This window comes from Haloechinothrix halophila YIM 93223 (assembly GCF_000504245.1).
Classification (GTDB): Bacteria; Actinomycetota; Actinomycetes; order Mycobacteriales; family Pseudonocardiaceae; genus Haloechinothrix_A; species Haloechinothrix_A halophila.
In genome coordinates, this window is record NZ_KI632509.1 from 3,423,628 (window position 1) to 3,538,970 (window position 115,343).

At 67.8% G+C, this 115,343-nt stretch carries 105 protein-coding genes, 1 tRNA gene and 3 rRNA genes (2 of these 109 only partly in view); 37 read left to right on the forward strand and 72 right to left on the reverse strand.

The genetic code is table 11. The features are described from left to right. The 3 genes in view from AMYHA_RS15725 to AMYHA_RS15735 are tightly spaced (at most 9 nt apart) and all read right to left on the reverse strand, a layout consistent with a single transcriptional unit that may run on beyond the window. Nucleotides 1-404, reverse strand: partial view of a hypothetical protein gene (locus AMYHA_RS15725; RefSeq protein ID WP_034272077.1) — the 5' portion only. The gene continues 346 nt to the left of window position 1, outside the view; the window shows 404 of its 750 coding nt (coding positions 1-404); its start codon is at nt 402-404; its stop codon lies beyond the left edge, outside the window. Between the two features lie 6 nt (nt 405-410). Beyond that, the gene (locus AMYHA_RS15730) at nt 411-2,309 is read right to left on the reverse strand and encodes a nickel-dependent hydrogenase large subunit (RefSeq protein ID WP_034272079.1); all 1,899 of its coding nucleotides are present in this window, start codon (nt 2,307-2,309) and stop codon (nt 411-413) included. A 9-nt stretch (nt 2,310-2,318) separates the two neighbouring features. Continuing rightward, nucleotides 2,319-3,704: an NADH-quinone oxidoreductase subunit B family protein gene (locus AMYHA_RS15735; protein WP_231104776.1), complete on the reverse strand. Its 1,386-nt coding sequence runs from the start codon at nt 3,702-3,704 to the stop codon at nt 2,319-2,321. Between the two features lie 171 nt (nt 3,705-3,875). On the opposite strand from AMYHA_RS15735, the gene AMYHA_RS15740 reads away from it, so the two are divergent. The 3 genes from AMYHA_RS15740 to AMYHA_RS15750 are packed head-to-tail and all read left to right on the forward strand — an operon-like array spanning nt 3,876 to nt 4,752. After that, nucleotides 3,876-4,142, forward strand: coding sequence for a hypothetical protein (locus tag AMYHA_RS15740; protein ID WP_034272081.1), 267 nt, complete (start codon nt 3,876-3,878; stop codon nt 4,140-4,142). Continuing rightward, nucleotides 4,139-4,489, forward strand: a complete 351-nt coding sequence (locus AMYHA_RS15745; protein WP_051399979.1) for a hypothetical protein — start codon at nt 4,139-4,141, stop codon at nt 4,487-4,489. The genes AMYHA_RS15740 and AMYHA_RS15745 overlap by 4 nt, the downstream gene beginning before the upstream one ends. Further along, on the forward strand, nt 4,486-4,752 hold the full coding sequence (locus AMYHA_RS15750) for a hypothetical protein (protein WP_034272083.1): 267 nt from the start codon (nt 4,486-4,488) through the stop codon (nt 4,750-4,752). Before AMYHA_RS15745 ends, AMYHA_RS15750 begins: the two co-directional genes overlap by 4 nt. Nucleotides 4,753-4,801: 49 nt before the next feature. On the opposite strand, the gene AMYHA_RS15755 is transcribed toward AMYHA_RS15750, so the two are convergent. Then, a complete protein-coding gene (locus AMYHA_RS15755; RefSeq protein WP_034272087.1) occupies nt 4,802-5,599 on the reverse strand; it encodes an ATP-binding protein in 798 nt (265 codons plus the stop codon). Between the two features lie 116 nt (nt 5,600-5,715). On the opposite strand from AMYHA_RS15755, the gene AMYHA_RS15760 reads away from it, so the two are divergent. After that, the gene (locus AMYHA_RS15760) at nt 5,716-6,477 is read left to right on the forward strand and encodes a nucleotide-binding protein (protein ID WP_034272091.1); all 762 of its coding nucleotides are present in this window, start codon (nt 5,716-5,718) and stop codon (nt 6,475-6,477) included. Nucleotides 6,478-6,528: 51 nt separating this feature from the next. On the opposite strand, the gene AMYHA_RS15765 is transcribed toward AMYHA_RS15760, so the two are convergent. Beyond that, nucleotides 6,529-7,263 (reverse strand): nucleotide-binding protein, encoded by a 735-nt coding sequence (locus tag AMYHA_RS15765; protein WP_034272094.1) that lies wholly within the window; start codon nt 7,261-7,263, stop codon nt 6,529-6,531. After that, nucleotides 7,260-8,057, reverse strand: coding sequence for a nucleotide-binding protein (locus AMYHA_RS15770; protein WP_084037282.1), 798 nt, complete (start codon nt 8,055-8,057; stop codon nt 7,260-7,262). The genes AMYHA_RS15765 and AMYHA_RS15770 overlap by 4 nt, the downstream gene beginning before the upstream one ends. A gap of 199 nt (nt 8,058-8,256) precedes the next feature. Between AMYHA_RS15770 and AMYHA_RS15775 the strand changes: the two genes are divergently transcribed. The 5 genes from AMYHA_RS15775 to hypE all read left to right on the forward strand — a co-directional run bounded on the left by AMYHA_RS15775 (nt 8,257) and on the right by hypE (nt 11,859). Then, on the forward strand, nt 8,257-8,613 hold the full coding sequence (locus AMYHA_RS15775) for a hypothetical protein (protein WP_034272099.1): 357 nt from the start codon (nt 8,257-8,259) through the stop codon (nt 8,611-8,613). Further along, a complete protein-coding gene (locus tag AMYHA_RS15780) occupies nt 8,597-9,154 on the forward strand; it encodes a hypothetical protein (RefSeq protein ID WP_034272101.1) in 558 nt (185 codons plus the stop codon). Before AMYHA_RS15775 ends, AMYHA_RS15780 begins: the two co-directional genes overlap by 17 nt. Nucleotides 9,155-9,338: 184 nt before the next feature. After that, entirely contained in the window at nt 9,339-9,611 is a 273-nt protein-coding gene (locus AMYHA_RS15785) for a HypC/HybG/HupF family hydrogenase formation chaperone (RefSeq protein WP_034272102.1), read from the forward strand. A gap of 12 nt (nt 9,612-9,623) precedes the next feature. Next, the gene (gene hypD / locus AMYHA_RS15790) at nt 9,624-10,760 is read left to right on the forward strand and encodes a hydrogenase formation protein HypD (protein ID WP_034272105.1); all 1,137 of its coding nucleotides are present in this window, start codon (nt 9,624-9,626) and stop codon (nt 10,758-10,760) included. Then, nucleotides 10,747-11,859 carry a hydrogenase expression/formation protein HypE gene (gene hypE, locus AMYHA_RS15795; RefSeq protein WP_084037284.1) on the forward strand — a complete coding sequence of 371 codons (1,113 nt, stop codon included), beginning with the start codon at nt 10,747-10,749 and terminating at the stop codon, nt 11,857-11,859. The genes hypD and hypE overlap by 14 nt, the downstream gene beginning before the upstream one ends. A gap of 47 nt (nt 11,860-11,906) precedes the next feature. On the opposite strand, the gene hypF is transcribed toward hypE, so the two are convergent. After that, nucleotides 11,907-14,237, reverse strand: coding sequence for a carbamoyltransferase HypF (gene hypF / locus AMYHA_RS15800; protein WP_231104777.1), 2,331 nt, complete (start codon nt 14,235-14,237; stop codon nt 11,907-11,909). Between the two features lie 134 nt (nt 14,238-14,371). On the opposite strand from hypF, the gene AMYHA_RS15805 reads away from it, so the two are divergent. The 4 genes from AMYHA_RS15805 (at nt 14,372) to AMYHA_RS15820 (ending at nt 19,667) form a co-directional block, all read left to right on the forward strand. Continuing rightward, complete coding sequence (locus AMYHA_RS15805; protein ID WP_034272107.1) at nt 14,372-15,646, forward strand: ATP-grasp domain-containing protein; 1,275 nt, start codon at nt 14,372-14,374, stop codon at nt 15,644-15,646. A 110-nt stretch (nt 15,647-15,756) separates the two neighbouring features. Further along, nucleotides 15,757-17,031 (forward strand): ATP-grasp domain-containing protein, encoded by a 1,275-nt coding sequence (locus AMYHA_RS15810; protein WP_034272111.1) that lies wholly within the window; start codon nt 15,757-15,759, stop codon nt 17,029-17,031. A 76-nt stretch (nt 17,032-17,107) separates the two neighbouring features. Continuing rightward, a complete protein-coding gene (locus AMYHA_RS15815; protein ID WP_034272114.1) occupies nt 17,108-19,132 on the forward strand; it encodes a CocE/NonD family hydrolase in 2,025 nt (674 codons plus the stop codon). A 265-nt stretch (nt 19,133-19,397) separates the two neighbouring features. Then, on the forward strand, nt 19,398-19,667 hold the full coding sequence (locus AMYHA_RS15820) for a hypothetical protein (RefSeq protein ID WP_034277492.1): 270 nt from the start codon (nt 19,398-19,400) through the stop codon (nt 19,665-19,667). A gap of 48 nt (nt 19,668-19,715) precedes the next feature. Here AMYHA_RS15820 and der read toward each other — a convergent pair whose 3' ends face one another. From der to cmk, 3 genes are read right to left on the reverse strand one after another with little or no spacing between them, the layout of a single operon-like run. Next, entirely contained in the window at nt 19,716-21,125 is a 1,410-nt protein-coding gene (der, locus tag AMYHA_RS15825; protein ID WP_034272117.1) for a ribosome biogenesis GTPase Der, read from the reverse strand. Beyond that, nucleotides 21,122-21,805 carry a lysophospholipid acyltransferase family protein gene (locus AMYHA_RS15830; protein WP_034272119.1) on the reverse strand — a complete coding sequence of 228 codons (684 nt, stop codon included), beginning with the start codon at nt 21,803-21,805 and terminating at the stop codon, nt 21,122-21,124. Before AMYHA_RS15830 ends, der begins: the two co-directional genes overlap by 4 nt. Further along, nucleotides 21,802-22,521, reverse strand: a complete 720-nt coding sequence (cmk, locus tag AMYHA_RS15835) for a (d)CMP kinase (RefSeq protein WP_231104778.1) — start codon at nt 22,519-22,521, stop codon at nt 21,802-21,804. Before cmk ends, AMYHA_RS15830 begins: the two co-directional genes overlap by 4 nt. 121 nt (nt 22,522-22,642) lie before the next feature. Between cmk and AMYHA_RS15840 the strand changes: the two genes are divergently transcribed. Both AMYHA_RS15840 and AMYHA_RS15845 read left to right on the forward strand, forming a co-directional pair. Then, nucleotides 22,643-23,125 carry a cation:proton antiporter regulatory subunit gene (locus AMYHA_RS15840; protein WP_034277496.1) on the forward strand — a complete coding sequence of 161 codons (483 nt, stop codon included), beginning with the start codon at nt 22,643-22,645 and terminating at the stop codon, nt 23,123-23,125. 3 nt (nt 23,126-23,128) lie between these two features. Further along, nucleotides 23,129-24,316: a cation:proton antiporter gene (locus AMYHA_RS15845; RefSeq protein ID WP_034272121.1), complete on the forward strand. Its 1,188-nt coding sequence runs from the start codon at nt 23,129-23,131 to the stop codon at nt 24,314-24,316. A gap of 81 nt (nt 24,317-24,397) precedes the next feature. On the opposite strand, the gene AMYHA_RS15850 is transcribed toward AMYHA_RS15845, so the two are convergent. From AMYHA_RS15850 to AMYHA_RS15885, 8 genes are all read right to left on the reverse strand, one after another. After that, nucleotides 24,398-25,153, reverse strand: coding sequence for a pseudouridine synthase (locus tag AMYHA_RS15850; RefSeq protein WP_034272123.1), 756 nt, complete (start codon nt 25,151-25,153; stop codon nt 24,398-24,400). Continuing rightward, on the reverse strand, nt 25,143-25,907 hold the full coding sequence (scpB, locus tag AMYHA_RS15855; RefSeq protein ID WP_034272126.1) for an SMC-Scp complex subunit ScpB: 765 nt from the start codon (nt 25,905-25,907) through the stop codon (nt 25,143-25,145). Before scpB ends, AMYHA_RS15850 begins: the two co-directional genes overlap by 11 nt. Continuing rightward, the gene (locus AMYHA_RS15860) at nt 25,904-26,773 is read right to left on the reverse strand and encodes a segregation and condensation protein A (protein WP_034272128.1); all 870 of its coding nucleotides are present in this window, start codon (nt 26,771-26,773) and stop codon (nt 25,904-25,906) included. The genes scpB and AMYHA_RS15860 overlap by 4 nt, the downstream gene beginning before the upstream one ends. A 24-nt stretch (nt 26,774-26,797) precedes the next feature. Next, the gene (locus AMYHA_RS15865; RefSeq protein ID WP_034272131.1) at nt 26,798-27,202 is read right to left on the reverse strand and encodes a hypothetical protein; all 405 of its coding nucleotides are present in this window, start codon (nt 27,200-27,202) and stop codon (nt 26,798-26,800) included. Beyond that, entirely contained in the window at nt 27,199-28,194 is a 996-nt protein-coding gene (locus tag AMYHA_RS15870) for a ParA family protein (protein ID WP_034272134.1), read from the reverse strand. Before AMYHA_RS15870 ends, AMYHA_RS15865 begins: the two co-directional genes overlap by 4 nt. 116 nt (nt 28,195-28,310) lie before the next feature. After that, nucleotides 28,311-29,210 carry a site-specific tyrosine recombinase XerD gene (gene xerD, locus AMYHA_RS15875; protein WP_034277498.1) on the reverse strand — a complete coding sequence of 300 codons (900 nt, stop codon included), beginning with the start codon at nt 29,208-29,210 and terminating at the stop codon, nt 28,311-28,313. A gap of 85 nt (nt 29,211-29,295) precedes the next feature. Then, entirely contained in the window at nt 29,296-29,946 is a 651-nt protein-coding gene (locus AMYHA_RS15880) for an NUDIX domain-containing protein (RefSeq protein ID WP_034272135.1), read from the reverse strand. A 10-nt stretch (nt 29,947-29,956) separates the two neighbouring features. After that, a complete protein-coding gene (locus AMYHA_RS15885; protein ID WP_034272137.1) occupies nt 29,957-31,639 on the reverse strand; it encodes a CTP synthase in 1,683 nt (560 codons plus the stop codon). Between the two features lie 51 nt (nt 31,640-31,690). On the opposite strand from AMYHA_RS15885, the gene aroA reads away from it, so the two are divergent. Next, nucleotides 31,691-32,989: a 3-phosphoshikimate 1-carboxyvinyltransferase gene (aroA, locus tag AMYHA_RS15890; RefSeq protein ID WP_034272139.1), complete on the forward strand. Its 1,299-nt coding sequence runs from the start codon at nt 31,691-31,693 to the stop codon at nt 32,987-32,989. 1 nt (nt 32,990) lies between these two features. Here the strand turns inward: aroA and AMYHA_RS15895 are convergent, their stop codons facing one another. From AMYHA_RS15895 to argC, 22 genes are all read right to left on the reverse strand, one after another. Beyond that, nucleotides 32,991-33,938 carry a copper transporter gene (locus AMYHA_RS15895; RefSeq protein WP_034272142.1) on the reverse strand — a complete coding sequence of 316 codons (948 nt, stop codon included), beginning with the start codon at nt 33,936-33,938 and terminating at the stop codon, nt 32,991-32,993. Further along, the gene (gene steA, locus AMYHA_RS15900; protein WP_034277501.1) at nt 33,935-35,119 is read right to left on the reverse strand and encodes a putative cytokinetic ring protein SteA; all 1,185 of its coding nucleotides are present in this window, start codon (nt 35,117-35,119) and stop codon (nt 33,935-33,937) included. The genes AMYHA_RS15895 and steA overlap by 4 nt, the downstream gene beginning before the upstream one ends. A 75-nt stretch (nt 35,120-35,194) precedes the next feature. After that, on the reverse strand, nt 35,195-36,928 hold the full coding sequence (recN, locus tag AMYHA_RS15905; protein ID WP_231104957.1) for a DNA repair protein RecN: 1,734 nt from the start codon (nt 36,926-36,928) through the stop codon (nt 35,195-35,197). 153 nt (nt 36,929-37,081) lie between these two features. Then, the gene (locus tag AMYHA_RS15910) at nt 37,082-37,999 is read right to left on the reverse strand and encodes an NAD kinase (protein ID WP_034272145.1); all 918 of its coding nucleotides are present in this window, start codon (nt 37,997-37,999) and stop codon (nt 37,082-37,084) included. Next, nucleotides 37,996-38,811, reverse strand: coding sequence for a TlyA family RNA methyltransferase (locus AMYHA_RS15915; protein WP_034272148.1), 816 nt, complete (start codon nt 38,809-38,811; stop codon nt 37,996-37,998). Before AMYHA_RS15915 ends, AMYHA_RS15910 begins: the two co-directional genes overlap by 4 nt. An 8-nt stretch (nt 38,812-38,819) precedes the next feature. Continuing rightward, on the reverse strand, nt 38,820-39,005 hold the full coding sequence (locus AMYHA_RS15920; protein WP_051399981.1) for a hypothetical protein: 186 nt from the start codon (nt 39,003-39,005) through the stop codon (nt 38,820-38,822). A gap of 16 nt (nt 39,006-39,021) precedes the next feature. Continuing rightward, entirely contained in the window at nt 39,022-40,029 is a 1,008-nt protein-coding gene (locus AMYHA_RS15925) for an HAD-IIA family hydrolase (protein WP_034272155.1), read from the reverse strand. Beyond that, a complete protein-coding gene (locus AMYHA_RS15930) occupies nt 40,026-40,886 on the reverse strand; it encodes a hypothetical protein (RefSeq protein ID WP_231104779.1) in 861 nt (286 codons plus the stop codon). Before AMYHA_RS15930 ends, AMYHA_RS15925 begins: the two co-directional genes overlap by 4 nt. Before the next feature lie 152 nt (nt 40,887-41,038). Beyond that, nucleotides 41,039-41,155: ribosomal RNA gene (gene rrf / locus AMYHA_RS15940) — 5S ribosomal RNA — on the reverse strand. Between the two features lie 150 nt (nt 41,156-41,305). After that, a 23S ribosomal RNA gene (locus AMYHA_RS15945) occupies nt 41,306-44,422 on the reverse strand. Nucleotides 44,423-44,725: 303 nt separating this feature from the next. Continuing rightward, a 16S ribosomal RNA gene (locus AMYHA_RS15950) occupies nt 44,726-46,257 on the reverse strand. Together the 16S, 23S and 5S rRNA genes form the textbook arrangement of a ribosomal RNA operon. A 410-nt stretch (nt 46,258-46,667) precedes the next feature. Next, nucleotides 46,668-48,605: an acyl-CoA dehydrogenase family protein gene (locus tag AMYHA_RS15955; RefSeq protein ID WP_034272162.1), complete on the reverse strand. Its 1,938-nt coding sequence runs from the start codon at nt 48,603-48,605 to the stop codon at nt 46,668-46,670. A 165-nt stretch (nt 48,606-48,770) separates the two neighbouring features. After that, nucleotides 48,771-50,051: a tyrosine--tRNA ligase gene (tyrS, locus tag AMYHA_RS15960; RefSeq protein ID WP_034277502.1), complete on the reverse strand. Its 1,281-nt coding sequence runs from the start codon at nt 50,049-50,051 to the stop codon at nt 48,771-48,773. A 184-nt stretch (nt 50,052-50,235) separates the two neighbouring features. Next, nucleotides 50,236-50,841: a DNA-3-methyladenine glycosylase gene (locus tag AMYHA_RS15965; RefSeq protein WP_034277504.1), complete on the reverse strand. Its 606-nt coding sequence runs from the start codon at nt 50,839-50,841 to the stop codon at nt 50,236-50,238. 256 nt (nt 50,842-51,097) lie between these two features. Further along, nucleotides 51,098-52,507: an argininosuccinate lyase gene (gene argH, locus AMYHA_RS15970; RefSeq protein WP_034272164.1), complete on the reverse strand. Its 1,410-nt coding sequence runs from the start codon at nt 52,505-52,507 to the stop codon at nt 51,098-51,100. After that, on the reverse strand, nt 52,507-53,937 hold the full coding sequence (argG, locus tag AMYHA_RS15975) for an argininosuccinate synthase (protein ID WP_034272166.1): 1,431 nt from the start codon (nt 53,935-53,937) through the stop codon (nt 52,507-52,509). The genes argH and argG overlap by 1 nt, the downstream gene beginning before the upstream one ends. Before the next feature lie 23 nt (nt 53,938-53,960). Next, nucleotides 53,961-54,473, reverse strand: coding sequence for an arginine repressor (locus AMYHA_RS15980; RefSeq protein WP_034272168.1), 513 nt, complete (start codon nt 54,471-54,473; stop codon nt 53,961-53,963). Beyond that, a complete protein-coding gene (gene argF, locus AMYHA_RS15985; RefSeq protein ID WP_034272171.1) occupies nt 54,470-55,393 on the reverse strand; it encodes an ornithine carbamoyltransferase in 924 nt (307 codons plus the stop codon). The genes AMYHA_RS15980 and argF overlap by 4 nt, the downstream gene beginning before the upstream one ends. 1 nt (nt 55,394) lies before the next feature. Next, entirely contained in the window at nt 55,395-56,576 is a 1,182-nt protein-coding gene (locus tag AMYHA_RS15990) for an acetylornithine transaminase (protein ID WP_034272173.1), read from the reverse strand. Next, complete coding sequence (gene argB, locus AMYHA_RS15995; protein ID WP_034272175.1) at nt 56,573-57,493, reverse strand: acetylglutamate kinase; 921 nt, start codon at nt 57,491-57,493, stop codon at nt 56,573-56,575. Before argB ends, AMYHA_RS15990 begins: the two co-directional genes overlap by 4 nt. Next, nucleotides 57,490-58,713: a bifunctional glutamate N-acetyltransferase/amino-acid acetyltransferase ArgJ gene (gene argJ / locus AMYHA_RS16000; protein ID WP_231104958.1), complete on the reverse strand. Its 1,224-nt coding sequence runs from the start codon at nt 58,711-58,713 to the stop codon at nt 57,490-57,492. Before argJ ends, argB begins: the two co-directional genes overlap by 4 nt. A 5-nt stretch (nt 58,714-58,718) precedes the next feature. Beyond that, complete coding sequence (gene argC / locus AMYHA_RS16005) at nt 58,719-59,762, reverse strand: N-acetyl-gamma-glutamyl-phosphate reductase (protein ID WP_034272177.1); 1,044 nt, start codon at nt 59,760-59,762, stop codon at nt 58,719-58,721. Between the two features lie 203 nt (nt 59,763-59,965). Between argC and AMYHA_RS16010 the strand changes: the two genes are divergently transcribed. Together AMYHA_RS16010 and AMYHA_RS16015 are read left to right on the forward strand one after the other, a co-directional pair. Then, nucleotides 59,966-61,240 carry a DDE-type integrase/transposase/recombinase gene (locus AMYHA_RS16010; RefSeq protein ID WP_157361786.1) on the forward strand — a complete coding sequence of 425 codons (1,275 nt, stop codon included), beginning with the start codon at nt 59,966-59,968 and terminating at the stop codon, nt 61,238-61,240. A gap of 162 nt (nt 61,241-61,402) precedes the next feature. After that, the gene (locus AMYHA_RS16015) at nt 61,403-61,903 is read left to right on the forward strand and encodes a GNAT family N-acetyltransferase (protein WP_231104780.1); all 501 of its coding nucleotides are present in this window, start codon (nt 61,403-61,405) and stop codon (nt 61,901-61,903) included. A 126-nt stretch (nt 61,904-62,029) separates the two neighbouring features. Here AMYHA_RS16015 and pheT read toward each other — a convergent pair whose 3' ends face one another. The 6 genes from pheT to infC form a co-directional block, all read right to left on the reverse strand. Beyond that, entirely contained in the window at nt 62,030-64,534 is a 2,505-nt protein-coding gene (gene pheT, locus AMYHA_RS16020; RefSeq protein ID WP_034272179.1) for a phenylalanine--tRNA ligase subunit beta, read from the reverse strand. Between the two features lie 67 nt (nt 64,535-64,601). After that, a complete protein-coding gene (gene pheS, locus AMYHA_RS16025; RefSeq protein WP_034272181.1) occupies nt 64,602-65,654 on the reverse strand; it encodes a phenylalanine--tRNA ligase subunit alpha in 1,053 nt (350 codons plus the stop codon). Nucleotides 65,655-65,741: 87 nt separating this feature from the next. Further along, nucleotides 65,742-66,551 (reverse strand): TrmH family RNA methyltransferase, encoded by an 810-nt coding sequence (locus AMYHA_RS16030; protein ID WP_231104781.1) that lies wholly within the window; start codon nt 66,549-66,551, stop codon nt 65,742-65,744. Between the two features lie 11 nt (nt 66,552-66,562). After that, nucleotides 66,563-66,943 (reverse strand): 50S ribosomal protein L20, encoded by a 381-nt coding sequence (gene rplT, locus AMYHA_RS16035; protein WP_034272186.1) that lies wholly within the window; start codon nt 66,941-66,943, stop codon nt 66,563-66,565. A 76-nt stretch (nt 66,944-67,019) separates the two neighbouring features. Beyond that, nucleotides 67,020-67,217, reverse strand: a complete 198-nt coding sequence (gene rpmI, locus AMYHA_RS16040; protein WP_034272188.1) for a 50S ribosomal protein L35 — start codon at nt 67,215-67,217, stop codon at nt 67,020-67,022. Between the two features lie 122 nt (nt 67,218-67,339). Next, nucleotides 67,340-67,897 carry a translation initiation factor IF-3 gene (gene infC, locus AMYHA_RS16045; protein ID WP_034277511.1) on the reverse strand — a complete coding sequence of 186 codons (558 nt, stop codon included), beginning with the start codon at nt 67,895-67,897 and terminating at the stop codon, nt 67,340-67,342. A gap of 309 nt (nt 67,898-68,206) precedes the next feature. Here infC and AMYHA_RS16050 point away from each other — a divergent pair, with 309 nt between their 5' ends. After that, complete coding sequence (locus tag AMYHA_RS16050; protein ID WP_051400424.1) at nt 68,207-68,515, forward strand: DUF1844 domain-containing protein; 309 nt, start codon at nt 68,207-68,209, stop codon at nt 68,513-68,515. A gap of 148 nt (nt 68,516-68,663) precedes the next feature. Here the strand turns inward: AMYHA_RS16050 and AMYHA_RS16055 are convergent, their stop codons facing one another. From AMYHA_RS16055 to AMYHA_RS16065, 3 genes are all read right to left on the reverse strand, one after another. Next, entirely contained in the window at nt 68,664-69,104 is a 441-nt protein-coding gene (locus AMYHA_RS16055) for an SRPBCC family protein (protein ID WP_034272192.1), read from the reverse strand. 27 nt (nt 69,105-69,131) lie between these two features. Further along, nucleotides 69,132-71,987 carry an excinuclease ABC subunit UvrA gene (uvrA, locus tag AMYHA_RS16060; protein ID WP_034272194.1) on the reverse strand — a complete coding sequence of 952 codons (2,856 nt, stop codon included), beginning with the start codon at nt 71,985-71,987 and terminating at the stop codon, nt 69,132-69,134. Nucleotides 71,988-72,053: 66 nt separating this feature from the next. Then, entirely contained in the window at nt 72,054-73,334 is a 1,281-nt protein-coding gene (locus AMYHA_RS16065; RefSeq protein ID WP_051399983.1) for an acyltransferase family protein, read from the reverse strand. Between the two features lie 156 nt (nt 73,335-73,490). Here AMYHA_RS16065 and AMYHA_RS16070 point away from each other — a divergent pair, with 156 nt between their 5' ends. Next, nucleotides 73,491-74,168: an MBL fold metallo-hydrolase gene (locus tag AMYHA_RS16070; RefSeq protein ID WP_034277516.1), complete on the forward strand. Its 678-nt coding sequence runs from the start codon at nt 73,491-73,493 to the stop codon at nt 74,166-74,168. A gap of 10 nt (nt 74,169-74,178) precedes the next feature. Beyond that, entirely contained in the window at nt 74,179-74,796 is a 618-nt protein-coding gene (locus tag AMYHA_RS16075; protein WP_034272196.1) for a hypothetical protein, read from the forward strand. A 30-nt stretch (nt 74,797-74,826) separates the two neighbouring features. On the opposite strand, the gene AMYHA_RS16080 is transcribed toward AMYHA_RS16075, so the two are convergent. Together AMYHA_RS16080 and AMYHA_RS16085 are read right to left on the reverse strand one after the other, a co-directional pair. Next, nucleotides 74,827-75,843 (reverse strand): tryptophan--tRNA ligase, encoded by a 1,017-nt coding sequence (locus AMYHA_RS16080; protein ID WP_034277518.1) that lies wholly within the window; start codon nt 75,841-75,843, stop codon nt 74,827-74,829. 96 nt (nt 75,844-75,939) lie between these two features. After that, a complete protein-coding gene (locus AMYHA_RS16085) occupies nt 75,940-77,157 on the reverse strand; it encodes a PucR family transcriptional regulator (protein ID WP_034272199.1) in 1,218 nt (405 codons plus the stop codon). Between the two features lie 124 nt (nt 77,158-77,281). Between AMYHA_RS16085 and AMYHA_RS16090 the strand changes: the two genes are divergently transcribed. Then, complete coding sequence (locus AMYHA_RS16090; RefSeq protein WP_051400425.1) at nt 77,282-77,995, forward strand: esterase/lipase family protein; 714 nt, start codon at nt 77,282-77,284, stop codon at nt 77,993-77,995. 171 nt (nt 77,996-78,166) lie between these two features. Next, complete coding sequence (locus tag AMYHA_RS16095) at nt 78,167-79,027, forward strand: SCO6745 family protein (protein WP_034272201.1); 861 nt, start codon at nt 78,167-78,169, stop codon at nt 79,025-79,027. Between the two features lie 51 nt (nt 79,028-79,078). Here the strand turns inward: AMYHA_RS16095 and AMYHA_RS16100 are convergent, their stop codons facing one another. Then, entirely contained in the window at nt 79,079-80,026 is a 948-nt protein-coding gene (locus AMYHA_RS16100; protein WP_034272203.1) for a threonine/serine dehydratase, read from the reverse strand. A gap of 34 nt (nt 80,027-80,060) precedes the next feature. Next, nucleotides 80,061-81,077, reverse strand: coding sequence for a S1 family peptidase (locus tag AMYHA_RS16105; protein ID WP_196776909.1), 1,017 nt, complete (start codon nt 81,075-81,077; stop codon nt 80,061-80,063). A gap of 183 nt (nt 81,078-81,260) precedes the next feature. Between AMYHA_RS16105 and AMYHA_RS16110 the strand changes: the two genes are divergently transcribed. From AMYHA_RS16110 to AMYHA_RS16120, 3 genes are read left to right on the forward strand one after another with little or no spacing between them, the layout of a single operon-like run. After that, nucleotides 81,261-82,253, forward strand: a complete 993-nt coding sequence (locus AMYHA_RS16110) for a LacI family DNA-binding transcriptional regulator (protein ID WP_034272205.1) — start codon at nt 81,261-81,263, stop codon at nt 82,251-82,253. A 44-nt stretch (nt 82,254-82,297) separates the two neighbouring features. Then, nucleotides 82,298-82,879 carry a hypothetical protein gene (locus AMYHA_RS16115; RefSeq protein WP_034277528.1) on the forward strand — a complete coding sequence of 194 codons (582 nt, stop codon included), beginning with the start codon at nt 82,298-82,300 and terminating at the stop codon, nt 82,877-82,879. A 16-nt stretch (nt 82,880-82,895) separates the two neighbouring features. Then, nucleotides 82,896-83,552, forward strand: a complete 657-nt coding sequence (locus AMYHA_RS16120) for an RES family NAD+ phosphorylase (RefSeq protein ID WP_034272208.1) — start codon at nt 82,896-82,898, stop codon at nt 83,550-83,552. A 43-nt stretch (nt 83,553-83,595) separates the two neighbouring features. On the opposite strand, the gene AMYHA_RS16125 is transcribed toward AMYHA_RS16120, so the two are convergent. Continuing rightward, the gene (locus AMYHA_RS16125) at nt 83,596-84,582 is read right to left on the reverse strand and encodes a TerC family protein (RefSeq protein ID WP_034272210.1); all 987 of its coding nucleotides are present in this window, start codon (nt 84,580-84,582) and stop codon (nt 83,596-83,598) included. A 285-nt stretch (nt 84,583-84,867) separates the two neighbouring features. On the opposite strand from AMYHA_RS16125, the gene AMYHA_RS16130 reads away from it, so the two are divergent. Both AMYHA_RS16130 and AMYHA_RS16135 read left to right on the forward strand, forming a co-directional pair. Further along, nucleotides 84,868-87,804 carry an alpha/beta fold hydrolase gene (locus tag AMYHA_RS16130; RefSeq protein ID WP_034272212.1) on the forward strand — a complete coding sequence of 979 codons (2,937 nt, stop codon included), beginning with the start codon at nt 84,868-84,870 and terminating at the stop codon, nt 87,802-87,804. Then, on the forward strand, nt 87,801-88,853 hold the full coding sequence (locus tag AMYHA_RS16135) for an ABC transporter permease (protein ID WP_084037288.1): 1,053 nt from the start codon (nt 87,801-87,803) through the stop codon (nt 88,851-88,853). Before AMYHA_RS16130 ends, AMYHA_RS16135 begins: the two co-directional genes overlap by 4 nt. Before the next feature lie 193 nt (nt 88,854-89,046). Here the strand turns inward: AMYHA_RS16135 and uvrB are convergent, their stop codons facing one another. After that, on the reverse strand, nt 89,047-91,206 hold the full coding sequence (gene uvrB, locus AMYHA_RS16140; RefSeq protein WP_034272214.1) for an excinuclease ABC subunit UvrB: 2,160 nt from the start codon (nt 91,204-91,206) through the stop codon (nt 89,047-89,049). Between the two features lie 67 nt (nt 91,207-91,273). On the opposite strand from uvrB, the gene AMYHA_RS16145 reads away from it, so the two are divergent. Both AMYHA_RS16145 and AMYHA_RS16150 read left to right on the forward strand, forming a co-directional pair. Further along, nucleotides 91,274-91,786, forward strand: coding sequence for a DUF402 domain-containing protein (locus AMYHA_RS16145; protein WP_034272216.1), 513 nt, complete (start codon nt 91,274-91,276; stop codon nt 91,784-91,786). 56 nt (nt 91,787-91,842) lie between these two features. Next, on the forward strand, nt 91,843-92,640 hold the full coding sequence (locus AMYHA_RS16150) for a class I SAM-dependent methyltransferase (RefSeq protein WP_034272218.1): 798 nt from the start codon (nt 91,843-91,845) through the stop codon (nt 92,638-92,640). Nucleotides 92,641-92,697: 57 nt separating this feature from the next. Here the strand turns inward: AMYHA_RS16150 and AMYHA_RS16155 are convergent, their stop codons facing one another. The 6 genes from AMYHA_RS16155 to AMYHA_RS16180 all read right to left on the reverse strand — a co-directional run bounded on the left by AMYHA_RS16155 (nt 92,698) and on the right by AMYHA_RS16180 (nt 96,505). Then, nucleotides 92,698-93,393, reverse strand: a complete 696-nt coding sequence (locus tag AMYHA_RS16155) for a DUF6230 family protein (protein ID WP_034272221.1) — start codon at nt 93,391-93,393, stop codon at nt 92,698-92,700. Continuing rightward, on the reverse strand, nt 93,393-94,034 hold the full coding sequence (locus AMYHA_RS16160) for a hypothetical protein (RefSeq protein ID WP_157362160.1): 642 nt from the start codon (nt 94,032-94,034) through the stop codon (nt 93,393-93,395). The genes AMYHA_RS16155 and AMYHA_RS16160 overlap by 1 nt, the downstream gene beginning before the upstream one ends. Next, entirely contained in the window at nt 94,031-94,495 is a 465-nt protein-coding gene (locus AMYHA_RS16165; RefSeq protein WP_196776910.1) for a DUF6114 domain-containing protein, read from the reverse strand. Before AMYHA_RS16165 ends, AMYHA_RS16160 begins: the two co-directional genes overlap by 4 nt. 14 nt (nt 94,496-94,509) lie before the next feature. Continuing rightward, complete coding sequence (locus AMYHA_RS16170) at nt 94,510-95,247, reverse strand: DUF6230 family protein (protein ID WP_034272226.1); 738 nt, start codon at nt 95,245-95,247, stop codon at nt 94,510-94,512. Nucleotides 95,248-95,260: 13 nt separating this feature from the next. Beyond that, nucleotides 95,261-95,749: a DUF6114 domain-containing protein gene (locus AMYHA_RS16175; RefSeq protein ID WP_196776911.1), complete on the reverse strand. Its 489-nt coding sequence runs from the start codon at nt 95,747-95,749 to the stop codon at nt 95,261-95,263. Between the two features lie 111 nt (nt 95,750-95,860). Then, nucleotides 95,861-96,505 (reverse strand): DUF6230 family protein, encoded by a 645-nt coding sequence (locus AMYHA_RS16180; protein WP_157362162.1) that lies wholly within the window; start codon nt 96,503-96,505, stop codon nt 95,861-95,863. A gap of 477 nt (nt 96,506-96,982) precedes the next feature. On the opposite strand from AMYHA_RS16180, the gene lepB reads away from it, so the two are divergent. Further along, nucleotides 96,983-97,597 (forward strand): signal peptidase I, encoded by a 615-nt coding sequence (gene lepB / locus AMYHA_RS16185; RefSeq protein WP_051399986.1) that lies wholly within the window; start codon nt 96,983-96,985, stop codon nt 97,595-97,597. 56 nt (nt 97,598-97,653) lie between these two features. On the opposite strand, the gene coaE is transcribed toward lepB, so the two are convergent. From coaE to rpsA, 3 genes are all read right to left on the reverse strand, one after another. Continuing rightward, nucleotides 97,654-98,847 carry a dephospho-CoA kinase gene (gene coaE, locus AMYHA_RS16190; RefSeq protein ID WP_034272228.1) on the reverse strand — a complete coding sequence of 398 codons (1,194 nt, stop codon included), beginning with the start codon at nt 98,845-98,847 and terminating at the stop codon, nt 97,654-97,656. Between the two features lie 180 nt (nt 98,848-99,027). Continuing rightward, the gene (locus tag AMYHA_RS16195) at nt 99,028-99,243 is read right to left on the reverse strand and encodes a hypothetical protein (RefSeq protein WP_034272231.1); all 216 of its coding nucleotides are present in this window, start codon (nt 99,241-99,243) and stop codon (nt 99,028-99,030) included. Between the two features lie 201 nt (nt 99,244-99,444). Continuing rightward, a complete protein-coding gene (gene rpsA / locus AMYHA_RS16200) occupies nt 99,445-100,959 on the reverse strand; it encodes a 30S ribosomal protein S1 (RefSeq protein ID WP_034272234.1) in 1,515 nt (504 codons plus the stop codon). Between the two features lie 255 nt (nt 100,960-101,214). Between rpsA and AMYHA_RS16205 the strand changes: the two genes are divergently transcribed. Both AMYHA_RS16205 and AMYHA_RS16210 read left to right on the forward strand, forming a co-directional pair. Further along, on the forward strand, nt 101,215-102,042 hold the full coding sequence (locus tag AMYHA_RS16205) for a class I SAM-dependent methyltransferase (protein WP_051399987.1): 828 nt from the start codon (nt 101,215-101,217) through the stop codon (nt 102,040-102,042). After that, nucleotides 102,043-103,032: a GNAT family N-acetyltransferase gene (locus tag AMYHA_RS16210; protein ID WP_034272238.1), complete on the forward strand. Its 990-nt coding sequence runs from the start codon at nt 102,043-102,045 to the stop codon at nt 103,030-103,032. 31 nt (nt 103,033-103,063) lie between these two features. Here the strand turns inward: AMYHA_RS16210 and AMYHA_RS16215 are convergent, their stop codons facing one another. Then, nucleotides 103,064-103,624, reverse strand: coding sequence for a Rossmann-fold NAD(P)-binding domain-containing protein (locus AMYHA_RS16215; protein WP_051399988.1), 561 nt, complete (start codon nt 103,622-103,624; stop codon nt 103,064-103,066). A gap of 154 nt (nt 103,625-103,778) precedes the next feature. Between AMYHA_RS16215 and AMYHA_RS16220 the strand changes: the two genes are divergently transcribed. Next, nucleotides 103,779-104,969, forward strand: coding sequence for a beta propeller repeat protein (locus AMYHA_RS16220; RefSeq protein ID WP_034272241.1), 1,191 nt, complete (start codon nt 103,779-103,781; stop codon nt 104,967-104,969). An 11-nt stretch (nt 104,970-104,980) separates the two neighbouring features. Here AMYHA_RS16220 and polA read toward each other — a convergent pair whose 3' ends face one another. Then, nucleotides 104,981-107,677, reverse strand: coding sequence for a DNA polymerase I (gene polA, locus AMYHA_RS16225; RefSeq protein WP_034272243.1), 2,697 nt, complete (start codon nt 107,675-107,677; stop codon nt 104,981-104,983). An 81-nt stretch (nt 107,678-107,758) separates the two neighbouring features. On the opposite strand from polA, the gene AMYHA_RS16230 reads away from it, so the two are divergent. Together AMYHA_RS16230 and AMYHA_RS16235 are read left to right on the forward strand one after the other, a co-directional pair. Beyond that, complete coding sequence (locus AMYHA_RS16230) at nt 107,759-108,181, forward strand: hotdog fold thioesterase (protein ID WP_034277544.1); 423 nt, start codon at nt 107,759-107,761, stop codon at nt 108,179-108,181. A gap of 243 nt (nt 108,182-108,424) precedes the next feature. Continuing rightward, nucleotides 108,425-109,684 (forward strand): ABC transporter substrate-binding protein, encoded by a 1,260-nt coding sequence (locus AMYHA_RS16235; protein WP_034272246.1) that lies wholly within the window; start codon nt 108,425-108,427, stop codon nt 109,682-109,684. Nucleotides 109,685-109,878: 194 nt separating this feature from the next. Here AMYHA_RS16235 and AMYHA_RS16240 read toward each other — a convergent pair whose 3' ends face one another. From AMYHA_RS16240 to AMYHA_RS16260, 5 genes are all read right to left on the reverse strand, one after another. After that, nucleotides 109,879-110,688 carry an ABC transporter ATP-binding protein gene (locus AMYHA_RS16240; protein WP_084037290.1) on the reverse strand — a complete coding sequence of 270 codons (810 nt, stop codon included), beginning with the start codon at nt 110,686-110,688 and terminating at the stop codon, nt 109,879-109,881. Then, nucleotides 110,685-111,539 carry an ABC transporter ATP-binding protein gene (locus tag AMYHA_RS16245; protein ID WP_051399989.1) on the reverse strand — a complete coding sequence of 285 codons (855 nt, stop codon included), beginning with the start codon at nt 111,537-111,539 and terminating at the stop codon, nt 110,685-110,687. The genes AMYHA_RS16240 and AMYHA_RS16245 overlap by 4 nt, the downstream gene beginning before the upstream one ends. Then, a complete protein-coding gene (locus AMYHA_RS16250; RefSeq protein WP_034272249.1) occupies nt 111,529-112,515 on the reverse strand; it encodes a branched-chain amino acid ABC transporter permease in 987 nt (328 codons plus the stop codon). Before AMYHA_RS16250 ends, AMYHA_RS16245 begins: the two co-directional genes overlap by 11 nt. Nucleotides 112,516-112,523: 8 nt before the next feature. Further along, entirely contained in the window at nt 112,524-113,909 is a 1,386-nt protein-coding gene (locus tag AMYHA_RS16255; RefSeq protein WP_196776912.1) for a branched-chain amino acid ABC transporter permease, read from the reverse strand. Between the two features lie 254 nt (nt 113,910-114,163). Beyond that, the gene (locus AMYHA_RS16260; RefSeq protein ID WP_034272251.1) at nt 114,164-114,778 is read right to left on the reverse strand and encodes an ANTAR domain-containing response regulator; all 615 of its coding nucleotides are present in this window, start codon (nt 114,776-114,778) and stop codon (nt 114,164-114,166) included. A 170-nt stretch (nt 114,779-114,948) separates the two neighbouring features. Here AMYHA_RS16260 and AMYHA_RS16265 point away from each other — a divergent pair. Next, nucleotides 114,949-115,022 (forward strand) — tRNA-Leu (locus AMYHA_RS16265). Between the two features lie 99 nt (nt 115,023-115,121). On the opposite strand, the gene AMYHA_RS16270 is transcribed toward AMYHA_RS16265, so the two are convergent. After that, a protein-coding gene (locus tag AMYHA_RS16270) for a DUF1330 domain-containing protein (protein ID WP_051399991.1) crosses the window boundary here: on the reverse strand, nt 115,122-115,343 show its 3' portion. It continues 138 nt past the right edge of the window; 222 of the gene's 360 nt are visible here — the last part of the coding sequence; its start codon lies beyond the right edge, outside the window — the gene reads right to left on this strand; it ends in the stop codon at nt 115,122-115,124.

The following is a 115,343-nucleotide window of genomic DNA, read 5'->3' on the forward strand; positions in this document are numbered from 1 at the left end:
TCGCTGCTCGCCTCCGTCCACAGCGGTTCCACCTCGATGGCCACGGTCCGGCCAGAAAGGGCACCGAGGCCGGAAGCCACCTCGACGAGTAGGTCGATCGTCACGTACCCGGTGACCGCATCGCGCACCGATTCGGCCACCCGATCGGTTGGAAGTTGGAGCTGGTGCACCCGCCGCCGCCACACCGACCCAGGATTTTCGCCGCGTTGTGCCGCGCCCACGATGATCAGCTCATCCGGGTCAAGATCTTCGAGGCGCTGCACGACGGCGATCGCACCGTAGTGCAGCTCCTCGATGACGACGTCCGGCCCCAACGACATCTCGGCGAGAGCGTCCACCGCGCGCCTGCCGATATCGAGATCCCCCTGGTAGAGCTGACCGACCCCGCCCACGAGCACGGTCATGACGGTTCAGTCGGCTCCGCAGGAGCAGGTGTTCACCTCGCGCATCACCGTGCCCGCGCCGGTATGCACGTGCGTGGTGCATGGCATGCACGGGTCGAAGCTACGGATGGTGCGCAACATGTCGATCGAGGTGAACTTCTCTGGATCGGCGTCTTCGATGATCGGGGTGTTCATCACCGATTCCTCGTACGGACCCGGCTGATCCCACGGATCACGCGGCGAGGCGTTGATCGTCGACGGCGTGCAGATCTGGTAGTTCGCGATCTTGCCGTCGTCCATCACGAGGTGGTGGGTGAGCCAGCCACGGCCCGCTCCCCACCAGCCCATGCCGACCCGCTCGCCGCTGGGGATGTGGTCGTCGAGCTCGGCGGGCGGCACGGCGGCCACCTTGCGTTCGCCCTGCTTGAAGAGGTTGTACGCCTCCAAGAGGCTGAGCATGCCCACCAGCTGCGAGAACAGGTAGTGATACGCCCTTCCCCTGTTGCGCTCCAGCGCGTTCCATACCTCGGGCACGTGCCATTCCACTTCAGACTGCGGTGATGTCCCCTTCGGAATCCGCATCCGCAGGCTGTGTCCTGTCGCCTCGATGAAGTCGTTGTGCGGCTGCAACCCGGCCATGGCTGTGGTGAACAGCCGGGCGTAGGCACCCGCTTCGACCACGTTGCGGTCCCAGCGCGGCGTGCAGGCCCAGGTGTATTTGTCCTTCCAGCTCTTGCCGGTCGGGCTGGGCAGGGTGCGCTTGTTCCACGGGTGGTACGGCCCGATCGGGTTGCCGAGTGGGTCGGTGCTGTAGCGGTCACCGGCCCACTGCTCGTAATAGGAGTGCTCGACGAACTCCTCCCACCCGATGTTGATGTCGGTGAGCCGGGTGGTCACCAGTTCGCCGTCGATGAGCACACCAGGGGTGGACCAGCGCCGCGCGCCCCAGTCGTTGCAGTTCTCGTAGGTGGCGTCGTAGGCGTACGGGTCGTCCCAGAACCCGGGGTCGATCAGGGTCATCGGCCGCGCGCCGACCTGCTTGTACCGCTCATCGCATTCGTAGAAGAACTCCGGGATGTCGTTCCACACGCCGAGCATCCGCTGCGCGTAGTCGAACAGCCTGCCCAGCTTCGAGTGGTACTCGTTGAGCGTCTGCATCGTCACCGTCGACGACACCCCGCCAGGCACGACCGTCTGCGGGTGCGGGTACTTTCCGGCCAGCACCGCGAACATCTCCCGCGACAGCCGGGTGAACTCCAGCCCCTCCTGGTAGAGCTTGCCGGTCAGCGGGTTCAGCTCGGTCATCAGCTCGGCCATGGTCTTGAAGCCGTGCACCTTCTCGTTCGGGCAGTGCCACCGCTCCGCCTTCGGCCACAGCTCTGGGTTGACCGCCTTGACCACCGACTCGGAGTAGTCCGGCCCGGCGAGCAGGTACAGGTGCAGCGGATTGTCGTAGCCCATCTCGGCCGCTTCCTGCATGTTGCGCACCACGGTGCCCAGCGGCGGCGGCCGCAGCCCCATCGCCATCTCGATCGCGTACGCCGAGCAGTGCGAGTGCACCCCGCCGCAGACGCCGCAGGCGCGCGAGGACACGAAGATCGCGTCGCGCGGATCACGGCCCATCAGGATGACCTCGTAGCCTCGGAACAGCGTGGCCTGTGAGCGGGCGTCGAGGTAGACGCGGTTGTCCAGGTCCGCGGTGACGTTGACGGCGAGCGCACCCGCGACCCGGGTGACCGGGTCCATGTTGATGTCCTTGACATGGCCGTTGGCCGCGAGCAGCCGCTGGATCTTGGCCTCCCGCTCGGCATCGGTGACCCGCACGTCCGGACTGCTCGTCGTGATCGCGTACGGGTCGGGGATACCCTGCTTGAGCTGGGCATTGCCGTTCGCGTCGAACTCGATCGGCAGGTTCTTGAAGCACATGAGACGCTCCTACTCGCGACCCTGGTCGCGTTGTTCACCGCCGGGCAGCCGGGTCTCGGTTGCCGGTTCCCGCTGCTGGGTCCATTCGTCGCGCTTGCCCCACGCCGGGGTCGTTGACTTCCTGCCGGTGTCGGTCGAGCGCCGGAACCGGTCGTAGAACTTGTGGCCGATGTCGGCCAGCGCGCTCGGTTCGGAGCGCTCTCGCGCCCACCCGCTCGGTGTCTGCTTGTGCACGTCCCACCGCACCTCGCGGTTGAGGTGGTTGTTGGTGTACTTGCGCATCGGCTTGATGAGTCCGCCGAGCAGCCGCGACGCCGTCGTCGACACCTTCGAGCCAGGCGGTGTCTTGTAGAACGGCGTGAACTTGTCGGGGAAGCCGGGCATAGTGCAGCCGATGCACGCGCCACCGGCGTTCATGCAGCCCCCGGCGTGGTTGATCGCGCCGCGCGAAGTGATGTTGCAGTTGACGACAGGGCCCCAGCAGCCGATCTCGACGAGGCACTCCTTGTCGCCGAACTCCTCGGCGTAGGTGCCCTCCTCGTAGTACGCGCCGCGAACGCAGTGCCGGTGCACTGTCTCGCCGAACAGCCACGCTGGCCTGCCCAGCTCATCGAACTCCGGCAGCGGGCCGAAGCCTTGCAGGAAGTACAGGATCGCGGTGACCGTCTCGGTGAAGTTGTCACCGATCGGGGCGCAGCCTGGCACGTTGACCACCGGCAGCCCGAAGGCGCTGCGGTAGTCCTTGCCGAGGAAGTCCATCAGACTCATCGCCCCGGTCGGGTTGCCCGCGGCCGAGGGGACGCCACCCCAGGTGGCGCAGGTGCCGATGGCGATGGACGCGGCGGCGCCAGGGGCGAGCCGAGCGATCCACTCGTCGGTGGTGACCGTGCGCATCGCGCCATCCGGCCCCCACGGTTCCTCACCCTGGCCGACCCAGTAGCCGCCGGTCGCCATCGCCATGGTCTCGTCGGTGATCGAGCCCTCCAGCACGATCGCGTAGGGCGCGTCGAGCTTGCCCTGCACCGCGAGCTCGTGGGGATGCATGTACTTCGGGCCCGACTCGACGTTGACCACCGGATGGTGCAGCACCACCTGCGGCAACCCGGGGTGCGCGCCGAGCACCAGGCTCTCCACCGACGGCGCCTGAGCGCCGGTAACCGAGACCGTGCAACCGTCGCAGCTCATCCCGGCGAACCAGAAGACGTGGATCTTGTCCATCGGACCGATGCGCGTGCTGGGATCGGTGTGGGCGATCGGGTCGAGCATCGCCTCCATCGACGACCTGCTTGGCATACCGAAGTCGCCGAGCTCGGCCTGGTCGTGGAAGCGGTCGACCGGCCCGAGGGCGTCGAGCAACCGCTGCGCCGGGGTTCGTTCGGATGACTGCGCGACCATGTCTGTCGCCTCCGTCGGGTCACCGGACACGCCGTATATGACGATCACATCTACCGTATCGCGTACCCGTAGCCGCCGAAAGTGGACAGCGGAGGCTGCCACCCCGGTGTATGCTCAACACACCTAGCGGACAGCGGCGTGTGAAGACAATGCGCGAAGACGAGGTGCGATATGACCCTCGCGGCTGAACATCTGACTGGCTGGTGGGTGGGATACGTGATCGGGGCCGTCGTGGTGCTGCTGGTCGCGGCCCTGCTGATCCTGATCATCCTGACCGTACGGCGGATCGCCGCCGTCGCCGAGGACGCCACCGACGCGCTCCGGCTGGCCCAGCAGCGCACCGAAGCGCTCTGGCAACTCGAGGCGACTAGAACGGCGGCCACGGACATCCTCGCGGGCGCCACCGAGGCGAGGCACGCGCTGGGAGGCGGGCGATGACACGCGCACTCGCGGACGACATCCAGGCGATCTGGTGGATCACGCTCGGCATCGGGCTCGTGGTCGCCGTCGTGGTAGTGGTCCTGCTGCAGTTGCTGCTCAACGCGGTCGACAAGGTCGAGCGCAACGTCATCACGTTGTGGGACACCGCGACCACCCTCGCCCGCAACACGGCGACGTCCTGGCAGCTCGGCTCGACCGGCGATCAACTCGACCGGATCAAAGCCGAGGCGCTGCGGCATGACGCGCTGCTCAGCGGCGGCGGGGATGGCCGCAGCGCCCAGCCATCGGCGGGTGGTCCGGTGGGCGGCGGCACAGCGAGCGACCCGGAAGGGGGTGTGCCATGACCGCGCTGCTGGTGACCCTCACCGTCATCGAGATCGCGCTGGTCGTCGGCGTGCTCGCGGTGTATCTGATCCTGATCGGCCGCAAGTTGCGAGTGGTGTCGACCTACCTGGGCAAAGTCGCGTTCGGCGTGCGCGCGGTGGAATCGCAGACCGCCGCGATCGAGCCGTCGGTGATCCGCATCAACGAGCGGCTGCGCGAGATCGACGCCGTCCTCGGCCCGCTCGCCGAGAAGGCCGAAGCCGCGGCCCGGCAACGCGGCTGAGATCGGCGGCGCGCGGCGAGGCCGGACCCCAGTGCCCGCCGCGTGCGGCTCAGCCCTGCGGCGCGTCCACCGTGCGCAGCTGTGCGACCAGCTCACCAACGGCGGCCACCACCGGGCTGTCCGGCGCGACGTCCAGCAGCGGGCTGCCTGCCAAGTCCGCCCGCGCCACCGCGTCGTCGTAGGGCACGCTGGCCAGCCGCGTCAGCCGGTGTCGCTCGCAGAACTCGGCCACCGCATCGCCATCCGACTCGGACCGCAGCTTGTTCGCGATCACGCCGATGCGAGCGATGGACAGTTCCATGGCGAGCGGCGCCAGCCTGCGCACCGTCTCCAGCGAGCGGAAGTACGGCTCCGCGACCAGCAGCAGGACGTCGACATTGCGCACCGTGCCCCTGCTGAGCTGCTCCGGCGATGCCTCCATGTCGACCACCGTCAGTACCTCAGGGCTGGCTGCATTGTCCGCGGCCAGACCGCCGAGGCCGCTGCCGAGGTCAGCGAGCAGCGCGCCCACGGTGGCGTGCGCCGAGCACAGGCAGCCTTCCCCCGCGTGGGCAGGCCCGCCCATCGTGAGCATCACGACCCCGTCGGGCCCGGTGATTCCGTGCGCGGTGAGCACGCTGTCCACGGTGTCTGTCAGCGCAAGCCCATCGAGCCGCTTCGACACCAGCGAAGCGGGCAGCGGCCGCTGCTCCTTCATCCGATCGTGCCCCAACGCGACCGCGAGATTGGGATTCGAGTCCGCGTCGATGGCGATCACTCGCGCGCCAGCACGCGCGGCCAGCCGGGCCACGGTGGCCGCGATGGTGGTCTTGCCGACCCCACCCTTGCCTGCGATGCCGATGCGCATGGTGCACCCTTCGTGGCCGGCCGGGGCTCGCCCGCTGGCTTACCCGCGGCCGCCGTCCTATCGTTGGCCTCATTCTGCGACTGGCGCAGCGTGGGGACAACACGAAGGAGCTGGTCATGAAACTGGGCGTGGTCGGCAAAGGCGGCGTCGGCAAGACAACGGTGAGCGCCCTGCTCGCGCGGGCGTTCGCGGCGCGCGGGCGACGGGTTCTCGCCATCGACACCGACTCGAACCCGAATCTCGGCGTCTCGCTCGGCCTCGACCAGCAACGGACCGACACTGTGCCGGTGCTGCCCCGGTCGTTGATCGTGGGCTCGGGGGGCTCTGGGAACTCTGGGGGCACAGCCACCGCGGCGGACGTGGTGCGCGACTACGGTGTCGCGACGCCGTCCGGTGTGACGCTCATGTCGGCGATCAAGGTGACCGACGCGGGCGCGGGCTGCACCTGTGCCGGGCACGCCAGCGTGCGCAGCCTGCTCGGCGAGGTGATGGCGGAACAGGCTGCGGTGACGCTGGTCGACATGGAGGCGGGACTGGAGCACCTGAGCCGCTCCGGCGGCACGCTGGCCTACGCCGATGTGCTGCTCGTCGTCATGGAGCCGAGCCGCAAGTCGGTGATCACCGCGGCCCGTACCCAGGCACTCGCCGCCGAGCTGGGCATCCCGCTGGTGTTCGGCGTCGGCAACAAAGCCCGGCAGGACGACGAGGAGTTCTTCAGCGCGTTGTGCGGCGAGTTCGACGTCCCGCTGCTTGGCGTACTGCCTTACGACGACACGGTGTCGGCCGCCGACCGTGCCGGTGTCGCGCTCGGTGGCGTGCCGCGGGCGGTGGACGCGCTGGTCGACGCGCTCGAGGCGCGCAGCGCCGTCGCGTCGTGAGTGGCTATCAGCGTTCTAACCCTGATCAGCACTCACGACCCAGGTAGCCCGTTACGCCGGGGCGGTCAGGGTGCCAGCCAGCGCGGCGATGGCCCGCACCCCATCGGCGTCTGGGGCCACGTCGAACGCGGCGAGCCCGTGCCGGTCGGCCTCGGCGATGCGCTCGTCATACGGCACGCACACGACGTCGGCGTCACCGAACGCGGCGGTGATCAGCGCGCGGTCGGCCTCGTCGCGGACCTGGTTGCCGAGCACCACCAGCCTGCCGAGCCGCTTCTCGGCCACCAACTCGGCCGCCCGCCGAGCGACCTCGACCGACTTCGCGGTCGGCAGGACCACCAGCAGGACGACGTCCACCGCGCCCTCCTCCAGCCGGGTGAGCGTGCCGGTGCCTGCCTCGAAGTCAGCGATGACGGTCTGCTCGTCGAATCCCACCGTGCGCAGCAGCTGCTCCGGCGACAGCCCGCAGCACGGGCAGCCGGGCTCCGGCTTGTCGATGGCACTGACCACGGCAAGCCGCACGCCGTCCGGCGCGTCGCTGCCGAAGACGTCGACCAGCGAGTTCCAGCTCGGCGCGTGCTCCTGCGTGCCGTCGTCGAGGGACTGCCGCAGCCCGATGAGCCGCTCGGTCTCGTCATCACCGATGCCGAGTGAAATGCCGAGGTTGGGGTTGGTGTCGCAGTCAAGCGCGACGACCGGGGCGCCGCCGCGTGCGAGCGTGCGCGCGAGCACGGCGGCTGTCGTCGTCTTGCCGACCCCGCCCTTGCCGACCACTGCCAGCTTCATGGTCCACCTCGAGAATCCGCGAGTGCTGCCTGTGCTGTGTGCGTGTGCGCCGCGAGCCGGTCCCCGAGCTCGGTCACGGCCGCTACGACCGGGGAGTCAGGTGCGACGTCGAGTACCGAGTGGCCATCGCGCTCGGCGGTGAGCACCTGGTCGTCCCACGGCACGCTGCCGAGTACGTCGAGGCCGGTGCGCTGTCGCACCCGTTCGGCGTCACCGTCGTCGCGTGCCTGACTGACCACGGCGACGAGTCGGCGTGGCGCGGCATCCGTCGTGGCGAGCTTCGCCAGTCTGCGGGCCGAGAGCAACCCCGCCGATGTCGGCGGCACCACCACGATCACGGTGTCGGCGTATCCAGCCCAGCCGAAGAAGGGTTGTCGGGTGCCGCCGGGCAGGTCACCGATGATCGTCGGTGACTCCGATGGCAGGCCGTCCAGGATCTGCCGGAATGCCCACTGCGAGCGCATCAGCGGCGCACCGGACGCACGGGCCTTGCCGAACTGCAAGAACCGGACGCCGTCCGGCGCTGGCAGCGCGTAGCGATCCAGCGCCGCCGTCGCGGTCAGCCCCTGCCGCAGCCGGAAGCGGGGTCCCGGCTCGCCATCGGCCTGCTCCGTCACGGCGTCCGCTGGGATGGCCGCGTCGACGACGCCGAGGCCGAGCGAGACCGACAGACCTGGCATCGGGTCGGAGTCCACGGCGAGCACGTCCTCGCCGCCGCGCGCGAGCAGCCGCGCGAGCACCCCGGCGATCGCGGACTTGCCCGCACCACCCTTACCGACGAATGCCACTCGCATGGATCAGCCCTTTGCGCCGATCGGATGTCAGACGTTGGCCGCAGCATAGCCCCGTCGTAGCCAACTCGCCGTGCGATCGTCCCTCCGGCTATATGATCAGCACATCTAGTGACTTCTCAGTCACCCAAAAGTAGCGTTATCACACGTGAGGTGACCTATGGCACACACGTGGCAGGGACAACGTTCACCGAACCCGAGAATGACGCACCGTTCGGATGCCCACCGCACGGGCGAAAACCACCTCGCGAGCGGACGCGTTCGCTGCACCTTCTGCACGATCGCCAATACCGCCGTCGGCCTGCTGATCGGTGTCGCACCCGTACTGGTTCCCCTACTCACCGGGCGCGCGGAACTGGCCATCTGGGGCCTGCCGCTGACGCTGATCATCCTCGGCTACACCGCGCACCGAGTCATTCGCACGGGCCACCTCCCCGGCGCTGACCGCGTCGCCCACGCGACCGGGTTGAGCCGCGTCGTCGGACCGGATGAACCGGCACCGGCGTCGGACACCGCACCACAACACCGGAAAGGAGGCAGCGATGACGAACAGTGCTGAATCACGGGGTATCTCCGCCGACAAGCACGAGCAGGTCGGGGCCGGGTGGCGAGTGTTCCAAGTGCTCGCCTTGATCGCGGGCGTTTCCTACATCATCGGCTGGGTCGCCGCGGGCCCGGCAAGCTACTTCAACGGAATCGTCGACTCGCCGACCGCATTCTCCAGCTACACCAGCTTGATCAGCTTCTTGTCGCCGATCGTCGCGCTCGCCGCGATCCTGCTGGCGGTCGATCCGCACCGGCTCAACCTGCTGACCAGGAAGTCAGCCGCGGCACGTATAGCGGCTGTCCTGCTGCTGATCCTGACCATCGGCTGGCTACTCAACGGCATGTTCACCCCGATGTACGAGAAGCTGATGACCGTGCCGATGAACCCGTCGCAGGTGCTGCCGATCCCCGGTGGCGTCTTCCTGCACATGGTGCTGCAGCACTGGTTCATGTCGATCGCCGTGCTGACGCTGGCGCTGATGCCAAGCCGGTTCTCCGCACTGATCGCCAACACTCAGCCGACGGCATTGCAGTGCGCCGTGGTGCGCTGCTGACCGTCTCCGACGTGGCTGCGCGCCGCCCGGGACGGGCGCAGCCACTCGGCGCGGTTCTCGTCGCCACATTGTGTGACTCGGCCAACAGTCGTACGGTCGCAGGAGGTATAGGACTTCAACACATAGTGGCTCGGCGGGCAGCGGCTCGGCATCGCCGGCCCCTCGGCCATGGAGGTGACACGCGATGTGCCTCGGCATTCCCGGTGAGGTCATCGAGGTGGACGAGGAACGTCCTGACCTGGCGAAGGTCGCGGTCAGCGGGGTAAAGCGCAAGATCAACATCGGCCTGCTCACCGACGATCCGCCGGTGCAGGGTGATTGGGTGCTCATCCACGTCGGCTTCGCGCTTTCGAAGATCGACGAGGCCCAGGCGGCGGCCGAGCTTGACTACCTGGCGGGACTCGGCCAGTCCTATGAGGACGAGCTGGCCGCGCTGCGCGACTCGCGGATCGAGTGAGGAGGAGGCGCGATGCGTTTCGTCGACGAGTTCCGCGACGCCGAGAAGGCCCGCGCGCTGTCGGCCAAGATCACCAGCTTGTGTGAGCCGGACCGGCACTACAAGTTCATGGAGGTCTGCGGCGGGCACACCCACACGATCTACAAACACGGGCTCGAGGACTACCTGCCGGAGAACATCCAGCTGGTCCACGGACCCGGCTGCCCGGTCTGTGTCATCCCGATGGGGCGGGTCGACGACGCCATCCACATCGCCAGGCAACCCGACGTCCTGATGACGTCGTTCGGCGACATGATGCGAGTACCCGGATCAGGCGGGAACTTCTTCGACTCCAACGCGGAGGGCACCAACATCCGCATGGTGTACTCCCCGCTGGACTCCTTGAAGATCGCCAAGCAGAACCCGGACACCCACGTGGTGTTCATGGCGATCGGGTTCGAGACCACCACCCCGTCGACCGCGATGACGGTGCTCCGCGCGGCGGCCGATGGCATCGAGAACTTCTCGGTGTTCTGCAACCACGTCACGATCATCCCGGCGATCAAGGCGATCCTCGATTCCCCCGACCTACGGTTGGACGGCTTCATCGGCCCCGGTCACGTATCCACCGTCATCGGCTGCCGCCCGTACGAGTTCATCGCCCGCGACTACGACAAACCGGTGGTCGTCTCCGGGTTCGAGCCGCTGGACATCCTGCAGTCGATCTACCAGCTGATGCTGCAGCTCACCGAAGGCCGGTGCGAGGTGGAGAACCAGTACGCCCGGGTGGTGCCGTGGCAGGGCAACACCGTCGCCCTCAAAGCGATCCACGAGGTCATGGAGCTGCGGCCGTACTTCGAGTGGCGTGGCCTCGGGTTCATCTCCCACTCGGCCATGCGGATGAAGGAGTCCTACGCTGAGTTCGACGCCGAGCGGATCTTCGACATGCCGGGCGTGCGGGTGGCCGACCCGAAGGCGTGCCAGTGCGGCGAGGTGCTCAAGGGCGTGCTCAAGCCGTGGGAGTGCAAGGTGTTCGGCACCGCCTGCACCCCGGAGACACCGATCGGCACCTGCATGGTCTCGCCCGAGGGCGCCTGCGCCGCCTACTACAACTACGGCCGCTTCACCCGCACCCGGGTACGGGAGGTCAGCGCCCATGAGCACGTCTGAACGGGTGTCGACCCGCACCGACCGGCCCACCGACCGCGAGCAGCAGGTCCTCGACCGCATCGACAAGGCACGCCGCCGCAAACCGAAGGTCCGCGAGGAGCGCATCACCCTCGCCCACGGGTCCGGCGGGAAGGCGACACAGACGCTGGTCGAAGCGGTGTTCCTGGACGCCTTCCGCAACCCGCTGCTCGAGCCGCTCGAGGACAGCGCGTCGTTTCCGGTCGACGCGGGCAGGATGGCGCTGACGACCGACTCGTACGTGGTGTCGCCGTTGTTCTTCCCCGGTGGCTGTATCGGTGACCTCGCCGTGAACGGCACCGTCAACGACCTCGCCGTCGCGGGCGCCCGGCCGCTGCATCTCACGGCGGGGTTCATCCTTGAGGAGGGCTTCCCGGTCGAGGACCTGCGCCGCGTCGTGACGTCGATGGCCGCGGCGGCCGATGCGGCTGGCATCCGGATCGTCACCGGCGACACCAAGGTGGTGCAGCGCGGCAAGGCCGACGGGTGCTACATCAACACCGCGGGCGTCGGCAGGTACGAGCACTCCCGCGAGCTGGGGGTAGCTACCGCGCGGCCGGGCGACGTGGTGCTGGTGTCCGGACCGGTCGGCGAGCACGGCATCACGATCATGCTGGAGCGCGGCGAGCTGGACATCGAGGCGGATCTGGAGTCCGACACCGCGCCGTTGAACGGGCTGGTCGCATCGCTACTGGACGCCGTGCCGGGTGTGCGGGCGATGCGCGATGCCACGCGTGGCGGCGTGGCCACGATCCTCAACGAGGTCGCTCGCGCCGCCGACGTGTCGGTGACCGTGCACGAGGACGCCGTACCGGTGCGCACCGAGGTCCGTGGCGCGAGCGAGCTGCTTGGCATCGACCCGCTGTACGTGGCCTGCGAAGGACGTCTGGTGGCGATCGTGGACGGCGAGCAAGCCGACGACGCGCTCGCGGCGTTGCGCGCCCACCCGCTCGGCGCGGAGGCCGCGGTCATCGGCCGCATCGGAGACGACCCGCCCGGCATGGTGCTGCTCAACACCGCGTTCGGCGGCACTCGGATCATGGACCTGCTGGTCGGGGACCCGCTCCCCCGCATCTGCTGAGGGCACGGCACATCGGCGCCGCGGCAGCGGCTGGTGGCGCGGACCCATCAACTTCGCGGCGCGCCAGCACCAGCCTGCTGGTGCGCCGCGATCACCGTCTGACCGAGGCTGATCCCTCCGTCGTTCGTCGGCACCCGGGAATGGATCAGCACCCGGAAATCCCGTCGTTCCAGCGCGTCCACCGTCGCACCGAGCAGCAGCAGGTTCTGGAACACCCCACCGGATAACGCCACGGTGCCGACGCCGGTCGATGTCCGCAACGTGTGGCACACCCGCGCGATGACGTCGGCGATGCCGTTGTGGAACCGCGCGGCGACGACCGCGGGAGCGATGCCCGCGCGCAGGTCCCCGGCACACGCCCGCACAAGGTCAACGCCGGACACCCGCAGCCGCTCATCCCCCACCACGGCGGCCTCATGCCCACCCCGCGCGGCCCGCTCGTCCCCCACAACGGCGGCCTCGTACGCCCCGCGCTCAGCAGGATCGGCGAACTGTTCCAGCTCGATCGCCGCCTGGCCCTCGTAGTTGATCGCGTCGCGCACCCCGAGCAGCGCGGCGACGGCGTCGAACAACCGGCCAGCGCTCGACGTCGGCGGCGCGTTCACCCCACTCCGCGCCAGGGAGCGCACCGCACGCCAGTCCGCCGCGTTGCGCGTCACCACGTCCAACTCCGGCACGTCGTCGCCGTACGCCCGGTCCAGGTACGCCGCCGCCATCCGCCACGGCTGCCGGATCGCCGCCGCCCCGCCTGGCATCGGCACCGAGTCGACCAAGCCCAGCCGCCGGAACGACGTCAGGTCCGCGAGCAGGAACTCCCCGCCCCAGATCGTGCCGTCAGTGCCGTAGCCGGTGCCGTCGAACGCGACGCCGAGCACGGGCCCCGACTCCCCGTTGTCCGCGAGACACGAGGCGATATGGGCGTGGTGGTGCTGCACCCCGATCAGCTCCACATCGGACAGATCGAGCGCGTATTTGGTGGACAGGTACTCCGGGTGCAGGTCGTAGGCCACGACCTCGGGCTGGACGTCGAACAGCGCGCGGAAATGCTCGATGCCCTCGGTGAACGAGCGCAGGGTCTCGACGTTCTCCAGGTCGCCGATGTGATGCGACAGGAACGCATGCCGCCCCTTGGCCACACAGAACGTGTTCTTCAGCTCGGCCCCGCACGCCAGGACATGCCTGCCGACGTCGAACTGAAGTGGCACCGCCTCCGGCACGTAGCCCCGCGAGCGGCGCTGCACCTGCGCCGTGCCCCTGAAGCCGCGCACGACCGAGTCGTCGGTACGGATATGGATCGGCCGATCGTGGGTGAGCACCGCGTCCGCGATCGTGCCTAGCCGCGCGACGACGTCCTCGTCGCGGTACACGATCGGCTCGTCGGACACGTTGCCACTGGTCAGCACGATCGGACGGCCAACGGCGGCGAGCAGCAGCTGGTGCAGCGGTGTGTACGGCAGCATCACCCCGAGCCGCCGGTTGCCTGGCGCGACGGCGGCCGCGATCGGTGTTCCTGGCCGCTTCGGCAGCAGCACGATCGGACGTCGACGGCTGGTCAACAGCTCCGCGTCGACATCGCTCACCTCGCACAGTTCCCTCGCGGCGGCCAGGTCGGCCACCATCACCGCGAACGGCTTGTCCTCGCGGTGCTTGCGGGCACGCAGCGTCGCCGAGGCCGTGGCGTGGGTGGCGTCCGTCGCGAGGTGGAACCCGCCGAGTCCCTTGATCGCGAGCACGTTGCCCTGGCGCAGCAGCCGTGCCGCCGCCGTGAGCGGGTCGCCAGCGACGTCGCCGTCCGCGAACGCATCCAACCGCAGCCTCGGCCCGCACGCCGGGCAGCACACCGGCTGCGCGTGGAACCGTCGGTCGGCGGGGTCGTGATACTCGGCCGAGCACGCCTCGCACATCGCGAACCCGGCCATCGTCGTCAGCGGCCGGTCGTACGGCACGCCGCGAACGATGGTGAACCGGGGACCGCAGTTGGTGCAGTTGATGAAGGGGTACCGGTAGCGGCGGTCGGCGGGGTCGGCCATCTCGCGCAGGCAGTCCGCACAGGTGGCGCTGTCCGCCGAAATCAGCGTGCTCGCGTCGCTGTCACGCGAACTCGGCACGATGGCGAAACCGGCATCGCCGGTCGGCGCGATCTCGCGTGACCGCACATCGTCGACGACGGCCAGCGGCGGAGCCTCGGCCGCGACAGCACGCAGGAACTTCTCCGTCGCCGCCGCGTCACCCTCCACCTCGGCGAACACACCGGACGCGTCGTTGCCGACGTGACCGGACAGCCCCAGACGGGTGGCGAGGCCATACACGAACGGGCGGAAGCCGACCCCCTGCACCACCCCGTCGATCCGCACCGATATTCGCACCAACCGGCCCACGCGTCCCAGTGTGCGGCAGCCGCCACATGTCTGCGACCCACGGACGGGATCGATACAGAACAGGGCTCACGTGTGCCGAGGCTCACCCCTGGGTATTCCCATGTATTACTTGCGCTCGTAGCGAAGGAGCCGTCATGCCCACCAACGTCTTCGTCCTCGGTCACGACGATCACAATCAGCAGGTGCTGGAAGCCATGCCGTCCGCGGAGCACTGCGTGTTCCACCCGCTGCTGTCCTTCGAGGAGATCTGGGGTGAGGAGATCTCCTTCGGAGACGTGCTGACCTCGGCCCAACGCCAGCTCGACAGCTTCGACGGCTCGATCGACGCGATCGTCGGCTTCTGGGACTTCCCCGTCAGCTCACTGCTTCCGCTGTTGCGCAGCCGCTACGGGCTGCCGACAGCCAGCCTCGAAGAAGTCGTCATGTGCGAGCACAAGTACTGGAGCAGGCGGCTGCAGCGACAGGTGATCGACGAGGTCGTTCCGCCGTTCGCCCTGGTCGACCCTGACTCGGGCGATCTGCCGGATGACGTTCGGTTCCCGATGTGGATCAAGCCGGTGAAGTCCTTCGGCTCCGTGCTCGCCTTCGGCGTCGCCGATCCCGAGGCATACCAGGCGGCACTCGCGGAGATCAGGGACGGCATCGGGTGGGTCGGCAAGCCGTTCGATGCCCTGCTGGAGTATGTCGATCTGCCGCCGGAGATCCAGGCAGCAGGCGGGCAGGCCTGCCTGGCTGAGGAGGCACTGTTCGGCCAACAGCTCACCGTCGAGGGCTACCGGTACAAGGGTGAGGTCGTCATCTACGGCGTCATCGACTCGATCAACTACGACAACAGCCCCAGCTTCCTGCGCTACCAATACCCCTCATCGCTGCCGGAAGCAGTGGTGGACCGGCTGACCGACCTCTCCCGCCGCATCGTCAGTGCGATCGGGCTCGAAGGCATGACGTTCAACATCGAGTACTTCTGGGACCCCGGAACCGACGCCATCGGGCTGCTCGAAATCAACCCCCGGCACTCGCAGTCCCACGCGGAACTGTTCGCCGACGTCGACGGCATGCCCAACCACGAAGCCATGCTCCGGCTCGCACTCGGCCAGGATCCGGACTTCCCCTACCGCAAAGGCCGCTACGGCGCCGCGGCCAAGTGGTACCTGCGGCGGTTCCACGACGGCGTCGTCCGCCGGGTGCCCACCCAGGAAGAGATCGAGGCGATCCAGCACATCGTGCCAGGCACCACCATCGAACTCACCGTGGCCGAAGGCGACCGGCTCTCCGAACTACAGCACCAGGACGCCTACAGCTATATGCTCGCCAATGTCTACATCGGCGGGGCCGACGAGTCCGATGTGAGTTCGAAGTACGACCAGGTCCTCGCCGCCCTCCCGTTCGAGATCGATGACGTGACCTGAGCGACGGCGGCGCCGCGTCGTCGGCGCGTCCGATACCCGATCAAGACCGGTGGGTCACCGTTACGAACTCCTACCCATCGGCGACGACTTCGGTGACACAAGGAGCCGCCATGACAACGAACGTCTTCGTCCTCGGCCACGACGAGCACAACCAGCGCATCCTGGAGAACATGCCCTCCGCGGACGGTTGCACCTTCCACCCATTGCTGTCCTTCGAGGAAATCTGGGGCGAGCGGATCTCGTTCCGCGACGTCCTCACCTCAGCGCAACGCCAGCTCGACGCCTTCGACGGCAGCATCGACGCGATCATCGGCTTCTGGGACTTCCCGGTCAGCACCATGCTCCCGTTGCTGCGCAGCCGCTACGGTCTGCCGACAGCCAGCATCGAGGAAGTCGTCATGTGCGAGCACAAGTACTGGAGCAGGCTGGTGCAGCAGCGGGTGACCGACGCGATCCCGCAGTTCGGCCTCGTCGACCCCGCGACGGACACCGAGCCGCCGGAGAACGTGCGGTTCCCGCTGTGGGTCAAGCCGGTCAAGTCGTTCGCGTCCGAACTGGCCTTCGGTGTCAACGACCTGGACACCTTCCGCGACGCGCTCGCCAAAATCAACGAGGGCATCGGCTGGGTCGGCAAGCCGTTCGAGGCGCTGCTGGAACACGTCGAGCTGCCCCCGGAGATCGAAGCCGCGGGCGGGCGCAGCTGCCTGGCAGAAGAGGCGATCATCGGCAGGCAGCTCACCGTCGAGGGCTACCGCTATCAGGGCGAGATCGTCGTCTACGGCGTCGTCGATTCGGTCAATTACGAGAACAGCCCCAGCTTCCTGCGCTACCAATATCCGTCCACGCTGCCCGCGGAGATCATCGAGCGGGTCTCCGAGCTGACCCGCACGGTCGTCAACGCGATCGGGCTGGAGCGCATGACGTTCAACGTCGAGTTCTTCTGGGACCCCGGCACCGACGCGATCAACCTGCTAGAGATCAACCCACGGCACTCCCAGTCCCACGCGGAACTGTTCGCCGACGTCGACGGCATGGCCAACCACGAAGCGATGCTGCGGCTCGCACTCGGCCGCGACCCGGACTTCCCGCACCGCAAAGGCCGCTATGGGGCCGCGGCGAAGTGGTTCGTGCGGCGGTTCGACGACGGGGTGGTGCGGCAGGTGCCCACCCACGAGGAGCTCGCCGCGATCCAGCACATCGTGCCGGGCACCACCATCGAGCTCACCGTCGCCGAGGGTGATCGGCTCTCCGAGCTGCACCGGCAGGACACCTACAGCTACCAGCTGGCCAGCGTCTACATGGGAGCCGACGATGAGGCGGATCTGGTCACCAAGTTCGACCACGTCGTCGCCGCGCTGCTGTTTGAGATCGAAGACGTACACTAAGATCGTGTTTGGCAGCCCCGTGATCGGGTATGACGCAGACGGCTCATCTTGATCACACGTGCCGAGGAGTTGGTCCATGCGGACGGTGACATCATTGCCACACGCTGTCCGCGAGGAGGAGCATGTCTGGGTGCCGATGTCCGACGGGACGCGGCTCGCCGCCCGGATCTGGCGCCCCGCGTCCTCCGAACTCGAGCCAGTGCCCGCGATCCTGGAGATCATCCCGTACCGGCAGCGTGACCTGACCGCACGCCGCGACTCGATCCATCACCCCTACCTCGCCGGGCACGGCTACGCCTGCGTGCGCGTCGATCTACGCGGCAGCGGCGACTCCGAGGGTGTGCTCACCGACGAGTACCTCGAGGAGGAACTCGCCGACGCCGAGGACGTCCTCGCCTGGCTGGCGAAGCAGCCGTGGTGCACCGGTCGCGCCGGGATGATGGGGATCTCGTGGGGCGGCTTCAACGCGCTGCAGGTCGCCGCGCGCCGACCGCCAGGCCTCGACGCGATCGTCACGGTCAGCTCCACCGACGACCGCTACGCCGACGACGTCCACTACATGGGTGGGTGTCTGCTGTCGGACAACCTGTCCTGGGCGTCGACGATGTTCGCCTACAACTCCTGCCCGCCCGACCCAGCCGTGGTCGGCGACCGCTGGCGGGACATGTGGCTCAAACGGCTCGCGCGCAGCGGCCTGTGGCTGGAGGAGTGGCTGATCCACCAGCGCCGCGACGAGTACTGGCAGCACGGCTCGATCTGCGAGGACTTCGCGGGCGTGCAGTGCCCCGTCCTCGCGGTCAGTGGCTGGGCGGACGGCTACACCAACGCGGTGTTCCGGCTGCTGGAGAATCTCACCGTGCCGCGCAAGGGCCTGGTCGGTCCGTGGTCGCACAAGTACCCGCACCTGGGTGAACCCGGCCCGGCGATCGGGTTCCTGCAGGAGCTGGTGCGCTGGTGGGACCACTGGCTCAAGGACATCGACACCGGCATCATGGACGAGCCGATGCTGCGCATCTGGATGCAGGAGACGGTGCCGCCGTTCACCGCCTACGAGGAACGGCCCGGCCGGTGGGTCGGCGAACCGAACTGGCCGTCCCCGCACGTCCACACCGAGGCACGGCAGCTGCATCGCAACCGCATCGCCAAGCCCGGCGAGGAGGTCGAAAGCGAGGAGCTGACGATCGAATCGCCGCTGTCGGTCGGGCAGTACGCGGGCAAGTGGTGCTCCTACAACGCGCCGCCCGACCTGCCGTACGACCAGCGCGAGGAGGACGGCGGCTCGCTGGTGTTCGACACCGACGAGTTCACCGAACGGTGTGAACTACTGGGCACCCCGGTGGTGGAGCTCGACGTCGCGGCCACCGAACCGGTGGCGATGGTGGCGATACGGCTGTCCGACGTCGCCCCGGACGGCAGAGCCACCCGCATCAGCTACGGCCTGCTGAACCTCACCCACCGCGACGACCACGCCAACCCGAAGCCGCTTGCCCCCGGCGAGCGCTACCAGGTGAGCGTGCAGCTGAACGCGATGGCACAGGCGCTGCCGCCTGGCCACCGCCTGCGGGTGGCCATCTCGACGTCGTACTGGCCGCTGGCGTGGCCGCCACCGGAGCCGGTGCGGCTGTCGGTGTTCGGCGGCACCAGCCGGGTGCTGCTGCCGGTCCGGCCGGTGAACGAGTCGGACGAGGTGTCGCTGCATCCATTCGACGAGCCGGAAGGCGCCGAACCGATCTCGGTCACGCAGATGCGGCCCGGCGAGGAACGCTGGACCGTCACCCGGGACCTGGTTGACTACCGTTCCGCGCTGGAAGTGGTCAAGGACCTCGGCGCGGTGCGATTCGACGACATCGATCTCACCGTCACCCGGCGTGCGTTCGAGCGCTACAGCTGGGTGGGTGACGACTTCGGCTCGGTGATGGGCGAGACGGACTGGACGGTTGGTTTCGAACGCGGCGACTGGAAGGTGTCCACCACTACCCGCACGGTCCTGACGTCGTCCGCCACGGACTTCCACCTGCGCGCCGAGCTGGACGCCTACGAGGGCAACACCCGTGTGGCGTCGTACAACTGGGACCGCACGGTGCCCCGCGACATGGTGTGACGCGATAGCGCTCGCTCCGGTGGACCGCGGTGCGACGCCGGAGCCGCTGTGGCCGGTCGTCTGTCGTGCGGCGCTGGTCTCACTGATGCCAGTGGCGTCGTTGTGTCATCACAGACTGTGAATCGCGTCATAGTTGGCGGGGGAAGGACTCCCACGTAACAACGGAACTTCACAGGGCGACACAACCTCGCGGAGACCGTCACGAAAGCGCCACCGGCGCGGGTGGCGCGGCGGTCGAGCAGGAGAGAGGGACTACAGCGTCGTGTTGGGCAGTCAGGAAGAACTGAATCACCGCGAACGAGCCACCTTGCGCGCCGTCGCGCTCGGCAAGGCGGAGATCACGTGCAGCAGCGAGCCCGACTTGTTCGTCGACGGTCTCGCCTGCTGCGATCAGTCCACCGTGCACCGGCTCGCCAGGCTCGGCTGGATCGAGCCGACGGTGTCCGGTAAGCGCGGCGAGCGTGTCCCCGCGCGGATCACCGCCCTCGGCCGCACGGTGCTCGGCGCCACGGGAGTTCCCGGCCGCGCCGCCTGACGTCGTGTTCCCCGTTCCAGACGCCGTGTGCGGCGCTCGGCGCACCGCCTAGCGCTTGCGGGGCTTCTTCTCCCGCACCCGGACATTGATCCGCACCGGGCTGCCCTCGAAGCCGAACTCCTCACGCAGCTTGCGCTCGATGAACCGCCGGTAGCCCGCCTCGAGAAAACCCGTCGAGAACAGCACGAACGTCGGCGGCCGGATGCTGGCCTGCGTCGCGAACAGCACCTTCGGCTGCTTGCCGCCCCGCACCGGCGGCGGGGTCGCCGCGATGAGGTCGGACAACCAGCCGTTGAGCCGCCCAGTCGGCACCCGGCTGTCCCAGGACGCCAACGCCGTACGCATCGCGGGCGCCAGCTTGCGCACCGCGCGCCCAGTCAGCGCTGAAACGTTCACCCGTTGCGCCCACCTGATCCGGGAGAGACCACGGTCCAGCTCGCGATCCAGGTGATAACGGCGTTCGTCGTCGACCAGATCCCACTTGTTCATCGCGAGCACGCACGCCCGGCCGGACTCGACCACCATGGTCAGCACCCGCAGGTCCTGCTCGGTGATCGGCTCGCTCGCGTCGAGCAGCACGATCACCACCTCGGCGGCGTCGATCGCGGTTTTGGTACGCAACGAGGCGTAGTACTCGGTGCCCTTCGCCGTGTTCACCCGCTTGCGCAGGCCGGCGGTATCCACGAACCGCCATGCCTGCCCATCCAGCTCGACCAGCGAGTCAACCGGGTCAACCGTCGTGCCCGCGACATGGTGCACCACGGACCGGTCCTCACCGGTGAGCTTGTTCAGCAGGCTGGACTTGCCCACGTTCGGCTTGCCAACCAGCGCCACCCTGCGCGGCCCGCCCACCGTGTCCTTCTCGGCGGGCGCGTCCGGCAGCGCGTTGACGACCGCGTCGAGCAGATCCCCTGACGCGCGGCCATGCAACGCGCTCACCGGGTACGGCTCGCCCAGCCCAAGCGACCACAGTTGCGCCACGTCGGCGAGCACGCGTTCGTCGTCCACCTTGTTGGCCGCGAGGATCACCGGCCGCTTGGAACGCCGCAACACCCGCGCGACCGCCTGCTCGGCCTCCGTCGCGCCCACGGTGGCGTCGATGACGAGCAGCACCGCGTCCGCCGTGTTCATCGCCAGCTCAGCCTGCGCCGCCACCGCGGCTTGCAGCCCACTCGCCTTCGGCTCCCAGCCGCCGGTGTCGACCAGCGTGAACCGCCTGCCAGCCCAGTTGGCGTCGTAGGCGACCCGGTCGCGAGTAACACCGGGCGTGTCCTGCACGACGGCTTCCCGCCTGCCAAGGATCCGGTTCACCAGCGTGGACTTGCCCACATTCGGCCTGCCGACGACAGCGACCACCGGCTGCACCTCGGGCCCTTGCTCCTCGTCGGCGGCCGCGATGGCGTCATCCAGCGCCTTGAAATCCGATTCGTCCGACCAGGTGCCATCCGCATCGGTCATTGCCGCACATCCCTTGTTCGCTCCGACCCGCCGTGCGTCGCACGCCAGGTATCCAGCTCCGCGACCGTGTCCGCGAGCCGCACGCGCAGCTGCTCGGTCGCGTCGGCCAGCCCCGCCCTGCCCCGGGGCACGTCCAGCGCGAACGGCTCGCCGAAGTAAACGTCCACCGTAGGGCGGAACCGCCTGCGTGTCCCGGCCGGGCGGCGGGTGCCTCGCACCGCGACGGGCTGCACGATCGCCCCGGACGAGCGCACCAGCCACGCCGCGCCCAGCTCGGCGACCTTCACATCACCGCTGCCCCGCGTGCCTTCGGGAAACACCCCGACCATGCCACCGGACCGCAGCAACCGCACCGCGTGCAGCAACGGCGTCCTGTCTGGCTCGCCCCTGCGCACCGGAAGCTGTCCGATCAGTTCCAGGCCCCTGCCGACCGGGCCGTGGAACATCTCCTCCTTGACCAAGAACACCGAACGGCGCGGCAATAATCCGAACAGCAGCTGCGGTTCCACCATCGAGGTGTGGTTGGCCACCAGCACGATCGGTCCGGTGCGCGGCACGCGCTCGCTGCCACGCATCCTGATCCGAAACGCTGGCCGGAACACCCACCGCGCGAGCAGCCGCGCGACGTCGTGCAGTCCTCGGTGCGCACCGGCAGGCAGATCGCTCACGGCGTCACTCACGTCGGCGTCCCACGCTCGGCCATAATGCCGCGCTGCTCGGCCAGCTCGCACAATGATGTCACCACGCCATCGATGCCGAGGTCGCTGGTGTCGAACTCGACAGCGTCGTCGGCGGGGCGCATGGGGTTGGTCGCGCGGGTCGAGTCCAGCCGGTCCCTGCGGTCAACTGAGCGCAGCACGTCGACGTGGTTCGACTCGCGACCAGCCGCGGAGTCCTGCGCCAGCCTGCGAGCGGCCCGCACGTCGGCGGACGCGGTCAGGAAGATCTTGAGCGGGGCGTCTGGCGTGACGACCGTGCCAATGTCACGGCCCTCCACGACGATGCCGCCGACATCGGCGAGCACGCCCTCGATGACGCGCCGCTGCATCCCGACCAGCAGATCCCGCACGGCGGGCACGGCGGCGACCGCCGAGACCGCCGACGTCACCGCGTCGCCGCGGATCTCGGCGGCGACATCATCGCCGTCCAGTAGCGCGACCGGGTGGTGCGGATCAGTGCCGACCTCCAGCTCGGCCGCCTTGGCCGCCGCGGTCACCGCGTCGGCGTCCGCGACGTCGACGCCCGAGCGCAGCGCGGCGAGGGTGATCGCCCGGTACATGGCGCCGGTATCGAGGTACCCGGCGCCAAGCCGGTCGGCGAGCCTGCGCGCCACCGTCGTCTTTCCGGTGCCAGACGGCCCGTCCATGGCGACGACACCCCGCAGTTGAGCAGCCAACGATCACTCCTTGTCCAGCCTGTCCGTCTCCCGACATTCTGCCTGCCGCCCTCGTGCGGGGATGCAGCGCATGCCGCTGACCGCACCCGCGAGGACGCGCCACCTCAGCTACGGTGGGCGTGTGAACGTAGAGGTAACACCACTTCCTGGCATCGGCGTGCGCAAAGACTTCGCGCTGCGCACTGGCCAGCGCATCGGTGTCATCAACCACCGCGACGGGGCGATCGAACTGATCATCTCACGCGCGGACGACCCCGATGCGTGCGTGGCCTCAATCCCGCTGACCGTTGACGAGTCCGCGACGCTCGGCAACCTGCTCGGCGCGCCGCAGCTCGTGGCGCAGCTCACCGAGGAGCACAAGGACCTGCCGGGAATCCAGACCAAGCAGCTGCCGATCGAGGACAACTCCCCCTACGACGGCCGCACCCTCGGTGACACCCAGATGCGCACCCGCACCAGTGTGTCCGTCGTCGCGGTGATGCGCGCCGGTCAAGTACACCCGTCGCCGGGCCCCGACTACACGTTCACCTCCGGCGACCTGCTCGTTGCCGTCGGCACGTCGGAGGGCCTCGGCGCTGCGGCGAAGGTCCTCAAGAACGGCTGAGCCGTGGAAGCCGACAACACGGCCCTGTCACTGATCCAGCTGGGCGCGGTGTTCTTCAGTCTCGGCGTGCTCGGCAGGCTCGCCCAGCGGGTAGGGATGTCACCCATTCCGCTGTATCTGCTCGGCGGGCTCGCCTTCGGCAACGGCGGCGTCATCGAACTCGGCAACATCGAGGAGTTCACCCACCTCGCCGCTGAGATCGGCGTCGTGCTGCTGTTGCTGATGCTTGGCCTCGAGTACACCGCGACCGAGTTGTTCACCGGGCTCCAGCGGTCGTGGCTGGCTGGGCTGGTCGACATCGTGCTCAACGCGACGCCCGGCGCGGCGCTCGCGCTGCTGCTCGGCTGGGGACCGACGGCTGCCTTCGTGATGGGTGGCATCACCTACATCTCGTCATCCGGCATCATCGCCAAGATCCTCAACGACCTTGGCCGCACCGGTAACCGCGAGACCCCGGTGGTGCTCTCGATCCTGGTGTTCGAGGACCTGGTCATGGCCGCCTACCTGCCGACGTTGACGGCGGTGCTCGGCGGCATCAGCCTGCTGGCCGGGCTGCGGGCGGTGGGCATCTCGCTATTTGTGGTGACCGTCGTGCTCGTGGTGGCCATGCGGTACGGGCGGTACGTCTCGGCGGTGCTGTTCAGCGAGGACAGGGAGATCTTCCTGCTCAAGCTGCTCGGCTCGGCGTTGCTTGTCGCCGGTGTCGCGGCGGCGATGCAGGTCTCGGCGGCGGTGGGCGCGTTCCTGCTCGGCATCGCGATCGCCGGCCCCGCGGCGCGAAGCGCCACGCGGGTGCTCGAACCGCTGCGCGATCTGTTCGCGGCGATCTTCTTCGTGGTGTTCGGGCTGAACACCGATCCGAGGGACATCCCGCCGGTGCTGGCCTTCGCGGTGGTGCTGGCAGTGGTCACCACGATCACCAAGGTCGCGACCGGCTGGTGGGCGGCCCGCAGGCAGGGCATCGGCCCGCTCGGCCGGGCACGCGCGGGCGCGTCGCTGATCGCACGCGGTGAGTTCTCCATCATCATCGCGGGACTAGCGGTGTCCGCCGGCGCGGTCGAAGCGCGGCTGGCAGCGCTGGCGACAACATACGTGCTGATCATGGCGGCGCTGGGGCCGATCGCCGCCCGCGTCGTGGAGCCTGCCGTCCGGGCGATCCGGGGCACACCGGCGCCGAAGCCAGCGCAGTGACGGTGCTCGCGGAGCGTCGCGGGGGCGGGTGATCTTGAGGCGTTGTGGTCGTCATAGCGACCACAACGTCGACACACTCGCTCAGAGCCCGACTGCGGCATGCAACGAGGCGAGTTCCTTGCGGGTGAGCGGGCGGAGCGAGCCGGGCTTGAGCTGACCGAGCGTGACGTCGTCGACCGCGGTGCGGACCAGCCGCTGGACGGGATGTCCCACCTCGTCGAGTAGCCGGCGCACGATGTGCTTGCGGCCCTCGTGCAGCACGATTTCCACCATCGACCGACCGGGGCGGGAGTCGATCACGCGGAACCGGTCGGCCTTCACCGGCCCGTCCTCCAGCTCGACCCCGGAAGTCAACTGCGCGCCGAGACCACGCTGCACCACACCGTCGACCTCGGCGACGTACGTTTTCAGCACCTCGTACGAGGGATGCATGAGCCGGTGCGCCAACTCGCCATCGTTGGTCAGCAGCAACAGGCCCTCGGTCTCGGCGTCAAGCCTGCCGACGTGAAACAGCCGCTCCGTGCGGTCGGCCACCAGGTCACCGACGCAGGGCCTGCCCCGATCGTCGGTCATGGTGCTGTGCATGCCACGAGGCTTGTTCAGCGCGAGGTAGACCAGGTCATCGCGGACGATGACGCGGTCACCGTCGACGCGGATCACGGCGGTGTCGGGGTCTACTTTGGTCCCGAGTTCGCGCACCACCTCGCCGTCGACGCTCACCCGTCCTCGCATGATCAGCTGCTCGGCGGCGCGGCGGGAGGCGACTCCCGCCTTGGCGAGCACTTTCTGTAGCCGCACCAGCTCCGGCTCAGCGGTCGAGTTCGACTCAGAGGTCATCGATGGAGTCCACTTCGGGCAGCAACGGCGCGATCGGCGGCAAGTCGGACAGCGAGGGCAGACCCAGCCGCTCCAGGAACAACTCGGTGGTGACGTAGAGCGTGCCACCGGTCTCGCTGTCGGTGCCGTACTCCTCGATCAGCCCGCGCGCGAGCAGCGTCCGGATCACGCCGTCGACGTTCACGCCGCGCACCGCGGCGACGCGCGAGCGGGTGACCGGCTGCCGGTAGGCGATCACGGCCAGCGTCTCCAGCGCGGCGCGGGTCAGCTTGGAGCGCTGCCCATCGAGCAGCAGTTTCTCCACGAACGGCGCGTACGTGTCGCGGGTGTAGAACCGCCAGCCGTCACCAGCCCGACGTAGTTCGATGCCGCTCTCCCTGTCGGCGAGGTCCTCGGCGAGCGTGCGCAGCGCCTCGGTGACGCGGTCGACCGGCTGCTCGACGGCGGAGGCAAGCGACTCCTCCGACACCGGGGAGTCGACGACCAGCAGCAACGCCTCCAGTGCCGCGATCAGGCGCTCATCGGTGGAGACGTCGGGCAGCGCGTCCGTGACGTCGATCGGTGCGCCCTCCTGCTCCGGGGCGTCAGGGGGCGCGGCATCGGCTGGGGCGTCAGGGGGCGCGGCATCGGCGTCGATCGGGCCGTCAGAGACGTCGGAGGGCTCGTCGGGTGCGGCGGCAGCAGCAGCGTCCTCCGATGCGGCGTCCAGCGCGATGTCGCCGTGGTGGTCGGCGTCGTTCTCCGGGGTACTCACCCGTACTCCTCCTCGTCCTCGCTCACACGATCGCGCTCCGCGGCGGCGCTGGCCTCGTCGACGGACCCGCCGGTCCAGGTCACCCGTAGCTCCCCGAGCGGATCGGCCTGCTCGAACTCCACCGTGGCCTCGCGGTACAGCTCGAGCAGCGCGAGGAACCGGGCGACCACCTCCAGCGTGTGCTCGCAGTCCGTCACCAACTCGGTAAAGCTCGCCGAACCGTGCTCGGCCAGCCGCAACCGCAGGATCGCGGCGTGCTCCCGCACCGACACCTTGCCGGCGTGCAGGTGGTCGAGCGACACCGTCGGCGGCGGCTTCGGCCGGAACACCGCTGCCGCGATCTCCGCGAGTCCGTCCGGGTCGACACCGAGCATCACCTCGGGCAGCAACCCCAGGTAACGCTCTTCCAGCGACACCGACCGCGGGTAACGTCGTAGCGCACCGGCTTCCAGCTCCGCGAACAGCGCGGCGACCTGCTTGTACGCACGGTACTGCAGCACCCGAGCGAACAGCAGATCGCGTGCCTCGAGCAGCGCGAGGTCCTCTTCGTCCTCGACGTCGCCGGACGGCAGCAGCCGCGCGGCTTTCAGGTCGAGCAGCGTCGACGCAATCACCAGGAACTCGGTGGTCTCGTCGAGGTCCCATCCCTCGCCGAGCGCTTTGGTGTGCGCGATGAAGTCGTCGGTGACCTGGTGCAGGGCGACCTCGGTGACGTCCAGCTCGTGCTGCGAGATCAGCTGCAGCAGCAGGTCGAACGGCCCCTCGAAGTTCGCCAGCCGCACCCGGAACTTGGAACTGGGCTGCTCCTCGACGTCACTGCCAGCGACCGCGTCGTCAACAACGATCGCGTCGTCCGCTTCGGTCATGTGTGCTCTATTCGCGCTCGGAAGCTACCCGAGCTGGGCTTGCGCACCGTGCTCGTCTTCCTCAATGCGCAATCGTCGCACAAGGACCGAATCCTCGCCGTTGGCCTCGAAATCCTCCAGCATCACCGCGACCGCCTCGCGCACCAGTCTGCCCCGGTCCACCGCGAGACCGTGGCTACCTCGCAGCGCGAGCCGCGCCTGCTCCAACGCGAGCAACTGCTCGCTGGACAGGTACACCGTGATCTTCGAGTCATGCTTCTTGCGCGGCGCGGCGCGCCTGTCTGTCGCGGAGCCCTCTTCGTTCCCGCGCGGGGCGGGTGCGGTCTTCTCCGCCGAGCCGCCGGACGAATCCGTGCCGCTCGACTCGGACGTTGCTGTGGTGCGGAAGAAGAGTTCTGAGGCGCCGGGCAAAGACACCCGTCTTGTCACCGGCGAATCACCTCTCGCGCGAGTTGACGATAGGCGGTCGCGCCAACGGACTTCGGCGCCCACGTCGTGATGGGCTCCCCAGCGACGGTGGTTTCCGGGAACCGCACGGTGCGGTTGATGACCGTGTCGAACACGGTGTCCCCGAACGCCTCGACCACCCTGGAGATGACCTCCTTGGAATGCAATGTACGCGGGTCGAACATGGTGGCGAGGATACCGATGATGTCCAGACTCGGATTCAGGCGCTCACGAACCTTGTCGATGGTGTCCATGAGCAGCGCGACCCCGCGCAGGCTGAAGAACTCACACTCCAGCGGGATGATCACACCGTCAGCGGCGGTGAGCGCGTTGACGGTGAGCAACCCGAGCGACGGCTGGCAGTCCACCAGCACGAAGTCGTACTCCGCGATCAGCGGGCGCAGCACGCGCATCAGACTGTGCTCGCGGCCGACCTCGGCGACGAGCTGCACCTCTGCCGCCGACAGGTCGATGTTGCTCGGCAGCAGGTCAATGCCGTCGATCGACGTCTTGTGCAGGATGTCGCGCACGTTGATCGACGACTCCATGACGGCGTTGTAGACGGTCTGGTCCAGCTCGTGCGGCTGCACCCCGAGCCCGACGGACAGCGCGCCCTGCGGATCGAAGTCGACGAGCAATACCTTGCGGCCGTACTCGGCCAGCGACGCGCCCAGGTTGATGGTGGACGTCGTCTTGCCGACGCCACCCTTCTGGTTGCACATCGCCAGCACGCGCGCCGGACCGTGCCGATCGAGCGGCGGAGGTTCGGGTATCTCGCGCAGCGGCCGACCCGTCGGGCCGAGTTTCTGCTCCGACTTCTGCTCCGGCTTGCTGCTCGCCGGGGTGCCCGACACACCAGAGCCCCGCGACGACGTGCTCGCGGCCGAGCTGGCACTCGGTGCGCTGTCCGGCGCACCGGCGGCCGGCTGTTCGCCGAAGACCTCCGGTGCCCGAAGTGAGTGAGGTGTCGCCATGACGAGAAGACTCCTTGCTCTCCCTGCTCGACGGCAGCCTATGGGTGAGCAACTAGCTGCGGCAAAGCGGCTCGCCGCAGAACCCCGAAATCATTCCGAGACGACGTTCTCCGTGCCTACCTGGACCGAGGGTGCGCGGTAGCGTACACCTCGCGCAAGGTCATGACGGTGACACGGGTGTAGACCTGCGTCGTGGTCACCGAGGCGTGCCCGAGCAGCTCCTGCACCACCCGGACGTCCGCCCCGCCTTCCAGCAGATGGGTAGCGAACGAGTGCCGCAGCGTGTGCGGCGACACCGCGTCCGACAGTCCCGCCCGCTCGGCGTTGGCCTTGAGTACCTGCCACGCACCCTGCCGCGACAGCCTGCCGCCCCGCGCGTTCAGGAATAGCGCCGAGGTCCCCCTGCCCTTACGAGCCAGCGCGGGCCTCGCCCGCACCAGGTACGCGTCGAGGGCGGCCAGCGCGGGCCTGCCGATCGGCACGAGCCGCTGCTTGCCGCCCTTGCCATCGAGCAGGACGGTACGCTCTGCCGACTCGACGTCGTCGACGTCAAGCCCGATCGCCTCGGAGATCCGCGCGCCGGTCGAGTACAGCACTTCGAGCAGCGCCTGATCCCGCAGCGCCCGCGGGTCATCGGTGGGCGGGGTGTCCAGCAGCTTCGCGACCTCGTCGATGCGCAGCGCCTTGGGCAGCCGTTTCAGCGGAGGCGGTGGGGTGACGTCGCGGGCGGCGTCGTCACCGACGATGCCCTCCCGCGCGGCGAACCGGTGCAACCCGCGCACCGCGACCAGCGCCCGCGCCGCCGACGACGCCGCCAGCGGCGGGTGGTCCTCGCTACCTTCCCGCAGCGCCACGACGAAACCGGTGACGTCGGACTCGGTGACGTCGGCCAGGCTGGTGCGCCGGGCGGTGTCGAGATAGGCGAGGTAACGGCGCAGGTCACGCTCGTAGCTGTTCAGAGTGTTGCGCGCGGTCGCGCGCTCGACAGCGAGGTGGTCCAGGTAGGCCCTGACCACCCGCTCCGGGTCGCTGCGTGCCACGCGGACACCGTACCGGCAGGCACCGACGCGGTCCCCGGACACGCGCCGGGTGTCCCGCGGTTCAGTCTGCGTGCTTCCTCGCCGCGAAGGCCGTCGGCCGGTCCCGCCACGGCACGTCGGCGGACCGTGGCTCGGTCGCGCCGGACAGCACCGCGTGCGCCGCGAGCAGCCCGCTGACGGTGGCGCCGTTGATCAGCTCCCCCGTCAGTACCCGCTGGACGGCATCGGCCAGCGGCATCCGGGTGAGCACGATGTCGGCTTCCTCATCGCCGCCCGCGATCTCCCTGTCCACCACGGTCAGGTCCCGTGCCAGGTAGATCCGCACCACCTCGTCGGTGAATCCGGTAGAGGCCGCCATGTCGACCAGCGTGTCCCACCGCCCGGCGACGAGGCCTGCCTCCTCGCGCAGTTCCCGCTGTGCGGTCACCAGCGGGTCCTCCTCCGCGACGTCGAGCAGCCCCGCTGGCAGCTCGAGCAACCGCCGACCGATCGGGTGCCGGTACTGCGAGACCAGCGTGACCTGACCATCGGCGTCGACCGCCGCGATCGCGACGGCGCCGAGGTGCTCGACGATCTCCCGGCGCGCGGTCCTGCCGCCTGGCATCACGACGTCGTCGACGCGCAGCGCGACCACCCGGCCGACGTGGATGTCCTCGGACGCGACGACGTCGAACTCGTGCGTGCCCGGTTCGGTGCTGCTGTTCTGGCTCATGCCCTGCCGTTCACGACGTCTCGGGCAGCGGCAGCCGCTCCGCCTTGCGGTAGTTCACCGCGGCGTGCACGAAGGCGTCGAACAGCGGGTGCGGGCGGGTCGGCCTACTCTTCAGCTCCGGGTGTGCCTGGGTGCCGACGAAGAACGGGTGCGTCTCCTCCGGCAACTCGACGAACTCGACCAGCTTGCCGTCCGGCGACGTCCCGGAGAACACCAGGCCCGCCTTGGTGAGCCGCTCGCGGTAGTGGTTGTTGACCTCGTAGCGGTGGCGGTGCCGCTCGGAGACGTCGATGGTGCCGTACGCCTTGGCGACCTGCGTCCCGTCGGTGAGCTTCGCCGGATACGCGCCGAGCCGCATGGTGCCGCCCATGTCGGCCTCACCGCGCACGACCTCCTTCTGGTCCGGCATGGTCGAGATGACCGGGTCGGTGATCTCGCCGTCGAACTCGGTCGAGCCAGCACCGGTGATGCCCGCGAGGTTGCGGGCCACGTCAATGACCATGCACTGCAACCCCAGGCACAGGCCCAGCACCGGGATCTTGCGTTCGCGGGCGTAGGTGATCGCGCCGACCTTGCCCTCAATGCCGCGAATGCCGAACCCGCCTGGCACGAGGATGCCGTCGACGCCGTGCAACGCGTGCGACGCGCCTTCGGGCGTGGCCAAGTCGTCGGAGGCCACCCAGCTGATCTGCACCTTGGCGTGGTGGGCGAAGCCCCCGGAACGCAGCGCCTCGGTCACCGACAGGTAGGCGTCCGGCAGGTCGATGTACTTGCCGACCAGCGCGATCCGCACCGTCTCCTTCGGGTTGTGCACCCGATCGAGCAGGTCGCCCCACACCGTCCAGTCGACGTCGCGGAACGGCAGCCCGAGCCGACGCACCACGTACGCGTCCAGCGCCTCCCGGTGCAGCACCTTCGGGATGTCGTAGATCGACGGCGCGTCGGGGCAGGCGATGACCGCCTCGTTCTCGACGTCGCACATCAGGCCGATCTTGCGCTTGAGATCGTCACCGATCTCCCGGTCGGCGCGGCACACCAGCGCGTCCGGCTGGATACCGATGTTGCGCAGCGCGGCGACGGAGTGCTGCGTCGGCTTGGTCTTGAGCTCCCCGGACGGCGCGAGGAACGGAATCAGTGAGACGTGCAGGAAGAAGCAGTTGTCCCTGCCGACGTCGTGGCGCACCTGCCGGCAGGCCTCAAGGAACGGCAGCGACTCGATGTCGCCGACGGTGCCGCCGACCTCGGTGATGACGACGTCGGGGCGATATCCGGTGCCGTCGGACTCGGCCAGCGCCGTGATCCGCGACTTGATCTCATCGGTGATGTGCGGAATGACCTGCACAGTGTCACCGAGGTACTCGCCCCTGCGCTCCTTGGCGATGACCTCGGAGTACACCTGGCCGGTCGTGACGTTCGCGTGGCCGGTGAGGTCCCGGTCGAGGAAGCGCTCGTAGTGACCGATATCGAGATCGGTCTCCGCGCCGTCCTCCGTGACGAACACCTCGCCGTGCTGGAACGGATTCATCGTCCCAGGGTCGACGTTGAGGTAAGGGTCCAGCTTCTGCATCGTGACCCGGAGGCCCCGAGACGTGAGTAGCTGACCCAGGCTGGAGGCTGTCAGCCCCTTGCCGAGCGAGGAGGCGACACCTCCCGTGACGAACACATGCTTGACTGTCCGAGGCTGAAGTCCCACGGGCCTTTACGCTAACACGCACAAACCCGACCCGAGGGAGGACACCCGGTCATGTCAGCCGAAGCGTGGGTGGCACCGACCGCGACCGGCGCGTTCGACGCGACGGTGCGGGTGCCCGGTTCGAAGTCGATCACCAACCGGGCGTACGTGCTCGCCGCGCTGGCCAGTGAGCCGACGACGGTGCGGCATCCGCTTGATTCCCGCGACGCGCGGCTGATGCTGGCCGCGCTGGACGCCCTCGGCGCGTCCTGGCGGCCGATGTCCGATGCGGCCGCCGATGACCCCGGCGACCTCGACGGGGTCATGGTGACGCCGCTGACCGGCGGCACCGGCGACGTGTCGGTGGAGTTGGGCAACGCGGGCACCGTGGCGCGGTTCACCCCGGCGCTGGCGACGCTGGGATCCCACACGGTGCGCTTCGACGGCGACGAGGCGATCCGCAGGCGTCCCATCGCGCCGCTGCTCGAGGCGTTGCGCGACCTCGGGGCGGACATCGACGACGGCGGCAGGGGCGCGCCACCGTTCACCGTGCGCGGTTCCGGGGGCCTCGCTGGCGGCGCTGTGACGCTGGACTCCTCGGCGTCGAGTCAGTTCCTGTCAGCGCTGCTGCTGGCTGGCCCCGCGTTCGAGAAGGGCGTCACGGTACGGCTGGCCGGTGGCGCGCCGCCGAGCGAACCGCACGTGGCGATGACGCTGGACCTGCTCCGCCGGTTCGGCGCGGCGCCAGAACGTGACGGCACCGAATTCCACGTTCCCCCGGCGACACTGTCCTGCCCGGACTTCACCGTGGAACCGGACCTGTCCACCGCGGCGCCGTTCCTGGCCGCAGCCGCGCTGACCGGGTCCACGGTGCGGGTGCGCGACTGGCCGTCGCGGACGACGCAGCCCGGCGACTGGCTGCGGGAGTTGCTGCGCGACCTCGGCGCGCGGGTATCGCTTGACGACACGGGGCTCGTCGTCACAGGCGAGGGCGGGTTCGCCGGGCAGCAGCTTGACCTGCACGAGGTGGGCGAGCTGACGCCGGTGGTCGCGGCGTTGCTGTGCTTCGCGGACGGGCCATCGCTGATCTCCGGGGTGGCACATCTGCGCGGGCACGAGACCGACCGGCTCGCGGCCCTGGCCACCGAGCTCTCCGGGCTGGGCGCGGACGTGTCGGAGACCGCCGATGGGCTGCGAATCTCCCCGGCGCCGCTCCACGCGGGGACGTTCCACACCTACGACGACCACCGGCTCGTGATGGCCGGTGCGGTTCTCGGGCTCCGCGTGCCCGGCATCACGGTGGAGAACCCCGCCACGGTCGGCAAGACGTTCCCCGGGTTCGTGGCGACGTGGGAGGGAATGCTGGGGTAGCTCAGCTCCCCGACGCCGCCACGCCGGGCGCGGGCGCCTCGGCGTTGCCCGCGGTGCCGTAGCGGCCGGTGTCCTCCTCCAGCTGTTCCCGCAGCGCCAGCACGGTGGTGACCCTGCCCGCCTGGGTGTGCAGGTTGTCCACGGTCGAGAGGATGTCGGACGCCGCCGTGTCGGCCCGGACGACACCGATCGAGCCAGAGCCGCCCGCCGCCGACGTCCGGCCAGCCAGCACGGCGCCCGCCCCCGCCTTGTCCAGCTGGGTTGCGAAACGCGCGAGCGTGACGGCCTTGTCGCCGGCGCCGGTGCCCTGCGCCCTGTCACCGACCAGCACGACGGCGAGCTGCGCGGGCTCCACATCGCCGGTGGTCTCGACGAACCCGCCGTCGGACAGCCCGGCCACGGCAGCGTCTCGCTCCTCGGACGATGTCTGCGGCTTGGCGGACTTGCCGTCGAGCAGCAACGTCTCACCGAGCAGCGCGCCCGCGAGCGCGCCGGGACCGCCGGACGTCGGGAACTTCGCGCCAGACGGTTGCAGCCGGATCGCGATGTCGGACACCTGCTCGGCCTTGCTGGGATCGATGAACGCCTCGGTCAGCTTGATCTCGCCGGACACGCTGCCGCCCGCCGACTCGATCAGCTTCACCACACCGTCGCGCTCGGACGGTGCGACACCGTCGGTCGTCACGACGAGCACGGTGCGCTTGTCCAGCAGCCCAGAGACCACCTTCGGCCCGACCGCGCCCGCGAACGCGTCGGCGTCGGCCAGCCGGGCCTGCAGCCCGTTGCGTTCCGCTTCCAGCTCGGTCACCTGGTTGGCCAGGTTGCTCTTCTCGTCCGACAACGCCGACAGCAGCGTGCCGCTCAGCGTGGTTGAGCCGAGCACGACCCCGACCGCGAGCGCGAGGAACACCGCGGCGATCGAGATGATGTGGTAGCGCAACGAGATCACGTGACCAGCCCCTTGAACCAGGTCGTCAGGGACCGCCATTGCTCGGCGGCCCAGTCCAGATAGACGCCGCCGACATCGGAGACCAGCAGCGCGGCGGCCACCACCACCAGCGCGGAGACCACCAGCAGCACGACCGCCCACAGCGAGATCCGGCTGCGGTGCAGCATCCCGACCGCCTTGCCGTCGACGATCTTGGTGCCCAGCTTGAGCCGGGTGAGAAACGTCGACGGGTTCGAGCCGGACCGGCCTCGGTCGAGGAACTCCGCCAGCGTCGCCTGGAAGCCGACGGTGACGACGAGGCTCGCCTCATGAGTGTCGGCGAGTAGCAGCGCGAGGTCTTCGGCGTTGCCGGTGGACGGGAACGTCACCGCGCCGACGCCGAGGTCCTGGATGCGGTCGATGCCGGGTGCGTAGCCGTCGAGCTGGGCCGGGATGACGATCTCACCCGCGTTCTTCAGCGTCGCGGATGCCACGGCGTTCGGGTCGCCGACCACGACGTCCGGTGTGTAGCCCGCCTCGCGCAGCGTGTCGGCACCGGTGTCAACGCCGATGAGCACCGGCCGGTGCTCGGCGATGTACTTCTTGAGCCGTTTGAGGTCCTTGGCGTGGTCGGTGCCCGGCGCGATGACGAGCGCGTGCCGGTCTTTCATCGCCACCCGCAGCCCTGGCACGCCGACGCCGTCCAGGATCAGCGTGCGCTCGGCGCGCAGGAACTCCATTGTGTTGGCGGAGAACGCTTCCAGCTGGGCGGTCATGCCCGCCTTCGCCTCGATCATCTGGTCCGCGACGCTGTCGGGGGTTTGCTCCACCCCGCGCGCGATTTCGCGTTCCCCGTTGTAGACGACACCCTCGTGCAACCGGATCTTGCTGCCATCTTTGATGCGGCGGAGAACGTCCGTTCCGACGTCGTCTACGAGGGGAATTCCCGCGCCAACAAGGATTTCCGGGCCAAGATTGGGAAATCGTCCCGAGATGGACACCGATGCGTTCACGACGCCAGCGACCCCTGCCGCCGCGAGCGCGGCCGCGGTCGCGCGGTCGAGATCGAGCTGGTCAAGGACGACGATGTCGCCGGGCCCTACCCTGCGCAGTAGTTCCCCGGTGCGTCGATCGACCCGCGCCACGCCGGCCACTCCAGGCAGCGTTTCGGTGCTTTTCGAAAGCAGGCCGCTGAGTTTCATGGGCCCGATAGTGACAAAAGGAAACCAGAATGCGCGCCCGCCACGCCGAAGGACCGGGTCGAACTCAGTGGTTATTCACACCTTCTCGGCACCGGCGACGGCCAGCAGCTCCTCAGCGTGCGCGCGACCGGTCTCCGTGCCGTCCATGCCAGCCAGCATCCGTGCCAGCTCCATGACGCGCTCCTCGTCGTCGAGTGTGCGGACGTCGCTGCGGGTGACGCCGCCGTCGGTGCCCTTGTCGACGACGAGGTGCTGGTCGGCATAGGCGGCGACCTGCGGCAAGTGCGTCACGACCAGCACCTGGTGGGTGCGCGCCAACCGCGCGAGCCGCCTGCCGATCTCCACGGCGGCCCTGCCGCCAACCCCGGCGTCGACCTCGTCGAACACCAGCGTCGGCACGGTATCCGCGCCCGCGATGACGACCTCGATCGCCAGCATCACGCGGGACAGCTCACCACCGGACGCGCCCTTGTGCACCGGAAGCGCTGGCGCGCCGGGATGCGCACGCAGCAGCAGCTCCACCTCGTCGACGCCGTCCGGGCCAGCGTGTAATCGCTGCCCGTCGACGGCGAGCGCGGCGGGATCGTCGGCGTCCGCGGTCATCGGGCGCACCACGACGTCCACCTCTGCCTGCGCCATGGCCAGCCCGCACAGTTCGCCGGTGATCGACGTCGCCAGCTCGGCGGCGGCCTCGCCGCGAGCCCGCGAGACGGCAGCGGCGTGCCCAGCCAGCTCGGCGGCCAGTGCGTCACGACGCCGCGCCAGTTCCGCGAGCGCATCCTCCGAGGTGTCCATTCCGGACAGTTGCTGGCGAGCCTCTTCTGCCCAGGCAAGTACGCCGTCGACGTCGGCGGCGTACTTGCGGGTGAGTTGTTTCAGCTCGGCCTGGCGTGCGAGGGCCTTGTCGAGCGTGGCAGGGTCGGCGTCAAGGCCGTCGAGGTAGCCGCCCAGCTCGGAGCCGACATCCGCGAGCAGCACGGCGGCCTGCTCCAGCCGGGAGTCGAGTTCGGTGAGCACGGGATCCTCGGCCGATGCGATGCGCTGGCGGGCCTCGCTGACCAGGCCGAGCGCGCCAGGTTGGTCTGGGTCGGCGTCGTCAGCACCGGACACCGCCGCCTGTGCGGCACCGGCCGCGGTGCGCAGCTCGTCGACCTCGGAGAGCCGTTTGATCTGCTCAACCAGTGCGGTGTCCTCACCGGATTCCGGTGCGACGGCCTCGATCTCGTCCAGCCCGTGCCGCAGCATGTCGGCCTGCTGCGCGAGCTCGCGAGAGCGGCTGGTGCGTTCGGCCAGCTCGCGAACGACGTCCTGCCACTCGGCGCGGACCCGCTGATACTCCGCGAGCGGCGTAGCGACGGCGTCCCCCGCGAACCGGTCGATCACCGCACGCTGCTCAGCGGTCCGCATCAGGCGGAGCTGGTCATTCTGCCCATGCACGGCGATGAGCTGGTCGGACAACTGACCGAGCGCGCCGGCCGGGACCGACCTGCCGCCGAGGTGAGCACGGGAGCGGCCGTCCTTACCGACGCTGCGCAGCGCGATCACGCTGCCGTCCTCGTCGACCTCTCCGCCGGATTCCTCGATCATCTCCACCGCGGCAGGCAGCTTCGTCAGCGCGAACCTGCCCTCGACGATGGCCTTCTTCGCGCCATTGCGCACCCGAGAGGCGTCGGAACGGCCCCCTGAGAGCAGGTGGAGGCCGGTGACCACCATGGTCTTGCCCGCGCCGGTTTCCCCGGTGACCACGGTGAGTCCCGGGTGCAGTTCGAGCAGGGCGTCGTCGATAACACCGAGGCCCTGAATCCGCATCTCGGCCAGCACGGCTCCCACCGTAGCGGGTAACCCGGACACCACGTCGTGTCCCACGCCCAACGGTGTCGTGTCCCGCACTCCCGACGCCGTGTCCGTCACTCAGGACGTCGTGTCATGCACTCCCGACGCCGTGTGTGCACTTCAGCGCCCTCACTCTGGCGCGTGGCGCTCCCGCCAGCCTTTCACCGGGAGTGCGAACTTGTGCACCAGGCGGTCGGTGAACGGGCCTTCCCACAACCGGGCGAGCAGCACCGGCACCTCTCCGGCGACGACCTGGATCCGCGCGCCGAGCGGGAGCTCGACGTGGCGCATCCCGTCGCAGGTCAGGACACCGGTGGAACCGTGAGGGTCGATGTCGATAGCGATAACCGACTCCCGCGAAACGACCATCGGGCGGGCGAACATGGCGTGCGCGTTGCTGGGGACGACGACCAGGGCTTCGACGTCCGGCCAGATGATCGGACCGCCGGCCGAGAAGGCGTACGCGGTCGAGCCGGTCGGCGTCGCGCAGAGCACGCCGTCGCAGCCGAAGGAGGAAACGGGGTGCCCGTCGATGCTGATCAGCGCGTCGAGGATGCGTTCCCGCGAGCTCTTCTCGACACTGGCCTCGTTGAGCGCCCATGTCCGAGCGAGCACCTCGTCGCCGACGGTGACCGTGACGTCCACGGTCATACGGCGTTCGACCTGGTACGACCTGTCCACCACGCGCCGGACAGTGTCGGCGAGCGCGGTGGAGTCGGCCTCGGTGAGAAAGCCCATGCGGCCGAGGTTCACGCCGAGGATCGGGACCCGCGCGGGTCGCGCCAGCTCGGCGGCGCGCAGCAGCGTGCCGTCGCCACCGAGCACGAACACCAACTCGACGCCGGACGCCGGTTCGTCCTCGCTGATGGTCAGCGGCAGCGTGTCCCTGACCGGAGTATCACCTTGGGCGGCGAGAAAGTCCGCCACCGTGGCGTCGAGCACCCGCAGCTGGAACCCCGCCGCGCCGAACAGCTCGGCGACCTCCCGCGCCGCCTCACGGTTGGTCTCCCGATCGGGGTTGACCACGAGCAGTACCTGGCGTGTCATGCCGGCCCCTCCTCCACCGCCGTGGCGACCAGTTCGGCCCGCTTCGCGGGGTCATCACCATCCCCGGTCCGGCGCAGCCAGGCGAAATACTCGACGTTGCCGGACGGCCCAGGCAAGGGGCTCGCTACCACCGCGGCGGTGCTCAGGCCCAGTTTGGCTGCCTCGGTCAGTACGTCGAGCACGACCTCGGCGCGCAGCTCGGGTTCGCGGACAACACCGCCGGTGCCGAGGCGCTCCTTGCCGACCTCGAACTGCGGCTTGATCATCGGCACCAGGTCGGCGTCGGGCACGGTGCAGTCGGCAAGCGCGGGCAGCACCAGCCGCAGTGAGATGAACGACAGGTCGCCCACCACCAGCTCCACCGGTTCGCCGATGTCGTCCAGCGACAGCGACCGCACGTTGGTCTTGTCCATGACGACGACCCGCTCATCGGTTTGCAGCCGCCAGTCCAGCTGTCCCCTGCCGACGTCGGCCGCGATCACCGTCCGCGCGCCCCTGCGCAGCAGCACGTCGGTGAAGCCGCCGGTCGACGCGCCCGCGTCCAGGCAGCGTTTGCCCTCGACGCTGAGCCCGAGTGATTCGAACGCCGCCAACGCGCCGAGCAGCTTGTGCGCGCCGCGCGACGCCCAGCCAGGGTCGTCGGTATCGCGCACTACGATCGGCGCGTCCAGCTCAACTCCGGTGGCTGCCTTCTTCGCCGCCATACCACGCACCAGCACACTTCCACTGCTGATCAGCTGGCCGGCATGTTCTCTCGACCGCGCCAAGCCGCGCCGGACCAGCTCGGCGTCGAGCCGCGCCTTGCGCCCCACGCGATGTCCTAGACCTTGTCGATGCTGGACAGCGCGACCGTCAACTCGGTGTGCACCGCGTCGAATCGCTCCACGTGCTCGGCGACCGGGCGCTGGTCCAGGTCGTCCAGCGCTCGGACCGCCTCGGCGACGCCCGCGAGCGGGTCGGTGTCCTGCGGCGCGTCCCCGGCCTGTTCCGCACCAGGGTCGCTCATCTGCTCCTCCACGTGGTCAACGGTAGTCGATAGCCCCGACACCGAGTGTGTTCACCACGGCTTTGGCGATGTCAGTGGTACCACTCGCACACCGGACGCCGTGTTGCCACGCCAGCGGGCACAACGCGCGAAGCAGGTCAAGTGGTTCTCCCGCGCCGCTCACCCGCAGCTCACCGTCCGCGACGTCGACCTGCCAGCCAGCTCGCGCCCCCACCGCCAGCTCCGCGGCAGGGGCGGTCACGGCGGACGCGTCGTCCGCGAGATACCGCGGGCGCTGACCTTCCGGTGCTCCGAGCACGTCCGCCGGGTTGGTGACGCCGCTGAGCACCAGCAACGAGTCCAGGTCTGCCGCTGTGGCGCCCGCGATGTCGGTGTCGAGCCGATCGCCGATCACCAGCGGCGCCCGTGCGTCGGCGGCGCGGGCGGCTTCGGTGAACAGCGTTGGCTCCGGTTTGCCCGCCACGGCCGGAGTAGTGCCGGTGGCGGTGCGTAGCGCGGCGACCATCGAGCCGTTGCCTGGCAGTTGGCCGCGCTCGGTGGGCAGCGTCGGGTCGACGTTGCAGGCCACCCATCGCGCGCCAGCCCGGATCGCGGTGCAGGCTTCGGCGAGGTCGGCCCACGCGGTCTCGGGCGAGTGGCCCTGCACGACGGCAGCGACGTCGTCGTTGTACCCGCGGGTCGTCCGCAAGCCAAGACGGCTGACCTCCGCCGCGAGGGCGTCCGTACCGACGACGAGCACCGTTGCGCCTGCGGGCACGGCGGCCGCCAGGAGCCGCGCGCCCGCCTGTGCGCTGGTGGCGATTTCGTCAGTCCGTGCGGGAACGCCCAGGTCTCGCAGGTGCGACGCGACGGTGTCCGGCGTTTTGGAGGCGTTGTTGGTCACGAACCGCACCGCGACGCCCGCCGTGTGTGCCGCGTCGATGCCGCTGACAGCGCCCTTGATCGCCTCAGGGCCGTAGTAGACCGTGCCGTCGAGGTCGAGCAGCAGGCAGTCGTAGCGGTCCAGGAGCGACTGCGCGGTCATCCCAGTTCTGCCGCCCGCTCTGCCGCGTCGGTTTCTTCCTCAGTGTCGGCTTCGGCAGCGTGGGTGAACCAGGTGGCTGCCTCGTCCTTCCTGCCTGCTTCAAGCAAGTTGTCCGCATAGGCGTAGAACAGTCGCGCGCTCCACGGCAGCCGCTTGCGAGGGTCGAGGTCGTCTCCTTGCAGGGCGACGACAGCCGCGTCGAGCTGTCCTAGATCGCGTCGCGCGCCCGCGGCGACGATGCGCAGTTCCACCGCGATCTCTGGTGGGAGGCTCTTGACGTCGGTTTCCTTCGCGAGGTCGAGCGCCCGTTCCGACCTGCCGAGCGCCCGTTCGGCGTCGGCCATGATCGCGACGTGGATGTTGCTGCGCGTCATCCGCCGTACCGCCCGCAGCTCGGACAGCGCTTCCGCCCACTGGCCCGCGTGGTACGCGGCGAGTCCGACGGCCTCGCGCACCACCGGGATGCGCGACGCCTTCACCTTCGCGAACCGGGCGTGCTCCAGGGCCGCTTCCGGATCCGTGTCGACGAGCTCGCCCGCTGCGACAAGGTGTTTGCCAACAAGTTCGGCCAGGTCCTTGGGCAGGCTGCGCAACTCCTTGCGCACCTCGATGTCCAGGGCTGAGGCTTCGATGTCCTCCGGGAGCTCCGGCGCCACTGGACCTTGCGGCTTCTCCTCCTGGCGGTCACGGCCGCCGCGCTGGCGAGCGGGTTTGTCCTCCCGCCCCCGATCGCGGTAATCCCGCTGACGGGACGGCTTGCCCTGCCCGGCATGGTCACGCCTGCCGCGCTGGTCGCGCTCCGGCCTACCGCCCCGATCACCACGAGGGGGCGCGCCGCGACCACCTGATTCCGACACCGTGACCTCCATAGATTTCCCGCTCAATACAGCGTAACCGGTGTGCACGCACCGACTGTCACGCCCTGCGCTCAACATGACCTGCGACATCGGTGTCGACATACCACTGCCCCGGGGAGCGAAACGCTCAACCCGGGGCAGTGTTGAAGAATGTTCGGCGGTGTCCTACTCTCCCACACCCTCGCGAGTGCAGTACCATCGGCGCTGGCAGGCTTAGCTTCCGGGTTCGGAATGGGTCCGGGCGTTTCCCTGCCGCTATAACCGCCGTAACTCTGTCCACCAGCAACAGGGTGTTCTGTGTGTGGTGGCATTCCCCGGAACCGTGTGGTTGGCGGGGAATGAAAGCCTGACGATGTGTGTCGTATTCAGTTTGTGTGGTGTGGTGTTTCAGAGTTGTAGAGTGGATGCGTAGCATGTTTGTGGGCAAGTCCTCGGCCTATTAGTACCAGTCAACTTCACACATTGCTGTGCTTCCATTTCTGGCCTATCAACCCACTGGTCTGGTGGGGGCCTTAACCCATGACGGGTGGGAGACCTCATCTAGGAACAGGCTTCCCGCTTAGATGCTTTCAGCGGTTATCCCTTCCGAACGTAGCTAACCAGCCGTGCCCCTGGTGGGACAACTGGCATACCAGAGGTTCGTCCGTCCCGGTCCTCTCGTACTAGGGACAGCCTTCCGCAAGTCTCCTGCGCGCGCGGCGGATAGGGACCGAACTGTCTCACGACGTTCTAAACCCAGCTCGCGTGCCGCTTTAATGGGCGAACAGCCCAACCCTTGGGACCAACTCCAGCCCCAGGATGCGACGAGCCGACATCGAGGTGCCAAACCATGCCGTCGATATGGACTCTTGGGCAAGATCAGCCTGTTATCCCCGGGGTACCTTTTATCCGTTGAGCGACACCCCTTCCACCAGGTGGTGCCGGATCACTAGTCCCGACTTTCGTCCCTGCTCGACCCGTCGGTCTCACAGTCAAGCTCCCTTGTGCACTTGCACTCAACACCTGATTGCCAACCAGGCTGAGGGAACCTTTGGGCGCCTCCGTTACTCTTTGGGAGGCAACCGCCCCAGTTAAACTACCCACCAGGCACTGTCCCTGAACCAGATCATGGTCCGAGGTTAGATTTCCCATTCGACCAGAGTGGTATTTCAACGATGACTCCACCCACACTAGCGTGTGAGCTTCCCAGTCTCCCACCTATCCTACACAAGCCGAACCGAAAACCAATACCAAGCTATAGTAAAGGTCCCGGGGTCTTTCCGTCCTGCCGCGCGTAACGAGCATCTTTACTCGTAGTGCAATTTCGCCGGGCCTGTGGTTGAGACAGCCGGAAAGTCGTTACGCCATTCGTGCAGGTCGGAACTTACCCGACAAGGAATTTCGCTACCTTAGGATGGTTATAGTTACCACCGCCGTTTACTGGCGCTTAAATTCTCAGCTTCGCCCCGAAGGGCTAACCGGTCCTCTTAACGTTCCAGCACCGGGCAGGCGTCAGTCCGTATACATCGAATTGCTTCTTCGCACGGACCTGTGTTTTTAGTAAACAGTCGCTTTCCGCTGGTCTCTGCGGCCAACCCACGCTCCCACCGCGAGGGTGTTCACGTGTTTTGGCCCCCCTTCTCCCGAAGTTACGGGGGCATTTTGCCGAGTTCCTTAACCACAGTTCACCCGATCGCCTTGGTATTCTCTACCTGACCACCTGTGTCGGTTTGGGGTACGGGCCGCACATGCACTCGCTAGAGGCTTTTCTCGGCAGCATAGGATCACTCACTTCCCCTCATACGGGTACGCATCACGTCTCAGCCCCGTGAGTGGCGGATTTGCCTACCACTCGGCCTACACGCTTACACCAGTCATACCACTTACTGGCGGAGCTACCTTCCTGCGTCACCCCATCACTTGACTACTACAGGATCAGGTCCCACGCTCCACCCCCCACCTTCCCGAAGGAAGTTAAGGGAGCTTCGGGTGGTTAGTCTCACCTGCCTCATCAGGGACGCACACACGCGGGTACGGGAATATCAACCCGTTATCCATCGACTACGCCTGTCGGCCTCGCCTTAGGTCCCGACTTACCCTGGGCGGATTAGCCTGGCCCAGGAACCCTTGGTCATCCGGCGGCAGAGGTTCTCACTCTGCTTTCGCTACTCATGCCTGCATTCTCACTCGACCACCCTCCACCATTAGCTTCCGCCATGGCTTCCCTGGATGATCGACGCTCCCCTACCCATCAACACGACTGCACCCACACCCGAAAGCATGGGCGGATCTCATGTGTCAATGACACAGCTTCGGCGGTGTGCTTAAGCCCCGCTACATTATCGGCGCAGGACCACTTGACCAGTGAGCTATTACGCACTCTTTCAAGGATGGCTGCTTCTAAGCCAACCTCCTGGTTGTCTGGGCAATCCCACATCCTTTTCCACTGAGCACACACTTAGGGGCCTTAGCTGGCGTTCTGGGCTGTTTCCCTCTCGACGACGAAGCTTTCCCCCGCCGTCTCACTGCCGCACTCTCACACACCCGTATTCGGAGTTTGGTTGACTTCGGTAACCCGGTAAGGCCCCTAGGCCATCCAGTAGCTCTACCCCAGGTGTGAAACATACGACGCTGCACCTAAATGCATTTCGGGGAGAACCAGCTATCACGGAGTTTGATTGGCCTTTCACCCCTACCCACAGCTCATCCCCTCAGTTTTCAACCTAAGTGGGTTCGGGCCTCCACGCCGTCTTACCGGCGCTTCACCCTGGCCATGGGTAGATCACTCCGCTTCGGGTCTAGACCACGCGACTCACACGCCCTATTCAGACTCGCTTTCGCTACGGCTACCCCACACGGGTTAACCTCGCCACGCAGCACTAACTCGCAGGCTCATTCTTCAAAAGGCACGCCATCACCAAACCCGAAAGTTCAGCTCTGACGGCTTGTAAGCACATGGTTTCAGGTACTCTTTCACTCCCCTCCCGGGGTACTTTTCACCTTTCCCTCACGGTACTCGTCCGCTATCGGTCACCAGGAAGTATTTAGGCTTACCGGGTGGTCCCGGCAGATTCACAGCAAATTCCACGAGCTCGCTGCTACTCGGGAACACCAACAAGACATGCCAACACAGTTTTCACGTACGGGACTCTCACCCACTACGGCGCACCATCCCAGGCGCTTCCGCTAACCATGCAACACATCCCAGAGAATGGCAGTCCTCTGACGCTAGGTCCCACAACACCACACACACAACCCCTGCCAGGTATCACATGCATGCGGTTTAGCCTCCTCCGCTTTCGCTCGCCACTACTCACGGAATCACAATTGTTTTCTCTTCCTACGGGTACTGAGATGTTTCACTTCCCCGCGTTCCCTCCACACACCCTATATATTCAGGTGCGGGTAACACTCCATCACGAGTGCTGGGTTACCCCATTCGGACACCCTCGGATCTCAGCTCGGTTGACAGCTCCCCGAGGCTTATCGCAGCCTCCCACGTCCTTCATCGGCTCCTGATGCCCAGGCATCCACCATGTGCTCTTAATAACTTGACCACAAAGATGCTCGCATCCACTCTACAATTCTCAAACACCACACCCAAAACAACACTCACGTGTTGCCTCAGGACCCAACAGTGTGCCTCATCCACAACCACCACCAACCAGCAAACCAGGCCCCTTCCACGCCAACCCCACAACAGGAGGCTCGCAGTACTAAACACCCAGCCACCAACCAGCAGCAGCCCTCACCAGCAGTTCCACAATTCCTCGAGCAACCAGGCAACACCACACTCGGATGTTCCACCCAGCCACCCCACCAACCACAACAGCAGCTGATGGACGTGATGTGCTCCTTAGAAAGGAGGTGATCCAGCCGCACCTTCCGGTACGGCTACCTTGTTACGACTTCGTCCCAATCGCCAGTCCCACCTTCGACCACTCCCTCCCCACAAAGGGGGTTGGGCCATGGGCTTCGGGTGTTACCGACTTTCGTGACGTGACGGGCGGTGTGTACAAGGCCCGGGAACGTATTCACCGCAGCGTTGCTGATCTGCGATTACTAGCGACTCCGACTTCACGCAGTCGAGTTGCAGACTGCGATCCGAACTGAGACCGGCTTTAAGGGATTCGCTCCACCTCACGGTATCGCAACCCTCTGTACCAGCCATTGTAGCATGTGTGAAGCCCTGGACATAAGGGGCATGATGACTTGACGTCATCCCCACCTTCCTCCGAGTTGACCCCGGCAGTCTCCCACGAGTCCCCACCATTACGTGCTGGCAACATAGGATAAGGGTTGCGCTCGTTGCGGGACTTAACCCAACATCTCACGACACGAGCTGACGACAGCCATGCACCACCTGCACACAGGCCACAAGGGAACCGACATCTCTGCCGGAATCCTGTGCATGTCAAGCCCAGGTAAGGTTCTTCGCGTTGCATCGAATTAATCCACATGCTCCGCCGCTTGTGCGGGCCCCCGTCAATTCCTTTGAGTTTTAGCCTTGCGGCCGTACTCCCCAGGCGGGGCGCTTAATGCGTTAGCTACGGCACGGACAACGTGGAATGTCGCCCACACCTAGCGCCCAACGTTTACAGCGTGGACTACCAGGGTATCTAATCCTGTTCGCTCCCCACGCTTTCGCTCCTCAGCGTCAGTATCGGCCCAGAGTCCCGCCTTCGCCACCGGTGTTCCTCCTGATATCTGCGCATTTCACCGCTACACCAGGAATTCCAGACTCCCCTACCGAACTCAAGTCTGCCCGTATCGACCGCACGCTGAAGGTTAAGCCTCCAGTTTCCACGGCCGACGCGACAAACCGCCTACGAGCTCTTTACGCCCAATAATTCCGGACAACGCTCGCACCCTACGTATTACCGCGGCTGCTGGCACGTAGTTAGCCGGTGCTTCTTCTCCAGGTACCGTCACCCCAAAAGGGCTTCGTCCCTGGCGAAAGAGGTTTACAACCCGAAGGCCGTCATCCCTCACGCGGCGTCGCTGCATCAGGCTTGCGCCCATTGTGCAATATTCCCCACTGCTGCCTCCCGTAGGAGTCTGGGCCGTGTCTCAGTCCCAGTGTGGCCGGTCGCCCTCTCAGGCCGGCTACCCGTCGTCGCCTTGGTAGGCCATCACCCCACCAACAAGCTGATAGGCCGCGGGCCCACCCCATACCGCCGGAGCTTTCCACCACCACCCATGCAGGCAATGATGCGTATCCGGTATTAGACCCCGTTTCCAGGGCTTATCCCAAAGTACAGGACAGGTTACCCACGTGTTACTCACCCGTTCGCCACTCATCCACCACCCGAAGATGGCTTCAGCGTTCGACTTGCATGTGTTAAGCACGCCGCCAGCGTTCGTCCTGAGCCAGGATCAAACTCTCCAACAATGAACAAAATTGAAGAGAATCATCGACTCTTAAAAAAAACTCAAAAAAGAACCAACAAAGGTTCAAAAAAATCTACTGGCTTAGTAAACAAAGCACACTGTTGAGTTCTCAAACAACACGCCTCTGAAAGGCAGTCATTTCGACTGCTAATCAGGAGGTTTGTTTTTCTCCGTTTGTTTGGCGCCTCCCACTCTACCACCCAAGGTGGGAGCTTGGTTCGAGGCCCCTCTGTCCGGTATCCGTTCGCTTCGCTCTTCGGCGTTGCGCCCGTTTCCCTCTGACGTGAATAAACATTACACGACGCCGAACCCCCGAAAAACAGGGGGGTCCGTTTCTTAGAAATCGCAGGTCAACGCGGTGTGCCTTCGCGAGGGGCCCGAAGGCGCCCTCGCGAAGGCAGCAGGCTGGTGTCAGCGGGTGTTCGGTAAGAACCGTCGAGCGAGGTTCTCTGCCGCCGACGGACCCGGCTCCCACGACGTGATCCACGGCCCCGTCCCCTCGCTCGGGTCGAGCACGCCCGCTTCAAGCCAGATGTAGTCGCCCCGCAGCGTCGCCTTCGCGATCCGGACGTCAGTGTCGTCGGTGTTGTCCCACAAGTCGTGGAAGAACTGATCCACCCGCTGCCGCGCCTGACGGCAGAAGGCGTCGGCGAGCTCGTACGCCTTCGCGCCGGCATCGGGATCGTCGGAACGCTGCATCTCCGCGCGCACGCACGCCGCCGACATCGCGAACAGTTCGGTGCCGATGGTGACGATCCGGCCGAGGAACACCTGCTTCTTCTCCAGCCCCGCCTGCCAGCGCGCCATGCCATAGAACGTGCTGCGGGCCAGCTTGCGCGCGGCGCGTTCGACGAACCGCAAGTGCTTGGCGAGCGTGCCGAACTCGCTGTACGACGTCGGCACCTGTCCCTTGCCCGCGACGAGCTTCGGCAGCCACGTCGCGTAGAAGCCGCTCGCTTTGGCCGCGGCCCGCGCCTTGCGACGGGTGTCCGCCTCGGGGTCAGCGAGATCGCCCGCCGCCTGCAGGTGAGCGTCGACCGCCTCGCGCGCGATCATCAGGTGCATGATCTCTGATGAGCCCTCGAAGATCCGGTTGATGCGCAAGTCCCGCAGGATCTGCTCAGCGGGCACAGCACGTTCGCCACGTGCTGCCAGCGACTCGGCCGTCTCATAGCCACGGCCGCCCCTGATCTGCACCAACTCGTCCGCGATCTTGTAGGCCATCTCGCTGGCGTAGAGCTTCGCGAGGGCCGCCTCGATGCGAATGTCGTTGCGGCCTTGGTCGGCCATGTGCCCGGAGAGCTCCAGGATGCTCTCCAGTGCATAGGTCGTCGCGGCCATGAACGAGAGCTTCTGGGCAACGGCCTCATGCTTGCCGACTGGCTTGCCCCACTGCACCCGCTCGTTGGACCACTCGCGAGCGATCTTGAGGCACCACTTGGCGGAGGCGGCGCAAGCGGCTGGCACGGACAGCCGTCCGGTGTTGAGCGTGCCGAGGACGACCTTGAGGCCCTTCCCCTCGCCCCCGATCACGTTCTCCTTGGGAACCCGGACGTCATGGAATCGGGTGACGCCGTTCTCGATGCCGCGCAGGCCCATGAACTGGTTGCGGTTCTCCACCGTGATACCGGGGGAGTCGGCCTCGACAACGAACGCGGTGACGCCGCCGGGATGTCCCTCGCTCCGCGGCACCCGGGCAGCGACCACCAGCAACTCGGCCACGACGCCGTTCGTCGTCCACAGCTTGACGCCGTTGATCTCGTACGCCTCGCCGTCCTCGGTCGGCGTCGCGGTGGTGGCGAGCCGAGCGGGGTCGGAACCGACGTCCGGCTCGGTGAGCAGGAACGCGCTGACCGCGCCCTTCGCGCAGCGCGGCAGGAAGCGCTGCTTCTGCTCCTCGGATCCGGCGAGCTTGAGCGGCTCGGGAACCCCGATCGACTGGTGCGCCGACAGCAGCACGCCCAGCGTCGGGTGCACGGAGCCGACCAGCACCAGCGCCTCGTTGTAGGCGACCTGCGTCAGTCCGAGACCGCCATAGGCCCGCGGGATCTTGATGCCGAAGCAGCCGAGTTCGGCGAGGCCCTTGACGTAGTCATCCGGGATCTTGGCCTCGCGTTCGATCAGCGCGCCGTCCAGCGTCTCGCAGTAACGCCGCAGGTCGGCGAGGAACGAGCGCGCGCGGTCGTCATCCTCCGGATCGGGTCTGGGGTGCGGATGCACCAGATCGAGGCGGAAATGCCCCAGGTAGAGCTCCTTGGCGAACGACGGTTTCGCCCAGCCAGTCTCCCTGGCCTCCTCGGCGAACTGTCGCGCTTCCTGTTCGGTGACTTTGACCTGCTGCTCGACCATGGGGCCCTCCTCATCGACGGACCGGGTGAGTCGTGCTCTGTGACAAAGGTTACCCAGAGGTAGCTTGACCTGAAACCCCTTGCGTCACTCAGTTCGCACATTCGCCCGGATACCCGGGGGCCGATGCCGCCGTGTGCGTGCTCGTTCGCACCCGGCGGCAGGTGGTCACGCGATCCGCACGCCGCCGAGGTTGCGCTTGCCACGCCGGACGACGAGCCAGCGGTCATGCAGCAAATCGTCGCGAGACGGCTGCCAGGTGTCGTCGGTGACCTTGGCGTTGTTGACGTACGCGCCGCCTTCCTTGATCACGCGACGTGCGGCGCCCTTGCTCTCCACGAGGTCGGCAGCGAGCAGCAGGTCGATGATCGTGGGGCCGTCGCCGAGCGCGACCTCGCCGGTCGGCACCTCCGCCATCGCCGCATCCAGCGTCGATGAGTCGAGCGCGCCGAGCTCACCCTTGCCGAACAACGCCTGGCTGGCCGCGATGACCTGCTCAGTCTGCTCCTTGCCGTGCACCAGGGTGGTCAGCTCCTCGGCCAGCTTGCGCTGTCCCGCCCGCAGAAACGGCTTCTCCTCGGTGAGCTGCGCCAGCTCGGCGATCTCCTCGCGGTCGAGGAAGGTGAACATCTTCAGGAAGCGCACCACGTCGGCATCGGCGACGTTGACGAAGTACTGGTACCACGCGTACGGAGTCGTCAACTCCGGATCGAGCCACACGCTGCCACCGCCGGTCGACTTGCCGAACTTGCGGCCGTCGGCATCGGTCACCAGCGGCGTCGTCAGCGCGTGAACGCTCGCGCCGTCGACCTTACGGATGTAGTCGACGCCGCCGATGATGTTGCCCCACTGATCGGAGCCACCGATCTGCAGTGCGGTGCCATACTTGCGGTGCAGCTGCAGGTAGTCGTACGACTGCAGCAGCAGGTAGCTGAACTCGGTGTAGGACATGCCTTCGCCCTCGAGCCGCCTGCGCACGGTCTCTCGAGCGAGCATGACGTTGATGGAGAAGTGCTTGCCGACGTCGCGCAGGAAGTCCAACGCGGAGACGTCGGCGAACCAGTTCATGTTGTTTTCCATGATGGCGGCGGTCACCGGGTCAGCCTTGTCGCCGAAGTCGACGAACTTCGCCAGCTGGACGCCGATGCGCTCCAGCCGCTGTGCGATGACCTCGCGGCTGACCAAGCTCCGCTCGCCGACGTCGCGCGGATCACCGATCTGACCGGTCGCGCCACCAGCGAGCACCACCGGACGGTGCCCCGCGCGCTGGAACCGCGACAATGTCAGCAGCTGCACGAGGTTCCCGGCGTGCAGACTGTCCGCAGTGGGGTCGAAGCCGGCATAGAGGGTGAGCGTGCCCGCGTCGAGATCTTTGCGCAGGGCGTCGAGGTCGGTGGACTGCGCGATCAGGCCGCGCCAGGACAGCTCGTCAAGGATGTGCTCACTCACGACGTCCATCTTCCCAGGAGGGGTTGACCAGGTGTTCAGCGACCTCGACGTGCTAGACGGCGGCGTCCGATCGGGGTGCTTAAGGAAGCAGGCCGTGGGCGCGGACGATGCGACTCGCGCGAATTAAGGTGCAACTCGCGGCGATTACGGTGACACTCACGCGCAACAAGGTGGGACTCGCGGGTTAGGGCCGGGGGCGCTTTTCGTGGCGGCGGTAGGTCGAGACCGCACGGGAGTCCGGGAGCCAGAAGCGCCATGGCGTCTCCTTCGCCGCCGCGACGCCGACCCGTGGCCCGCTGCGGATGCGTTCGTCCACCACCGGGGCCGCCTCGTAGAGCCGCACGGACGACTCGGCATCGGTGAGGTCGACGCCGTTGTGCTCGCGGACGAGCCCCAACGCCGAGGCCAGCCGAGCGGGTCCGCGCGCGAGATCGTGGTGGTTGCGCGCGGCGCGCCTGCGCTGCTGCGCCAGCTCAACACCCGACGTGATCTCGCCCGCCCGCAGCAGGACCGCGCCGGGCACGCCGTCGGTCAGGCACACGACGTTGGCGCAGAAGTGCATCCCGTAGACGAAGTACACGTACAGGTGACCCGCCGGTCCCCACATGACGTCGTTGCGCGCGGTCCGGCCTCGGTAGGAGTGCGACGCCGGATCATCGAGCCCCCGGTACGCCTCGACTTCCACGATCCGGGCGGACACCGTGCCCTCGGACGTCGTGGCCTCCAGGGTGCAGCCGAGCAGGCGCGCGGCGGCGTCGACCGGGTCGATCGCCAGCTCGGCGCGCGGCATCAGGGCGGTGGTGACATCACGGTGTGGCGACACCTGGCGAGGGTACGTCGTCGCCGTGCTGGCGTGCGCACCCGTCGCGTCGTCTGCGGGGATCCACGTTCTCTTGGCAGTCGATCTACTTACCCTGCGCTATGACCACCTAAGCTGGACAAACCGGACACGGTGTGGTTGCAGGGCAGGGTAAGTAGATCAACTCCGCCGTCGTGCGGTCCAACGTGCCCGGCCAGTGCGCCGCGCCGTCCGAAGCCAGCCGTCCCTACTCGCCGCTCCAGGCCCGGGCGTCGGCCACGCGCTTCTCCACGCGGCCGAGCTGCTCCGCGACCCGTGCCGGGGCGGTGCCGCCGTGGGCGTCGCGGGACGCGATCGACCCCGCCACCGTCAGCACCTCGCGCACCGCGGGCGTCAACGCCAGGTTGATCGCCGCCAACTCGTCGTCGGTCAGCTCATCGAGACCGACGTCGCGGGACTCCGCCACCCGGACGCACTCCCCCGACGCCTCGTGCGCCACCCGGAACGGCACGCCTTGGCGCACCAGCCACTCCGCGATGTCCGTCGCCAGGGTGAACCCGGCTGGCGCCAGCTCGGCCATCCGCTCGGTGTGGAACGTCAGGGTGCCGACCATCCCGGCGATCGCGGGCAGCAGCAGCTCAAGGTGCGCCACCGAGTCGAACACCGGCTCCTTGTCCTCTTGCAGGTCCCGGTTGTACGCCAGCGGCTGCGCCTTCAACGTCGCCAGCAGCCCGGTGAGGTTGCCGATCAGCTTCCCGGACTTGCCCCGCGTCAGCTCCGCGACGTCAGGGTTCTTCTTCTGCGGCATGATCGAACTGCCGGTGGCCCAGGCGTCATCCAGTGTCACGTAGCCGAACTCGGCGGTGTTCCAGATGATCACCTCTTCGGCGATCCGCGACAGGTTCACGCCGAGCATCGCCACCGCGAACGCGAACTCCGCCGCGAAGTCCCGCGATGCGGTGCCGTCGATGGAGTTCTCCACCGCCGCGCCGAAGCCCAGGTCGGCGGCCACCGCCTCCGGATCGAGCCCCAACGACGACCCGGCCAACGCCCCGGAGCCGTACGGCGACTCGTCGGTGCGGGCGTCCCAGTCACGCAGCCTGCTCACGTCCCGCAGCAACGACTGCGCGTGGGCGAGCAGGTGGTGCGCGAGGAGCACGGGCTGAGCATGTTGCAGGTGTGTACGGCCCGGCATCACGGCATCCGGATGCGCCTTGGCCTGCGCGACAAGCGCATCGACGACGTCGAGCGTGCCCGCGGTGACCCGGCGCGCGGCATCCCGCAGCCACATCCGAAACTGCGTCGCGACCTGGTCGTTCCGAGACCGTCCGGCGCGCAGCTTGCCACCCAGGTCGGCACCCGCCCGCTCCAGCAGGCCACGTTCCAGCGCGGTGTGGACGTCCTCGTCGGCGATGGTCGGCGTGAACTCCCCTGAGGCGACGTCGGCCTCCAGCGTGTCCAGCGCTGCCAGCATCCGCTCCAGCTCATCGGCGGTGAGCAGGTCGGCCGAGTGCAGCACGCGGGCGTGCGCACGCGAGCCCGCGATGTCATAGGGCGCCAGTCGCCAGTCAAAGTGCGTCGAGGCGCTGAGCTTCGCCATCGCCTCGGCGGGCCCGCTGGCGAACCGGCCACCCCACAGCTTCACGTCGTCAGCCATCAGTCGGTCCCGAACTCCATCGCGGCCTCGTCGAGGGACGTCTGCGCGTCGCGCGATGCCTCCGGATTGGCCGTGATCCGGTCCGCGCCCCCTGCTGGCAGCTCCCCGAACAGCGTGCCGTTCTCGACGAGGACCTGGCCCTGGTCGAGCGGCTGTTCGGCGTAGAACTCGAGCTTATGGCGCGAGTCGGCGATGTCGAGGTTGCGCATCGTCAGCTGTCCGATCCGGTCGGTCGGACCGAACGCGGCGTTGGCGACCCGCTCCATCGACAGCTTCTCCGGGGCGTAAGAGAAGTTCGTGCCTTCGGTGTTCAGGATCGTGTAGTCCTCGCCGCGCCGCAGTCGCAGCGTCACCTCGCCTGTGACCAGCGAGGCGATCCACCGCTGAATCGCCTCCCGCATCATCAGCGACTGCGGGTCCAGCCAGCGGCCTTCGTAGAGCAGCCGTCCGAGCTTGCGTCCCTCGGAGTGGTAGTTGGCGATGGTGTCCTCGTTGTGGATCGCGTTGAGCAGCCGCTCGTAGACGATCCAGAGCAGCGCCATGCCTGGCGCCTCGTAGATACCGCGCGACTTGGCCTCGATGATCCGGTTCTCGATTTGGTCGGACATGCCGAGTCCGTGGCGACCGCCGATGGCGTTGGCCTCCATCACGAGGGCGACCGGGTCGTCGTAGCGCTTCCCGTTGATCGCGACCGGGCGGCCCGCCTCGAACCGCACGGTGACGTCCTCTGGCTCGATCTCCACCGCGGGATCCCAGAACCGCACCCCCATAATCGGCTCGACCGTCTCCAGCGAGACGTCGAGGTGTTCGAGGGTCTTGGCCTCGTGCGTGGCGCCCCAGATGTTGGCGTCGGTGGAGTACGCCTTCTCCGCCGGGTCACGGTAGGGCAGGTTGTGCTCGGTCAGCCACTCGCTCATCTCCTGCCGGCCGCCGAGTTCGCGCACGAAGTCCGGGTCAAGCCACGGCTTGTAGATGCGCAGCTCGGGGTTGGCCAGCAGCCCATAGCGGTAGAACCGCTCGATGTCGTTGCCCTTGAACGTCGAGCCGTCGCCCCAGATATCAACGCCGTCGGAATGCATGGCGCGGACCAGCATCGTGCCGGTGACGGCCCTGCCGATCGGGGTGGTGTTGAAGTAGGCGCGACCGCCGGAACGAAGGTGGAACGCGCCGCAGGCCAGAGCGGCAAGGCCTTCCTCGACGAGCTGCTGCTTGCAGTCCACCATCCGGGCGATCTCCGCGCCGTACTCCTTCGCGCGGCCGGGCACGCCGTCGATGTCGGATTCGTCGTACTGCCCGATGTCGGCGGTGTAGGCGCACGGAATCGCGCCCTTCTCGCGCATCCAGGCCGCGGCCACGGAGGTGTCGAGCCCGCCGGAGAAGGCGATGCCGACGCGCTCTCCCTTGGGCAGGGACATCAAAACCTTGCTCAATGTTCTCTTCCTTCGCTTGAGGGTCAGTCGTCGTGGGGGTGGCCGCGGTGGTTCCCGCCGCCCGCCCCATCGGCCAATGCGGTGAGTTGGCTGGCCAGTGCGTCGCCACCGGCTGGGTCGCGGGCGATCACCATGACGGTGTCGTCGCCCGCGATGGTGCCGAGCACCTCGCCGAGCGCGGCCCGGTCGATCGCGCTCGCCAGGAACTGCGCCGCGCCGGGCGGAGTGCGGATCACGGTGATGTTGGCCGAACCTTCCGCCGACACCAGCAGCTCGCCCAGCAGCCGGGACAGCCGCGACGTCCCGCCCTGGACGCCCTTGACCGGACTGCCGTCCTCGGGGATGACATACACCGGCGCGCCGCCGTCCGCCGCGCGCAGCTTCACCGCGCCGAGTTCGTCGAGGTCCCGCGACAACGTCGCCTGCGTGACCTCGATGCCGTCCGCCGCGAGGATCTTCGCGAGCTCGGTCTGACTCCGGATGCCCGACGTCGAGACCAGCTCGATGATCCGTGCCTGCCGCCCTGCTCTGGTCATCGCCTCATCAACCACACCAGCAGCGCCTTCTGGGCGTGCAGCCGGTTCTCGGCTTCGTCCCACACCGCACTGGCGGGGCCGTCGATCACCTCATCGGTGATCTCCCACCCACGGTGCGCGGGCAGGTCGTGCAGCACGATGGTGTCGTCCTTGCCGGTCTTGGCCAGCAGCTCGGTGTTGACCTGGAACGGCCGGAACGGCCCCACCCTGTCCTTACCGTCGGTCTCCTGCCCCATCGACGTCCACGAGTCGGTGGTCACGACGTCCGCGCCGTCTACAGCGGCGACGGGGTCGGTGAACACGCCCACCGAGCCGCCGGTCTCCGCCGCCCGTGCTCGCACCAGCTCCTGCACCCACGGCAGCGGGTGGAAGCCCTCCGGGGCGGCGATCCGCACATGCAGACCCGCGGTGACACCGCCGAGCAGCAGCGAGTGCGCCATGTTGTTGGCACCGTCGCCAAGGTAGGTCAGTGTCTGCCCCGACAGGGTGCCCTTGCGTTCCCGGATGGTCTGCAGGTCCGCGAGCACCTGGCAGGGGTGGAACTCGTCGGTGAGCGCGTTGACCACCGGGACGGTCGCCGCGTTGGCGAAGTGGTTCATGCGCTCCTGCGCGAATGTCCGCCACACCACGCCGTCGACGTAACGCGACAGCACTCGCGCGGTGTCCTCGATGGTTTCCTCGCGGCCAAGCTGCATCGCGCGGCCGTCGACGACCACGGCGTGCCCACCGAGCTGCGCGATGCCGACCTCGAACGAGAATCGGGTGCGGGTGGAGTTCTTCTCGAAGATCACCGCGACCGCGCGGGGCCCTTCGAGCGTGCGGGTGCCGAGCGGGTCCGCCTTGAGGTCGTCGGCGAGGTCGAGCACCTCGGCCTGTTCGGCGGGGCTCAGGTCGTCGTCCCGCAGGAAATGGCGTGGCATGTTAGCTCTCCTGTCCGGCGTCAAGTCCGACGTCGAGTGCGGCGGGCAGCGCGGCGAGGAAGTCCGCGACCTGCCGCTCGGTGATGATCAGCGGCGGAGCGAGGCGGATCACGTCCGGCTGCACCGGGTTGATGAGGTAGCCCGCGCGCTGCGCCGCGGTGGCTACGGTGGGCGCGACCGGCTTGGTCAGGCCGATGCCCTGCAGCAGCCCAGCGCCCCTGACCTCGGACACCAGCGGGTGATCTAGCTTCCGCACTCCCGCGGCGAGATCCTTGCCCAGCGTCTCGACGTGGTCCAGCAGGCCCTGCTCCCGGATGGTGCGGATCACCGCATGCCCTGCCGCGCACGCGATCGGGTTGCCGCCGAACGTCGTGCCGTGCTGACCGGGCTTGAGCAGTTCTCCCGTCTGGCCGATGCCGATCACCGCGCCAAGCGGCAGCCCACCGCCGAGGCCCTTGGCGAGCGTGATGACGTCCGGCGTCACGCCTGCCTGCTGGAACGCGAACCAGCTGCCGAGCCTGCCGATGCCAGTCTGCACCTCGTCGAGCACCAGCAACGCACCCGCCGCCGTCGCGATCTCTCGCGCGGCCCGCAGGAACCCGTCCGGCGCTGGCACCACGCCGCCCTCGCCAAGCACCGGCTCGACGAACACGGCAGCGGTGTCACCGTCCACAGCGGACTCCAGCGCGGCCGTGTCACCGAACGGCACGTGCGTGACGCCAGGCAGCAGCGGTTCGAACGGCTCTCGCTTGGACGGCTGTCCCGTGACGCTCAGCGCACCCATGGTGCGGCCGTGGAAGCCGCCATCACAGGCCACGAGCTTCGACTTGCCGGTCAGCCGGGTGATCTTGATCGCGGCTTCGACGGCTTCCGCACCCGAGTTGCAGAACAACACCTTGCCGCTGAGCCCCGCGATGTCGAGCAGCGTCTCGGCGAGCGACAGCGCGACCGGGTTGATGTAGAGGTTCGAGGTGTGCCCGAGCGTGGCGACCTGCTCCGAGACGGCCTCGACCACGGCGGGGTGGGCGTGGCCGAGCGCGTTCACCGCGATGCCGCCGACCAGATCCAGATAGGCGTTCCCGTCGGCATCAAAGACGGTGGCACCGTCACCCCGCACCAGCTCCAGCGCGGGCGTCCCGTAGTTGTCCATCATCGCGGCCTGCCACCGCTGCTGCGCGGTCATGCCTGCTCCTGTTCCGGCAGCACCATGGTGCCGACTCCGCTCGAGGTGAACACTTCCAGCAACACCGAGTGCGCCAGCCTGCCGTCGATCACGTGCGCGCTGCCGACGCCGCCGCGTACCGCCCGCACGCAGGCTTCCATCTTCGGAATCATGCCGCTGGCCAGGCTGGGCAACATCTCTTCAAGCCGATCAACGCGCACCTTGTCGATCAGCGACGACCGGTCGGGCCAGTTGGCGTAGAGGCCCTCCACATCGGTGAGCACGACCAGCTTCTCCGCGCCAAGCGCCGCCGCGAGCGCACCGGCGGCGGTGTCGGCGTTGACGTTGTGCACCACGCCGCCAGCGTCCGGGGCGACGGTCGACACCACAGGGATGCGGCCCGCGTTGACGATGTCCAGTACGGCGTCCGGGTTCACGCTGCTGACCTCGCCGACGAGTCCGATGTCGACCAACTCACCGTCCACAGTGGCCTGTTTGCGCATCGCGGTGAACAGGTGCGCGTCCTCGCCGGAGATGCCGACGGCATACGGCCCGTTCGCGTTGATCAGCCCAACCAGCTCGCGGCTGACCTGACCGGTGAGCACCATGCGAACGACGTCCATCGTCTCGGGAGTCGTGACACGCAGCCCGCCGGTGAACTCGCCGTCGATGCCGAGCCGGTCCAGCATCGCCGAGATCTGCGGCCCGCCGCCGTGCACGACGACCGGCCGGATGCCCGCGAGCCGCAGAAACACCATGTCCTGCGCGAACGCCTGCTTGAGCTCGTCGTCGACCATGGCGTTGCCGCCGTACTTGATCACGATGGTGGCGCCGTGGAACCGCTGCAACCATGGCAGCGCCTCGATCAGCACCTCGGCCTTCTGCCCCGCTGTCGCCAGCCGCGAGTCGGCGGAAATGGTCTGTTCGCTAGGGGTCATGACGAGTACGCGCTGTTCTCTTCGACGTAGCCGTGGGAGAGATCGGTGGTGTAGATCGTGGCCGCGTGTTCCCCGCCGCCGACCGTGATCTGGATCTCGACGTGCGCACCGCTGAGGTCCACAGTGGACCGATCCTGCGCCGGGACGCCGTCGGTCAGTAGCGACACGCCGTTGATTCTGATCGACAGCATGGCCGGGTCGATCTGAGCGTCGCTGCGGCCCACGGCCATCGCGATCCGGCCCCAGTTGGGGTCTGAGCCGAACAACGCGGTCTTGACCAGGTTGTCCTCCGCGACGGTGCGTCCGACCCTGACGGCATCGCCCTCACTCTCCGCACCAGTCACGGTGATGTCGACCAGCTTGGTGACGCCCTCTGCGTCGGCCTGCAACTGCCGCACCAGGCTCAGCGAGACGTCGGTGAGCGCGCTGATGAACTCATCCAGCGAGGGTGTGACTCCGCTGGCACCGGAAGCGAGCAGCAGCACAGTGTCGTTGGTTGAGGTGCCGCCGTCGACGTCGAGCCGTTCGAACGTCGCCTTGGTCGCCGCCCGCAGCGCGGTGTCGAGCGCCTCGCCGCTCAGCGCGGCATCGGTGGTGATCACCGAGAGCATGGTGGCCATGTTGGGCGCGAGCATCCCGGCTCCCTTGGCGAAACCGCCGATGCTCCACCCGTGCGGATGGCTGACGCTGGCCTGCTTCGGTTTGCTGTCGGTCGTCATGACGGCGGTGGCGGCCTGCAGCGCGGACTCCGTGGCGGTCGACAGCGCCGATGTGGCCGTGTCGACCCCGGGCAACAGAGCGTCCATCGGCAGCCGCTCCCCGATCAGGCCGGTGGAGCACACGGCGACCTCGATCGCGCCTACCTCCTGATCACCGCTGGTCAGCACCTCGGCGACCTTCTCGGCAGTGGCGTGGGTGTCCTGGAAGCCCTCGGGGCCGGTGGCGGCGTTGGCGCCGCCGGAGTTGAGTACGACCGCGCGGAGAGTGCGCTCCTTGAGCACCTGCTGCGACCACAGCACGGGCGCGGCCTTGACGACGTTGCGGGTGAACACGCCAGCGGCGTCCTGGTTCGGGCCGTCGTTGACGACCAGTGCGAGATCCAGCGCGCCGCTGCCCTTGATGCCAGCGGCGATACCGGACGCGCGAAAACCTGCCGGGGCGGTGACGCCGGTGTCGGTGGACACGCCGGCCACGGCGATCGGCTCGACGGTGGTGGTCACGTCGGTCACGGTGCGACTCCTGTCGTGGGTAGCCCTGCGGTTTCCGGCAGGCCGAGCGCGAGGTTCATGCACTGCACCGCGCCGCCCGCCGTGCCCTTGGTGAGGTTGTCGATGGCCGCGATGACGACGAGCCTGCGGGTATCGGCGTCGACCGTGACCTGTATGACGACGTTGTTCGAGCCGACCGTGGCCGCCGTCGTCGGCCAGGACCCCTCTGGCAGCACGTGCACGAACGGCTCGTCGGCGTAGGTCTTGGCATAGATCGCGCGGACGGCGTCGGCGTCGATGTCCGCGGTCAGCGGCGCGCTCGCGGTGGTGAGGATGCCGCGCGGCATCGGCGCGAGCACCGGCGTGAACGACACCGAGACCCGCTGACCTGCCGCCCAGCTGAGGTTCTGGGTGAATTCCGGGGTGTGGCGATGCGCGCCGCCGACGCCGTAGGCGCTGACCGAGCCCATCACCTCGGCGCCGAGCAGGTGCGGTTTGAGAGCCTTGCCCGCCCCGGAGCTGCCGGTGACCGACACGACGGCGATCTCCGGCTCGATCAACCCGGTGTGCAGCGCGGGCGCGACGGCGAGTGTGCCGCCGGTCGGATAACAGCCGGGCACAGCGACCCGCCGCACGTCCCTGAGCGCCGCCCGCTGGGCGTGGCCGTCCGGCAGCGGCAGCTCGGGTAGCCCGTACGGCCACGCCCCCGCGTACTCGCCGCCATACCACCGCTGCCACGCGTCGGCGTCAGTGAGCCGGTGATCGGCGCCGAGGTCGACGACGAGGACGTCGTCGCTGAGCTGTCCCGCTAGCTCGGCGCTGTGACCGTGCGGCAGCGCGAGGAACACCACGTCGTGGCCTGTCAGGGCCTCCGGGGTGGTGTCAGCGAGCACGCGATCGGCGAGCGGGGTGAGATGCGGGTGATGCTGCCCCAGTGGGGTACCCGCGTTCCCACCCGCGGTGAGCGCGCCGATGCGAACCTCGGGGTGAGTGAGCAGCAGGCGCAGCAGCTCGCCCCCGGCGTATCCGCTTGCTCCGGCAACAGCGACCGTGACCGTCATGTGTATGAGTATGCATGACCATGCAAGGCCACTCAAACTGATTTTGGGTGCGTCATGTCACCTTGGCGCGGATGAGAGCCCCGATCTGTGTGGATCTTGAGGCGTTGTGGCTGCTATAGCGACTGCCGTGTGTCTTGAGATGTCGGACGGTGGTGTGTCGGGACATGGCTGACACCTGAGTGCTGTGGCCAGACTTGCTGGTCATGGCGGAACAGGTGGTTGCTATGGAGATCCGGCTGTTGGTGGCGCTGGCCGGACGCCCAGGACAGGAACGGGTCAATGTCACCGCGTTGTGTGCCGAGCTCGGGATCTCGCGGGACACGTTCTACCGGTATCGACGCCGCTTCGACGGCCGTGGCCTGGAGGGGGTGCTGCCCCGGTCGCGGCGCCCACACCACTCGCCGGGCCAGACCCCGGACTGGCTGGAGGAGTTGATCGTGGCCACGCGCCACGAACTCGACAGGCAGGGCTGGGACTGTGGGGCACGCTCGATCCGCTACCGGCTGCTGCGGCGCGGCATCAGCCCCTCGCCCACGGCGCGCACGATCCATCGAGTGCTGGTGCGCCGCGGTGAGATCACCCCGGCGCCGCAGAAACGGCCCCGCTCGTCGTGGCGGCGGTTCGAGTTCGCCGAGCCGAACGGCTGCTGGCAGATCGACGGCACCGAATGGCACCTGGCCGACGGCACTCCCGCGGTGATCCTGCGGGTGCTCGACGACTGTTCCCGCAAAACGCTGGCCAGCAGGGCAGCAGTGAGCGAGAACGCCGCCGACGCCTGGGGCTGCATGCTCACCGCGCTGACCCGCCACGGACGCCCGGCGATCCTGCTCTCCGACGGCGGCGCGGCGTTCACCGCCCGCCACCGTGGCGGGTGGGCGGCATTCGAGGCCAACCTGCGCGCCCTGGCCATCACCCCCGCGGTCGCCAGCCCGCACCACCCACAAACCTGCGGCAAGAAGGAACGCGAATGGCAAACCCTGAAACGCTGGCTGCGTGCCCGCCCCACCGCGGCCAACCTGACCGAACTACAGCAGCAACTCGACCTCTACGACGCCGCCTACAACGCGCTCCGACCCCACCAAGCCCTCGACGGACACACCCCCGACGAACGCTACGCCCAACGCCACACCACCAGCGACAACAACGACGACACCCCACCCGCACCTCTGCCCCCACTACCAGTGGTGCGCGACGTCAAAGCCAGCACGACCGGCACGGTCGCCATCGGCCGCCACCAACAAGCCCAAGTCGGCATCCAATGGCAACACGCCCAGCTCACCGTATTCCGCGACGGCAACCGCGTCGCGATCTTCCACCGCGACCACCTCGTCCGCGCCCTCGACGCCGACCCCAACCGCCGCTACCAACCCCTCGGCAGCCGACCCGGCCCACCACGACGACCACGCCTGGCCCTACCCAACTCCCCACTGCCCCACCCCCAACTAGCCGAAGCGAGAAACCAACCCAACCACAAATGATCAGCGTACTGTCAGACATGTCCGGACACACGTGTCAGACATGTCCCGCCACACCACAGCTGCTATAGCGACCACGAAGTCTCAAGATCCACACCTGTCGAGTCGGGCACGACTTCACCGTACGCAGGAAAAACAGTGGACGTCATCGACACAATCGGGTGCGTGACTGACACGACTGCGCGACTGACGATCTCGACCGCCTCTCCCCTGCCCGACGATCCCGACGGCTACCGCATCCTTCGGGCGTACATGGCCGAGGTCGCGTCCCGCTTCTGGGGGTCAGCGGCCACCAGCGCGGAGGTCGACGAGGTGCTGCTCGAAGACCCGAGCGACGACCTGGTGCCGCCGACTGGGGTGTTTCTGCTCGCCCGCGACGCGTCCGGCCCGGTGGGATGCGTGGCTGTCCGTCGCCTCAGCGACGGCGACTGCGAACTGAAGCGGATGTACGTCGATCCTGCCGCGCGCGGGCGTGGCGTCGGACGAGAGTTGGTCGCGGCGGCGGAACAGGCAGCGCGGGAGTTCGGGGCGACCACGCTGAAGTTGGACACCCGCGCGGATCTGGTGGAAGCCCGCACGCTCTACGTCTCGTGCGGGTTTGTCGAGATCAAGGCGTACAACGACGCGTGGTACGCCGACCACTGGTACGCGAAGCGGCTCCGGTGAGGCGCGACCAACCCGTCGACGTCGGCAATGCCGAACACAACGTCCGGAGTGCCGAACACAACGTCCGGAGTGCCGGACACGACGTCGGGAGCGCGGGACACGGCGTCCGGAACGGGGGACACGGCGTCAAGTCCGCAGGGTCGCGCCGTGGCGGTCGTGGGCCGCGGCCAACGCCGCGTCGCGGACCTCGGTGGCTTCCTCGACCGTCAGAGTGCGGTCGGGGTCGCGCACCCGCAGCTTGAACGCCAGTGACTTCTTGCCCTCGCCGACCTGCTCGCCGGTGTAGACATCGAACAGCGCCACGTCCTCGAGCAACTCCCCGCCGCCGCGTCGCAGCGACTCGGCCAGGTCGGCCGCTGGCACTGAGTCGTCCACCACCAGGGCGATATCCAGCAGCACCGGCGGGTACGGCGACACCGACGGCTGCGGCCGCAGCTCGGCCACCGGCACCGCGTCCAGGGCCAGCTCCATCGCGACGGTGCGCTTCGGCAGGTCCAGCGCCTCGATCACCTTCGGGTGCAGCTCACCGGCGAACCCGACGATCTGCTCGCCGACGTCGAGCCGCGCACAGCGGCCGGGATGCCAGGGCAGCTCGTCGGCGGCCGAGACGGTCAACTCCACCCCTGATGCGGCGGCGACCGTGCGGGCTGCCTCGATCGCGTCCGCCCAGGTGGCCTGCTCACCAGCGCCCCACCAGCCCGCGCGCCTGCGCTTGCCGGTCAGCACCGTAGCGACGTGTAGCGGTTGGGCCGGCACGGCCGCTTCCAGCGTGGCGACCTCCTCATCGGATGGCCGCTGCGCGACGCTCGGATCGGGCACGGCTGGCGCATCCGCGCTCGGCTGGACGACCTGCCCGATGTGGTACAGCGACAGGTCCTTGAAGCCACGCGAGACATTGCGCTGCATCGTCTCCAGCAGGCCTGGTAGCAGTGTCGTCGCCAGCTGGTTCTTCTCCGCCTCGAGCGGGTTGAGCACCGTCGATGTCCTGCGGCGCGGGTCGGCGTCGGCGAGGCCGAAGGCGTCCCACACCGAGCCGGACACGAATGGGAACGGCAGCACCTCGACGTAACCCGCCTCGGCCAGCGCGCGGGACACCGTCCTGCGCCTGCGCTGCGCCGGAGTTAGCCCCGACCCGGCTGGCGCGACCGGCAGCGTCGACGGGATGCTGTCGTAGCCTTCCAGCCGCAGCACCTCTTCGACCAAGTCCGCGGGCTGAGTCAGATCCGCGCGCCAGCTCGGTGGCTCGGCCACCACCAGCGCGGTGCCGTCGTCCGCGGTGTCGATGCCAACCTTGCAGCCGATCTGGGTGAGCCTGCGCACGGTCACGCCGCGCTCGTAGCGCACGCCAGCGGTGCGGTCAGGCAACGAGATCGGCATCGCGATCGCGGGCAGCGGCGTCACGCCACCCTCGTCGGTCCTGCTTTCCTCGATCGTGCCCGAGCCGTAGTCCCGCAACAGCCGCGCTGCCATGTCGACCGCCACCGGGCACATGGCGGGGTCGGCGTAGCGCTCGAACCGCTTCGCCGCCTCGGAGAACAGTTTGTGCCTGCGCGCGGTGCGACTGATCGACGCCGGGTCCCAGTGCGCGGCCTCAAGCAGCACATCGGTGCTCTCCGGATTGATCTCCGTACTGGCCCCACCCATGATGCCCGCGAGCGAGATCACGCCGGAGTCGTCGTTGATCACCATGTCGTCGGGGTCGAGTTCGCGCACCACGTCGTCCAACGTGGTCAGCTTCTCGCCCTTCTCCGCGCGCCGCACCACCAGCTCGCCCGTGACGCTGCCGGTGTCGAACGCGTGCAGCGGCTGACCGAGCTCCAGCATCACGTAGTTGGTGACGTCGACCGCGAGCGAAATCGACCGGATCCCGGCGAGCATCAGCCTGCGCCGCATCCACCACGGCGTCGGCGCGGACGCGTCCAGCCCGGTGACCCTGCGCAGCACGAACCGGTCGCAGCCAGCGGGATCAGCGATGCTGACCGGCCAGGTATCGCAGTCGGTCACCGCCAACTCGCGCATACCGGGATCCGCGAACGGCAGGTTCAGCGCACACGACAGCTCACGGGCGAGCCCCCGGACGGACAGCGCGTAGCCGCGGTCCGGCGTCGGCGCGAGGTCCAGCACCGTGTCATCGAGGCCGAGACCTTCGCGGGCATCGTCGCCGGGGCTGGCGCTGTCGCGCGGCAGCACCAGGATGCCGCTGTGGTCCTCACCAAGGCCCAGTTCGCGCGCCGAGCAGATCATGCCCTCGCTGACGTGGCCGTACGTCTTGCGCGCGGAGATCGCGAAGTCGCCGGGCAGCACCGCGCCAGGCAGCGCCACCACGACGAGATCGCCTTCCTCGAAGTTGGTCGCACCGCAGACGATGCCCCGGGTCGGCTGCTGGCCATCGGTGCTCTCCGGCTCGATGTCGCCGACCTCGACACGGCAGTAGCGAATCGGCTTCTTGAACTCGGCCAGCTCCTCGATCGCGGCGACTTTGCCGACCACGAGCGGACCGGTGACCGGGCCCAGCTCGTCGACGTCCTCGATCTCGACGCCGACGCGGACCAGCGCGTCCACCAGTTCAGCCGGGCCGGTGTCCGGACCGACCTCAAGGTGCTCGGTCAGCCAGCTAACGGGAACCCTCATGACGCCTCCGTATCCTGCGGGACACCCGCACCCGGTCGGCTTACCTGAGCGGAATGGCGAGTGTCGCTCATGACGCCTCCACTCCGAACGGCATGGTGAACCGCACGTCCCCCTCGACCATGTCGCGCATGTCCGGAATCCCGTTGCGGAACTGCAGCGTGCGCTCCAGCCCCATGCCGAACGCGAACCCGGAGTACACCTCTGGATCGACACCGCAGGCGCGCAGCACGTTCGGATTGACCATGCCGCAGCCGCCCCACTCGACCCAGCCGGGGCCGCCCTTCTTCTCCTCGAACCAGACGTCGACCTCGGCGGACGGCTCGGTGAACGGGAAAAAGTGCGGCCGCAGCCGCGTCTCGGACTTCTCGCCGAACATCGCCCGCGCGAAGGCGTCCAGCGTGCCTTTGAGGTTCGCCATCGTGATGCCCTTGTCCACCGCGAGGCCCTCCACCTGATGGAACACCGGGGTGTGGGTGGAGTCCAGCTCGTCGGTGCGGTACGTGCGGCCAGGGCACACGACGTAGACCGGTGGTGCGCGGTGCAGCAGTGTGCGGGCCTGCACCGGAGAGGTGTGCGTGCGCAGCACCAGCCGGGAGTCCTCCGGCTCGACGTAGAAGGTGTCCTGCATCTGTCGCGCCGGGTGGTCCTTGCCGAAGTTCAGCGCGTCGAAGTTGAACCACTCGGCTTCCAGCTCAGGGCCCTCGGCGACCTCGTAACCCATGCCGATGAAGACGTCGGAGATCCGCTCGGCCAGCGTGGTCATCGGGTGGCGTGCGCCGCGCGGGACACGGTCCCACGGCAGCGTGACATCGACGGCCTCCTCGCGCAGCACCCGCTCGTCGCGCTCTGCCTGCAACGCCGCCTTGCGCTCGTCGAACGCGGCCTGGATCGCCGTGCGTGCCTCGTTCACCCGCTTACCGGCGTCAGCCTTCTCGTCCTTCGGCAACGACCCGATCTGCCGTCGCGCCAGCAGCACAGGGGCCTGGTCACCGAGGTGAGCTGGCTTGACGGCGGCGAGCTGATCGAGGTCGGCCGCAGCGGCGAACGCCGCCGTCGCCTCCTCGACCGCCGCACTGAGCGCCTCCTGCGTCAGCACCTGTGTGTCGTCCGCTTTCGACATCGCGCTGTCTCACGACTCCTTGCGTCCCAGTTCTTCCGTTGCGATCGTGCCGCATGACCGGTAACTCAGTGCGACCGGCCCTCCCGCCTACGACTCCGCTCGGTGTGCGCGTGCGCTGGCGTAGAGACAGACGGCGGCCGCCGTGGCGAGGTTGAGGCTTTCCGCGTCCCCGTAGATTGGCACGCGTATGGCGCCATCGGCAGCCGAAATTTCCTCGGTGGACAGTCCGTGCGCCTCGTTGCCGAACACCCACGCGGCCGGTGCCGCCAGATCGGCGGCGTCCAGATCCTCGGACGCCGAGCCGTCGGCGGCGACGACCCGCAGGCCGTGCGCGCGGCAGGCGTCGTACACCGCGTTGACGTCGTGCTCCCGCGCGATGGGCAGGTGGAAGACGCTGCCGGTCGAGGCCCGGACGCACTTGCCGTTGTGCACGTCGACGGCGTCGGCGGCGAAGATCACAGCGTCCGCTCCCGCCGCGTCGGCGACCCGGACGACGGTGCCCGCGTTGCCGGGGTCGGCGATCCCGGCGAGCACGACGACGAGTCGCGGTGCGCCGCGGAGCGCGTCGTCCAGCGCGATCTCGAGCAGCTCGCACACCGCGACGACGCCCTGCGGCGTCACGGTCTCGGACAGCATCCCGGCGGCGCGGGTGTCGACCTCGGACACCGTCACGCCCGCGTCGGTGGCGCGTTCCAGCAGCTCGGCGTGACGATGCGCCGCAGCCTCGGTGACGAACAGTTCGTGCACTCGTTCCGGTGTCCGCAGCGCCTCACGGACCGCCTGCGCACCTTCGGCCAGAAACCGGCCTGCCTGTCGCCTGCCACTGCGCGATGTCAGCTTGCGCGCAGCGACGACCCGGGGCGTTCGATGAGTGAACACCCCGGGTCGTCGAGTCACTGACGTGTCGCTCAGGCCGACTTCTTGGCGTCCTGCGCGGGCACGTTCTGCTTGGCCACCTCGGCCAGCGCGGTGAACGCGGCCTCGTCGGTCACGGCAAGCTCGGCGAGGATCTTGCGGTCCACCTCGACACCGGCGGCCTTCAGGCCCTGGATGAACCGGTTGTAGGTGATGCCGTTGGCCCTGGCCGCCGCGTTGATGCGGGTGATCCAGAGCTGGCGGAAGTCGCCCTTACGGGCCCTGCGGTCCCGGTACGAGTACGTGAACGAGTGGAGGTTCTGCTCTTTGGCCTTGCGGTACAGCCGCGAACGCTGGCCTCGGTAGCCCTTGGCCAGTTCGAGAGTTGCGCGACGCTTCTTCTGGGCGTTCACCGCCCGCTTGACGCGTGCCACGGGTCCATCCTGTCGATTCAGGGGGCGCTGCTCGCACCCCGGGTGTACATCTGTCGGCGGTTGTCAGGCGTGGGGCTCAGCGACGGCCGAGCAGCCGCTTGATCGTCTTGACGTCACCGGTGGCGACGTCGGTCGTGCCTTCCAGCCTGCGGGTGACGCGGCTCGACTTCTTCTCGAGCAGGTGCCTGCGGCCCGCCTTCTGCCGGCGAAGCTTGCCCTTGCCGGTCGTCTTGATGCGCTTGGCTGTGCCGCTGTGCGTCTTCTGCTTGGGCATTGCTGCCCCTCCTTCGATGTCCCTCTGCAACGGGCGGGCGGCTCGCGCAAGAGGCCGAGATCGACCCTCCGGTTGCCCCGAGGGGGCGCACCGGTGCGCGAACGATGTCGACGAGAGGAGGCTTACTTGCCTGCCTTCGTCTTGGATTTTGAGCTTTTGTGCGGTGCGAGCACCATGATCATGTTCCTGCCGTCCTGCTTCGGGGCGGACTCGATCGTCCCGAGGTCGGCGACATCATCAGCCAGCCGCTGCAGCAGCCGGAACCCCAGCTCGGGCCGCGACTGCTCACGGCCACGGAACATGATCGTGACCTTGACCTTGTTCCCCGCGCTGAGGAAGCGGGCCACGTGGCCCTTCTTCGTCTCGTAGTCGTGGGGGTCGATCTTCGGCCGGAGCTTCTGCTCCTTGATCACCGTCTGCTGCTGGTTGCGGCGAGACTCACGGGCCTTCTGCGCACTCTCGTACTTGTACTTGCCGAAGTCCATGAGCTTGGCCACGGGTGGGCGCGCCTGCGGGGCGACCTCAACGAGGTCAAGGTCCGCTTCCTGCGCCAGCCGCAGGGCGTCCTCGATACGGACGATCCCGACCTGTTCACCGTTCGGCCCGACGAGCCGAACCTCGGGAACGCGGATGCGCTCATTGATGCGCGTGTCGGAGCTGATGGGGCCTCCTTGGTCTATGTCCTGTTCGTCTGCGTGACCCGGTGCCCCAAAAACGTCGAGCCCCTGCTGCCTGACGGCAAACTGGGGCCCGCTTCCGATCGATGCCCACATACACGGGCACCTTCGCCGTGGGCATCGCGCCGACGGCGAGACCGGACCCGGCCACCGGGTGGGTGACTCAGGTGGGAGCGGGGCTCCACTTGCTCACCCCCGAACTCTCGGGGGCTGGTCGCACATGGAAGGGTAGCAGACGTGCAGCACAACGATTCATCCTCGTCCGATTATTCCGAACTCGGCGCCGGTGACGCCGGGCTCAGCTCCCGTGAGTTGGCGACGATCCCGAGCGTGGAAGTCATCAGCAGGGCCGCCGTCATGCTGCTGTCGGCATCGGCGGAGCGCCTCGGCCTCGCCGACGAGGACCCCGACCTGAGCCCGCACCGCGACCTCGACGAGGCCCGGCGACTGATCACCGCGCTCGCGGGTCTGGTCACGGCATCGGCGGAGTACCTCGGCGCGCACGCGGGACCGCTGCGCGACGGCTTGCAGTCGGTGCAGCGGGCATTCCGAGAGGCATCGGCGGTGCCGGACGCGCCTGGCATGGGGCCGGGCGAGAAGTACACCGGGCCGGTGAGCTGAGGGGTCGCCAGGTAACGCCCCAGGCCGCGCCACATCCGACACCTTCGCCGGTGGAATCGCGAAAGTGACGCCGGCTATCGCACGGAATGCCCGGTTTCCTGGGCAATAACCCCGGCGAAGACCTGGACCTGCACCGTCGGCGCAGCGCTCAGGCCAGGTAACGACGCAGACCACGCTGGCCGCGCCACATCATCGCCGCGTGATTGGCCCTGAGCATCGGCCAGATCACCGGCTCGAACGGCAGCAGTGAACGTTTACACAGCACCACGTCCTGCTCGATCCACACCACCGTGCGATCGCCGTCCTCGACGACCTGGGCGCCACAGTAACCCTCCAAGTCACCGGAAATGGCGACCCGCATGGTGCCCGTCGTGGTGTCTTCCTCCGCACGCTTGAGGCGCAGGCGCAACGCGACCGGCAGCACCGCCCTGACCAGGACATCCCCGGAGTCACCGTCCTGCCTGCGCACGTCACGGACATCGGGCCACCAGGCCGGATACCCATCGACGTCGGCCAGCGTGGCGAACACCGCCTCGGCGTCCGCGCGCACCGTCCAGACATCGCGAAAGCGGTAACTGTCTCGGGACACCTCGCCAGCGTAGGTGCTCGCGAAAGCTCAGCCCAGGATCGGCTTGAGGTACTGGCCGGTGAAGCTGCCCGGGACGGCGGCGACGTCCTCCGGGGTGCCTTCCGCGACCACGGTGCCGCCACCAGAGCCGCCACCGGGTCCGAGGTCGATGATCCAGTCCGACATCTTGATGACGTCGAGGTTGTGCTCGATGACCATCACGGTGTTGCCCTTGTCGACCAATCCGTTGATGACGCCGAGCAGCTTGGAGATGTCCTCGAAGTGCAGTCCGGTTGTCGGCTCATCGAGCACGTACACTGTCTTCCCGGTGGATCGCTTCTGCAGTTCGGAAGCCAGCTTGACCCGCTGCGCCTCACCACCGGACAACGTCGGCGCTGGCTGGCCCAGCCGCACGTACCCGAGGCCGACGTCGACGAGCGTCTTGAGGTGCCGATGGATCGCCTTGATCGGCTCGAAGAACTCCGCCGCCTCCTCGATGGGCATGTCGAGGACCTCGGCAACGGTCTTGCCCTTGTAGTGGACCTCCAGCGTCTCCCTGTTATACCGAGCGCCCTTGCACACCTCGCACGGGACGTAGACGTCCGGCAGGAAGTTCATCTCGATCTTGATCGTGCCGTCACCGGCGCAGGCCTCGCATCGCCCGCCCTTGACGTTGAACGAGAACCGCCCCGGCTGGTAGCCGCGCACCTTCGCCTCGGTGGTGGCCGCGAACAGCTTGCGCACGTGGTCCCACACGCCGGTGTAGGTGGCGGGGTTGGAGCGCGGTGTCCGTCCGATCGGTGACTGGTCGACGCGCACCAGCTTGTCCACCAGGTCCAGCCCGCGCACCCTGGTGTGCCTGCCCGGCACCTGGCGCGCGTTGTTGAGTTTGTTCGCCAGCACGGTCGCCAGGATGTCGTTGACCAGCGTGGACTTGCCGGACCCGGACACCCCGGTGATCGAGATCAGACAGCCGAGCGGGAACGAGACGTCGACGTTGCGCAGATTGTGCTCCCGCGCGCCGACCACGGTGAGCTGACGTTTCCGGTCCACCGGACGCCGCACGGCAGGGACGCTGATCTCCCTGCGCCCGGCCAGGTAATCACCGGTCAACGACTTACGGTTGGTCAGCAACTTCTCGTACGGGCCGCTGTGCACGATCTCGCCACCGTGCTCACCCGCGCCGGGACCGATGTCGACCACCCAGTCGCTGGACGTGATGGTGTCCTCGTCGTGCTCGACGACAATGAGCGTGTTGCCGAGGTCGCGCAGCCTGCTCAGCGTCTCGATCAGCCGGTGGTTGTCGCGCTGGTGCAACCCGATCGACGGCTCGTCCAGCACGTACAGCACGCCGACCAGGCCGGATCCGATCTGCGTCGCGAGCCGGATGCGCTGCGCCTCTCCCCCGGAGAGCGTGCCCGCACCGCGGTCAAGCGAGAGGTAGTCCAGCCCGACGTCGAGCAGGAAGTGCAGCCGCGCCTGGATCTCCTTGAGCACCGCGCCCGCGATCATCGCCTCGCGTTCACCAAGCACGAGGCCGTCCAGGAACTCCGACGCTTCGGACACCGAGTACGCGCAGACCTCGGCGATGGAGCGCGCGCCCTTGGTTTTGTGTTCCATGGTGACCGCGAGGATTTCCGGTTTGAGCCTGGTGCCCTGGCACGCGGGGCAGGGCACCTCACGCATGTAGCCCTCGTAGCGTTCCCGCATGTACTCCGACTCGGTCTGCTCCCGCCTGCGCTCGAGGAACGGGATGACGCCCTCGAAGTTGGCGTAGTACGAGCGCTTCCTGCCGTAACGGTTGCGGTAGCTGACGTGGACTTGCTCGTTGACACCGTGCAACACGGCCTTCTGCACCTTCGCGGGTAGCTTGCGCCACGGGGTGTCCATGCGGAATCCGATGGCCTCGGCCAGCGACGTCAGCAGCCGCTGGAAGTACTCCGCGGTCTGGCCGCCAGCCCACGGCGCGATCGCACCGTCGCCCAGCGAGAGCTCGTCGTCCGGAACGACCAGTTCCGGGTCGACCTCCTTGCGCACGCCGATGCCGGTGCAGTCCGGGCACGCGCCGTACGGCGAGTTGAACGAGAACGACCTCGGCTCCAGGTCCTCGACGGCTAGCGGATGCCCGTTCGGGCACGCCAGATTCTCGGAGAACCCCCTGGTTCGGTGCGGATCGTGTTCCGGCAAGTCGACGAAGTCCAGCTCGACAAGGCCGTCCGCGAGCCGCAACGCCGTCTCAACCGAGTCGGTGAGCCGCTGTTTGGCGCTCGCCTTGACCGTGAGCCGGTCCACGACGACGCCGATGTCGTGCTTTTCCTGCTTCTTGAGCTTCGGCGGGTCGGTCAGTGAGTGCACCGCGCCGTCGACGCGCACGCGGGAGTAACCCTGCTGCTGGAGGTTCGCGAACAGGTCGACGTACTCGCCCTTACGCCCCCTGACGACCGGCGCGATCACCTGGAACCTGGTGCGCTCCTCCATGTCGAGCACCTGGTCGACGATCTGCTGCGGCGTCTGCTTGCGGATCGGCTCGCCACACTGCGGGCAGTGCGGCTTGCCCGCGCGGGCGTAGAGCAGCCGCAGGTAGTCGTAGACCTCAGTGATGGTGCCGACCGTCGAGCGCGGGTTGCGCGACGTCGACTTCTGGTCGATGGAGACGGCTGGCGAGAGCCCTTCGATGAAGTCGACGTCGGGCTTGTCCATCTGGCCGAGGAACTGGCGCGCGTACGCCGACAGCGACTCGACGTAGCGGCGCTGCCCCTCAGCGAAGATCGTGTCGAACGCGAGGCTCGACTTGCCGGACCCGGACAGCCCGGTGAACACGATCAAACTGTCGCGGGGCAGGTCGATGTCGACGCTGCGCAGGTTGTGTTCGCGGGCACCACGAACGACGAGACGGTCGGACACCGAAGGGTTTCCCTTCACTGGCACTGTGGGTAGCGATCACGGCTTGAGCAAGCCGTCGCACCCATGCTAAAGCCGACCCCCGACAAGTTCGGGCTCGCGTTCCCTCTCAGCTCCTCGCCGCAGGCGCCGTGTCCCCCATTCCCGACGCCGTGTTCCGCCTTCCGGACGTCGTGTCCGCCGCTCCGGACCCGGTGTTCCCCGTTCCTGACGCGGTGGACCGCTGGTGAGCCTTCGATACGCCGGGCGTTCGACCAGCACTGTCAACGCCCACCCCGCGAGCAGCGCCGCGCCGGTGACCAGCACCAACCGGAGCCACCCCGGCATTCCGGCATCGGAGAGAACCCGTGCGAGCACGAAGCCCAGCTGCTGGTGCACGAGGTAGAGGCTGTAGCTGATGCCCGCCAACCACACGATCGGGCGCCGCAGAGCACGCAGCACCCAGTTGTCCCATTCCGGTCCCCGCGCGGCCGCGGCGATCAGCACGAGCATCACCGCGAAGCCGATGCCCGCTTCCGTAGGGAAGGGTGCCTTGACGGCATGCAGCACAACACCGACCGAGCCGAGCACAACCAGCTCGACGTGGGAGATCTCCCGCCGCGACCACAACCAGATCGCGACGCCGAGACCGAACAGGTACGCGTGCCCTATCCCGGTGCCCGCCTGGATGGTGCCGAGCACCGCCGTCACCGGCTGTGGCAGCCACTTCAGCGGCCACAACACGACCGGCAGCAGAACGAGCACCCGCGCCAGCGTCTGCAGCCGCGCCCCGCGCAGCCGACGGCGCCACAAGATCGCCGCCCCGATGAACGCGGCCACCTGCACCGGAAGCGTCCAGTACGCCCAGTCGATGAAGCGCAGGTCCGCACTCCACGGCTGCAGCAGCGTCAGGTTGGCGAGCAGGTCAGCGGGGGTTGGCAGGTACCACGGATCGTGCGCTGCGGGTGATGTCGCGTACGGCGTGCCGAACAGGACACCGATCAGGCCGTTCCGCACATGCCAGCCGTTGAAGGCGAGTACCGCCACCCGAGTGACTACGTAGGTGAGGACGACCGCGGTGAGGTACGCGGGCAGCAGGCGCGCGAGACGTCGTCGCAACCACCGGCCCGGCTCCTCGCGGCGGATCGTGACGCACGCGAAGAACGCCGAGATCACCAGCAGTACCGACGCGCCCATGCGCATGGAGACCGTGACCGGGTACGAGTCGACACCGGGCATGACCGCTGGGCCGATGAAGGTGATGTGCCCCATCATCACGGCGACCACCGCGACAACGCGGATCAAGTCCCAGTTGATCTTGCGGGCGCTCGGTGGACGCACTGCGGCGCCACGCAATTCGGTTCCGGCCACGCGAGTCCCCTGTCTACCAGTTGAATCCGGCACACAGTACGAGATCGACGTCACGGGTGATCACAGGCCTACCTCATAACGTGACGTCAGCCGCATGAGATACCGGGCATACGGCGTCGCGAGCGGGGGACACGATGGATCGTTAGGGTGGGGACCGTGCGGATTCTCGACACTTACACCGGCCATGTCGCACCCGGCGGCGACGCCGAACGGCGCACGCTCGACGCGCTGACGATCACGAAGTTGTCCGTCGGGCCGATGGACAACAACGCCTACCTGCTCACCTGTCGTTCGAGCGGCGAGGCGCTACTCATCGACGCGGCGAACGAGTCAGAGCGCATCTCCGAGATGATCGGCTACGGGCAGGACCGGCCGACCCTGCGCACCATCGTCACCACCCATCAGCACGCCGACCACTGGCAGGCGCTCGGTGCCATCGCGGGGTCGTACGGCGTGAACACCGCGGCGCACCCCGACGACGCGGGGCCGCTTCCGGTGCCGCCGGATATCCTGCTCAACCACGGCGACACCATCTCGGTCGGTGAGTGCGAACTGGAGATCATCCATCTGCGCGGCCACACGCCCGGCTCGATCGCGCTGCTCTACCGCGACCCGAGCGGTCACCCGCACCTGTTCACCGGCGACTCGTTGTTCCCTGGCGGGGTCGGCAAGACCACGACGCCGGAGAACTTCACGTCACTGGTCAACGACGTCGAGGAGCGCGTGTTCGGCACACTGCCGGACGACACGTGGTTCTACCCAGGTCACGGCGACGACTCCACGCTCGGCGCGGAACGGCCGAAGCTGCCCGAGTGGCGCGAACGCGGCTGGTAACGGCTCGGGCGTGCGGCTTCCGATCACCATCCATGGTGCCCAGCTCGGACGTGACCGATTCCGGGTCATCAGGCCTCTCGAGCCACTGACCAACGCCGTCCTCGCGGACCACGACCGGTGGCTGACGATGTGGGTCGACCACGACACCGCGCGACGCATCGGCGCGTTGTGGCTACTCGCAGCACGGTCCGCTCGATCGCTGATCCACCTCCCCCTGCGAGCCAACGCAGCTCCAGCGGCCGTGCGGCCAGCCTCGCAGGTCGATCTCGTGCTGCTGCACCACTCGATGCAGTTCAAACCAGCGCGTTGGAAACAGCTACGCGGTCAGCTGGACAGGGGGCGGCGGCAGACCGCAAGCATCCCCGAGGCTGACGGGCCCCGCCCGGAGCGGGATGTCGACGCGCGCCACTATCGGGAGAACCGGGACCGCTTCCACCAGCACTTGCACGCCGAGACCTTGTTCATGGTCGGCAGCGCGCCGGTTTTCCGGGATACCGCGTCCCGATTCCTCGACATCCAGCCAGCCCATGAACGCGCCGATGGGCACTACTGCACCGAGTTCCACTCTGGCGATGGGGTGCTTGGCAACGCACGCGAGATCCACATCACGTACCATCCCGAGTGGTGACACTCGCCGCCACAGGCACCGCCACGACCGTCAGCTGATCCCCACCGCCGACCGCACCGAGCGCAGCACCCGACCGGCCCGCTCGCGGGCCTTCTCGGCACCTTCGGCGAGGTAGGTGTCCAGGTCGCTGCCCGGCTCCATCAGCTCGTTGTAGCGGTCCCGCAGCGGCGCGAGCTCGGCGTTGAGCACCTCGAACAGCTGGTTCTTCAGCTCACCCCAGCCAACGCCGCCCGCCTCGAGGCGCTTGCGGGTGTCGGCGATGACCTCCGGCGTCGCGAAGTGCTCCAGGATCTGGAACACCGTCGAGCTGTCCGGGTTCTTGGGCTCCTCGACCGGCGTGGAGTCGGTCGGGATCCGCCGCACCAGCTTCTTGAGCTTGTTCTCCGGCAGGAACAGCGGAATCGTGTTCTCGTACGACTTGCTCATCTTCCGGCCGTCGAGGCCGGGCACGGTATGCGCGGAATCCTCCTCGGGGATGACCGCCTCGGGGATCTTGAATCGGTACGAGTCGCCGTACAGGTGGTTGAAGCTTCCCGCGATGTCGGCGGCGTATTCGACGTGCTGCGCCTGGTCCCGCCCCACCGGAACGACGTCGGCCTCCATGATCAGGATGTCCACCGCCATCAGGACCGGGTAGTTGAATAGCCCCATGTTGATGCCGAAGTCAGGGTCCTCGCCCGCCTCGATGTTGCGGTCGCGGGCGGCCTTGTAGGCGTGCGCCCTGTTCATCAGGCCCTTGCCCGTGACGCAGGACATGATCCAGGTCAGCTCGAAGGTCTCCGGAACGTCCGACTGCCGGTAGAAGATCGTCCGGTTCGGGTCGAGGCCAGCGGCCACCCAAGCCGCCGCCACCGACCGCGTGTAGTGCCGGAACGCGGCGGGGTCACGCTCGCTGGTCAGCGCGTGGTAGTCGGCGATGAAGTAGATCGAGTCGTACTCCTCGGCCAACGTCAGCGCGGGCCGGATCGCACCGATCAGGTTGCCGAGGTGTGGTTCGCCGGTCGGCTTGATGCCCGTCAGGGAGACCTTCGTTGCTGGCTCTGGCATGCGCGTCATCCTACTGACCTGCCCCGGCGCACTCGTGTGTGCGTAGGCCATGATCTCACCGCATCGCGCGGCCGTCGGCACGCCGAGGGACCGCGCTCACCCGGACGACGTGGCGTCGCGGAGATCGTGCGCCGTCAGCGCGGCCGAGAGCACCCGCATCCCCTCCGAGTCGGCCGGATCGAGCCCGGTGACCTCCGCGATCCGGCGCAGCCGGTACGCCAACGTGTTCGGGTGTACGTGCAACGCCGAGGCGGCCTTGCGCCGGTTGTCCTTGGCCTCGATCACCGCGCGCAACGTCGTTAGTAGTTCGTGCCGGGACCGCAGCGGGGCCAGCCGCTGCACCAGGCGGTCATTGGCAACACCTGGCCGTGCCAGCTGCACCTCGAGCACCAGGTCATCCAGCACATACACCTCTGGCGGACGTTCCAGCAGCAGGGCGACCCGCAGCACTTCGCGCGCCTCCCGCGCAGCATCCGGCACCTCCCCCACCGACGGCGCAACCGCGGCGGCCGCGACAACGGGACCACCGACGATTCCGGTCAGCTCGTCCAGGAACCCGCGCAGCGTGGCCACGACGTCGCCAGCATGCTCGGGCACGGTCGGCACCAGCGCCGTGCCACCCCGCTCGTCCAGCACGGTCAGCACGGTGGTGTCGAACTTGTCGTCGAACGCGCCTCTGACGCGTCGCCGTCGCACCAGTGTGGAGCGCACCGTGCCTGGCGGGGATGGCCGCGCCACGTGCCAGGCGCAGACCACGTAGCCCTCCGCGACCCGCACGCCGGCCGGGGTTTCCAACTCCTCGGCGGCCTCACCCGCAAGCAGCGCGGCAGCCAGGTCGCGCCGCGCCTGGCCGACCTCGCTGTGTAGCTGTTCCTGCTCCTCGAAGTACACCCGCGCCGCCGTGACGAACATCCGCTCCATCTGCTTCGTCATCGGTGCGACCAGCCCGTGCAGCGCCACCCGGTCGTCCGGGTTGGCGTGTTCGAGCACCCAGTCCCACGCCATGCGGGAGCCGATGAAGTACGCCTGCAGCACATCCGCGAACGACAGGTTCTCCTCGACCCGGTACATCACCCGCCGCAGCGGATCACCGAGGTGTTCCAAGCTGAACTCGCTGCTGTCCCGCAACGCTTGGAAGACCATCGTGAGGTTCTCGTCCACCGCGGGACGGATCTCCATCTGCAGCACGTCGTCGGGCAGCATCTGAAACGACGGCACGTCCCGCGCCAACCGCGCGACGATCTGCGCGCTCAGGCCGGGTAATTCGGACAGCAGCCGCTCGACGACCGCTGTCGGCCACGTCTCAGTTCGCACGGCGCAACATTGTGTCGGATCACAACATTCGTTGGCCAGATCTTGGCCGTTTGGCGCAAAGACGGCGAACCCACCACACGTCATGCTGTGAGCCATCCCACTCGTCACACCCGAGAGGACAATGATGACCCTGCGTGACCAGATTAGACGTCGTGGCGCAACCTCGCCATCGCGACGTCTCGTTCTCCTGCTGTCCGTTGCCGCCCTCGCGTTCGGCTCCCTGTTCGCCGCGCCCGCGGCCGCTGCCGCCGACCGCAACCCGGTCGTGTTCGTGCACGGCTGGTCCAGCAGTAGCTCGGCATGGGACGAGATGGTGGCCGACTTCAAGGCCGCCGGATACACCGACAGCGAACTGTACGCCTGGGACTACAACTCCGGCCAGTCCAACAAGACCACCGCCAAGCAGTTGGCCACCCTGATCGATGACGTGCGCGCGACGACCGGTGCCGCGCAGGTCGACGTCGTCACGCACTCCATGGGCGGGCTCAACTCCCGCTGGTACGTGAAGTTCCTGGACGGCACGAATTACGTCGACGACTGGGTCTCGCTCGCGGGCCCGAACCACGGCACCAACTCGGCGTACTGGTGCTGGACGACGTCCTGCTACGAGATGCGTCCCGGCTCGAACTTCCTCACCAAGCTCAACGCGGGTGACGAGACCCCGGGATCGGTCGACTACGGCACATGGTGGTCGTCCTGCGACGGCGTGATCAACCCGGACGACAGCGTCCTGCTCGACGGCGCGAAGAACACCTGGGTCGGCTGCATCAGCCACAGCGCCTTCCTCAGCAACGACGCGGTCTCGCAAGACGTGCGGGACTTCGTCGCCGCGACGTAACGGCGAGGCGCGGGCCGAGTGGCGGGACCCCGCAGCCCCTCCATATGGAGCGGGGTCCCGCCACTCATCGGTCTGGGGGTCGGTGGAGTTCCCGCGCGGACGCCCGGCTGGTGGCCCGGCGATCGCGCGGGAACTCCACCGCCACTTTCTACTCGTGGGTATCCTTCCGGCATGTCTGATGGGAAGGCGGCCGAGCTCGCCGCGAAATGCCACCGTGCCCTTGATCCGCTGCACTCGCTGATCTACTTCGCGCCGGAAGCCGACGAGAAGCTCGCCGGAATCGGCCTCAAGCCAGGCAGGATGACCTACTTCGCGAGCAGGTCGGCCCCGATGGGTCCGGTCGGCGCCGGCGTGGTCACCGCGACGTTCTACAACTTCAACCCCGACCTCGTCGCCCGCCACATCCCGAAGGCGTGGGGGCTCGCGTCGCCGGACACGATCCTCGCCACCCGGCTTGACGTCGTTGACGCCACACTGCGCCGCCTGCTCGGCGACGCCGTCGACTCGCCCGAGGTCGCCGAGGCGGCCGAACTGGCGCGCGAAGCGACGGCGGGTTGCGCCCCGCATGGCAGGCCGCTGTACGCCGCGCACGCCGAGCTGGACTGGCCGGAGCAACCGCACCTGGCGCTGTGGCACGGAATCACGCTGCTGCGCGAGTTCAGGGGTGACGGCCACATCGCCGCGCTGACCACCCAGGGCGTCGACGGCCTCGCCGCGCTCATCACCCACAGCGCCTCGGGGAAGGGCTTCACCGAGACCGCAGCGAAAGCCACCCGAGGCTGGTCCGACGAACAGTGGGCTGCCGGGGTGGAGCGGCTGCGCGAGCAAGGCATCCTGGACGGCAACGGCGAACTGACCGCCGACGGCGTCGCGTTGCGGGAGCGCGTCGAGGCGGCCACGGACGCGGCGGCGACCGCGCCGTACATCCACCTCGGCGAAGAGAAGTGTCTGCGGCTGCGCGAGATCGGCAAGTCCCTGAGCCGAACGGTGGTCGCCGCGGGCGCGTTCCCCGCCACGATGTTCGGGAAGTAGGGCTCAGTCACGAGGGTGACGCTTGGCTCCCGTCACGGCAGGGACCATCGCTCAGTCAGGGGGCGGCGCGGCGTTGCCGCCGGAGGCGACCAGCACCACGGTCCCGTCCGTCGGCACCGTGACCGCTCCGGCGCGCAACGCGGCGAGCCCGACAACGGCAGACGGCTCCAGCAGCAGTTTCGTCGCGGTGACCATGTCAGGCCACGCCGCGGCGATGTCCTGTTCGTCGACGCTGACGACATCGTCGACGTAGCGCTGGACCTGGGCCAGCGTGCGCTCCCCGGCGAACGGCGCTGCGAGGCCATCGGCGATGGTCGGGGTGCCGCGAGGTAGCCGCACCACCTCGCCCGCCGCGAGGGCCTGCTCGACGGCGTTGGACAGCGCCGGTTCGACGCCGACCACGCGGCAGCCGGGCGCGGCGGCCTTCACGGCGGTCGCGATGCCGCCAACGAGGCCACCACCGCCGACCGGGACGAGGACGACGTCCGGTTCGACGCCGGGAAGCAGGTCGGCGCAGATCTCCCGGCCGATGGTGCCCTGGCCCGCCATCACCTCGGACAGATCGAATGGGTACAGCGCAGGGCAGTCGTACTCCCGCGCCAGTTTCTCGCAGGTACCCATCAAGTCGTCGGTCGGCACGATCTCCCCGCCGTAGCGACGCACGTTGTCCACTTTGGAGGGATGGGCTGATTCGGGCATGCTGACCGTCACGGTCACCCCGAGCTTCCTGCCCGCGAACGCGACGGCGGCGGCGTGGTTGCCCGCCGAGAAGCTGACGACGCGCTCCGGCAAATCGCCCTGCTCGCGCCAGGACAACAGTGCGTTGCACGCGCCTCGGGGCTTGAAGCTGCCGGTGTGCTGCAGATTCTCCGCTTTGACCAGCACGCGACAGCCCAGTTCGCCGGAAAGGCGTTCGGAGTCAAGTAACGGCGTGCGCAGCACGTACGGCTCGATCCGAGCGGCTGCCGCCGCGATGTCGCCATCGGTCACGAGCCTCATCACGTCCGAGGCTACCGGCGCGGAACACTCCTAGTCAGGGCTGCGGCGTCGTCGTCGGTGTCGCCGTCGGCTCGGTCGTGGGCGTGGGCGTGGTCGTGGGCGTGGTTGTCGGAGTGGGCTGCGGCGTCGGTGCGGGTTCCTGAGTGGGGGCTGTCGTGCTGGTCGGCGCCGGTTCTGGCTGTGGCGCCGGTTCTGGCTGTGGCGCGGGTTCCGGCTCGGGCGTCGGCTCCGGTTCGTTCGGATCACCCGGTTCGTTCTCGCCGTCGCCGATCTGCTCGGACAGTTCGTCGGCAAACGCGCCGATCTTGGCGTAGACGCCCGGCTTGCCCGGCCGCGCGCAGCCCTCGCCCCACGAGACGACGCCGATCAGCGTCGTCCCCACGACGAGCGGTCCCCCGGAATCGCCCTGGCAGGCGTCCTTGCCGCCTTCCTCGAACCCAGCGCACACCATGCCGCTCTTGCGATAGGAATCGCCGTAGGCGTCCGAGCAGTACTTGTTGGAGGTGATCGGCACCTGCACCTGCTGGAGGTGGTCGGCGGACCTGCCCCCCTCCGAGGTGCGGCCCCAGCCGAGCACGGTCGCCTCGGTGTCCGGCTCGTACGCCGAGTCGTCCCGCTCGGCGAGGTCTGCGACTTGCTGCTCCACCGGCTCAGTCAGCGTCAGCACGGCGACGTCGTAGTTCGCGCCATCGGTGCCGTTGTCCGGATGCACCCAGATGTCGCTGACCGTCGACTCGTCGCCCTCGTCCGAACTCAGCCTCGTCCTGCCAGAGACCACGCTGAGATCGGCGGGGTCTTCCGGCGCGACGCAGTGCGCGGCAGTGACGACCTTGTCCGGCGCGACCAGCGTCCCGCCGCAGAACTGCTCGCCACTCGCGGCGAACCGCAGCGCCACCGTGAACGGAAAGTCCTCGATCGCGGCGTCCTGCCCACCCACGATGGCCGGCTCCACCGGCTTCGCGTTCGCCCCGGACAGCCCGGCCGCCAGCAGTGTGATGACCACCACACCGGCAACGGCCACGCGTGCCACCACCCCGACCAGCCTTGCCATGCGACCTCCTCCTCGTACCCCTTCACAGGGTCACCGAGGGCGCCGCCGAAGACCACCGTCAAGACCCTGGATAGCGGCTATTGTGGTCCATGTGGGTGATACCGTGCTCGGCGTCTCCGTGACACCGGCGCTCGCGTGCCGTTAGTAGTGCGAAGCTATTCGGAGGCAGAAAGGACGCTCACGATGCCGACGATCGGCGACGTGGCGGCGCGAGCGAATGTGTCGACGGCGACCGTGTCGCGCGCGCTGAACGGGAAGTCCACGGTCGATCCCGAGCTCGCCAAGCGGGTTCGTACCGCGGCGGAGGAACTCGGGTACCGGCCGCACGGGCCTGCCCGCAACCTGCGCCGCAAAACCACCGCGACGTTGACGCTGGTCGTGACCGACATCGGAGATCCGTTTTTCGCGGCGCTCGCGCGGGGCCTTGAGGACACCGCCCGCGACAGGGGCTACTCGCTCGTGCTCTGCGACACCGACGACGACCCCGCCAAAGAGCGTTCGTACCTCGACGTCGCGCTGCAGGAACGCGTCGCGGGCGTCGTCATCGCGCCAACCAGCGCGGCAACTGACGTCGCCACACTGCTCGACCAGGGCGCCATCGTCGTCGCGGTGGACCGGCCCCTGGACGAACCGCGCAGCGACCGCGTCCTCGTCGATACCAGGGCGGCGGCGGCCAAGGCCACCACGCAGCTAATCGACGCGGGCTACCGCCGGATCGGCTTCCTCGGCTGCCGTCCGGATGGCTATCCCGATCAGCAGCGGCTCGCCGGGTACCAGGACGCGCTGGGACAGGCCGCCGACGAGCACCTGGTGCGCCACGCCGCCCCGCACGCCGACGCCGCCACCAGCGCCGTCCGGGACCTGCTCGCACCCCCGGCGTCGGCGGACGCACTCCTCATCGCCTCGCCCCAACTCGCCCCGGACGCGCTCGGCGCGGTGACCGAGCACGGGCTCAGCCTCGGCACGGAGTTCGGCGTCGTCGCGTTCGACGTCACGGCGTGGGCGACGGCGCTGCGGCCCGCGCTGTCGGTGGTCAGCCAGCCCGCGTACGAGATCGGTGCGGCGGCGGGGCGACACATCGTCGCGCGGCTGGCCGGCGAGACGAGCACGCCAAAGCACACCGAGCTGAGCCCGGAGTTCGTTGTCCGGGGCAGTTCGCTGCGTGACCAGGGATGACCAAGCCAGCGCACGAAAGCGCACGCGCGTGCTATGATGACGCCATGACAGCGGGATTGGAATCGGTGCTCGCCGAGGCCGGGTTGAAGATCGACCCGGGCAAGTTCCTGCGGCTCGTCGCCGACGCGGCGCGCAAGGTGTCGCCCCCACAGCCGAACCCCGCCGACTACTTCTCTCCTGCGCAACGTCAGGTGCTCAGCGACGTCGGGCTCGATCTGTCAGCGTACGACGAACGCGAGACCGACCCTAGGGCCAGCACCGTCGCCGCGCGGGCGGTGTTCGCCGACTCGTCGTACTCGGTCGCCGAAACGGCCCGGCTGCTCGGCGTCGATGCGAGCCGGGTGCGGCACCGCCTCAAGGAAGGCAAGCTCACCGGCTGGAAGGACAAGGGCTGGCAGCTGCCAGCATGGCAGTTCAGCGGCGGAGCCGTGCTGCCTGGCTTGGATGCCGTGCTGCCCGCGCTCCCGGAGGACCAGCCACCGCTGATGATCGCCGCGTTCATGAACACCCCGCAGCCCGACCTGGAGATCGACGGCAAGCCAGTCACGCCAAGGCAATGGCTACTCGCCCACGGCGACCCGCACGCGGTCGCGGAACTGGCATCCACCCTTGGCACAGCAGCCTGACCGCGCGCCCATCCGAATGGCACGACTCCCTCCCCCGCCGTCGGCGTCCGAACTGGCCGATGCCCTGCGCCCCGAGGAAGACGTCGTCGCCGTGCATCCCGCGACCCGGCTTGTACGGATCTTCACCGCGCTCGGCAACCACCCGCAGCGGTGGAACTCGTTCCGCTACACCGGGCCGCTGCCGCATGGCCGATTCGACCCGCAACAGCCAGCGCCGGACGGCTCACCCGTGACCGACGAGCAGTCTGGTGTGCTGTACTTCGCGTTGTCCGTGCGCACCAGCGTCGCGGAGGTGTTCCAGACGACGTCGGCCGTCGACCGCACCACCCGCTCACCGCACCTCGTCGCGCTCCGGCCCGCTCGAACGCTGCGGCTGCTGGACCTGTCCGGGCTGTGGCCGACGCGAGCAGGCGCGTCACAGGAGATATCCAGCGGGCCGAAGAAGATGACACAGCGCTGGGCCAGGGTGATCCGCGCGGCGCATCCGCAGCTCGACGGCGTCTGGTATCGCTCGTCGATGGACTCTGGCGAGCCCGCGCTGTGCCTGTGGGACCCGCCATCCAGCGCTGCGCTGCCCGATGAGCCGGACGTCCTGCTTCCGCTGAACCACCCCGGCCTCGACCTGCCACTGACCAGGGTCTGCGACGAGCTGGGCTACCTGCTGCTTGCGTGAGTCCGCCCGCCCGAAATGAATCCGGACTCGTGCGCCGCCTACGTCACGACGACTGGTGCACGGGCTCCTGCCGCGGCTCCAGGTCGCGCTTGCGGTCACGGCGGGACTTGAGCAAGCTCAGCACCGTCGTCGCGATGAGCACGGCGACGATCACCCCGAGCGAAACCCAGTTGTTGATCTCCAACGCATGTGGGGTCCAGCCGTAGTGCCCCGTCGCGTGCAGCACCAGCTTGACGCCGATGAAGCTGAGGATGACCGCGAGGCCGTAGGACAGGTACACCAACTTGTCGACCAGCCCGCCGATCAGGAAGTACAGCTGACGCAGACCCATCAGCGCGAACGCGTTCGCGGTGAATACCAGGAACGCCTCCTGGGTGATGCCGAAGATGGCGGGAATGGAGTCCACGGCGAACAGCAGGTCCGCGCTGCCGATCGCCACGATCACCACGAACATCGGGGTGATCCAGCGCTTGCCGTCGCGCTTGACCATCATCTTGTGCCCGACATAGTCCTCAGTGACAGGGAAGATTTTCCGCAGCCGCCGAACCAACGCGTTCTCGTGGTATTCCTCGTGATCACCGCCGCGCAGCATGGTGATCGAGGTCCAAATGAGAATGGCGCCGAAAGCGAAGAACACCCAGACGAACTTCGCGATCAGGGCGGCACCGATGGCGATGAACACGCCGCGCATGATCAGTGCGAGCAGGATGCCGATCAGCAGTACCCGGTGCTGGTGAATGGCAGGCACCCGAAACGACGTCATGATCAGCATGAAGATGAACAAGTTGTCGACGCTGAGGGAGTACTCCGTGATGTAGCCGGTGAAGAACTCGACGCCGGGGTCGTGCCCAGCGAAATACCAGATGCCGATGCCGAACAGCACGGCGCAGGCGACATAGAACGCGACCCACCTGGCTGCTTCGCCGGTGGTGACCTCGTGCGGTTTCCGATCGACGATCACCAGGTCCAGCGCGATGAGCGCGAGGAGCCCGCCGACAGTTGACAGCCACAGCCAGAGTGGAACGGTCATGAAGTATTAGCCTCCGGTGAGCGGTTTACTGAGCCACTTCGCCGGAGGTCTCTTCCACCAACGCCGGAGCGCTAGCCGGGGTGCCGGGCGCGATCCCCGAGGGGAGCACACCGAGCTGACGACACCACCGCGAAGGAATACTCCCCTCCACGTACAGCCACCATAGTGACGGCTGCTGGTCTTCTGTGCCACAGAACGTACCCGGTATCACCGTTACGCCACGAATTAGGTACCGATCTTGGGACCGCTGAGACGTTCTCAGCCCTCGTCACATACGGTCGCCTCGTGCCCCGACTCGTCCCGCGCCCGCTGCTCCGGCTCGTTCCGCATGGTCGCCGCACCCGCATCACCGCCGCCGCGCTGGCCGTCATCGTCCTCGGTGCACTGATCGTGGTGTTCACCACATCGGACGACGACGCGCCCGCCGTGATGGCCCACGAGGAGTTCAGCGAGGTGCCCGCGGCGCCGGGGTCGCCGTCGCGCGAACGATTGGACACCACGCTGTACGTGCCCGAGACCGCCCGCGAGACGCCAGCGCCAGCGATCCTGCTCCCCCACGGCTTCGGCGGCAGCAAGCACAGCGTCGCCGGCGACGCCAAGGAATTGGCCGAGCGCGGGTTCGTGGTGCTCGCCTACACCGCGCGCGGGTTCGGCCGCAGCACCGGCATGATCACGCTCAACGACCCGGACGCCGAAGTCGCCGACGCGAGCCACCTGCTCGACTATCTCGCCGCGCAACCGACCGTACAACGCGACACCGACAACGACCCGCGCGTCGCCGTCACCGGGTCGTCCTACGCGGGCGCACTGGCGCTGTCGCTCGCGGGCACCGACGAGCGCGTGGACGCCATCGCGCCGGTGATGACCTACCACGACCTCGCGCAGTCGCTGCTGCCGAACACCGCACGGGCAGGTCGGTTCGAGCCACGATCTCCAGCGCGGATGCTTGCCGCCGACGACGGCGTGTTCAAGGAGGGCTGGGCTGGCGTGCTGTTCTCCGGCGGACTCGGCGGGGGTGGCCTCGGTGCGGCTACCGACGCGCCCGAGCCAGGCGCGGAGGAGAACGACGTCGACACAGCGGACCCGGCCGTGCCCCCGGCATCCGATGTCCAGGGTGACCCCGGTGATCAGGGTTCCGGGCAGGGCGGCGCGCGGGGAGCGCAGCCCTGTGGCAGGTTCGCCCCGCAAATCTGCGCGGCCTACAGCGACTTGGTGCGCGATGGCGAAGCGTCCGACCGCACCCTTGAGCTACTGGAGCGGGCCTCCCCCAAGTCGGTGACCGAGCACATCGACATACCCACCCTGTTGGTGCAGGGCGAGCGGGACACGCTGTTCGGTCTCGACCAGGCGGACGCCAACGCGCGCGGCATCCACGACGCGGGTGGCGAGGTGCAGGTCGTCTGGTACGCGGGCGGGCACGACGGCGGCGGACCGGGGCCCGCGCTCCGCGGCTCGATCGCGGACTGGCTGGCGTTCCAGCTCGACGGGCCACAGCCACCGAAGGACAACCCGCTGCCCGCGTTCCGTTACGACGTCCAGGGCACGTTCCAGGCGACCCGAGCGCCCTCGGTGCGGGTGCTGGCCGCCGACCGGTACCCGGGCCTTGGCCGAGACGTCGACCGGGTCGAGCACGAATCGGTAGAGCTCACCGGGCAGAAGCAGGTCGTGATCAACCCGCCCGGCGGGACGCCAGCCGCCGTCAGCGGCATCCCTGGCTTCGGTGATGTAGCTGGCTCGTCGTTGCGGACCGGAATGTTCGGCATCGACCTGCCGGGGCAGTCGGCGCGGTTCATCTCGGGCGAGTTCGAGGAACAACTGCTGGTCACCGGGTCGTCGACGGTGCGGCTGCGGATCACGCCGCAACCGTGGTCCGGGGGTGCCCGCGACGCCGAGGCCACCGGACCATTGTTCGTGAAGCTCTACGACGTCGGTCCGACCGGGCAACGCACGCTGCCGGGCAACGCGGTGTCGCCGGTGCGGCTTCCTGAGCTCGAGGTCGGCGAGGCCACCGAGGTCACGGTGAGTCTCCCGCCGATCGTGCGACCCGTCGCACCAGGGCACCGGTTGGAACTGGTGGTGTCCACGACCGATCAGGCGTACGCGAACGCGCCCGAACCGGCCGCGTACCGGATCGAACTGGCCCAGTCTGGCGAGCTGGCCGTGCCCGAGGTGTCCGGCACGTCGATGACGTCGGGCTGGCCGGTGTGGCAGCTGGCGGGTATCGGCGGACTGGCGCTGCTGGTGGTTGCCTTGGCCGTGGTGACGGCGCTGCGCCGCAGGCGAGCGGACAGCGTGGTCGAGTCGCTGGCCGACGTCCCGCTGGACATCAGGGGGCTCACGAAGTCCTACCCGGGCGGGATCACGGCGGTGTCGGATTTGTCGTTCCGGGCCGAGCGCGGCCAGGTACTTGGGCTGCTCGGGCCGAACGGCGCAGGCAAGACGACCACGCTGCGAATGCTGATGGGGCTGGTCACGCCGACATCAGGCGAGATGCGTGTGTTCGGCCATCGGGTGCGACCCGGTGCGCCGGTGCTGTCGCGGATCGGCTCGTTCGTCGAAGGCCCCGGTTTCCTGCCGCACTTGTCCGGTGCCGCGAACCTACGGCTGTACTGGGACGCCACCGGACGGCCAGCCGATCAGGCGCACGTCGCGGAAGCGCTGGAGATCGCGGGCCTCGGCGACGCGGTGCACCGCAAGGTCGGCACCTACAGCCAGGGCATGCGGCAGCGGCTCGCGATCGCGCAGGCGATGCTCGGGTTGCCGGAGCTGCTGGTGCTGGATGAACCGACCAACGGACTCGATCCGCCACAAATCCACCAGATGCGCGAGGTGCTGCGGCGCTACGCGGCGACAGGACGCACCGTGCTGGTCTCCAGTCACCTGCTCGCCGAGGTGGAGCAGACCTCGACCCACGTTGTGGTGATGCACCGGGGTGAGTTGGTCGCGGATGGCGCGGTCGGTGAGATCGTCGCCGCGGGTGGCGAGGCGAGCTTCGTCGTCGACAAACCGGACGACGCGGTCGCCGCGCTGAACGACGTCGATGGCATCTCAGCGGAGCGTGCTGACGGCGACACCGTGCACGCCGACCTCGACGGACTGCCCCGGTCCGCGGCGGTGTCGGCGCTGGTGGCAGCCGGTGTCGCGGTGGAGAACGCTGGCCCTCGGCGACGTCTTGAGGATGCGTTCCTACGGCTGGTGACGTCGGAAGGACAGGAGCGATGAGCGCGGACGAAGAACCCGGCGGCGCTGGATCCGAGGGTGCGGCAACCGGCGGCGCCGCAACCGGCGGCGCCGCGTCCGAGGACGCCGCGGCACGCGGGGACGACCGCGAGGCGCGCGCCACGCGCGTCGATCACGGCGTGCACACCGACCCAGCGGCGCTGGTGGAGTTCAGCAGCGCCGCCGAGCACGAGCACGCCGCAGCGACCCCGTCCGGTGCCGTGACCGGCTACAACGCTCGGCGCACGCTGCGATCCGGCGTGGAGTTGCGTCGCCAGTTCCGTCGTCGCCGGACACACCTGGTGCTCGGCCTCGCCGTGACCGTTCCACTGCTGTTGGTGCTCGCGTTCGAACTCGGCAGCGACGACCCTGATCGCCGTTCCGGCGGATTCATCGACCTCGCGACCGTCAGCGCGCCGAACTTCGTCGTGGTGACGCTCCTGGTATCCGGGTCGTTCCTGCTACCGATGGTCGTCGCGTTGTTCTTCGGCGACACCGTGGCGAGCGAAGCGTCGTGGTCGAGCCTGAAGTACCTGCTCGCGATCCCAGTCCCCCGGCTTCGGCTGCTGCGACAGAAAGCGCTGGTCGCGGGCGCGTTATCGGTCCTGTCACTGACCGTGCTGCCCGGCGTCGCACTCGTCGCCGGGGTGATCTGGTACGGCGCGGACGCCGCGATCAGCCCAACCGGCGAGTCGGCGCCGTTCGGCGTGAGTCTGGTGAACCTGCTGCTCGCGGTGATCTACATCGTGGTGCAGCTGAGCTGGGTCGCTGGCGTGGCGATGTTCCTCAGCGTCTCGACGGACGCGCCGCTCGGCGCGGTCGGCGGTGCGGTGCTCGCGACGATCATCTCGCTCATGCTGGACCAGATCACCGCGCTGGAGGATCTGCGCGTCGTGCTGCCGACGCACCACGCGCGGGCGTGGACGGACCTGCTCGGCAATGACGTCGACTGGTCCGCCATGGCCGACGGCGCCTTCACATCGCTGTGCTACGCCACGCTGTTCGGGATTCTGGCGGCGCGGGCGTTCGCGCGGAAGGACGTGACCAGCTAACCGCGAGTCGCACCCTGTTTCGCGCGAGTTGCACCGTACTCGCCGCGAGTTTCACCTTGTTGGGCGCGAGCGCACCGGAACTGAGAACGCGCGATGCCGGATCGCGGGACTCGCAGCACCAGAACGTGGAACTCGCGCAGATTAAGGTGAAACTCGCGGCGGATAAGGTGAGACTCGCGGCAAAGGCGGCCGACTACTCCACGCCGGCGGCGTCCATGCCTCGGAGTTCGCGCTTGAGTTCCGCGATCTCGTCACGCAGCCGTGCGGCCAGTTCGAACTGCAAGTCCCGGGCGGCCTGCATCATCTGGTCGGTCATCTGCGCAATGAGGTCGGCCAACTCCGCACGAGGCATCGTGGACACGTCCTGGTTCGTCAGCACGCCCGAACTGCGGACGCCACCGCCCTGCTCCGGCTGTTTACCGCGCGACACGTTCCGCCCGGACCCGCCGACCTCGACGGCTTCCTCGGAGTCGTCCGCCTCGGTGTAGACCCGGTCGAGGATGTCGGCGATCTTCTTCCGCAGCGGCTGCGGGTCGATGCCGCGCTCCTCGTTATAGGCGATCTGCTTCTCGCGCCTACGGTTCGTCTCGTCGATGGCGTACTGCATCGAGTCGGTCATCGTGTCGGCGTACATGTGCACCTCGCCGGACACGTTCCGCGCCGCACGGCCGATCGTCTGGATCAGACTGGTGCCACTGCGCAGGAATCCTTCCTTGTCCGCGTCGAGAATCGCCACCAGCGACACCTCGGGCAGGTCGAGACCCTCCCGCAGCAAGTTGATGCCGACCAGCACGTCGAAGTCGCCGGAGCGCAGCTGGCGCAGCAACTCCACCCGTCGCAGGGTGTCCACTTCGGAGTGCAGATACCGCACGCGGATGCCGAGCTCCAGCAGGTAGTCGGTCAGGTCCTCGGACATCTTCTTGGTGAGCGTGGTGACCAGCACCCGCTCGTCGGCCTCGGCTCGGGTGCGGATCTCGTGCACCAAGTCGTCGATCTGACCCTTGGTCGGCTTGACCACGACCTTCGGGTCGACCAGCCCGGTTGGGCGAATGACCTGCTCCACGAACTCGCCACCGGCCTGACCCATCTCGTACGGTCCCGGCGTGGCCGAGAGGTACACCGTCTGGCCGATGCGGTCAGCGAACTCCTCCCAGCGCAGCGGCCGGTTGTCCAGTGCGCTCGGCAGCCGGAAACCGTGGTCGACCAGCGTGCGCTTCCGGGACATGTCGCCCTCGTACATGCCGCCGATCTGCGGCACCGTCACGTGGGACTCGTCGATGACCAGCAGGAAGTCTTCAGGGAAGTAGTCGAGCAACGTCGCGGGCGCGGTACCGGCCGCGCGGTCGTCCATGAACCGCGAGTAGTTCTCGATACCGGAGCAGAACCCGACCTGGCGCATCATCTCGATGTCGTACTGGGTGCGCATCCGCAACCGCTGGGCTTCGAGCAGCTTGTTCTGCCCCTCCAGCTCGGCGAGCCGCTGCTCAAGCTCGGCCTCGATGTTGCGGATCGCCTTCTCCATCCGCTCGGGACCAGCGACGTAGTGCGTCGCGGGGAAAATCCGGACTTCGTCGAGCTCCTGCACGATCTCGCCGGTCAGCGGGTGCAGGTAGTACAGCGAGTCGATCTCGTCACCGAAGAACTCCACCCGCACGGCGAGCTCCTCGTAGGCCGGGATGATCTCAACGGTGTCGCCGCGCACCCGGAACGTGCCCCGGGAGAACGCCAGGTCGTTGCGAGCGTACTGCACGTCGACCAGCGCGCGGAGGAAGACGTCCCTGTCGATCTCATCACCAACGGTCAGCTTGGACGACCGGTCCAAGTACGACTGCGGCGTTCCGAGACCGTAGATGCAGGACACGCTGGCGACCACGACGACGTCGCGCCGGGACAGCAGGTTCATCGTCGCGGAATGCCGCAGCCGCTCGACGTCATCGTTGATCGACGAGTCCTTCTCGATATAGGTGTCGGTCTGCGGGACGTACGCCTCTGGCTGGTAGTAGTCGTAGTAGCTGACGAAGTACTCGACGGCGTTGTGCGGGAAGAAGTCCCGCAGCTCGTTGGCCAGCTGGGCGGCGAGGGTCTTGTTCGGCGCGAGCAGCAGCGTGGGCCGCTGCACCTTCTCGATCAGCCATGCCGTCGTCGCCGACTTGCCCGTGCCGGTGGCGCCGAGCAACACGACGTCCTTCTCCCCCGCCTTGAGCCTGCGGTCCAGCTCCGCGATGGCCTCGGGCTGGTCACCGGCGGGGTCGTAATCGCTGACGACCTTGAACCGGCCATCCGCGCGCGGGATGTCGCTGACGGGCCGGAACTCGGACTGCGCGAGCACGGGGTGTTCGGTTGCGAAAGCCACGTCCCCAGCGTAGGCGCGAGCACCGACACTCTGCCGCGGCCCTGCTCATTCCGGCACGATGGATGCCATGGCAGTGCACCCGCCCAAGGTAGAAGTCTTCGATCTCGACGCTCGCACCAACACCGACCCGAAGCAGATCCAGCGCGACGTCGACGAGTTTCGCGTCGAGCCGTTTGGTCTCTACATGGCACGACCCGCGCCGGGCAGGCGGCAGTTTCACTACATCGAGTCGTGGTTGCTGCCGGAGCACGGGCTGCGGGTGACCGACTTCTGGTTCTCCGACGGACACGAGCTAGATCAGGACTTCTACCTGGACGTCGTCCGCGTCGAGCGGGGCGAGCGGCAGTGGCGCACCCACGACCTGTACCTGGACATCGTGCTGCGCACCGGCAAGGACGCCACGGTGCTCGACGCGGACGAGCTGCTCGCGGCGAGCAAGACAGGGCTGCTCGACGACGCGGACACGCTGTTCGCACTGGACACGGCGTTCCACACGGTGGACGCCCTGGCGCGGCACGGCCACGACCTGCACCGCTGGCTGACGACGCGCGGTGTGGAGCTGTCGTGGTGCAGACGGTGACCGATATGTGGGAAATTGCTCCTACATCGCGGGACATCGGGTGCTAGCCTCGCCGGATGAGCGGAGCACGCTACGTTCACGGGCATCACGAGTCGGTGCTGCGGTTCCACCGCACGCGCACCGTGCACGATTCCGCCGCCTACCTGCTTCCAGAGCTGCATACCGACGCCACCGTGCTGGACGTCGGATGCGGACCCGGCTCGATCACGGCGGACCTGGCGGAACTGGTGGCGAGCGTGACGACGGTGGAGACGTCGCCGGACGCGTTGGACGCCGCCGCGCGACTCTGCGCTGAGCGGGAGTTGCGCAACGTCCGGTTCCTGCACGCCGACGTGGCCGCGCTTCCGTTCCCGGACGGCGCTTTCGACGTCGTGCACGCCCACCAGGTGTTGCAGCACGTAGCCGATCCGGTGGCGGCGTTGCGGGAGATGCGCCGCGTCTGCGCGCCCGGCGGGGTCGTGGCCGCGCGGGACGCCGACTACGCCGCGATGACGTGGTACCCCGAGCTGCCGGGCATGGCCGAGTGGCGCGCGGCCTACCGACGCGTCGCCCGCGCGGAAGGCGGCGAGCCCGATGCCGGGCGACGTCTGCTCGCTTGGGCGCTGGCGGCCGGGTTCACCGACGTCATGCCGACGACGTCGACGTGGACGTACGCCACGCCGGAGTCCCGCGCCTGGTGGGGTGGGCTCTGGGCGGAACGGGTCACCCAGTCGAAGTTCGCGGACGCCACCGCACGGCACGGCGTCGCCACGTCCGCCGACCTCGAACGGATGTCGGCGGCATGGCGCGCCTGGGCGGACGAGCCCGGCGGCTGGTTCGCCGTCCTGCACGGCGAGGTCCGGTGCCGAGCATGAAGGAGGCGACACCGTGCTGAGGTGCATGGCTGGCACCAGACGTCAGTAAGACGCCCCTCACGGCGACGCCGTCGGCGCCTCGGGAGCGGGACAGGACGTCGTCCCCGGCTCCACCGACACACTCAGACCAGGCATCTCGAACGGGCCGACGATCTCCATGTCGTAGACCGTCCCGGTGATGCGGCTGAACTCCGCGAACGTGGCGTCGATGCCGAACCGGTGGTGGGCCGGGTCGGCCTCCAGCGGGTTCTCGGCGTAGCTGCCGTCGGCGTTCTTGACCGTGGTGGTGTCCTCGGCGGTGGTGCCGAACTTCACCACACCATCCAGGGTGAGGTTGCCCTTGACTTCCAGCCCGTCCAGCTCGACGTTGCGTGCGTCGATCTCCCAGGTCGCGAGGTCGCCGTCCCCGCCGTGCAGCTTGATGGTGAACGCCTGCCCCGCCACGGTCTGGTGCACCGCGACGCACAGCTCGTTGAGCTGCCCCTCGGCGAAGCCGACCCTGGCGAGTCGAATGTTCTCCACGCTGGCGGTGCCATCGTCGGCGCGCACCTTGCGCGGGTTCTCGACCACGCCGAGCGCGAAGTCGACGCCGTAGAGCCCGCTGGTCGCGAGCTCGAACGTCCTGCCCTGGATGACGACGTGGCTGGCCAGCGCGCCCTGCGCCACGCCGACGCCGAGCAGCAGCACGACCAGCAGCGCGGGCAAGCCGAGCACCGCCGACCTGCCCCACCGCGTACCGTGACGCTTCACCATCACGTACCGCCCGTCACCCGCAGTGTCGCGTCGGGCAGGTACACCGGGTTGTCCCGCTCACCCGGCACCGGGTCCGGGTTGTACGAAGTGATCGCGTAGGCGCTCATCCGCAGCCAGCAGCCGGAAATGTCGAGCCCGATGTTGTCGGGTACCCAGGTCCAGGTGAACGAGCAGGTACCCCACTGGAACTCAAGGTCGGTGCCCCACACGTCGGTCCACATGTACTCGCCGTCCGCGTTGGTGCCGCCCAGCTCGATCGGACCGGGTGCGGTGATGTCGACGCCGTAGTCAGCGCGCGACTCCTGGATCAGAATGTGTTCGTCCACGACGAGCCGTTCGAACCGGTAGTGGTTCACCGTCGTGGTCGAGCCGTCCGCCAGGGTGATGCTGGTGGTGCCCAGGTCGGTGAACGAGTAAGCGTGCCACTCGTAGTCGTCGATGAGCGGATCTTCGTCGCCGAAGTAGATCCGGTACGACTGCGGCACCACGCAGAATCCGATGTTCGGGTCGGCGACGCAGTCGGTCTGGGCGTGCGCGCGAGCATCGGTCAGGTCGGGCACAAGGGCGGTCGCGGCGAGCACGGTCAGCACGACGAGCCCGGCCAGCACCCGCAATGCCGTGTGGGGGCGGGACAATCTCACGCGACGGCCCCCACCGGCGATTCGACGTCAGTGCCCTCCGGAGCAGTGCCCTTGGCGGCGTCGGCGGCCGTGCGTTCTTCGCGGCGGGGCCGTTTCGGACCCCAGCCGAAAATCATCGTGCCGCCGAGCACGCCGAGCAGCGTGCCGACGAGGAACCCGCCAAGGTTGGACGCGATGAACGCCGCCACGGCGAACGCGGTGCCGAGCACTCCGCACACCATGCGCTGCGACGGCGAGAACCAGGCGAGCAGGGCGAGTCCGATCATGCCGCCGCCGAGCAGGTATCCGGCGATGCCGGACCCGCCAGCCGAGAGCACAACCTCGATCGGCGCGACGGTCAGCCGCATGACCGCCCAGCCGCCAAGCATCAACCACAACCCGCCCCAGAACGGCCGGGTGCGCCGGAAGTCGGTGAACCAGCGCCACGCCGCCGCGATCCGCCGTGTCGTCATCCCTGCCATCAGGCCCTCCTCGCTCAGCACGTCGTCTTGCCGAGCTCGACGTTCAGCTTCAACTGCGGCAGACCGATGCTGCCAATCAGCTCCACCGTGTATGCAGACGCGGTGAGGTCGTCCACCGTGACGCTGCCCGCCTCAAGTCCGAACTCACCCGGCGTGCCGCCCTCCAGTGGCGTGCCACCCATCTGGATGTCATCGGCGGACTTGCCGAGGTACATATCGGCGAATGAGCTGTTCGTGCCGTCGACCGCGGCCGCCTCGAGGATCAGGTCGGACGCGTTGATCTCCGGGGTCGTGCCCTGCGGCGTGCCGTCGACGACCTCGCCCGCTTTGATCGTCAGCGTGTAGTCAACGGTGGCGATGGTCTGATGTACGTACCCGCACAGTCCGTCCAATTTGGCTGACTTGAACCCGGCGCGGACCATGCCTTCGCTGGCGCCCTCGCCGCCGTCGTCCTTCAGCCGGTCGTGCATGAACGCCGCGAAGCCGCTACCGACGACCTGGTCGGATTGGATGGTGAACGGCTTGTCGACCACCATGAAGTTCGCCGCGAGCAGCCCCTGCGACAACGCGATGCCCGTCGCGGCGAGCGCGCCAACCGCGGGCAGCGCGAGCGCCATGCTGCGTACCGGCCGCGAGCCGCGCTTGACGTCGTCCTGTGCGGAACGACGCATCTCGCGGTTCCAGCCGCCGAGCGCGGCACCGCCCTTGCGGACGGGCGCGCCGAGCGCGCGCCGCAGCCGTTTCGACGTCACGTGATGTCTCCCCCTAGCTGGCATCGGCGACCTGTTCCCGCCGGATAATCCGCCGCAACAGGGGGCGTTCTGGCTTCGGGCCCCACGCGAAGACCATGCCGCCGCCCAGCACACCGAGCAGCATGCCGACGATGAATCCACCGAGGTTGGACAGCACGAGCGCGGCGATGGCGAAGCCGACGCCGAGCAGGCCGGCGAGTTGGCGCTGCGATGGGGCGAACAAGCCGAAACCGGCGAACAGCAGCATGCCGCCGCCGAGGATGTAGCCGGACATCCCGCCGACCCCCGCGGCGAGCGTGACCTGCAGCGGAGCGAACGTCAGTGACATGATGATCCAGCCGCCGAGACCAAGCCAGATCGATCCCCAGAACGGCCGCGTCCTGCGGAACAGCGCGAACCATCGCCAGGCGCGCCGGAGCCTGCCTGACGCCTCGGCGTCCTGCGGTGTGGTGTCGGCAGGCGGCGTCGCCACCTGCTCGGCGGACGGTGTCACAGCAGACATGGGTCCTCCGTGATGATCAGTACAATGAGGTGCGCACCAGGTGAGTGGAGTTGCCGGTGTGGGGAGTTGGTGGCAGCCGAGTCGCCGCCACCAACTCCACCTGGGGAATCGCTAGGGAACGATGGCGCAGTTGTTCGTTCCCGACTCGATGCCGAGTGCCAGATCGTTGAGCTGGATGCTGCCCGCGACCGTGGTGGCGTAGGCACTGGCGTCCAGCCCGGTCAGATTCGCCGTCGACGCCTGGAGACCGAAGTTACCCGCCGTGCCGCCGAGCGACTGCGTGCTGGAACCCATCACCACGTCGTCGGCGCTCTTACCGAGCGCCAGCGCCGACATCGTCGCGTCGGCCTGCACCGACTCACCGTCGAGGATCAGGTCCCCCGCGTTGATGTCGGCGACGCCGTCGGTCGGGTCACCCGCGGTGATCCGCAGTGTGAACGGCAGCCCGAGAACGTCCTGGTGCACCGCGGCGCACAGGCCGTCCAGATCGGCCGTCTCGAACCCGGCCCGCGCGACCGCCTGCCCGTCCGTGGTCCCGTCCGCGTTGTCCTTCGTGACGTCGTCCATGATCGCGCCGAACCCGGAGCCGTTCAGCCCGGCGGACTGAATCTGGAACGGCTGATTGTTGACGTTGAAGGACGCGGCGAGCAGCCCCTTCGCGATAGCGAGACCAAGCGCCACGATCGCAACCGCGGCGACGGCGAAGACGACTGAGAATCTGCCCCAGCGCGTCCTGCCTATGGTCATATCACTCATCTAGTACCTCCCGTGTTGGTATGACCAGCACCCATGGCGCCAGCCAGTGGGAACCGACCGCCTGCCGTGACCCGGCGGACTCGGCGACCCATCCGCGCTCTGACCTGGGTCGCGTCGCCGTACTCCGGGTAACGCCATGCGGCTCGACGGAGAGTGACACGCGCCACCGAACAATGCAATAGACGCATTAACTTAACAAGTCGTACAAATTGTCGCCTGAGTCACTAATAGTTACTGGCGACTAGATACATCACTAGGACGTGTAGATTGGCCGAAGCTCGTCATGATCCAGCTCAACGGCCATCACACTGTCGGGTTACATCATGTCCGACTCGGCGCGTAGGTCACAGAGAGTTAGAGGTCACTATTTGATAACGAACCGCATCCTTCTGGCACATCGCTCGTTAGAAGCCCGCCAACCTGCCCTGTTGACACTCGGTAAACTAGACGAATCCGTCATCGAGGCAAGGAACGACAGTGGCAGAGCGTGACACCTCTCGCACACACGTAACCGCGTTGCGTGTCGCGCTGGCAGCCGTTCTAGCGATCGTCGTGGTGCTCGGCGTCGCGGCCTTGATCGCGATCGTGCTGTCCCTTCACGTTAAAGGCACCAGCATGACGCCCACGTTGTCCGACCAAGATCGCATTCTTATCGACCCATTCTCTGACGTGGCCGACGTCGAACGCTTCGAGATCGTGGCACTCCGCCATGACGGCGCCCGCATCGTCAAGCGGGTCATCGGCCTGCCCGGCGACGAGGTCCGTATCGATCCGGTCGACGGCGGCGCGGAGGTGTTCGTCCGGCCACATGGTGACGACGGCTGGCAACGCGTGGCGGCGCCGGTGTGGCAGCACCATTGGGGCGACGTCCGGCGTTGTTGCGACACCGACGGCACGTCGGGCGCGCAGGATACGGCAGTGGTGCCGGACGGCAGCTACTTCGTCCTCGGCGACAACCCGGCGATCTCCGACGACTCGCGTGTCTACGGCTGGGTGACATCCGACGGCGTCGGGCGGATCCTGCTGCGGGTGTATCCGCTGGATCGCATCGGCGAAATCTCCGGCGACTTCCGGCTGGTGCCCGCGGGATGAGGTGTTATGAGGAGCGTCCTCGCATCGCTACGTGAAGACACCCTTCATGGCACCTGTCATGGCGTCCAGCCGGTCTCAGCGGCCCAGCGATCCGCCTTGGCGGTGACGTCGTCGAACCACATCCGCTTCGCCTCGGCGTAGCGCACGTCTCCAACGGTTTCAGCGGCGCTGGCAGCGCCGGTCGCGGTATCGGCAATGCCGGGAACGTCCGCGTGCTCTCGCTTGATCCGCGCGTACTCCGCCCTGGCATCGACGTCGGCGCGGAGCCAGTCACGCAACAGCAGCGCGCGCCGTGCCGCCGGGCTTCCGTCGACCAGCACTCGCAGCGACACCGGCCGCCCCGGGTCAGCACCACCGTGCAACACAGCGTCTGGAACGGGGGACACGGCGTCGGCGAGGGGGAAGCCGGCATCGGTCAGCGCCGGAGCGAGGGCGTCGACGTCCTGGGCGGAACGCACCGTGAGCTGCAGGTCGAGGACGTCGCGGGCGGGCAGGTCCACCACGGCGGTCGCGCCGACGTGATCAGCACGCACCGCGCGCTCCCCCGCAACCAGCCGGATCCGGTCCAGCACGCGCCGGGCCTGTTCCTGCCACACCGGATCATGTTCCACCAACGTCCGGCCCCACGGAGCGGGACGGCGCAGTCGCACGTTCGCCTCGAACGGCACTAGCCGCTCGGTCCACAGCGCGTCGACCTCGGACCTGACGACGTCCGGGGTGCCGCTGTTGTCCAGCCAGACATCGGCCGCCGCGCGGCGCTGCCGTTCCTCGGCCTGCGCCGCGATGCGGGCGCGGGCATCACGCTCCGGCATGTCACGCGACTCCGCCAGCCGCCGCACCCGGACATCGGCAGGAGCGTCCACGATGAGCACCAGGTGATACGACGGTGCGAGATTGTTCTCCACCAGCAGCGGCACGTCATGCACCACGATGGCGTCGTCAGCGGCCGTGGCGAGGAGTTCGGCGGTGCGTTCCCCGACGAGCGGGTGCACGATGCCGTTCAGCCGGGAACGCGCTGTGTCGTCGTTGAATACCCGCTCCGCCATCGCGGGCCGGTCCAGCGAACCGTCCTCGGCGAGCACGCCGTCACCGAACTCCGCGACGATCGCGGCCAGTCCCGGCGTGCCGGGCTCAACGACGTCACGCGCGATGGTGTCGGCATCGATGAGCAACGCGCCGTGTTCGGCGAGCCTGCTCGCCACGGTCGATTTGCCGGCCCCGATGCCCCCGGTCAGTCCCACGCGCAGCATGCCGCCATTCAAACAGCCCCGTCGCGGGCCCGCGCCGCCACCCTGCTCGGCTCCTGCTCACGCTCGGGGCACACGGTGGCCTGCACTCGCGTCCCCACGAGTGCAGGCCGACCGGGGAGTGCCAGTCGTGTCGCGTTATCCAGCCGCAGGCGCGTGCCCCCACACGCCTGCGCGACCGTGCTACGCGGACGCGGCCGATGCCAAGACGCGCTCGTGCGTCGACGACGCACGAGCCCTGCGGCGCAGCCCAGCAAGGCTGTGCTTGGCAGGAACCAGCAATGCAGCGAACCAGCTGCGCCGGAACTCCGCGAGCGCCTCGGCCACCGGACGATGTTCGACGCAGTGCACAAGCCCCGGCGTCCCGAGCCGGTGCCTCCCGATGTGCTTTGCTTGCATCGGTCCTCCATGTGGGCGATTTACTGCCGCCAGACAGTACGCACAGATGTGAGTCAAGACATGTAGACACGCGGCGTGTCACCCTACAGTTCGATAACGGCCCTAATCGGGGCATTGTCGAGTGCCGGTGTGCGTGTCGCCTGGACACAGCGAAGGCCCGCCACGCACGGAGCATGACGGGCCTTCCTGCGAGCCTGTGGCTTACTGGCCGCCGGAGAGCTTCTCCCGCAGCGCGGCAAGCTGCGCGTCGCTGGCGAGCGTGCCGCTGGAACCGGTAGAGCCGGTGCTGCTGTAGTTCTGCTCGCCGCCACCACCGGTGGTGGCACCCTCGTTCGGGTCCGGCGCGCCAGCACCAGTCGCAGCCGCCTCCGCGTTGGCCTTGATGGCCTCGGAGACCTGCTTCATGTGCTTCTCATAGCGCACGTGAGCCTCGGCGTACTGCTTCTCCCACTCCTCACGCTGCTTCTCGTAGCCTTCCTGCCACTCCTGCGTGTCGGGGTCGAAGCCCTCGGGGTAGATGTAGTTGCCCTGCTCGTCGTACTCGGCGACCATGCCGTACTGTGTCGGGTCGAACTCGGCGTCCGGGGTGAAGCCCTCGTTGGCCTGCTTCAGCGACAGCGAGATGCGGCGACGCTCCAGGTCGATGTCGATGACCTTGACCATGACCTCGCCGTTGACCTGCACGACCTGCTCCGGCAGTTCCACGTGGCGCTCGGCGAGCTCGGAGATGTGCACCAGACCCTCGATGCCGTCCTCGACGCGGACGAACGCGCCGAACGGCACCAGCTTGGTGACCTTGCCCGGCACGATCTGGCCGATGGCGTGGGTACGGGCGAACTGACGCCACGGGTCTTCCTGGGTGGCCTTCAGCGACAGCGACACGCGCTCGCGGTCCATGTCGACATCGAGCACCTCGACGGTGACCTCGTCGCCGACCTGCACAACCTCGCTCGGGTGGTCGATGTGCTTCCAGGACAGCTCGGAGACGTGGACCAGACCGTCGACGCCGCCGAGGTCGACGAACGCACCGAAGTTGACGATCGAGGACACGACGCCCTTGCGGACCTGGCCCTTGGCGAGCGCGTTGAGGAACTCGCTGCGCACCTCGGACTGGGTCTGCTCGAGGTAGGCCCTGCGGGACAGCACCACGTTGTTGCGGTTCTTGTCCAGCTCGATGATCTTGGCCTCGAGCTCGCGGCCGACGTACGGCTGCAGGTCGCGCACCCGGCGCATCTCCACCAGCGAGGCGGGCAGGAAGCCACGGAGGCCGATGTCGAGGATCAGGCCGCCCTTGACGACCTCGATGACCGTGCCGGAGACCGGCTCGTCCTTCTCCTTGAGCTCCTCGATCGTGCCCCAAGCGCGCTCGTACTGGGCGCGCTTCTTGGACAGGATCAGGCGACCTTCCTTGTCCTCCTTCTGGAGAACGAGCGCCTCGACCGCATCGCCCACAGCGACAACCTCAGCCGGGTCGACATCGTGCTTGATGGACAGTTCGCGCGAGGGGATGACGCCCTCGGTCTTGTAGCCGATGTCGAGCAGGACCTCGTCCCGATCGACCTTGACGATGGTGCCTTCAACGATATCGCCGTCGTTGAAGTACTTGATCGTCTTGTCGATCGCGGCGAGGAAGTCTTCCTCCGACCCGATGTCATTGACGGCGACTTGAGTGAGCTGCGCGGTCGCAGTCGGGGCGGTGGTGGTGTCGGTGGACATTAGGTGGGTTGCTCCGGTTATGGATTGTCGTTGGGTGGTCTACGTTTCTCAGTTCTGCACGCGCGGTGGTGGCCAAGCGGTAGAGTGCGAACGTCCGGACGCGGATGGTCGCCGACATCACCGCAAACGGTGCGCGACCCGACCCCAGCGGATCATGACTGGGCATAAGGCAGCGCAAACCCACTGCGCTAGAGGTATCCTACGCGGCCGTTTAGCAGCAGCACAAACCAGGGTCCCACCCCGAGTAGGAGGACAGTGACAGCGCAACAATCTGGAACGACATCCGCAGGTGTGGCGCTTGTCGCGCACCGGGCCGTCGCCTCGGCCGAAGCGGAAGCGGCCAACCGCGCCTGGTGGGACGCCGACGCCGACGACTACCACGCCGAACACGGCGATTTCCTGGGCGACGCCGATTTCGTGTGGTGCCCGGAAGGGCTCACCGAGGAGTCGTCGAGGCTGCTCGGCGACGTCGCTGGCACGGACGTCCTCGAGGTCGGTTGCGGATCGGCGCCCTGCGCACGGTGGCTGCTCACGCGGGGCGCGCGCGTCGTCGGCGTCGATCTCTCCGAGGGGATGCTCCGCCACGCCGTCGCCGCCAACGGCCGCACCGGCCTGCGTCCCGCGCTGCTGCGGGCCAACGCCGAGCGGTTGCCGCTGGCCGACGGCAGTTTCGATAGCGCGTGCTCCGCGTTTGGCGCGGTGCCCTTCGTCGCCTCACTGGCCGCGATATTCGGCGAGGTGTACCGGGTGCTGCGGCCCGGCGGGCGGTGGGTGTTCGCCGTCACTCACCCGATGAGGTGGATCTTTCCGGATGACCCTGGTCCCGCGGGACTGACCGTCACCCAGCCCTATTTCGACCGCACCCCGTACGTTGAGGTCGACGACACCGGTGCGGCCAGTTACGTCGAGTACCACCGCACGCTCGGTGACTACGTCCGCGCGCTGCGCGCCGCCGGGTTCACGCTGGACGATCTGATCGAACCGGAATGGCCCGAGGGGCACACCCAGGTGTGGGGGCAGTGGAGTCCGCTGCGCGGCAGGCTGTTCCCCGGCACGGCGATCTTCTGCTGCCGGAGAGACTGAATGGAGCACCTCACCGACGCCCAAACCCGGCGGTGGGATGAGCTTGACCCCGCGTTGCCGACGCCAGCCGCACTCTCCGACCCACCGGTCACCGCACGGCTGCCGGACGGCAGGGCGGTGCATTGCGGCGTATACCGCGCGAGCTACGACTCCGGCATGGTGCAAAGCCTCTGGATGCCGCGCACGGTGTGGGAGGTGACGCCGCTGCTCGGCGACACCGGCGAGGCGGGCATGACCGCGTCGCTCGACGGACTCCGTCGCTGGTTCGACACCGATGTCACCGCCGACGAGTTCTCTGACGCGGACACCGCGGTGGAACTGTATTGGCCGAGCAGAGACGTCGACGTCGCGCCAGCGCTGTTCCGGCACGGATTCATGCCGATGAGCGTGCTCGCGATACGCACGCGAGGTGCGGCGTCCGGCGCGGTGCCTGGAGTCGCTCGTGGCGAACAGCCCGGCGAGCGCCACAGCCAGACGTCCAGCGCGGGCCATACCCATGTCACCGTGCGTAGAGCCACGCTGTCCGATCTGGACGAACTGGTGGCACTTCAGTCCATGGAGCTGCGGTACTCGCTGCGGGTCATCGGCGGCACCATGCGGGACAACGCCACCGAATTGATCACGACCAGCATGCGGCGATCGGTGTACTTCAGCGGCAGGGTGTTGCTCGCCGAGTCGGACGGGGTCGCGGTCGGCGCCGCGGACTGCGGCCTGGCACGGGCCGCCAAGGGGACCTGGATTCAGCACCGGTTGCCCGCCGGGCAGTGGGGCTACATCGGCACACTGGCGGTGTCGTCGGACGCGCGCGGGACCGGTGTGGGCGGCGCGCTGGTCGAAGCGGCGCACCAGATGCTCGACGCCGATGCCGAGCGCGGCACGTTCTTGTTCTACGACCTGGCCAATCCGCTGTCCACAGTGTTCTGGCCGCGCAAAGGCTACCGGCCGCTGTGGACGAAGTGGGTGTGCAAGCCAGCCGCGCTGCTGCGATGAATGCCATCTTCACCGCGTCGGACGTCAGTCGTCAGTGCGCCGGACGTGGGGCGGTCTCTCCGACATGGTGCTCAGTGAGCGGGCGGTCCGCGAGCGCTCTGCGGACGGCGACCAAGACGCCGTCGACGATCTCCGCGTGGGTGAGCCAGCGGGTGCTGGTGCCCTCCCTGACATAGCCAAGCACGACCCGCTGCGTCGGATGCCCGGACAACGCGGGTTCCGGCTCACCGGGCGGACCCGAATCGCCGTGGACCTCGACCACCGGCGCGTCCTCGGCGAGCAGACCGGTCACCGCGTTCAGGACGGGCACCCGGTATGCCGAGTGCACCCACGACACCAGCAGGTCGGTGGGCCCACCAAGCGCGCGAGCGGCGTCCTGGGCCAGCCGTTCAGGCCGCTCCCACCGCGCCTCGACCCACCGCACGCGGCCGCGCGGGGGTTCCGCGGACACTCTGCCGTGGACCTCGTCCACCGGGATCGGGCAGTACCGCCTGCTGGGCACCACGACGTGCCAGTCCTGCCCAGCGAGCCACCCGGCTACGCCGGAGAGCATGCCGGTGCCACCGAGAATCAAGGCTCGATGCGAGGACATAACAAAACGGTACCGCCGCAACGGCCCGTGTCGTGTCCGAACGTCGCCCGATCAGCGGCACGCTCCCACGCAGCTCATCCGGCTGGCGAGGAGCCACCGCGACGCCAGGCATGCCGCCAGCCTCGTGGCCGTAACCTGGAAGCAGGTGACGTCAATGAGGGGCTCGAGTCACGACCCACCACCTGCTCATCGCGGGAAGCAACTGGCAGGGCTGCTTCTGCTCGCCTCCGTTCTCGTCGCGGTCATGGTGATCGCGCCTCGGCTGAACCCGTCACCAGACCGTTCGATCGAGCGGCCCGAGCCACCTCCTCCGCTGCCTGGCCCTGAGTTCGTCACCCGCGCTGGGTCGGTCATCGACGTCGACTTCGCGGCCGATGGCCATGGCTTCGCGCTCTGGGGGCGGTGCACGAGGCCGCTGGACAACAAGCGCTGTGGGCCGAGGCTGCTTGTCACCGAAGACGGCGATCACTGGCAGGTCAGGAAGTTTCCGCTCCTCAGCGCCATCGAGGTGCGATCGCACCACTACCGGCGTCAGCTGGTCGCGCTCGGCGGCTGCACGGTCGCCGTCGGCCCGGTCAACGGGCACCGGATGATCAGTGACGACTGCGGGCGTCACTGGCACGTAGTCCTGCCAACGGTGAAACGCACGCTCGAACGCATCCCGAAGGGGGGCATCCTGGAACGCTCCTGCGCAGAGCCCGCCACGACGCCAGCCTCGTGCCGCGACACCCGGATCGTGGTGATTCCACCAGGCTCGGGACGCCCCGCGCTCCTGGCGAACGAGCCCGCGGTCGACGACCCCGCACCCGAGCCGGTCCCGACCCACGACGGCCGATGGTGGGTCACCGGCCGCGATCGCGCCACCGGAAGGCCCGCGGTAGCCGTCAGCGAGGACGACGGGCGCAGCTGGTCCGTCGCCACGCTGCCGTTCGACGGCGGCCCGATCGACCGCGTCATGCTGGCCAGCAGGAATGGCCATGCCTATGCCGTTCTCGTTGACCGCTACTCCGGCGGCGCTGGGAGACTCGTCAGCATTTTCCATCGCGAGAACGGCAGCGACTGGGAACGAACCTGGCATGCCACAACGTCCGCCGCGCCCAGCAGCATGAGCGGCGTTCCGATCGTCGCTCCCCGTGACGTCTTATCCGTGGTCGACGCCGAGGACGGGGTGCGGTACCGCAGCGACGACCACGGGCGCACGTTCGAAGCCGCCGTTGGCACGTCCGTCGTGTCACCACGCTGGACCCGGGGCGGCTACGTGGCACGCTCAGCCGAGGAGCCGGGCCGCTGGTTCCGTGCGACCGACGGCGTCCGCTGGCAGCCGATCGAATTCCCGCACCCGTAGCCGAGCCACCCTCAGTGCGCGGCCTCGTTCCACGACCGGCCGTAGCCGACCGACACCTCCAACGGCACCGCCAGCTCGTACGCGGCGCCCATCTCCTTACGGACCAGCGACTCGAGGACGTCTCGCTCGCCCTCGGCCACCTCGATCACCAGCTCGTCGTGCACCTGCAGCAGCACCCGGCTGCGCAGTTGCTCGGCGGCGAGCGCCTTGTGAACGCCCAGCATCGCGACCTTGATGATGTCGGCGGCACTGCCCTGAATCGGCGCGTTGAGCGCCATGCGCTCGGCCATCTCCCGGCGTTGCCGGTTGTCGCTGGCCAGGTCGGGCAGGTACCGCCGCCGCCCGAAGATCGTCTCGGTGTAGCCGACCTTGCCCGCCTCGACGACGACCGACTGCAGGTAATCGCGCACCCCACCGAACCGGGCGAAGTACTCGTCCATCAGCTCGCGTGCCTCGCCGGTGGAGATCCGCAGCTGCTGGGAGAGCCCGTACGCCGACAGCCCGTAAGCCAGGCCGTAGTTCATCGCCTTGATCTTGGCCCGCTGCTCCCCCGACACCTCGCTCGGCTCGACACCGAACACCCGCGCCGCCGTGGCCGCGTGGAAGTCGAACCCGGACTGGAACGCCTCGATCAGCTCCGCGTCCTCCGACAGGTGCGCCATGATCCGCATTTCGATCTGGCTGTAGTCGGCGGTCATCAGCTCGGCATACCCCTCGCCGACGACGAAGGCATCCCTGATCCGGCGGCCTTCCTCAGTGCGGATCGGGATGTTCTGCAGGTTCGGCTCGGTCGACGACAGCCTGCCGGTGGCCGCGACGGTCTGCTGCAGCGTGGTGTGGATGCGCCCGTCGGCGGCGACCGACCGCAGCAGCCCCTCCACGGTCACCTTCAGCCGCATCGCGTCGCGGTGCTCAAGCAGGTGTTGCAGGAACGGGTGCTCGGTCTTCTCGAACAACGTCTGCAGCGCGTCGGCGTCGGTGGTGTAGCCGGTCTTGGTGCGCTTCGTCTTGGGCATCTGCAGCTCGTCGAACAGCACGACCTGCAGTTGTTTCGGCGAGCCGAGGTTGATCTGTTTGCCGATGACGGCGTAGGCCTCCTCCGCCGCGCGCTTGACCCGGTCGCCGTAGTGGGCCTCCAACGCGGTCAGTTGCTCGACGTCGACCGCGATGCCAGCCGACTCCAGCTCGTCGATCACCAGGAACAGCGGCATCTCCATGGTGTCGAGCAGGCTGGTGGCGCCGATCGCGGTGACCTCGGCGTGCAGCACGGACGCCAGCTGCGCGATGGCACGGGCCTTCAGCAGTTCCGCCGCGACCAGCTGGTCCTCGCCGTCGCCCGCGTCGAGCAGGGACAGCTGCCCGTCACCGTCTTCGGAACGCAGCTCCCTGCCGAGGTAGCGCAGCACCAGGTCGTCCAGCGAGAACGACCGCTGCCCCGGCCGCACCAGATACGCCGCCAGCTCGGTGTCCGAGGACAACCCCGCGATGCGCCAGCCCCGCGCACGGAAGGCGTGCAGCGCTGTCTTGCAGCCGTGGCTGACCTTGGTGGCGTCGGCGGCGGCGAGCCAATCGGCCAGCGCCTGCTCGTCGTCCTGGCCAAGCTCGGTGACGTCGAGGTAGCAGCCCTCACCGTCCGGCGCCGCCAGCGCGAGCGAGCGCACATCGGCGGTCACCGACGTGCCGATGGTGCGCGCCGCGAACGCCGTCGGCTCGCCACCGCGCGCATGCTCGGCCAGCCACGCCGCGAGCGTGCCCGGCTCGACCTTGCCGCCGCGCACGTCGAAGCCCTGGTCGGCCTCGGGCTCGGCGCTACTCAACGACTCGAACAGCCGGTCTCGCAACACCCGGAACTCCAGCTCGTCGAACAGCCGGTGCACCGCGTCCCGGTCCCAGGCGCGCAGCTCCAGGTCGGCCGGCGCGGACTCCAGGTCAACATCGCGGACCAGCTCGGTGAGCTGCCGGTTGAGCAGCACGCTCTCGAGGTGCGCCCGCAGCGCGTCACCGACCTTGCCCTTGACCTCGTCCACGCGGTCAACAAGCTCACCGAGTGAGCCGAATTGCGCGATCCACTTGGTCGCGGTCTTCTCGCCGACGCCAGGGATACCGGGCAGGTTGTCCGATGGATCGCCGCGCAGCGCGGCGAAGTCCGGGTACTGTTCAGGGGAGAGCCCGTACTTGGTCTGGACGGCGGCCGGGTCGAAACGCATCAGGTCAGACACGCCCTTGCGCGGGTAGAGCACCGTGATCTCGTCGCAGACCAGCTGCAGCGCGTCCCGGTCGCCGGTACAGATCAGCACGTCGTAGGACAGCTCGCGCGCCTGGGTGGCCAGCGTGGCGATGATGTCGTCGGCCTCGTAGCCCTCTTTCTGCAAGACAGGGATGTTGAGCACCTCGAGCACGTCGGTGATCAGGGAGACCTGGCCCTTGAAGTCGTCCGGGGTGGTGGTGCGGGTGGCTTTGTAGTCGGCGAACGCCTCGGAGCGGAACGTCTTGCGCGAGACGTCGAACGCGACCGCGAGGTGCGTCGGCTGCTCATCACGCAGGAGGTTGATCAGCATGGAGGTGAACCCGAAAACCGCGTTGGTGACCTGCCCCGTCGTGGTGCGGAACCGGTCGGCTGGCACCGCGTAGAAGGCGCGGTAGGCCATGGAGTGTCCGTCGATGAGGAGCAGGCGCGGCTTGGTACTGGTGTTCTCGGTAGGGCTCACGTCCGCGAGTCTAGGGTGGAGCACCGACACTGGATCGGGTGTGTCCCTGTGCAGGAGGAGCCAGCGTTGACCGAGCCGAACATGAGCAACATGATCGCCGACTACACCATCGACCCCGCCTTCGTTGACCAGCAATTAAACGACAAGCTCGGCCTCGTCGTCACCGAGGCGAGCCCGGAGCGTGTCGTCGCGACCATGCCGGTCAAGGGCAACCTGCAGCCGTACGGGCTGCTGCACGGTGGGGCCAACGCCGCGCTCGCGGAGACGCTCGGCTCGATCTGCGCCGCACTCAACGCGGGCGAGGGCAGGCTGGCTCTTGGTCTCGAGCTGTCGTGCACCCATCACAGGGGCGTGCGCAGCGGCATCGTCACCGGCGTCGCGACCCCGATGCACGTCGGCAGGGGCACCATCACCAGCGAGATCGTCATTACGGACGAATCGGGCAAACGGTCCTGCACCGCCCGGCTGACCTGCGTGGTGCGCGACGCGCCATCCGGCGCCTAAGATTCGAGTATCGGCGCGGTGAGACTCGCCAAGTGGATCTTGACAACGTCAAGGAAAGACCACCCGAAAGGGGTTCTGTAGCCCAGTTGGCCTCGATTCAGATCACGAAGCCACAACGAGATTTCATGGGATCTCATTGTCGCTTGCGCCGAAATATCAGTGCGCTAGGTTCCAGGCCACATCAAACGTGTCGGGACGACCTACGCGGTCGAACAGCACGTAGGCGTATCGAGGAGACAAACTATGGCTCGATCTAAGTCCCTGTTGAAGGGCATCGCGCTCGCGGGTGTCGCCAGCTTGGCGCTCACCGCGTGCGCGTCTGACGACGACGCCGGTGGCGGTGACGGCGGCGACGGCGGTGGCACGCTGAAGCTCGGCTATGTCCTGCCAGAAACCGGTCAGCTGGCATTCCTCGGTGACCCGCAGATCGCGGCGACCGAGTTTGCCATCGAGCGGATCAACGAGGCCGGCGGCGTCCTTGGCAACGACGTTCCGCCTGTCGTTGGCCGCGACGAGGCGGGCCAGGAAGCGATCGCATCGCAGTCGGCCGACCAGGTGCTCGGCGAGGACGTCAGCGCCGTGATCGGCGCGGCGGCGTCCGGCATGTCGCTGGCGATCATCGACAAGATCACCGGATCTGGCGTCGCGCAGTGCTCTGGTTCCAACACCGCGCCGACGTTCACCGACTACGACGACGGCGGCTTCTACTTCCGCACCGCGCCGAGCGACGTGCTGCAGGGGCCGGTGCTCGCCGAGACGATCGTCGGTGACGGCCACAGCAGCGTCGCGCTCGTCGCCCGTGCCGATGACTACGGCAAGGGCCTGATGGACGCGACCGCGGCCGCGCTCGAGGAGAACGGCGCAACCGTCGAGCTCACCGAGACCTACGACCCGAAGGCAACCAACTTCGGGCCGGTCGTGCAGAAAATCGAGCAGGCCAATGCGGATGCCGCAGTGGTCATCGCCTTCGAAGAAGGCACACAGATCCTGCAAGGCATGATCGAAGCGGGCGTCGGTCCGGACAACAAGGGTGTGTACGGGGCGGACGGCATGCGTAACACCGACCTGGCCAGCCTGGTTTCCAAGGGCGACCCCGGCAGGCTGTCCGGCATGAAGGGCACCGCTCCGGCGTCGGCGGACAGCCAGGAGTTCACCGACGCGCTGCAGGAGTTCAAGCCTGACCTCGAGGAGCTGCAGTTCGCGCCGCAGGTCTACGACTGCGTTGTCGCCATCGCACTGGCCGCCGAGCAGGCGGGTAGCGCCGATCCTGCCGACTTCGCGCCGGAGATCAATGGCGTCACCAAGGACGGCGAGAAGTGCACCGACTTCGACGAGTGCAAGCAGCTGATCGCCGATGGCACTGACATCGACTACGACGGCAAGAGTGGTCCGCTGGACTTCATCGAGGCCGGCGAGCCGGGCCAGGCGTCGATCGAGGTGTACGGCTACAACGACGAGGGTGAGCTGGAGACTCTGGACACCCAGGTCAGCACACTGGAGTAAGTAGCGCGCTGATCACACGCGAGTGGGGCTGGTCCGCGAGGGCCAGCCCCACTTGTGTGTCCGGGGTGGGGTCTGCTCTGCTGGCCGCCGCTCCGACGTTGATCGGCGAGGGCTCCACACCCACCCGCACTCATCCGCGCACGAGAAACGGCCGGGACCGACGTCGTCGGTCCCGGCCGTTCGTTGCGTCGGTGTCAGGCCACCTTGGCGAGCGTGCCCAAGTAGGTCTCGATTACCTTCTGGTCGTGCAGCAGCTCGCGACCAGTGCCCGCGTGGGCATTGCGGCCCTGATCGAGCACGAAGCCGTGGTCGCAGATCTGCAGGCACCGCCGGGCGTTCTGCTCGACCATGATGATCGACACACCGGTCTCGTTGATCGTCTTGATCTGCTCGAACACCTGGTCCTGGAACGCGGGCGACAGCCCTGCCGACGGCTCATCGAGGAACAGGACCTCCGGCTCGGCCATCAGCACCCTGCCCATGGCGAGCATCTGCCGCTCACCACCGGACATCGAGCCTGCCCGCTGCTTGCGCCGCTCCTCGAGCCGGGGGAACAACCCCACCACCCACTCGTACCGACGCTCGAATTCCTTGGGCTTCAAGAACGTGCCCATCCGCAGGTTCTCCTCGACCGTGAGGGTCGGGAAGACATTGTCCCGCTGCGGCACATACCCGATGCCCTTCGCCACCAGGGTGTGCGCCATGGCGTTGGTGATGTCGTCACCCCGGAAGCGCACCGAGCCAGAGCGAATGGGCACCAGCCCGAACATCGCCTTGACCAGCGTGGACTTACCCGCGCCGTTCGGGCCGATGATGCCGGCGATCTCGTTGCGAGCGAGCTCGACGTTGCAGCCGTTGAGGACGTTGATCTCGGGTAGGTAACCCGCCACGATCTCCTCGGCGACCAGGATCGGCTCAGCGCGACGTTCCTCGCTCTGCTTCGCCGGGGCCTCACCCTTCGCCTTCTCGGTAGGCTCCTGGGGTGTCGGATCCTCTGTGGTCATGATGCCTCCTCCGACGGTGCCGTCCCGTGCTCCTTGCCGAGGTAGGCGTCGATGACGGCACGGTTGGCGCCGATCTCGCTCGGCCGCCCCTCGGCGATGATCTCGCCTTCGGCGAGGACGACGATCCAGTCACTGATGCCCATGACCATGTCCATGTCGTGCTCGACGAAGCACACGGTCATACCCTCGTCGCGCAGGTCGATGATGTGCTGCAGCAGCGACTGGACCAGGGCGGGGTTCACCCCGGCCATCGGCTCATCGAGCATGATCATCTTGGGCTGCACCATCAGCCCACGCGCCATTTCGAGCAGCTTGCGCTGGCCACCCGACAGGGTGCCCGCGTAGGCGTCCTTGAGGTGGATCAGCTTGAACCGGTCGAGCAGTTCCTCCGCGCGGACGCGGTTCGCCTGCTCCTGCCCGCCCCATAGCGGCCGTATCAGCGCGTTGAACATCCGCTCGCCGCGCTGTTCCGTGGCACCGAGCAGCATGTTCTCCAGCACCGTCAGCCGTGCGAGCGCCTTGGTGAGCTGGAACGTCCGCACCATGCCGTGCCGGGCGACCCGGTAAGCGGGCATATGCGACATATCGTCGCCGTCGAACGTCCACTTCCCGGAACCCGCGCGGTCGAAGCCGGTCAGCAGGTTGAAGAACGTCGTCTTCCCCGCACCATTCGGCCCGATCAACGCCGTGATCGCACCGCGCTGAACTTCGAGGTGGTCGACGTTGACCGCGTGCAGACCGCCGAACCGCCGGGTGACGTTGTCGGCGACCATGATCGGGTCGGGCTTGGCGACGCCGGGTTCCGCCACGACGCCGTCGAATGCGCTTGTTGTCTTCACGTCATCGGGCATCGAGCACCATCTCTTCCCTACGACCCAGGATTCCTTGCGGCCGGTAAACCATCAAGAGCAGCAGGCCAAGTCCAACAATGGACAGGCGGATGGCACCGATGTCTCCCGATTCGAGGAACGGGAGAATGCCGTTGGCGATCATCGACCGCAACAGTGCGTCGAATCCGACGACGATGAACCAGAACAGCACCGAACCGAGAATCGGTCCGAACACCCGGCCGGCGCCGCCCAGCACGAGCAGGGTGTAGAGGAAGAACGTCACCACGGGGTCGAAGCTGTTCGCGCTGGCGGACTGGGTGTTGACGACCATCACCATGCCGCCGAACGCACCGAGGACACCACCGAGAACCAGGGCCTGCATCTTGTACCAGTAGACGTTCTTACCGAGGCTGCGCGCCGCTTCCTCGTCCTCGCGGATGGAGCGGATGATGCGGCCCCAGGGGCTGTGAATCAGCAGGTAGACGAGCACCGCGGCCAGCGCGACCAAGCCCCAGCCGACGATCATGATCCACAGTTCCGGCGCCCCGAAGGACAGCGGACCAAGCTCGTAACGGTCCGGCGGGAACGGATTGAGGTCGTAGAAGTCGCCCGCGAACTGCTGGAGCCCATAGACGCCACCGGTGACTGGCTCGGCGTAACTCGACATGTAGAAGAGCCGCAGGATCTCGCCCGCGGCGATCGTGGCGATCGCCAAGTAGTCCGAGCGAAGTCGCAGTGTCGGGAAACCGAGGATCAGCGCGAGCACGATGGCGCACGCGATACCCAGGAGCACCCCGACCCACATCGGCCAGCCGAGGATGGACACCGAGATGGCGATGCCGTAACCACCGACGAGCATGAAGCCGACCTGACCGAAGTTCAGCAGACCGGTGTAACCGAAGTGAATGTTCAGGCCGATCGCCGCGAGGGCGTATGCGGCCGCGACCGGGCCGATTCCGGCGGCCAGCGCGGTTGTCAGGATCGATGCGAAGTCCATGGTCTACCTCACCCGACCCTTTCTTTTCGACCGAGTATGCCTTGGGGCCGGAAGAGCAACACGATGATCAACACGAGCAGCGCCCACGCGTTCTGCAGCTCGGCGGGGAACCACAGGGTCGAGATGTGGGAGACGATGCCGACGACGAAGCTGCCGACCATGGCGCCGTACGCGCTGCCGAGACCGCCGAGGATGATGCCGGCGAACATCAGCAGCAGCAGCTTGAAGCCCATCTCCCAGTGCACGACCTGCGCCAGGCCGAACAACACGCCACCAAGCGCGGCGAGACCGCCACCGAGCACCCAGACGACCATGATGACCTGATTGACGTTGATGCCGGAGGACGAGGCGAGGTCGCGGTTGTCCGAGACCGCGCGAATCGCGGTCCCGATCCTGGTGCGCTGCAACATGAACGCCACAGCGAACAGCACGGCCAACGAGATGAGGACGATCCCTAGGTCACGCGGCGTGATCACGAAGAGGCCGAAGTCCATCGTCTTTTGGAGGTTGAAATCGATGTAGGACTCCGGGCGCGACCCCTGGAAGACCAGGATGAGGTGCCTGAGGAACAGCGCCAGACCGATCGAGATGATGAACAGGTTGATGCGACCGGTGCCGCGGTTCCGCAGCGGACGCCACAGTCCCCGTTCGAGGGTGCCACCGAGCAAGCCGCCTGCCACGACGGCGATCGCCCCCGCGGCGATGAGCGGCAGCCCTGGCCCGCCGACGTGGAAGAACAGCGCGATCACCGCGCCGAAGGTGACGAGCTCACCGTGCGCGAAGTTGATCAGTCGGGTGGTGCCGAAGACCAGCGAGAGGCCGATCGCGCTGATGGCGATCACGGCGCCGTACTGGATGCCGTTCGCCAGCGTCTGCATGAACCGGTCGAAGAACGACGCTCCCGCTGCGGGGGCGACTCCAGTTTCACCCGGTGTCGGCTCTTCGGTTTCACCGGGTGGTGGCGCTGGGGGTTGCTCGGTTTGCTCCGTCGCCGGGCTGCCGGGCTCTTCTTGCTCACCTTCCTTCACCAGCGGGAAGATCACCGGCTGAGCATCGCCCTCGTCGACGGTGACCTCGCGGACTTCGCCGCCACGTACCTTGGGCACGACACCGTCCGGCAGCGTGGCGAGGTCGACTTCTACCTGGTAGTTACCGGGCTCGGGAAGATCGACTTGCCAGGCGCCGTCCGCGTCGGTCGACGTGTCGCCGACCTCGTCACCATCCTGGGTCACCGAGATGGCGATGCCCTTCACGGGATCGCCACCCGGATCACGGATGGTGCCGTGCACCGACTCCCCGTCCTGCGCCGCAACCGATGCGGTTGGCAACATGATCGCGAAAACGATCATGACCAGCACACCGAGCGCACGCGCAAGCATGCTTCGTCTAGTCACAGACAGGTCCTGTCTCCAGTGGTCCATTTGATGGACGGCGGATCACTCCATCCATCGATCATCACGTTTCCGGTCGCTGAACGTAACTGGAGTACCCCCTATTGCCCAGCTACTGCGGCAGCATGTTTCCACATCGTGACCGTTTGACGGGAACCACCCTGGGACCGACCGACCGATCGGATGACCTGACGCTTGCCAGCGCCAGCGAACCCCCGTGACCAGCGCTCACACCGACTTCACGGGCGGGCGGGAGACTACTGACCGATACTCTCCACAACAGCCTCCGCGACGGCCTTCATCGTGGTCCTGCGGTCCATCGCGGTGCGCTGAATCCAGCGGAAGGCGTCCGGCTCGGTGAGTCCCTGGCTGGTCATGAGCAGGCCCTTGGCCCTATCGATGACCTTGCGGGTCTCCAACCGATCGGTCAGCCCAGCGACCTCGGCCTCCAACGCCTGCAGTTCGGAGAACCGGCTGACGGCGAGCTCGATCGCGGGCACCAAGTCACGCTTGGCGAATGGCTTGACCAGATAAGCCATCGTGCCCGCATCCCGCGCACGCATCACCAGGTCGCGCTGACTGAAAGCGGTCAGGATGACGACCGGCGCGATCCGGTCACCGGTGATCTTCGCGGCGGCGTCGATACCGTCCATTTTGGGCATCTTGACGTCCAAGATGACGAGATCGGGACGGAGCTCCTCCGCCATCGAGACGGCCTGCTCGCCATCGGCGGCTTCACCGACCACCGCATAGCCCTCTTCGCGAAGCATCTCAACGAGATCAAGCCGGATCAGAGCCTCGTCCTCGGCAACGAGCACGCGACGCCGAGCCGTCTCGTCGGCCTGCCCTTGTGCGGCAGCCGGTTCTGTCACCGGGTCCTCCTGCGTACCTGGTTGGTTGCGGTGGGCACCGCGCAAGACTACCGGGACCACGCCCACCATGCGGAATGGTCTTCACCAAGAGTGACCCACCCCGCACCGGGCGCCCCGAACCTGGTTCTCGGCTGGTGACGGCGATCGCGTAAAGTCGGCTTACACACCGAGCCCCCGTAGCCCAATTGGCAGAGGCAGCGGATTCAAAACCCGTCCAGTGTGAGTTCGAGTCTCACCGGGGGCACACCCAAAACACCCGCTGACCGGCCCCTTCACCAGCATCAACGGTGAAGGGGCCGGTCTCGTACTTCTCCGAGTGTGTCCGGCGACCAGGATTTGCTGGTCATTCCGGTGACGGTCCGCATGGGACGATGAAAGCGGTTCGAGGAATCGTCCCGGCGAACCGATCGGCGATGACTGCCTGATAGGCAGTCGAATAGTAGGCGTCTCGAGCCGCGTCGATCGTTGGGAACTCATGCACGACGGTGTGGCTGCCAACCGGGGTGCCTTCCCCTAAGTCCACCGTGTTGTCAGTGGTCACCCAACGCACCGCCCCGCATTGCCC

Excerpts from the sequence above, each read along its gene's own strand:
- AMYHA_RS15730 (WP_034272079.1), bottom strand. The coding sequence starts at position 2,309 with ATGTGCTTCAAGAACCTGCCGATCGAGTTCGACGCGAACGGCAATGCC.
- AMYHA_RS15735 (WP_231104776.1), bottom strand. The coding sequence starts at position 3,704 with ATGGTCGCGCAGTCATCCGAACGAACCCCGGCGCAGCGGTTGCTCGAC.
- AMYHA_RS15740 (WP_034272081.1), top strand. The coding sequence starts at position 3,876 with ATGACCCTCGCGGCTGAACATCTGACTGGCTGGTGGGTGGGATACGTG.
- AMYHA_RS15745 (WP_051399979.1), top strand. The coding sequence starts at position 4,139 with ATGACACGCGCACTCGCGGACGACATCCAGGCGATCTGGTGGATCACG.
- AMYHA_RS15750 (WP_034272083.1), top strand. The coding sequence starts at position 4,486 with ATGACCGCGCTGCTGGTGACCCTCACCGTCATCGAGATCGCGCTGGTC.
- AMYHA_RS15755 (WP_034272087.1), bottom strand. The coding sequence starts at position 5,599 with ATGCGCATCGGCATCGCAGGCAAGGGTGGGGTCGGCAAGACCACCATC.
- AMYHA_RS15760 (WP_034272091.1), top strand. The coding sequence starts at position 5,716 with ATGAAACTGGGCGTGGTCGGCAAAGGCGGCGTCGGCAAGACAACGGTG.
- AMYHA_RS15765 (WP_034272094.1), bottom strand. The coding sequence starts at position 7,263 with ATGAAGCTGGCAGTGGTCGGCAAGGGCGGGGTCGGCAAGACGACGACA.
- AMYHA_RS15770 (WP_084037282.1), bottom strand. The coding sequence starts at position 8,057 with ATGCGAGTGGCATTCGTCGGTAAGGGTGGTGCGGGCAAGTCCGCGATC.
- AMYHA_RS15775 (WP_034272099.1), top strand. The coding sequence starts at position 8,257 with ATGACGCACCGTTCGGATGCCCACCGCACGGGCGAAAACCACCTCGCG.
- AMYHA_RS15780 (WP_034272101.1), top strand. The coding sequence starts at position 8,597 with ATGACGAACAGTGCTGAATCACGGGGTATCTCCGCCGACAAGCACGAG.
- AMYHA_RS15785 (WP_034272102.1), top strand. The coding sequence starts at position 9,339 with ATGTGCCTCGGCATTCCCGGTGAGGTCATCGAGGTGGACGAGGAACGT.
- hypD (WP_034272105.1), top strand. The coding sequence starts at position 9,624 with ATGCGTTTCGTCGACGAGTTCCGCGACGCCGAGAAGGCCCGCGCGCTG.
- hypE (WP_084037284.1), top strand. The coding sequence starts at position 10,747 with ATGAGCACGTCTGAACGGGTGTCGACCCGCACCGACCGGCCCACCGAC.
- AMYHA_RS15805 (WP_034272107.1), top strand. The coding sequence starts at position 14,372 with ATGCCCACCAACGTCTTCGTCCTCGGTCACGACGATCACAATCAGCAG.
- AMYHA_RS15810 (WP_034272111.1), top strand. The coding sequence starts at position 15,757 with ATGACAACGAACGTCTTCGTCCTCGGCCACGACGAGCACAACCAGCGC.
- AMYHA_RS15815 (WP_034272114.1), top strand. The coding sequence starts at position 17,108 with ATGCGGACGGTGACATCATTGCCACACGCTGTCCGCGAGGAGGAGCAT.
- der (WP_034272117.1), bottom strand. The coding sequence starts at position 21,125 with ATGACCGATGCGGATGGCACCTGGTCGGACGAATCGGATTTCAAGGCG.
- AMYHA_RS15850 (WP_034272123.1), bottom strand. The coding sequence starts at position 25,153 with ATGACCTCTGAGTCGAACTCGACCGCTGAGCCGGAGCTGGTGCGGCTA.
- AMYHA_RS15860 (WP_034272128.1), bottom strand. The coding sequence starts at position 26,773 with ATGACCGAAGCGGACGACGCGATCGTTGTTGACGACGCGGTCGCTGGC.
- AMYHA_RS15870 (WP_034272134.1), bottom strand. The coding sequence starts at position 28,194 with ATGGCGACACCTCACTCACTTCGGGCACCGGAGGTCTTCGGCGAACAG.
- AMYHA_RS15880 (WP_034272135.1), bottom strand. The coding sequence starts at position 29,946 with ATGAGCCAGAACAGCAGCACCGAACCGGGCACGCACGAGTTCGACGTC.
- aroA (WP_034272139.1), top strand. The coding sequence starts at position 31,691 with ATGTCAGCCGAAGCGTGGGTGGCACCGACCGCGACCGGCGCGTTCGAC.
- steA (WP_034277501.1), bottom strand. The coding sequence starts at position 35,119 with ATGAAACTCAGCGGCCTGCTTTCGAAAAGCACCGAAACGCTGCCTGGA.
- recN (WP_231104957.1), bottom strand. The coding sequence starts at position 36,928 with ATGCGGATTCAGGGCCTCGGTGTTATCGACGACGCCCTGCTCGAACTG.
- AMYHA_RS15910 (WP_034272145.1), bottom strand. The coding sequence starts at position 37,999 with ATGACACGCCAGGTACTGCTCGTGGTCAACCCCGATCGGGAGACCAAC.
- AMYHA_RS15920 (WP_051399981.1), bottom strand. The coding sequence starts at position 39,005 with ATGAGCGACCCTGGTGCGGAACAGGCCGGGGACGCGCCGCAGGACACC.
- AMYHA_RS15925 (WP_034272155.1), bottom strand. The coding sequence starts at position 40,029 with ATGACCGCGCAGTCGCTCCTGGACCGCTACGACTGCCTGCTGCTCGAC.
- AMYHA_RS15955 (WP_034272162.1), bottom strand. The coding sequence starts at position 48,605 with ATGGTCGAGCAGCAGGTCAAAGTCACCGAACAGGAAGCGCGACAGTTC.
- AMYHA_RS15965 (WP_034277504.1), bottom strand. The coding sequence starts at position 50,841 with ATGCCGCGCGCCGAGCTGGCGATCGACCCGGTCGACGCCGCCGCGCGC.
- argH (WP_034272164.1), bottom strand. The coding sequence starts at position 52,507 with ATGGCTGACGACGTGAAGCTGTGGGGTGGCCGGTTCGCCAGCGGGCCC.
- AMYHA_RS15980 (WP_034272168.1), bottom strand. The coding sequence starts at position 54,473 with ATGACCAGAGCAGGGCGGCAGGCACGGATCATCGAGCTGGTCTCGACG.
- argF (WP_034272171.1), bottom strand. The coding sequence starts at position 55,393 with ATGCCACGCCATTTCCTGCGGGACGACGACCTGAGCCCCGCCGAACAG.
- AMYHA_RS15990 (WP_034272173.1), bottom strand. The coding sequence starts at position 56,576 with ATGACCGCGCAGCAGCGGTGGCAGGCCGCGATGATGGACAACTACGGG.
- argB (WP_034272175.1), bottom strand. The coding sequence starts at position 57,493 with ATGACCCCTAGCGAACAGACCATTTCCGCCGACTCGCGGCTGGCGACA.
- argC (WP_034272177.1), bottom strand. The coding sequence starts at position 59,762 with ATGACGGTCACGGTCGCTGTTGCCGGAGCAAGCGGATACGCCGGGGGC.
- AMYHA_RS16010 (WP_157361786.1), top strand. The coding sequence starts at position 59,966 with ATGGCGGAACAGGTGGTTGCTATGGAGATCCGGCTGTTGGTGGCGCTG.
- pheT (WP_034272179.1), bottom strand. The coding sequence starts at position 64,534 with ATGAGGGTTCCCGTTAGCTGGCTGACCGAGCACCTTGAGGTCGGTCCG.
- pheS (WP_034272181.1), bottom strand. The coding sequence starts at position 65,654 with ATGTCGAAAGCGGACGACACACAGGTGCTGACGCAGGAGGCGCTCAGT.
- rpmI (WP_034272188.1), bottom strand. The coding sequence starts at position 67,217 with ATGCCCAAGCAGAAGACGCACAGCGGCACAGCCAAGCGCATCAAGACG.
- AMYHA_RS16080 (WP_034277518.1), bottom strand. The coding sequence starts at position 75,843 with ATGCCAGAGCCAGCAACGAAGGTCTCCCTGACGGGCATCAAGCCGACC.
- AMYHA_RS16090 (WP_051400425.1), top strand. The coding sequence starts at position 77,282 with ATGACCCTGCGTGACCAGATTAGACGTCGTGGCGCAACCTCGCCATCG.
- AMYHA_RS16095 (WP_034272201.1), top strand. The coding sequence starts at position 78,167 with ATGTCTGATGGGAAGGCGGCCGAGCTCGCCGCGAAATGCCACCGTGCC.
- AMYHA_RS16100 (WP_034272203.1), bottom strand. The coding sequence starts at position 80,026 with ATGAGGCTCGTGACCGATGGCGACATCGCGGCGGCAGCCGCTCGGATC.
- AMYHA_RS16105 (WP_196776909.1), bottom strand. The coding sequence starts at position 81,077 with ATGGCAAGGCTGGTCGGGGTGGTGGCACGCGTGGCCGTTGCCGGTGTG.
- AMYHA_RS16110 (WP_034272205.1), top strand. The coding sequence starts at position 81,261 with ATGCCGACGATCGGCGACGTGGCGGCGCGAGCGAATGTGTCGACGGCG.
- AMYHA_RS16115 (WP_034277528.1), top strand. The coding sequence starts at position 82,298 with ATGACAGCGGGATTGGAATCGGTGCTCGCCGAGGCCGGGTTGAAGATC.
- AMYHA_RS16120 (WP_034272208.1), top strand. The coding sequence starts at position 82,896 with ATGGCACGACTCCCTCCCCCGCCGTCGGCGTCCGAACTGGCCGATGCC.
- AMYHA_RS16125 (WP_034272210.1), bottom strand. The coding sequence starts at position 84,582 with ATGACCGTTCCACTCTGGCTGTGGCTGTCAACTGTCGGCGGGCTCCTC.
- AMYHA_RS16135 (WP_084037288.1), top strand. The coding sequence starts at position 87,801 with ATGAGCGCGGACGAAGAACCCGGCGGCGCTGGATCCGAGGGTGCGGCA.
- AMYHA_RS16145 (WP_034272216.1), top strand. The coding sequence starts at position 91,274 with ATGGCAGTGCACCCGCCCAAGGTAGAAGTCTTCGATCTCGACGCTCGC.
- AMYHA_RS16150 (WP_034272218.1), top strand. The coding sequence starts at position 91,843 with ATGAGCGGAGCACGCTACGTTCACGGGCATCACGAGTCGGTGCTGCGG.
- AMYHA_RS16155 (WP_034272221.1), bottom strand. The coding sequence starts at position 93,393 with ATGGTGAAGCGTCACGGTACGCGGTGGGGCAGGTCGGCGGTGCTCGGC.
- AMYHA_RS16165 (WP_196776910.1), bottom strand. The coding sequence starts at position 94,495 with ATGGCAGGGATGACGACACGGCGGATCGCGGCGGCGTGGCGCTGGTTC.
- AMYHA_RS16175 (WP_196776911.1), bottom strand. The coding sequence starts at position 95,749 with ATGTCTGCTGTGACACCGTCCGCCGAGCAGGTGGCGACGCCGCCTGCC.
- AMYHA_RS16180 (WP_157362162.1), bottom strand. The coding sequence starts at position 96,505 with ATGAGTGATATGACCATAGGCAGGACGCGCTGGGGCAGATTCTCAGTC.
- coaE (WP_034272228.1), bottom strand. The coding sequence starts at position 98,847 with ATGCTGCGCGTGGGACTGACCGGGGGCATCGGGGCCGGCAAATCGACC.
- AMYHA_RS16195 (WP_034272231.1), bottom strand. The coding sequence starts at position 99,243 with ATGCAAGCAAAGCACATCGGGAGGCACCGGCTCGGGACGCCGGGGCTT.
- rpsA (WP_034272234.1), bottom strand. The coding sequence starts at position 100,959 with ATGTCCACCGACACCACCACCGCCCCGACTGCGACCGCGCAGCTCACT.
- AMYHA_RS16210 (WP_034272238.1), top strand. The coding sequence starts at position 102,043 with ATGGAGCACCTCACCGACGCCCAAACCCGGCGGTGGGATGAGCTTGAC.
- AMYHA_RS16215 (WP_051399988.1), bottom strand. The coding sequence starts at position 103,624 with ATGTCCTCGCATCGAGCCTTGATTCTCGGTGGCACCGGCATGCTCTCC.
- AMYHA_RS16220 (WP_034272241.1), top strand. The coding sequence starts at position 103,779 with ATGAGGGGCTCGAGTCACGACCCACCACCTGCTCATCGCGGGAAGCAA.
- AMYHA_RS16230 (WP_034277544.1), top strand. The coding sequence starts at position 107,759 with ATGAGCAACATGATCGCCGACTACACCATCGACCCCGCCTTCGTTGAC.
- AMYHA_RS16235 (WP_034272246.1), top strand. The coding sequence starts at position 108,425 with ATGGCTCGATCTAAGTCCCTGTTGAAGGGCATCGCGCTCGCGGGTGTC.
- AMYHA_RS16240 (WP_084037290.1), bottom strand. The coding sequence starts at position 110,688 with ATGACCACAGAGGATCCGACACCCCAGGAGCCTACCGAGAAGGCGAAG.
- AMYHA_RS16245 (WP_051399989.1), bottom strand. The coding sequence starts at position 111,539 with ATGCCCGATGACGTGAAGACAACAAGCGCATTCGACGGCGTCGTGGCG.
- AMYHA_RS16250 (WP_034272249.1), bottom strand. The coding sequence starts at position 112,515 with ATGGACTTCGCATCGATCCTGACAACCGCGCTGGCCGCCGGAATCGGC.